The organism is Caproicibacterium sp. NSD3, from assembly GCF_053613275.1.
Map to the genome: position 1 here is coordinate 2,010,513 of NZ_CM132119.1, position 115,343 is coordinate 2,125,855.

101 protein-coding genes, 4 tRNA genes and 1 other RNA gene (2 of these 106 cut by a window edge) are annotated in these 115,343 nt (G+C 41.0%); 37 read left to right on the forward strand and 69 right to left on the reverse strand.

The annotated features are described in order from the left end of the window. Positions 1-298: the 3' portion of a 3-phosphoglycerate dehydrogenase family protein gene (locus tag ACVS9P_RS09935; RefSeq protein WP_452103382.1), read on the forward strand. It extends 869 nt beyond the left edge of the window; 298 of the gene's 1,167 nt are visible here — the last part of the coding sequence; the start codon falls outside the window, past its left edge; the stop codon is at positions 296-298. Between the two features lie 66 nt (positions 299-364). Here the strand turns inward: ACVS9P_RS09935 and nagA are convergent, their stop codons facing one another. Continuing rightward, complete coding sequence (gene nagA / locus ACVS9P_RS09940) at positions 365-1,510, reverse strand: N-acetylglucosamine-6-phosphate deacetylase (protein WP_452103383.1); 1,146 nt, start codon at positions 1,508-1,510, stop codon at positions 365-367. A 218-nt stretch (positions 1,511-1,728) separates the two neighbouring features. Between nagA and ACVS9P_RS09945 the strand changes: the two genes are divergently transcribed. From ACVS9P_RS09945 to nspC, 7 genes are all read left to right on the forward strand, one after another. Further along, on the forward strand, positions 1,729-6,420 hold the full coding sequence (locus ACVS9P_RS09945; RefSeq protein WP_452103384.1) for an EAL domain-containing protein: 4,692 nt from the start codon (positions 1,729-1,731) through the stop codon (positions 6,418-6,420). Positions 6,421-6,940: 520 nt separating this feature from the next. Next, positions 6,941-7,699, forward strand: a complete 759-nt coding sequence (gene speD / locus ACVS9P_RS09950; protein WP_452103385.1) for an adenosylmethionine decarboxylase — start codon at positions 6,941-6,943, stop codon at positions 7,697-7,699. 13 nt (positions 7,700-7,712) lie between these two features. Further along, on the forward strand, positions 7,713-9,158 hold the full coding sequence (locus ACVS9P_RS09955) for an aminotransferase class I/II-fold pyridoxal phosphate-dependent enzyme (RefSeq protein WP_452103386.1): 1,446 nt from the start codon (positions 7,713-7,715) through the stop codon (positions 9,156-9,158). A gap of 19 nt (positions 9,159-9,177) precedes the next feature. Next, positions 9,178-10,029, forward strand: coding sequence for a polyamine aminopropyltransferase (speE, locus tag ACVS9P_RS09960; RefSeq protein WP_452103387.1), 852 nt, complete (start codon positions 9,178-9,180; stop codon positions 10,027-10,029). Beyond that, positions 10,019-10,870, forward strand: coding sequence for an agmatinase (gene speB / locus ACVS9P_RS09965; protein WP_452103388.1), 852 nt, complete (start codon positions 10,019-10,021; stop codon positions 10,868-10,870). The genes speE and speB overlap by 11 nt, the downstream gene beginning before the upstream one ends. A 35-nt stretch (positions 10,871-10,905) precedes the next feature. Then, positions 10,906-12,108, forward strand: coding sequence for a saccharopine dehydrogenase C-terminal domain-containing protein (locus ACVS9P_RS09970; RefSeq protein WP_452103389.1), 1,203 nt, complete (start codon positions 10,906-10,908; stop codon positions 12,106-12,108). Between the two features lie 3 nt (positions 12,109-12,111). Then, a complete protein-coding gene (gene nspC, locus ACVS9P_RS09975; RefSeq protein ID WP_452103390.1) occupies positions 12,112-13,239 on the forward strand; it encodes a carboxynorspermidine decarboxylase in 1,128 nt (375 codons plus the stop codon). A 124-nt stretch (positions 13,240-13,363) separates the two neighbouring features. Here nspC and ACVS9P_RS09980 read toward each other — a convergent pair whose 3' ends face one another. Further along, on the reverse strand, positions 13,364-14,413 hold the full coding sequence (locus ACVS9P_RS09980) for a YeiH family protein (protein WP_452103391.1): 1,050 nt from the start codon (positions 14,411-14,413) through the stop codon (positions 13,364-13,366). 136 nt (positions 14,414-14,549) lie between these two features. Here ACVS9P_RS09980 and ACVS9P_RS09985 point away from each other — a divergent pair, with 136 nt between their 5' ends. Then, positions 14,550-15,428, forward strand: a complete 879-nt coding sequence (locus ACVS9P_RS09985) for a LysR family transcriptional regulator (protein WP_452103392.1) — start codon at positions 14,550-14,552, stop codon at positions 15,426-15,428. Between the two features lie 52 nt (positions 15,429-15,480). Here ACVS9P_RS09985 and ggt read toward each other — a convergent pair whose 3' ends face one another. Next, positions 15,481-17,334 (reverse strand): gamma-glutamyltransferase, encoded by a 1,854-nt coding sequence (gene ggt, locus ACVS9P_RS09990; protein ID WP_452103393.1) that lies wholly within the window; start codon positions 17,332-17,334, stop codon positions 15,481-15,483. A gap of 220 nt (positions 17,335-17,554) precedes the next feature. On the opposite strand from ggt, the gene ACVS9P_RS09995 reads away from it, so the two are divergent. Continuing rightward, on the forward strand, positions 17,555-18,076 hold the full coding sequence (locus tag ACVS9P_RS09995) for a peptidylprolyl isomerase (RefSeq protein ID WP_452103394.1): 522 nt from the start codon (positions 17,555-17,557) through the stop codon (positions 18,074-18,076). 132 nt (positions 18,077-18,208) lie between these two features. Here the strand turns inward: ACVS9P_RS09995 and ACVS9P_RS10000 are convergent, their stop codons facing one another. Genes ACVS9P_RS10000 through deoC form a run of 3 tightly spaced genes read right to left on the reverse strand, consistent with a single transcriptional unit; the run spans position 18,209 to position 20,652 of the window. Beyond that, complete coding sequence (locus ACVS9P_RS10000) at positions 18,209-19,549, reverse strand: pyrimidine-nucleoside phosphorylase (protein WP_452103395.1); 1,341 nt, start codon at positions 19,547-19,549, stop codon at positions 18,209-18,211. Beyond that, positions 19,546-19,968 (reverse strand): cytidine deaminase, encoded by a 423-nt coding sequence (gene cdd, locus ACVS9P_RS10005; RefSeq protein ID WP_452103396.1) that lies wholly within the window; start codon positions 19,966-19,968, stop codon positions 19,546-19,548. Before cdd ends, ACVS9P_RS10000 begins: the two co-directional genes overlap by 4 nt. A gap of 15 nt (positions 19,969-19,983) precedes the next feature. Next, on the reverse strand, positions 19,984-20,652 hold the full coding sequence (gene deoC, locus ACVS9P_RS10010; protein WP_452103397.1) for a deoxyribose-phosphate aldolase: 669 nt from the start codon (positions 20,650-20,652) through the stop codon (positions 19,984-19,986). A 240-nt stretch (positions 20,653-20,892) separates the two neighbouring features. On the opposite strand from deoC, the gene ACVS9P_RS10015 reads away from it, so the two are divergent. Next, a complete protein-coding gene (locus tag ACVS9P_RS10015) occupies positions 20,893-21,321 on the forward strand; it encodes an Hsp20/alpha crystallin family protein (RefSeq protein WP_452103398.1) in 429 nt (142 codons plus the stop codon). A 141-nt stretch (positions 21,322-21,462) separates the two neighbouring features. On the opposite strand, the gene ACVS9P_RS10020 is transcribed toward ACVS9P_RS10015, so the two are convergent. The 4 genes from ACVS9P_RS10020 to ACVS9P_RS10035 form a co-directional block, all read right to left on the reverse strand. Further along, the gene (locus ACVS9P_RS10020; protein WP_452103399.1) at positions 21,463-22,314 is read right to left on the reverse strand and encodes a metal ABC transporter permease; all 852 of its coding nucleotides are present in this window, start codon (positions 22,312-22,314) and stop codon (positions 21,463-21,465) included. 2 nt (positions 22,315-22,316) lie between these two features. Further along, a complete protein-coding gene (locus tag ACVS9P_RS10025) occupies positions 22,317-23,069 on the reverse strand; it encodes a metal ABC transporter ATP-binding protein (protein ID WP_452103400.1) in 753 nt (250 codons plus the stop codon). Continuing rightward, positions 23,066-23,947 (reverse strand): metal ABC transporter substrate-binding protein, encoded by an 882-nt coding sequence (locus tag ACVS9P_RS10030; RefSeq protein ID WP_452103401.1) that lies wholly within the window; start codon positions 23,945-23,947, stop codon positions 23,066-23,068. Before ACVS9P_RS10030 ends, ACVS9P_RS10025 begins: the two co-directional genes overlap by 4 nt. A gap of 131 nt (positions 23,948-24,078) precedes the next feature. Beyond that, positions 24,079-24,927 carry a patatin-like phospholipase family protein gene (locus tag ACVS9P_RS10035; RefSeq protein ID WP_452103402.1) on the reverse strand — a complete coding sequence of 283 codons (849 nt, stop codon included), beginning with the start codon at positions 24,925-24,927 and terminating at the stop codon, positions 24,079-24,081. Between the two features lie 146 nt (positions 24,928-25,073). Here ACVS9P_RS10035 and ACVS9P_RS10040 point away from each other — a divergent pair. Beyond that, positions 25,074-25,150 (forward strand) — tRNA-Val (locus tag ACVS9P_RS10040). 79 nt (positions 25,151-25,229) lie between these two features. On the opposite strand, the gene ACVS9P_RS10045 is transcribed toward ACVS9P_RS10040, so the two are convergent. Then, complete coding sequence (locus ACVS9P_RS10045) at positions 25,230-25,961, reverse strand: HAD-IB family hydrolase (RefSeq protein ID WP_452103403.1); 732 nt, start codon at positions 25,959-25,961, stop codon at positions 25,230-25,232. A gap of 232 nt (positions 25,962-26,193) precedes the next feature. Between ACVS9P_RS10045 and ACVS9P_RS10050 the strand changes: the two genes are divergently transcribed. The 4 genes from ACVS9P_RS10050 (at position 26,194) to ACVS9P_RS10065 (ending at position 31,516) form a co-directional block, all read left to right on the forward strand. Further along, positions 26,194-27,135: an ABC transporter ATP-binding protein gene (locus ACVS9P_RS10050; protein WP_452103404.1), complete on the forward strand. Its 942-nt coding sequence runs from the start codon at positions 26,194-26,196 to the stop codon at positions 27,133-27,135. Positions 27,136-27,147: 12 nt separating this feature from the next. Continuing rightward, positions 27,148-27,888 (forward strand): ABC transporter permease, encoded by a 741-nt coding sequence (locus tag ACVS9P_RS10055; protein WP_452103405.1) that lies wholly within the window; start codon positions 27,148-27,150, stop codon positions 27,886-27,888. Then, a complete protein-coding gene (locus tag ACVS9P_RS10060) occupies positions 27,885-28,850 on the forward strand; it encodes an ABC transporter permease (RefSeq protein ID WP_452103406.1) in 966 nt (321 codons plus the stop codon). Before ACVS9P_RS10055 ends, ACVS9P_RS10060 begins: the two co-directional genes overlap by 4 nt. Before the next feature lie 68 nt (positions 28,851-28,918). Further along, positions 28,919-31,516 carry a LuxR C-terminal-related transcriptional regulator gene (locus ACVS9P_RS10065; RefSeq protein WP_452103407.1) on the forward strand — a complete coding sequence of 866 codons (2,598 nt, stop codon included), beginning with the start codon at positions 28,919-28,921 and terminating at the stop codon, positions 31,514-31,516. 132 nt (positions 31,517-31,648) lie between these two features. Here ACVS9P_RS10065 and ACVS9P_RS10070 read toward each other — a convergent pair whose 3' ends face one another. From ACVS9P_RS10070 to ACVS9P_RS10120, 11 genes are all read right to left on the reverse strand, one after another. After that, positions 31,649-33,250 carry an ABC transporter substrate-binding protein gene (locus tag ACVS9P_RS10070; protein ID WP_452103408.1) on the reverse strand — a complete coding sequence of 534 codons (1,602 nt, stop codon included), beginning with the start codon at positions 33,248-33,250 and terminating at the stop codon, positions 31,649-31,651. Between the two features lie 55 nt (positions 33,251-33,305). Next, on the reverse strand, positions 33,306-34,139 hold the full coding sequence (locus tag ACVS9P_RS10075) for an ABC transporter permease (protein ID WP_452103409.1): 834 nt from the start codon (positions 34,137-34,139) through the stop codon (positions 33,306-33,308). A 12-nt stretch (positions 34,140-34,151) separates the two neighbouring features. Continuing rightward, the gene (locus ACVS9P_RS10080) at positions 34,152-35,108 is read right to left on the reverse strand and encodes an ABC transporter permease (protein ID WP_452103410.1); all 957 of its coding nucleotides are present in this window, start codon (positions 35,106-35,108) and stop codon (positions 34,152-34,154) included. Continuing rightward, entirely contained in the window at positions 35,105-36,091 is a 987-nt protein-coding gene (locus ACVS9P_RS10085; protein ID WP_452103411.1) for an ABC transporter ATP-binding protein, read from the reverse strand. The genes ACVS9P_RS10080 and ACVS9P_RS10085 overlap by 4 nt, the downstream gene beginning before the upstream one ends. Positions 36,092-36,093: 2 nt before the next feature. Next, entirely contained in the window at positions 36,094-37,080 is a 987-nt protein-coding gene (locus tag ACVS9P_RS10090) for an ABC transporter ATP-binding protein (RefSeq protein ID WP_452103412.1), read from the reverse strand. A 48-nt stretch (positions 37,081-37,128) separates the two neighbouring features. Next, positions 37,129-37,995: a PfkB family carbohydrate kinase gene (locus tag ACVS9P_RS10095; protein ID WP_452103413.1), complete on the reverse strand. Its 867-nt coding sequence runs from the start codon at positions 37,993-37,995 to the stop codon at positions 37,129-37,131. Positions 37,996-38,478: 483 nt separating this feature from the next. Beyond that, on the reverse strand, positions 38,479-39,201 hold the full coding sequence (locus ACVS9P_RS10100) for a GntR family transcriptional regulator (protein ID WP_452103414.1): 723 nt from the start codon (positions 39,199-39,201) through the stop codon (positions 38,479-38,481). A gap of 193 nt (positions 39,202-39,394) precedes the next feature. Then, the gene (locus ACVS9P_RS10105) at positions 39,395-40,399 is read right to left on the reverse strand and encodes an SIS domain-containing protein (RefSeq protein WP_452103415.1); all 1,005 of its coding nucleotides are present in this window, start codon (positions 40,397-40,399) and stop codon (positions 39,395-39,397) included. Between the two features lie 30 nt (positions 40,400-40,429). Beyond that, positions 40,430-42,172, reverse strand: a complete 1,743-nt coding sequence (locus tag ACVS9P_RS10110) for a hydantoinase B/oxoprolinase family protein (protein WP_452103416.1) — start codon at positions 42,170-42,172, stop codon at positions 40,430-40,432. Position 42,173: 1 nt separating this feature from the next. After that, the gene (locus ACVS9P_RS10115) at positions 42,174-44,237 is read right to left on the reverse strand and encodes a hydantoinase/oxoprolinase family protein (RefSeq protein WP_452103417.1); all 2,064 of its coding nucleotides are present in this window, start codon (positions 44,235-44,237) and stop codon (positions 42,174-42,176) included. Between the two features lie 170 nt (positions 44,238-44,407). After that, on the reverse strand, positions 44,408-45,472 hold the full coding sequence (locus tag ACVS9P_RS10120; protein WP_452103418.1) for an exo-alpha-sialidase: 1,065 nt from the start codon (positions 45,470-45,472) through the stop codon (positions 44,408-44,410). Between the two features lie 274 nt (positions 45,473-45,746). Between ACVS9P_RS10120 and ACVS9P_RS10125 the strand changes: the two genes are divergently transcribed. Together ACVS9P_RS10125 and ACVS9P_RS10130 are read left to right on the forward strand one after the other, a co-directional pair. After that, the gene (locus tag ACVS9P_RS10125; RefSeq protein ID WP_452103419.1) at positions 45,747-46,298 is read left to right on the forward strand and encodes a methylated-DNA--[protein]-cysteine S-methyltransferase; all 552 of its coding nucleotides are present in this window, start codon (positions 45,747-45,749) and stop codon (positions 46,296-46,298) included. Between the two features lie 82 nt (positions 46,299-46,380). After that, complete coding sequence (locus ACVS9P_RS10130) at positions 46,381-46,566, forward strand: hypothetical protein (RefSeq protein ID WP_266163532.1); 186 nt, start codon at positions 46,381-46,383, stop codon at positions 46,564-46,566. 52 nt (positions 46,567-46,618) lie between these two features. On the opposite strand, the gene ACVS9P_RS10135 is transcribed toward ACVS9P_RS10130, so the two are convergent. The 8 genes from ACVS9P_RS10135 to ACVS9P_RS10170 form a co-directional block, all read right to left on the reverse strand. Then, complete coding sequence (locus ACVS9P_RS10135) at positions 46,619-48,388, reverse strand: [FeFe] hydrogenase, group A (RefSeq protein WP_452103420.1); 1,770 nt, start codon at positions 48,386-48,388, stop codon at positions 46,619-46,621. Beyond that, complete coding sequence (locus ACVS9P_RS10140) at positions 48,382-50,223, reverse strand: NAD(P)-binding protein (RefSeq protein ID WP_452103421.1); 1,842 nt, start codon at positions 50,221-50,223, stop codon at positions 48,382-48,384. Before ACVS9P_RS10140 ends, ACVS9P_RS10135 begins: the two co-directional genes overlap by 7 nt. 248 nt (positions 50,224-50,471) lie before the next feature. Beyond that, complete coding sequence (locus ACVS9P_RS10145) at positions 50,472-51,359, reverse strand: hypothetical protein (RefSeq protein WP_452103422.1); 888 nt, start codon at positions 51,357-51,359, stop codon at positions 50,472-50,474. 18 nt (positions 51,360-51,377) lie between these two features. Further along, the gene (locus tag ACVS9P_RS10150) at positions 51,378-52,049 is read right to left on the reverse strand and encodes a class D sortase (protein ID WP_452103423.1); all 672 of its coding nucleotides are present in this window, start codon (positions 52,047-52,049) and stop codon (positions 51,378-51,380) included. A gap of 5 nt (positions 52,050-52,054) precedes the next feature. Beyond that, positions 52,055-52,597, reverse strand: a complete 543-nt coding sequence (locus ACVS9P_RS10155; protein WP_452103424.1) for a hypothetical protein — start codon at positions 52,595-52,597, stop codon at positions 52,055-52,057. 131 nt (positions 52,598-52,728) lie between these two features. After that, entirely contained in the window at positions 52,729-53,487 is a 759-nt protein-coding gene (locus tag ACVS9P_RS10160) for a CpsB/CapC family capsule biosynthesis tyrosine phosphatase (RefSeq protein WP_452103425.1), read from the reverse strand. Continuing rightward, positions 53,432-54,157, reverse strand: coding sequence for a CpsD/CapB family tyrosine-protein kinase (locus ACVS9P_RS10165; protein ID WP_452103426.1), 726 nt, complete (start codon positions 54,155-54,157; stop codon positions 53,432-53,434). Before ACVS9P_RS10165 ends, ACVS9P_RS10160 begins: the two co-directional genes overlap by 56 nt. Next, entirely contained in the window at positions 54,150-54,854 is a 705-nt protein-coding gene (locus ACVS9P_RS10170) for a YveK family protein (protein ID WP_452103427.1), read from the reverse strand. The genes ACVS9P_RS10165 and ACVS9P_RS10170 overlap by 8 nt, the downstream gene beginning before the upstream one ends. 406 nt (positions 54,855-55,260) lie before the next feature. Here ACVS9P_RS10170 and ACVS9P_RS10175 point away from each other — a divergent pair, with 406 nt between their 5' ends. Further along, positions 55,261-57,219: a polysaccharide biosynthesis protein gene (locus ACVS9P_RS10175; RefSeq protein ID WP_452103428.1), complete on the forward strand. Its 1,959-nt coding sequence runs from the start codon at positions 55,261-55,263 to the stop codon at positions 57,217-57,219. Between the two features lie 135 nt (positions 57,220-57,354). Here the strand turns inward: ACVS9P_RS10175 and ACVS9P_RS10180 are convergent, their stop codons facing one another. From ACVS9P_RS10180 to ACVS9P_RS10190, 3 genes are all read right to left on the reverse strand, one after another. After that, a complete protein-coding gene (locus tag ACVS9P_RS10180; RefSeq protein WP_452104704.1) occupies positions 57,355-57,891 on the reverse strand; it encodes a M48 family metallopeptidase in 537 nt (178 codons plus the stop codon). Then, positions 57,884-58,099, reverse strand: coding sequence for a DUF1653 domain-containing protein (locus tag ACVS9P_RS10185; RefSeq protein WP_452103429.1), 216 nt, complete (start codon positions 58,097-58,099; stop codon positions 57,884-57,886). Before ACVS9P_RS10185 ends, ACVS9P_RS10180 begins: the two co-directional genes overlap by 8 nt. Positions 58,100-58,315: 216 nt before the next feature. Then, the gene (locus tag ACVS9P_RS10190; protein ID WP_452103430.1) at positions 58,316-58,483 is read right to left on the reverse strand and encodes a hypothetical protein; all 168 of its coding nucleotides are present in this window, start codon (positions 58,481-58,483) and stop codon (positions 58,316-58,318) included. Between the two features lie 358 nt (positions 58,484-58,841). Here ACVS9P_RS10190 and ACVS9P_RS10195 point away from each other — a divergent pair. From ACVS9P_RS10195 to ACVS9P_RS10225, 7 genes are all read left to right on the forward strand, one after another. Continuing rightward, a tRNA-Thr gene (locus tag ACVS9P_RS10195) sits at positions 58,842-58,917 on the forward strand. A gap of 36 nt (positions 58,918-58,953) precedes the next feature. Then, positions 58,954-59,037 (forward strand) — tRNA-Tyr (locus ACVS9P_RS10200). Between the two features lie 299 nt (positions 59,038-59,336). Continuing rightward, the gene (locus ACVS9P_RS10205) at positions 59,337-60,953 is read left to right on the forward strand and encodes a spore germination protein (RefSeq protein ID WP_452103431.1); all 1,617 of its coding nucleotides are present in this window, start codon (positions 59,337-59,339) and stop codon (positions 60,951-60,953) included. Continuing rightward, complete coding sequence (locus ACVS9P_RS10210; protein ID WP_452103432.1) at positions 60,950-62,092, forward strand: Ger(x)C family spore germination protein; 1,143 nt, start codon at positions 60,950-60,952, stop codon at positions 62,090-62,092. Before ACVS9P_RS10205 ends, ACVS9P_RS10210 begins: the two co-directional genes overlap by 4 nt. A 7-nt stretch (positions 62,093-62,099) precedes the next feature. Beyond that, positions 62,100-63,197, forward strand: coding sequence for a GerAB/ArcD/ProY family transporter (locus ACVS9P_RS10215; protein WP_452103433.1), 1,098 nt, complete (start codon positions 62,100-62,102; stop codon positions 63,195-63,197). A gap of 373 nt (positions 63,198-63,570) precedes the next feature. Beyond that, entirely contained in the window at positions 63,571-64,872 is a 1,302-nt protein-coding gene (gene brnQ, locus ACVS9P_RS10220; RefSeq protein WP_452103434.1) for a branched-chain amino acid transport system II carrier protein, read from the forward strand. Positions 64,873-65,165: 293 nt separating this feature from the next. Continuing rightward, positions 65,166-66,644, forward strand: coding sequence for a nucleotide sugar dehydrogenase (locus ACVS9P_RS10225; RefSeq protein ID WP_452103435.1), 1,479 nt, complete (start codon positions 65,166-65,168; stop codon positions 66,642-66,644). Positions 66,645-66,734: 90 nt separating this feature from the next. Here the strand turns inward: ACVS9P_RS10225 and ACVS9P_RS10230 are convergent, their stop codons facing one another. The 21 genes from ACVS9P_RS10230 to trxB all read right to left on the reverse strand — a co-directional run bounded on the left by ACVS9P_RS10230 (position 66,735) and on the right by trxB (position 88,854). Beyond that, complete coding sequence (locus ACVS9P_RS10230) at positions 66,735-67,823, reverse strand: GDP-mannose 4,6-dehydratase (RefSeq protein WP_452103436.1); 1,089 nt, start codon at positions 67,821-67,823, stop codon at positions 66,735-66,737. A gap of 27 nt (positions 67,824-67,850) precedes the next feature. Beyond that, positions 67,851-69,044 (reverse strand): non-hydrolyzing UDP-N-acetylglucosamine 2-epimerase, encoded by a 1,194-nt coding sequence (gene wecB, locus ACVS9P_RS10235; RefSeq protein ID WP_452103437.1) that lies wholly within the window; start codon positions 69,042-69,044, stop codon positions 67,851-67,853. Positions 69,045-69,061: 17 nt separating this feature from the next. Then, positions 69,062-70,288, reverse strand: a complete 1,227-nt coding sequence (locus tag ACVS9P_RS10240; protein WP_452103438.1) for a polysaccharide biosynthesis C-terminal domain-containing protein — start codon at positions 70,286-70,288, stop codon at positions 69,062-69,064. Continuing rightward, on the reverse strand, positions 70,289-71,362 hold the full coding sequence (locus ACVS9P_RS10245; RefSeq protein ID WP_452103439.1) for a polysaccharide biosynthesis protein: 1,074 nt from the start codon (positions 71,360-71,362) through the stop codon (positions 70,289-70,291). It abuts the gene before it with no gap. 126 nt (positions 71,363-71,488) lie between these two features. Further along, positions 71,489-72,319: a lipopolysaccharide biosynthesis protein gene (locus ACVS9P_RS10250; protein ID WP_452103440.1), complete on the reverse strand. Its 831-nt coding sequence runs from the start codon at positions 72,317-72,319 to the stop codon at positions 71,489-71,491. A gap of 68 nt (positions 72,320-72,387) precedes the next feature. Further along, positions 72,388-72,885, reverse strand: a complete 498-nt coding sequence (locus ACVS9P_RS10255) for a lipopolysaccharide biosynthesis protein (protein ID WP_452103441.1) — start codon at positions 72,883-72,885, stop codon at positions 72,388-72,390. Positions 72,886-73,840: 955 nt separating this feature from the next. Further along, a complete protein-coding gene (locus ACVS9P_RS10260) occupies positions 73,841-74,023 on the reverse strand; it encodes a glycosyltransferase family A protein (RefSeq protein WP_452103442.1) in 183 nt (60 codons plus the stop codon). A gap of 12 nt (positions 74,024-74,035) precedes the next feature. Further along, positions 74,036-75,358 carry a hypothetical protein gene (locus ACVS9P_RS10265; RefSeq protein ID WP_452103443.1) on the reverse strand — a complete coding sequence of 441 codons (1,323 nt, stop codon included), beginning with the start codon at positions 75,356-75,358 and terminating at the stop codon, positions 74,036-74,038. Between the two features lie 38 nt (positions 75,359-75,396). Next, positions 75,397-76,566 (reverse strand): glycosyltransferase family 4 protein, encoded by a 1,170-nt coding sequence (locus tag ACVS9P_RS10270; protein WP_452103444.1) that lies wholly within the window; start codon positions 76,564-76,566, stop codon positions 75,397-75,399. A 7-nt stretch (positions 76,567-76,573) separates the two neighbouring features. Next, complete coding sequence (locus ACVS9P_RS10275; protein ID WP_452103445.1) at positions 76,574-77,665, reverse strand: glycosyltransferase; 1,092 nt, start codon at positions 77,663-77,665, stop codon at positions 76,574-76,576. A gap of 21 nt (positions 77,666-77,686) precedes the next feature. Further along, positions 77,687-78,736: a glycosyltransferase family 4 protein gene (locus ACVS9P_RS10280; protein WP_452103446.1), complete on the reverse strand. Its 1,050-nt coding sequence runs from the start codon at positions 78,734-78,736 to the stop codon at positions 77,687-77,689. An 18-nt stretch (positions 78,737-78,754) separates the two neighbouring features. Next, positions 78,755-79,285 carry an acyltransferase gene (locus ACVS9P_RS10285; protein ID WP_452103447.1) on the reverse strand — a complete coding sequence of 177 codons (531 nt, stop codon included), beginning with the start codon at positions 79,283-79,285 and terminating at the stop codon, positions 78,755-78,757. Beyond that, positions 79,285-80,346, reverse strand: a complete 1,062-nt coding sequence (locus ACVS9P_RS10290) for a glycosyltransferase family 4 protein (protein ID WP_452104705.1) — start codon at positions 80,344-80,346, stop codon at positions 79,285-79,287. Before ACVS9P_RS10290 ends, ACVS9P_RS10285 begins: the two co-directional genes overlap by 1 nt. 1,166 nt (positions 80,347-81,512) lie before the next feature. Beyond that, entirely contained in the window at positions 81,513-82,169 is a 657-nt protein-coding gene (locus tag ACVS9P_RS10295; protein ID WP_452103448.1) for an acetyltransferase, read from the reverse strand. Between the two features lie 247 nt (positions 82,170-82,416). Then, positions 82,417-83,055 (reverse strand): sugar transferase, encoded by a 639-nt coding sequence (locus ACVS9P_RS10300; RefSeq protein ID WP_452103449.1) that lies wholly within the window; start codon positions 83,053-83,055, stop codon positions 82,417-82,419. Between the two features lie 19 nt (positions 83,056-83,074). Continuing rightward, the gene (locus tag ACVS9P_RS10305) at positions 83,075-84,202 is read right to left on the reverse strand and encodes an aminotransferase class I/II-fold pyridoxal phosphate-dependent enzyme (protein WP_452103450.1); all 1,128 of its coding nucleotides are present in this window, start codon (positions 84,200-84,202) and stop codon (positions 83,075-83,077) included. A 232-nt stretch (positions 84,203-84,434) separates the two neighbouring features. Then, entirely contained in the window at positions 84,435-84,884 is a 450-nt protein-coding gene (locus ACVS9P_RS10310) for a VanZ family protein (RefSeq protein ID WP_452103451.1), read from the reverse strand. Positions 84,885-84,908: 24 nt separating this feature from the next. Next, positions 84,909-85,721 (reverse strand): pyrroline-5-carboxylate reductase, encoded by an 813-nt coding sequence (gene proC, locus ACVS9P_RS10315; protein WP_452103452.1) that lies wholly within the window; start codon positions 85,719-85,721, stop codon positions 84,909-84,911. A 76-nt stretch (positions 85,722-85,797) separates the two neighbouring features. Continuing rightward, complete coding sequence (locus ACVS9P_RS10320) at positions 85,798-86,640, reverse strand: DUF368 domain-containing protein (protein WP_452103453.1); 843 nt, start codon at positions 86,638-86,640, stop codon at positions 85,798-85,800. Between the two features lie 19 nt (positions 86,641-86,659). Next, positions 86,660-87,832, reverse strand: coding sequence for an NAD(P)-dependent malic enzyme (locus ACVS9P_RS10325; RefSeq protein WP_452103454.1), 1,173 nt, complete (start codon positions 87,830-87,832; stop codon positions 86,660-86,662). Between the two features lie 98 nt (positions 87,833-87,930). Beyond that, entirely contained in the window at positions 87,931-88,854 is a 924-nt protein-coding gene (gene trxB, locus ACVS9P_RS10330; protein ID WP_452103455.1) for a thioredoxin-disulfide reductase, read from the reverse strand. A 1,142-nt stretch (positions 88,855-89,996) separates the two neighbouring features. On the opposite strand from trxB, the gene ACVS9P_RS10335 reads away from it, so the two are divergent. From ACVS9P_RS10335 to ACVS9P_RS10360, 6 genes are all read left to right on the forward strand, one after another. Beyond that, positions 89,997-90,323, forward strand: a complete 327-nt coding sequence (locus ACVS9P_RS10335; RefSeq protein ID WP_452103456.1) for a DUF1292 domain-containing protein — start codon at positions 89,997-89,999, stop codon at positions 90,321-90,323. A gap of 3 nt (positions 90,324-90,326) precedes the next feature. Next, positions 90,327-90,519, forward strand: a non-coding RNA gene (gene ssrS / locus ACVS9P_RS10340) — 6S RNA. A 159-nt stretch (positions 90,520-90,678) separates the two neighbouring features. Further along, on the forward strand, positions 90,679-91,551 hold the full coding sequence (locus tag ACVS9P_RS10345) for a DegV family protein (RefSeq protein WP_452103457.1): 873 nt from the start codon (positions 90,679-90,681) through the stop codon (positions 91,549-91,551). A 15-nt stretch (positions 91,552-91,566) separates the two neighbouring features. Continuing rightward, positions 91,567-92,412, forward strand: a complete 846-nt coding sequence (locus tag ACVS9P_RS10350; protein WP_452103458.1) for a DegV family protein — start codon at positions 91,567-91,569, stop codon at positions 92,410-92,412. 321 nt (positions 92,413-92,733) lie between these two features. Continuing rightward, the gene (locus tag ACVS9P_RS10355) at positions 92,734-94,692 is read left to right on the forward strand and encodes a fructose-1,6-bisphosphatase (RefSeq protein ID WP_452103459.1); all 1,959 of its coding nucleotides are present in this window, start codon (positions 92,734-92,736) and stop codon (positions 94,690-94,692) included. A gap of 132 nt (positions 94,693-94,824) precedes the next feature. Continuing rightward, a complete protein-coding gene (locus tag ACVS9P_RS10360; RefSeq protein ID WP_452103460.1) occupies positions 94,825-95,577 on the forward strand; it encodes an IclR family transcriptional regulator in 753 nt (250 codons plus the stop codon). 213 nt (positions 95,578-95,790) lie between these two features. On the opposite strand, the gene hgdB is transcribed toward ACVS9P_RS10360, so the two are convergent. From hgdB to ACVS9P_RS10415, 11 genes are all read right to left on the reverse strand, one after another. Beyond that, positions 95,791-96,945 carry a (R)-2-hydroxyglutaryl-CoA dehydratase subunit beta gene (gene hgdB, locus ACVS9P_RS10365; RefSeq protein ID WP_452103461.1) on the reverse strand — a complete coding sequence of 385 codons (1,155 nt, stop codon included), beginning with the start codon at positions 96,943-96,945 and terminating at the stop codon, positions 95,791-95,793. Positions 96,946-96,950: 5 nt separating this feature from the next. Continuing rightward, positions 96,951-98,228, reverse strand: coding sequence for a 2-hydroxyacyl-CoA dehydratase subunit D (locus ACVS9P_RS10370; RefSeq protein ID WP_452103462.1), 1,278 nt, complete (start codon positions 98,226-98,228; stop codon positions 96,951-96,953). Positions 98,229-98,313: 85 nt separating this feature from the next. Beyond that, positions 98,314-99,102, reverse strand: a complete 789-nt coding sequence (hgdC, locus tag ACVS9P_RS10375; protein ID WP_452103463.1) for a (R)-2-hydroxyglutaryl-CoA dehydratase activase HgdC — start codon at positions 99,100-99,102, stop codon at positions 98,314-98,316. A 92-nt stretch (positions 99,103-99,194) separates the two neighbouring features. Then, entirely contained in the window at positions 99,195-100,460 is a 1,266-nt protein-coding gene (locus ACVS9P_RS10380; protein WP_452103464.1) for a sodium/glutamate symporter, read from the reverse strand. Positions 100,461-100,961: 501 nt separating this feature from the next. After that, a complete protein-coding gene (locus ACVS9P_RS10385; RefSeq protein ID WP_452103465.1) occupies positions 100,962-102,728 on the reverse strand; it encodes an acyl-CoA carboxylase subunit beta in 1,767 nt (588 codons plus the stop codon). Further along, the gene (gene gctB, locus ACVS9P_RS10390) at positions 102,728-103,531 is read right to left on the reverse strand and encodes a glutaconate CoA-transferase subunit B (protein WP_452103466.1); all 804 of its coding nucleotides are present in this window, start codon (positions 103,529-103,531) and stop codon (positions 102,728-102,730) included. Before gctB ends, ACVS9P_RS10385 begins: the two co-directional genes overlap by 1 nt. Positions 103,532-103,534: 3 nt before the next feature. Continuing rightward, the gene (gene gctA / locus ACVS9P_RS10395) at positions 103,535-104,494 is read right to left on the reverse strand and encodes a glutaconate CoA-transferase subunit A (protein WP_452103467.1); all 960 of its coding nucleotides are present in this window, start codon (positions 104,492-104,494) and stop codon (positions 103,535-103,537) included. A 71-nt stretch (positions 104,495-104,565) separates the two neighbouring features. Then, complete coding sequence (locus tag ACVS9P_RS10400) at positions 104,566-105,693, reverse strand: sodium ion-translocating decarboxylase subunit beta (RefSeq protein WP_452103468.1); 1,128 nt, start codon at positions 105,691-105,693, stop codon at positions 104,566-104,568. A gap of 15 nt (positions 105,694-105,708) precedes the next feature. Then, a complete protein-coding gene (locus ACVS9P_RS10405; protein ID WP_452103469.1) occupies positions 105,709-106,083 on the reverse strand; it encodes a biotin/lipoyl-containing protein in 375 nt (124 codons plus the stop codon). Positions 106,084-106,146: 63 nt separating this feature from the next. Further along, the gene (locus tag ACVS9P_RS10410) at positions 106,147-106,452 is read right to left on the reverse strand and encodes an OadG family protein (protein WP_452103470.1); all 306 of its coding nucleotides are present in this window, start codon (positions 106,450-106,452) and stop codon (positions 106,147-106,149) included. Between the two features lie 846 nt (positions 106,453-107,298). After that, positions 107,299-107,835, reverse strand: coding sequence for a DUF5662 family protein (locus ACVS9P_RS10415; protein ID WP_452103471.1), 537 nt, complete (start codon positions 107,833-107,835; stop codon positions 107,299-107,301). 199 nt (positions 107,836-108,034) lie between these two features. Here ACVS9P_RS10415 and ACVS9P_RS10420 point away from each other — a divergent pair, with 199 nt between their 5' ends. Beyond that, positions 108,035-108,712 (forward strand): hydrolase, encoded by a 678-nt coding sequence (locus ACVS9P_RS10420; RefSeq protein ID WP_452103472.1) that lies wholly within the window; start codon positions 108,035-108,037, stop codon positions 108,710-108,712. A gap of 170 nt (positions 108,713-108,882) precedes the next feature. Here the strand turns inward: ACVS9P_RS10420 and ACVS9P_RS10425 are convergent, their stop codons facing one another. After that, on the reverse strand, positions 108,883-109,218 hold the full coding sequence (locus ACVS9P_RS10425; protein WP_452103473.1) for a winged helix-turn-helix transcriptional regulator: 336 nt from the start codon (positions 109,216-109,218) through the stop codon (positions 108,883-108,885). A gap of 136 nt (positions 109,219-109,354) precedes the next feature. Here ACVS9P_RS10425 and ACVS9P_RS10430 point away from each other — a divergent pair, with 136 nt between their 5' ends. Continuing rightward, positions 109,355-109,747 (forward strand): pyridoxamine 5'-phosphate oxidase family protein, encoded by a 393-nt coding sequence (locus ACVS9P_RS10430; RefSeq protein ID WP_452103474.1) that lies wholly within the window; start codon positions 109,355-109,357, stop codon positions 109,745-109,747. A gap of 135 nt (positions 109,748-109,882) precedes the next feature. On the opposite strand, the gene ACVS9P_RS10435 is transcribed toward ACVS9P_RS10430, so the two are convergent. Further along, on the reverse strand, positions 109,883-110,293 hold the full coding sequence (locus ACVS9P_RS10435; protein ID WP_452103475.1) for a peptide deformylase: 411 nt from the start codon (positions 110,291-110,293) through the stop codon (positions 109,883-109,885). 373 nt (positions 110,294-110,666) lie between these two features. Continuing rightward, a tRNA-Met gene (locus tag ACVS9P_RS10440) sits at positions 110,667-110,743 on the reverse strand. Positions 110,744-110,974: 231 nt separating this feature from the next. Here ACVS9P_RS10440 and ACVS9P_RS10445 point away from each other — a divergent pair. Beyond that, positions 110,975-112,057, forward strand: coding sequence for a lysylphosphatidylglycerol synthase transmembrane domain-containing protein (locus ACVS9P_RS10445; protein ID WP_452103476.1), 1,083 nt, complete (start codon positions 110,975-110,977; stop codon positions 112,055-112,057). On the opposite strand, the gene ACVS9P_RS10450 is transcribed toward ACVS9P_RS10445, so the two are convergent. Further along, positions 111,996-114,695: a cation-translocating P-type ATPase gene (locus ACVS9P_RS10450; RefSeq protein WP_452103477.1), complete on the reverse strand. Its 2,700-nt coding sequence runs from the start codon at positions 114,693-114,695 to the stop codon at positions 111,996-111,998. The two genes, ACVS9P_RS10445 and ACVS9P_RS10450, sit on opposite strands and share 62 nt — an antisense overlap. A gap of 221 nt (positions 114,696-114,916) precedes the next feature. Here ACVS9P_RS10450 and ACVS9P_RS10455 point away from each other — a divergent pair, with 221 nt between their 5' ends. Continuing rightward, positions 114,917-115,186, forward strand: coding sequence for a DUF6514 family protein (locus ACVS9P_RS10455; protein ID WP_452103478.1), 270 nt, complete (start codon positions 114,917-114,919; stop codon positions 115,184-115,186). 76 nt (positions 115,187-115,262) lie between these two features. Continuing rightward, a protein-coding gene (gene rd / locus ACVS9P_RS10460; RefSeq protein ID WP_452103479.1) for a rubredoxin crosses the window boundary here: on the forward strand, positions 115,263-115,343 show its 5' portion. 75 nt of this gene lie beyond the right edge of the window; the window shows 81 of its 156 coding nt (coding positions 1-81); it begins with the start codon at positions 115,263-115,265; its stop codon lies off the right edge, out of view.

A 115,343-nucleotide genomic window follows, 5' to 3' on the forward strand; every position in this document is an offset into this window, starting at 1 on the left:
ACTGCGTGATTATCTGGAAAACGGAAATATCCACAACAGTGTCAACATGCCGATGGTTTCCATGGCGCGGGATAAGAGTACACAGCGTATCTGCGTTCTGCACCGCAATATGCCAAATACGATCAGCCGTTTTTCTGGGATCCTGGCCAATATGGGAATTAATATTGAGAATATGCAGTCCAAATCCAGAAAAGAATACGCCTACACGATTGTCGATGTTACCGGTGATATTGCTAATGAAGCTGCACAAAAGCTACAGTCTTTGGACGAAGTCATTCGCGCACGGGTAATTAAATAAATAAACATTTAAAAACTTATTTTGGGGATCCGCAGAATCTTTTCTACAGAAGATTTTGCGGATTTTTTATGTATCAAAGGAAGAAGCTACAATATTCCCATTACAAATTGTATACGCAAGTGAAAATCCTGCTTTCTTTAGAATGGTAAAATCAGCACGTTTTCCAATTTGAATACTGCCACGTTTCTGATCTTCTCCAAGTACAGAGGCCGGGTTAATTGTTACACTTCGAATAATCTGAGAAAGCGGGATTCCGAATCGAATTAGGTTCTGCACTTCTTCCAATAAATTCGTAACAGAACCTGCTAAAGTTCCATCCAAAAGTACCGCTCTATGTTCTTTAACGATTACCTTCTGCCCGCCAAATTCATAAGTTCCATCCGGCATGCCCGCTGCACACATACTGTCACTGATCACGCAGCTTTGCCCTTTCTCGAGAAGGCGAAATGCCGCCCGCAATGCAGAAGGATGAATATGAATGCCGTCACAAATCAATTCCGCTGTAACATTTGGGGTATCCCACACGGCACCAACCACTCCCGGTGCTCTGTGATGAAATTCATTCATCCCGTTAAAAAGGTGCGTCACATGATGGATCCCCCATGAGAACGCTTCTTTTGCCTCTTCATAATCAGCAGCCGAATGCGCAATACTGAGCGAACAGAAATTCTGTACAAAAGCAGCAAACTGTTTGGCCCCTGGTTCTTCGGGCGCAAGGCAAACCATTCGAATCGAATGGCCGGAAGCCTCCCAATATTCTCTAAAAAGGGAAAAGTCCGGTGTTTTAATATTTTCTTCCTGCTGCATTCCTTTTTTGTTTGGACTGATAAAAGGGCCCTCCAAATAGGCGCCCAAAACTTGGGCACCATCTTCCTGCGGCAAATCCATTGTTCTTTTAATTTTCTGCAGAGCGTTTAAAATTGATGAATGCGGCATCGTCATGGTAGCAGAACAAAAAGCGACAATCCCATGTTGAGCCAGCCAATGTGCCATTTTTGTCACGCTTTGAGAGTCCTTGTCACTCACATCATAGCCGCCGCAGCCGTGAACATGCAGATCAATAAATCCAGGGGCGATCAGGCATCCGTTGCAGTCTATTTTCTCTCCTTCCAACGACTTTCCAATATTCGTGATGATTCCGTTTTGAAACTCGATATCTCCCTTAACGATTGAAAAATCCTCTGTAAAGAACTCACCATTTTTTAAGACCATTTTCCCGTACCCTCTCTTTTTTCTTCTATTTTATCATAAAAATTACTTTTTTGAATTTTTTAGCGCAAAAGTTGTATCCTTCCTTTTATTTTTACACCATACCAAAATTGGTGGTATAATGTATTTTATGTTTTCTAAATTGATTTCTCCCTATCTCGAGGCTATAATGAAATTAAGTAACGGTTGTGGAGTTTGATCGAAAAGGGGTAACCAGTCATATGAAAGAAATATCTGATTCCTCACTGCGGATATTAAACGAATTAGATGAAATTATTTACCTCTGTGACCCAGATACTTATGAAATTGAATTTATGAATGCTTACAGTTGTAAAATTTTCCATGTCTCAGAAAAAGAATACCATTCTAAAAAATGCTATGAGGTCTTTGCAGGACGCACAAGCCCCTGTACTCTTTGCGCGCATATGCCCTCAGAAGATGATCCTTTTTCTGTCTGGAAATATGATAATCAATACCTTGGCCGCCACTTTTTGATGCAAGACCAGATCGTATCCTTTAAAGGCAAACCTTACCGTTTGATGATAACTTTGGGCCTTTCAAAGTCAAGCTCCCTAGAAACTGTCCTTGATACACAAACAAATTCCAAAAATGAAATTATATCTTACATTGACCATGTGAATAAACAGAAAGATATCGATTCTACTTCTACGATTCAGCAGCTTTTAAAAGCACTGAGGCGCTACTATAAAGCTGGTTTTAGTTTTACTGGAGAAATCGATAAAAAAAGCGGCAATGTTTTGCAGTCTTACCTTTGGGGAAAAGAGGAGCTGCGGGAAAATCATATTCATCATATTTTTTCCCTAAAAACATATCAAAAAATCATTTTATGTCAAAAGCAAGTATTCGTAGTCTCAGATATCGACTCGATGGACGATCTTTTGCCAAACGAAATTACTTTTCTTAAAAAATGGCATGTTCAAAGCTTAATTTTTGCATTCTTTATTTTGGATAACCAAAACTACGGCTTTCTTTGTGTGATAAACCCTAAGAACCTTCATGAAGGTTCTCATCTGTTTTCGAATTTTTCGTATCTGTCTAAAATCATTTTAAACAAATTAAATATGACAGACGATCTCTTTAAAGCCAATGCCATTCTTTCAGTTTGTCCTAGCTCTTATTTTCAATTTAAAGCGAAAATGCCTTTTCGGCTCATTTATGCCAATGATCAGTTTTTTACGCTTCGAAATTGTACTCGAGAACAGGCAAAGTCCGAATATCATAATGAAATTTCTGGATTTATTGAACCAAATGATCTAAAAAAGGTTGAATCCATCATCATGGGTCTCGACCCAGCGAAACATCCTTCCGCAACCTTTTCTCTTCGGATCATCACGAGAGATGAAAAAATTCTCTGGCTTTTCTGCAGCTGCGGGATCTCTTTGAGCAAAGGGGAACATATTATCAGCTGCATTGAATATGATATCACCAAACAGAAGCTCGCAGAAAATCAACTAAAAATCAGTGAAGAACAGCTCCGTATCGCTTTAAATCAAATTGATGCCACAATTTGGGATTATGATCTTGCAAGCAAGTCAATTATGTTAATCGACTTGTCCATTTCTGGGCAGGCACATCCGAAAAGAATTGAAAATGTTCCCGAACAGGAGATCAAAAATGGTCATATCCATCCGGACAGTATTAAAACGGTACGGCAGCTTTATCGTGATGTTCATTCCGGCAAAAAAACCGCCACAGCTACTTATCGTGCTCTTATGGGAAACGGAATTTATCAATGGAAACGGGTTACATATACTAATATCTTTGATGATTCCGGGAAGCCGGTTCATGCGATTGCAATCTCAGAAAACGTCTCTGATCAAATGGATACCTTACAGCAATACCACCGGGAAGAAATTTACCGTGATATGATTAACCGTAACCGATTTGTTTCTTACCGAATCGATTTGACTCAAAATCAGGTTACCAGCTATCAGGTAGAAGACACCATGATCAATGAACTGAGCCATGCCAAGACTTATGATGAGCTGATCGCAGATAGCGCCTCCCGTGCCCTGACTTCAGATGGGCACCAACAAATTTTGCAAACTTTCAGCAAAGAATCCCTTCAAAAACTTTTTAATACCGGATCGACTGCCGTTTCTTATGAATATCAGCGTGTAAATTCCAATGGAAAGATCTTCTGGGCAAAGATCACCATTAATTTAGCAAAAAATGAGCACTCAAATGATCTTTTGGGATTTTTTTACGTTGAAAATATTGATGAAAATAAAAAGGCAGAACTTGCACTTCGTGAGCGTGCAGAACACGATGTAATGACCGGATTCTATTTAAAAGATACGGCGATCGCTTTAATTGAAGAATCCCTCAGTTCAAAACACCACAATCGTCTTTGCGCTCTGATGATGATAGATCTGGATAATTTTAAAAATATTAACGACACATTAGGCCACCTTTATGGAGATAAGGTCTTAACAGAAATTTCGCGTTCTATCCGCTCCAATTTTGAATCACAAACAATTTTAGGAAGATTTGGCGGAGATGAATTTATTATCTTTTTTCGGGAGATTGATTCTACCCAAACAGTCTGTAAAAAGGCAGAGCTTTTTTGCAGACTGTTGAACAAAGCCCCAGAAGGCAAAAGCAAAAAAAATCGCCTTTATATTTCGTGCTCGATTGGAATCGCAATATCCATGTCTCAAGAAGTGAATTTTGAAACATTATTCGAACATGCAGATACTGCAATGTATCACGCAAAGCGCAATGGAAAAAATGGATATCACCTATATACTCCCGAGGACTCCATGAAAAAAGGTCTAACTTCTTATTATGGACGGGAAAATCCGCTGCACAAAGCGATTGTGGAGGATATGGGGCTTCCTGCAATTATTATTAATCCTGAATCCTACAAAATTCTTTTCCTCAATACAAAGGCAAAGTCTCTTTTTGATAAACAATCCATTAATTTTGCCGATTGCACCTGTTACGAATTTTTTTATGGCCGCAAAGAGCCATGTACCCCTTGTCTGCTACAAGAAAAGGAAGAGAACCGTACCGCTATTACAAAACGTCTGATTGGAAAAATCCAGCGACAGTTTTATGTTCACTTTAAGTCAATTACATGGAATGGACAAATAGCTTATTTATGTCTGATAAGTGCACGCAAAAATGATTTTCAAATTTTATCTGATTTTAATTCTGGACAAAGCACCATTTTCAAAATTGCAAAAGAATTTCAAGAAATTGAACCTCTTTCTAAAGCAATTCGTACGGCTTTAAAAGACCTTGCGTCCTATTACCGTGCAATGCACACCTGTTATTTGGAAATTTCTGAAAAGAATTTTCAGGTTGCTAACTTTATTGAATGGTTTTGTGACGATGAGCCCTCCTATTCCAATATTTTTTCTGCTCAGCAAATGACAGCTATCGTAAAATGGCTTTCTGGGTTGGAAAAAGCAGTTCCTTACTGCATGAACAATCTAACAGGACTTTACGCGCAATCTCCGGAATGCTATGCTTCCTTTCACCAATTAGGGATCCATTTTATTTGTATTCTTCCTTTTCGGCTGAATCAATCAAAAATCATCTCTTACCTTTGTATTTTAAACCCTTCCGCTCACCTATTAAATTTTAACTTGATACAATCTCTGGTTTCATTTTTTAATTATCGGCTTTTTTGCAACCGTATTCAGAAAAATCAGGACTATGCAATGTATCATGACGCGGTTACTGGCTTTTCAAATTGGGATGACTATTATCGCTATCTTTTATCCATTGACCAGGAAACTCTTTCTTCTGTTGGAATTGTCTGTATTATCATCAAAGATCTAAAGCAGTATTACATTCAATGCGGAATCTCTCTTGGCGATCGTCTCGTTAAAAAGGTTTCTGAAAAAATCTCAGAATGCTTTAAAGAATCCAAAATTTTTCGCCTTTCTAAGGATGAATTTTTAGTTTTGTATGAAGATATTTCCAATGACCGCTTTACCAAAATTTCTTCCTGCGCAGAAAATATTTTTCAAAAAAGTTTTTCTTGCTTCGTAAATATGGGATGCGTCTGGGAAAGCTATAATATTCATATTGAAAATCTTGTTTCAACTGCAGAAGATCAAATCATTTCTAAAAAGAATCAATCGTATCACCTGGGGCAAACGGAAGAAGCAGCAGCTTTCCATCCATCATTAGCTTATCAATGGCTTCAGAAAGCACTTGAAAAAAAGATGTTTCATGTTTTTCTTCAGCCGCAGGCAACCCTTTCTGACGGCACAATCTGCGGAGCTGAAGCGTTGATTCGCTATATTCACCCTAAATTTGGAGTGATTTCCCCCAATAAGTTTATTCCTCTTCTGGAAAAAAGTCATTTAGTTCATTACATTGACTTCTATGTATTTCGTACGGTCTGTGAAACATTAAAGCAGTGGAAAGAAAAAGGGCGCCGTTTAATTGGAATTTCCCTCAATTTTTCTCGGACCACACTGCTGCAGATGGATTTGATTCCTACTCTCAAAAATATTTGTAAAGAATATGAAGTTAATCCGCAACAAATTATGATTGAAATAACGGAATCGTTCGGAAACATTAATTCCAGTACGATCACGGAAATCGGCAAGAATTTACAAAAAGAAGGGTTTCGGATTGCGCTGGACGATTTTGGAGCCAAATATTCCGGCATTGCAATGCTATCCACTGTAAAATTAGACGAGCTCAAGTTTGATCGCGGCTTTATTAATACACTCAGTAATAATCCATCTGCACAGTCCTTGACTAAATTTATTATCAGTTTCTGCGAAAGTCTCAAAATAGGCAGCGTTGCTGAGGGAGTTGAACACTTGGAACAGGCACGAATTCTCAAAAACCTTGGCTGCCAAAAAATACAGGGTTATTTACTGAATAAGCCGATCCCTATCGATTTATTTGAACAAAAATATTCTTAAAAGTCAAGAAAATTAAAATCAAAAAAATTCTATGTAAAAAAATAACCCAACTAAAAAAAGTGTTCTTGACAAGTGCCCTTTTCATTCCTATAATAGGAAGTGGAAAGTGTGTGGAATTTCTACACGGAGTCTTTCCCCGCAAATGTTTTTGACCACTTTTCCATGGAAAAGGTAGGCATACGGACAGCCGGGTCAAATTGCCGATTGGCAACTTTCGTTGCCTTATTGATTGCGTTAAGAGCGCAAATTTTATAAGTTGGTTCCTTAAAACCAAATGTGTGAGCGACACATCAAAACTTGTGAAACGATCAATAAGAGTAGTAAAAGTAACTATTTGCTATATAGACTCTGAAGGTTCCATTCTTTCTAAAAAAGCAGTCGCTTGTTCCCTTAAAGGGCCGCAATTCTGCTTAATATAATTAAGATTGGATTTTTATTGAACCGCAAGTTTTGAGCGCGTCTGTGCTCGAAGCCTGCGGTTTTTATGTATTCCCACATTTTGCAAAAAGGATGGATTGATATGGCTGAAAAAATCACACTATATGGGTTTAACAATCTCACAAAATCTTTAAGCTTTAACATTTATGATGTTTGTTATGCCAAAAGCCCCAGAGAACAAAAAGATTATATTTCTTATATTAATGAACAGTATAATTCAGAACGCTTAACAAAAATTCTAATGCATCTAACAGAAATGATCGGCGCACATGTACTGAGTCTTTCCAAGCAGGATTATAAGCCGCAGGGCGCAAGTGTAACCCTGATGATTGCTGAAGAGACCATGATTCCCGCGAGTGACACCGTTGTTGCTCACCTTGATAAAAGTCATGTCACCGTTCATACCTATCCTGAATATCATCCGGAATCGTGTCTTGCAACTTTTCGAGTTGATATTGACGTTGCCACCTGTGGAAAAATCACACCGCTTTCTACTTTGGATTATCTGATCGGTTCCTTTGATTCCGATATTATTACGATGGATTACCGGGTACGCGGCTTTACAAGAGATGTAACCGGAAAAAAGCTTTTTATGGATCACCCGATGACTTCCATTCAAAACTATATCGACCCAAAGACCTTGCTCCGATATGACGCAATCGATATCAATGTCTACGAAGCAAATCTCTTTCACACAAAAATGCTGATTAAAGACATTGATCTGCAAAATTATCTTTTCAACACAGATGTCTATGAACTTCCCCCGAAAGAGCGCCTCTCCATCATGAGTCGGCTTCGTCGGGAAATGATTGAAATCTTCAGCGGACGCAATATTTACTGAAAGGGAAACAAAAATGCAGCTTGATCAAACGCAAGCCCCACTTTATGAGGCTTTACAGCGCTTTAAAAAAATGCGCGTGGTTCCCTTTGATGTACCCGGGCATAAACGAGGCCGTGGGAATCCGGAACTTCTTAATTTTTTAGGAAAAGACTGTGTCGGCATCGATGTCAATTCCATGAAGCCACTGGATAATCTTTGCCATCCGGTTTCGGTGATTCGGGATGCGGAAGCTCTTGCCGCAGATGCTTTTCATGCAGCGCATGCCTTTTTTCTGGTGAATGGTACAACGAGTGCAGTCCAAAGCATGATTCTGACCGCCTGCAAGCGCGGAGATAAAATTATTTTGCCGCGCAATGTTCACCGGAGCAGCATTAACGCGCTGGTGCTTTGTGGAGCTATTCCAATTTATGTAAACCCAGAAGTCAATCACCAGCTTGGCATTGCTCTGGGAATGTCGGTAAAACAGGTAGAAAAAGCGATTTATGAAAATCCGGACGCAAAAGCCGTGTTTGTCAATAACCCAACCTATTATGGAATCTGTTCTGATTTAACCGCCATTGTAAAGCTTGCTCACGCTCATGGAATGATGGTTCTGGTAGATGAAGCTCATGGAACTCATTTTTACTTTGGACGCAGAATGCCCGTCTCTGCTATGGAAGCTGGTGCGGATATGGCAGCTGTCAGCATGCACAAATCCGGCGGCAGCTTAACGCAGAGCTCTCTGTTATTAATCGGGCCAAAGGTCAGTCCCGGTTATGTCAACCAAATTATTAATTTGACACAGACAACGAGTGCCTCCTATCTTCTGATGGTCAGTCTTGATATTTCCAGAAGGAATCTGGCGCTTTCCGGAAAAGACATTTTCCGAAAGGTACAGGATCTTGCCCAGTATGGCCGAGAAGAAATCAACCGCATTGGCGGCTATTATGCTTATTCTGAAGAGCTGGTAAATGGGGACAGCATTTTTGATTTTGATACCACAAAGCTTTCCATCTATACTTTGGGCATCGGTCTTGCCGGAATCGAAGTCTATGATATCTTGCGGGACGAGTACGATATTCAGGTGGAATTTGGAGATATCGGAAATATCCTAGCCTATATCTCCATGGGAGATCGTGTTCAGGATTTGGAGCGTCTTGTCAGTGCACTCTCCGAAATTGCTCGCCGATATCGGCAGGGAAAAACAGGACTGCTAACACAGGAGTATCTTCCTCCGCAGGTTGTCCTCTCCCCGCAGGAAGCCTTTTATGCAAATAAAATTTCTCTTCCTCTGATGGAAACAAAAGGCCGGGTCTGCAGTGAATTTGTCATGTGCTATCCACCCGGAATTCCGATTCTGGCGCCAGGCGAGCGTATTACCGAAGATATTCTGCAGTATATCTGCTATGCCAAAGAAAAGGGCTGCTCCATGACCGGCCCGGAAGATCCAAAAGTTGATCACCTCAACGTGATTCAATAGACACCGAAAGGAGACAAAAATGGAACTCTGGTTTACCGAAGCGCATACCCAATTTGTCAATTTCTCCATCAAAGTAGAGCGCCAGCTTTTTAGTGGACAAAGCGATTTTCAGAGGATTGATGTGTTTGATTCCAAAGAATTCGGCCGCTTTTTAACACTGGACGGCTATATGATGCTAACCGAAAAAGACGAATTTATCTATCACGAAATGATTACCCACGTACCAATGGCCGTTCATCCTGATGTGAAAAATGTTCTGGTGATCGGCGGAGGAGACGGCGGAGTGGTACGGGAATTGACCCGCTATCCGGATATTCAGGCAATCGATCTTGTAGAAATCGATGAATTGGTTGTAGAAGTCTGCAAAAAATATCTTCCGCAGACCGCCTGTCGCCTTTCTGACCCACGGGTTCATATTTTCTATGAAGACGGGCTTAAATTTATTCGTTCCTGCAACGATCATTACGATTTGATTATTGTAGATTCCACTGATCCCTTTGGTCCCGGAGAAGGGCTGTTTACAAGAGAATTTTATGGGAACTGCTATAAAGCACTTCATGAAGACGGAATTCTCGTCAATCAGCATGAAAGTCCTTTTTACGATGCTGATGCTGCTGCAATGCAGCGTGCGCATAAACGAATCGTCGAAAGTTTTCCCATCAGCCGAATTTATCAGGCACAAATTCCTACTTATCCTTCCGGTTACTGGCTGTTTGGGTTTGCCTCTAAAAAATATCACCCCGTACACGATCTGAACGCCGCAGCATGGAATCTTCTAGGGATTCCAACCCGCTATTATAATACAAAACTGCATGCAGGTGCTTTTGCCCTGCCCACTTATGTAGAGGAGCTCTTGCACGATGTTGAATAAAAATGTAGAAACGTTTCTGGCATGCGACAGCCCTTACGAAAATGCTAAAATTGTGCTCTATGGTGCACCGTTTGATTCCACCACTTCTTTTCGTCCGGGTGCACGCTTCGGCAGCAGTGCAATTCGGCATGAATCCTTCGGGCTCGAAACATATAGTCCCTATCAGGAAAAAGATTTGCTCGACTGTTCCGTTTTTGACAGCGGCGATCTGGAACTCTGCTTTGGCGATCCCGAACTTGCCCTGGGAGAAATCGAAAACCGTGCCAAAATTATTTTGGAAGACGAAAAACTTCCCTTTTTGCTGGGCGGAGAACATCTGGTAACTCTAGGCGCTATGCGCGCCGTAGCACAAAAACATCCTGATCTCTGTATGGTACACTTTGATGCGCACACAGATCTGCGGGATGACTATCTGGGCGCTAAACTTTCTCACGCCTGCGTTTTGCGCCGGTGTTGGGAAATTTTAGGGGACAATCGCATTTTTCAGTTTGGGATTCGTTCCGGCGACCGCAGCGAATTTTTATGGGGTGCTTCTCATGTAGAAACCCATAAGTTTAACTTAGGCGGCCTTAAGGAAACGCTTCAGAAATTAAGAGGACGTCCCATTTATTTTACTCTGGATCTGGACGTTCTGGACCCGGCCTGTTTTCCGGGAACAGGAACCCCGGAAGCCGGCGGAGTTTTTTTCCCGGAACTGCTTCATGCTATCGAAGAAATTGGACAAGATGCTAATGTCGTCGCCTGTGATGTAAATGAACTTTGTCCAAGCCTGGATCACAGCGGCGCTTCCACTGCACTTGCCTGCAAAATTGTACGTGAGTTATTGTTGGCGCTCTCTTGAGCGTAGTTATCTTTTATAAATTTTAGGAGGGTAAAATGAAAAAAGCTTTAATTATCGGCTGCGGAGGCGTTGCAAGTGTTGCAATCCACAAATGCTGCCAAAACAGCGATGTCTTCGAAGAAATTTGCATTGCAAGCCGCACAAAGTCAAAATGCGATGCATTGAAAGAAAAGCTTCAAGGCACTACGAAGACAAAGATTACAACCGCACAGATAGACGCCAACGATGTAGATGCACTCGTTGCACTCATTAAGAAAGTACAGCCGGGTGTTGTGATGAACCTAGCGCTGCCCTATCAAGATTTAAAAATTATGGATGCCTGTCTTGCCACCAAAACCAATTATATGGATACTGCAAACTATGAGCCTGAAGATACCGCTAAATTCGAATACAGCTGGCAGTGGGCCTACCGTAAAAAATTCGAAGAAGCAGGCATCACCGCTCTTTTAGGCAGCGGATTCGACCCAGGCGTCACCGGCGTCTTTTCCGCCTATGCGCTCAAGCATCAGTTTGATGAAATCAACTACATCGATATTTTGGACTGCAATGCCGGTGATCACGGCTATCCGTTTGCGACTAACTTCAACCCCGAGATCAATATCCGTGAAGTCTCTGCAAAGGGCAGCTACTGGGAAAATGGCCATTGGGTGGAAACAGAACCGATGGAAATTAAACGCGTTTATGATTTCCCACAGATCGGCCCTAAAGATATGTATCTTCTGCATCACGAGGAATTGGAATCCTTGGCGCTTAACATGCCTGGGATTCATCGGATTCGCTTTTTCATGACCTTTGGGCAAAGCTATCTGACTCATTTAAAATGTCTCGAAGACGTCGGTATGACTTCTATTAAGCCAATCAATTTTGAAGGCAAAGAGATCGTTCCGCTTCAGTTTTTAAAAGCCGTTCTGCCGGATCCTTCCTCTTTAGGACCGCGTACAAAAGGAAAAACGAATATCGGCTGCATTTTTCGCGGAAAGAAAGACGGAAAAGATAAAACCTATTATCTTTATAATGTCTCTGACCATCAGGAATGCTATCACGAAGTTGGCTCTCAAGCTGTTGCCTATACGACCGGGGTTCCTGCCATGATCGGCGGCATGATGCTTTTAACCGAAACCTGGAAAAAGCCCGGCGTTCACAATATTGAAGAGTTTGATCCGGATCCCTTTATGAATGCTTTAAACCGCTGGGGACTTCCGTGGCAGGAAAGTTTTCACCCTGATCTGGTGGAGTAAGCTATGAATTTCTCCGAATTGCCTACTCCCTGCTATGTAATTGACGAAACACGTCTGGAGCAAAATCTCAAAATTTTAAAAGGGGTAATCGACCGCACCGGCTGTAAAATCCTCTTAGCACAAAAAGCATTTTCCTGCTATGCCCTTTATCCGCTTTGCCGCCAGTATCTATCGGGAACCAGCTCTAGCGGCCTTTATGAAGCACGTCTCGGAAAAGAAGAATTCGGGAAAGAAAATCACGTCTTTTCTCCTGCCTATCGGGAAAATGAATTTGCAGAATTATTAAATAACTGCGATCACATCATTTTTAACTCATTTTCACAGCTCGAACAATTTGGAGACCGTGCATTTGCGGCCGGAAAAGAAATCGGGTTGCGCCTGAATCCTCAGTATTCTACGCAAAAAGGACATGAAATCTATGATCCCTGCGCCAAAAATTCCCGTCTCGGAATTACGCTCCAAAATTTTCGGGAGGACCTCTTAGAACATGTTTCCGGATTTCATTTTCATACCCTCTGCGAACAGAATTCTGATGCTTTAGAAGCTACCGTTTCTGCGGTGGAACAGCAGTTTTCTCCATGGTTTTCCCAGATTAAGTGGCTCAATTTAGGCGGCGGCCATCACATTACCCGTCCCGGCTATGATATTCCTCGTTTGGAACGTTGTATCCACCATTTAAAGGATACCTATCATCTTGAAATTTATTTAGAGCCGGGAGAAGCAGTGGCTCTAAATGCCGGGTTTTTGGTAACTTCGGTGCTGGATACGCTTCAAAACGGCATGCCGATCGCAATTTTAGATACTTCAGCTGCATGCCATATGCCCGACGTTTTGGAAATGCCCTATCGACCGCCGCTGATGGATTCGGGGCTACCGGGCGAAAAAGCCATCACCTATCGGCTAGGGGGCCCCACCTGTCTTTCCGGGGACATCATTGGAGATTATAGCTTTTCTTCTCCTTTAAAGCCCGGAGATCGACTCATTTTTGAGGATATGGCTATTTACTCCATGGTGAAAAACAATACCTTCAACGGAATGCCTTTGCCTGCAATTGTGGTAAAAGAAAAGAATGGGAACTACAGAATTTTACACAAGTTTGGATATGAGGACTTTAAAATGCGTCTTAGTTAAAAATCAGAAAGATTACGTTTTACTAATGATAAAAGGAGTGGCACATTCGGCAAAAATGATAGCCGAATGTGCCACTCCTTTTTGAATTAATGAAAACAATATAGTGGGTGTAAGAAGCTTTCTTTTACCATAAATGCATGACATGCTGCATAAGAAGGCTGACTCCGGTAATTCCAATCCAACAGCATAGTCCCATCAAAAGAGGTTTTCCTCCGGTTTTGATTAACTTCACAATATTGGAATTGAGTCCGATTGCTGCCATTGCCAAAACAATGAAAAATTTGCTCAATTCTTTCATCGGCGTAAAGCTGCTCGCGGGAATCCCAAAGTTTAAAGCAACCGTTGTGATCACAGAAGCTGCAATAAAATACAAAATAAAAAATGGGAAAATATCTTTTAAACGAAACACAGACTTCGAAGTTCCATCCGTATGAATGGCCATTTTAGCTTTTCGCGATTCTATAAAAGCTAAGACGAGTGTAATCGGAATGATTGCCAAAGTACGGGTTAATTTTACTGTAACCGCTTTATCCAAAGTTGCAGAGCCAAGGCCCCACATGCTGTCCCAGGTAGATGCGGCAGCCGTAACGGACGAAGTATCGTTCACAGCCGTACCCGCAAAAATTCCAAAAGCTTCTCCGCTGGATGTACTAAACCCCATAACTTGTCCAAGCATCGGGAAAAAGATTGCAGCTAATACATTAAAGAAGAAGATTACAGAAATGGACTGCGCAACTTCGTCATCATCTGCACCAATGACAGGCGCCGTTGCCGCAATTGCAGAGCCTCCGCAAATAGAAGACCCTACTCCAATTAAAGTGGAAGTTTTTGACGGAGTATGTAAAACTTTATGCATCACATAAGCTATGATCAATGAGGTCGAAATCGTACATAAAATAATTGGAAGAGATTGTTTCCCTGTCGTTACCACTACGTTTAAATTGAGTCCAAATCCAAGTAATATAACGGCCCACTGCAAAACTTTTTTCGAAATAAATTTAATTCCACTATCGAATCTTGATTTATCCCGAATCAGCAAGGTAATCACCATGCCTGCTAAAATGGCAATCACGGCTCCCCCTATAATTGGAAACACTTTTCCTAAAAACCAAGATGGGATGGCAATTGCCAAGGATAATAAAATTCCTAACCCATTTTTCCTCATAAAGTTCACATCTAAAACTCCCTTTTATCATTTTTATTTAAAATGATCGAATGCATTTATTATATCACTGGGCTTTTATAACTTCCAATTATGATTTATTATGATATAATAACTTCAGCTTATCGTTAAGGGAGGCAATTGATAGATGGAATATCGACTTATTACATTCCTAGCAGTCTGCGAAAAAATGAATTTTACGCGCGCTGCAGAAGATCTTCATATTACACAGCCGGCAGTATCACAGCATATCAGACTTTTAGAAGAAGAATATGGAACAAAGTTCTTTATACATGAAGGAAAACGCATTCGTCTCACTCCTGCAGGCCAATTTTTTCGTGATACTGTGATCAGAATGCAAAATGATGAAAATGTAATGCATGAAAAACTTGCTTCTTTTGAAACAGGAAAACAAGTTTTTAAACTAGGCGCAACCCGAACGATCGGAGAATTTAGTCTTGAAACAAAGCTCGCAAGCTATATAAAAGCACATCCTGAAATCGAACTGCACTTTATCGTTGACAACACAGAAAATTTATTGCACCAAATCGATGAAGGATCCCTTCCATGTGCATTTGTAGAGGGATTTTTTGATTTAAACCAATATGATTTTGCTCGTTTTCGCACCGAAAACTTCCTGGCAGTCTGCTCCAAAAATCATTTATTTCATCATAAAATCAAAACCGTTTATGATTTAACTGACGAAACTTTGTTACTGCGAGAACCAGGCTCTGGGACTAGAGAAATATTAGAACAATTCTTATATTTTCAAAATATGAGAATCGAAAATTTCCATGACATTGTACAGATAGACAGTATGCACGTCATCCTGAAATTGTTGGAACAAGACGCCGGCATTAGCTTTATGTACGAAATGGCTGCCAGCAAAGGTATTCAACAGGGTGTTTTATGTCCCATTTTGCTCAGAGGTCTTCCTGTCCAGCATGAGCTCTCTCTTGTTTGGAAAAGGGGAAGTCAATACTCGAAAGAATATAAAGCCTTATGCCAAGATTTTTCAAAAGAATAAATCATCAATAAAAGAGGTCTCCTGCTTTTTATTGCAGAAAGCCTCTTTTTAATTAGCCAAGCGCTTTTCCGTCCCATCTGGGATCCGCTGCCCCTTCTAAAACTCCATCCAGCCTAAAAAGGATTCCCTGAAACTCGCCGGTATTTTTATTCCAAGATTCCGACTTCGTCATCTGATACCCGAGACCCGACAACGCCTGTACCACATCATCTGAAAAACGATCTTCATAAGTAATTTTACTATTTCCAATTGCAGAAGTGTCCATTCTGGGAGAATCCACAGCTTCCTGCAGCCCTTTTTGATGATCAATCACTTTCGTGAGAATCTGCGCCGCCAAAGACGGTATTTGTGTCCGATCTGCAATTCCGAAGGATAAGAGTGGTGTTCCATCTTGGTTCAACACAATCGTTGGGCTCATCGTCGAAAGCGGACGTTTGCTGCTGGATACACAGTTTAAGCTCGTGCTATCCGTGGAAAAATCCCCCATCACACTATTGAGCATAAATCCATATCCCTCTGCACAGATGCTGGATCCGAACGAATCATTCACAGTCTGCGTCACCGTAACAACATTCCCCATTTTATCTGTAACAGAATAGCATGACGTGTTGCTTTCCGTCTCAACCACCTGAACGGAAGACTTCGGCAAAGTAACCTGAACATTTGGATTCTGAGTCATCCAGTATGCCAGATCTTGTGCATGATTGGAATTCAAAAGATTTTGAAATTCCGAAGAAGAAGTCTTACTCGAAGATTGCAGATATTTTTGCAAATCAAGATTTACCACCTGAAATGTTTTTGAAAATAGCGAAAGCTCTTCAGGACTTTCTTCCCCTATCTGAGAAAGATTAAAATTCTCCAAAATCTTTAACATTTGTGTAAGAGCGGCACCTCCTGTATAAGGAGAAGGAGCTGAAAGAATCTGGTATCCACGATAAGAACTAATCAGCGGAGTGGTGTCTTTTACTTTGTAATTTTTTAAGTCTTCCAAAGTTAGATTTCCACCATATAGGTTGACCATATTTACAATCTTTTCCGCAACTTCTCCCTCATAAAAGCCATTTACTCCATTCTTTTCGATCAGGCCAAGTGTATTGGCATATTCTTGATTTGTAAAAATATCATCGGTCTCATAGGCAGATCCGTCTGAACGAAGAAACAGCTTTCCAAATTCAGGATATCCATCCATTTTTACTTTGCTGTCAGAAAGTTCCTGTGCAAAAGTCGGAGTGACCGTAAACCCTGTATTTGCAAGTTGAATCACCGGGTCTAAAATGGTTTTAGAACTTTGGGTTCCATATTTTTGCAATGCATAGAGCATTCCAGCGACTTCTCCGGGAACCCCTACCGCCTTAGCTCCAATATGATTTGCCAAGTTCTGAACATTCTTTTCCTGATGCGTAATTTGTGAGGACTGATTTGCCTTCTTAGATTCTTCGTCAAATGTCCACATAGAAGAAGAGGCCGCAGCCGGAGCACAGCTTTCAAAATCGATAAAACGATTTGTCCCGTTTGCCATATGAATCGTCATAAATCCGCCGCCGCCTAATCCGGAAGCATTGGGCTCTACCAGCCCCAATGCAAACCCGACCGCCGCCGCGGCATCGATCGCATTCCCACCGTTTTCGAGAATCTGCAGACCGATCTTTGTCGCCTCATATTTTCCTGTGGAAACCATTGTTTTATCTGCACTTTCAGCGCTTCTTCCGCTTCTCAAAAGCGTTCCGTTTTCATCATACAGCTGAAAATCATCCAACGAACGATACAACGTATGATTATCGTCTGTTGTATCAGAAACAGAAGCAGAAGAAACCGAAGATGACGACGTTCCGGTGCCGCAGCCAGCTGCTGATACCGTGATTCCCACTGCCAGAAGCAAAGCGATTGCTTTTTGTAATTTTCCCATCTTTCCTCCTGATGAACGCTCCGCAAAACTTTGGAAGCCAAAATATAAAAATATAAAGTAAATTTTTATGATTTATTTTTCAGTATAGCACAATTTTCTACAAAAATCATTCTTTCTTATTTTCAAAGTTCCTGATTAACCTTTAAAGAGGAATTGTCATTGCGAAAAATTTTAAAACGGCGTATACTAATTCAATAAAAAATAAACGGAGGAACATTTTATGAGCAATCCAATCGTAACTTTTAAAACCAATCAGGGTACCTTTAAAGCGGAACTTTATCCGGAAATTGCCCCAAATACAGTTTATAATTTTATCAGTCTCATCCAAAAGGGATTTTATAACGGAACCATTTTTCATCGTGTCATTCCTGGATTTATGATTCAAGGTGGCGACCCGGAAGGTTCTGGAATGGGTGGCCCTGGATATTCAATTGCAGGCGAATTTTCTCAGAATGGATTTCAGAACGATCTGAAACACACTGCCGGCGTTCTGAGCATGGCGCGCAGCATGATGCCTAATTCTGCCGGAAGTCAGTTCTTTGTCATGGTAGCAGATGCCCCTCATTTGGACGGACAGTATGCGGCCTTCGGAAAAGTGATTGAAGGAATGGAAATTCCTCAGAAAATTGTTGCTTCCAAACGCGATTACAGCGACCGTCCTTATGAAGATCAGGTCATGGAAGAAGTAACTGTCGAAACCTTCGGCACCTCCTATCCACAACCTGAAAAATCCGGGAAATGATAAGTAATCCCGTCAGATCACTTTGCAACCAAAGTGACTGCAAAATCTTTGCTAAAATAAAAGCGAGCTGCAACTTCTCTAAAAGGAGAGGTTACAGGCTCGCTTTTTTAATTACAATCTATCCAGACTTTTTTACAAGCCTCTTTTATCAGAAAATTTTTCAATTCCATCTTTCGAAATGCGCGCGAAAACCATCGGCTGTGGAGAAGGTTTCTCTGCACCAATCGTGACTGCCTTACGGAAAAGTGTTTCGGCTGTATGGCATTTTTCCATCGTCTCTGCAGAAAGGATTGCCAGCGTTTCCCCTCGTTTAACCGCTTCCCCTACTGTTTTACAGAGGATAATCCCCGCACTGTAATCAATCGAATCCTCTTTCTTTTCACGACCGGCTCCCAGCTCTACGCAGGCTTCTCCCACCTGTTCCGTCTGTATTTTGGAAAGATAGCCGCTTTGAAACGCACAAACTTTAAGAAACGCTTTTGGTTTCGAAAATTTCTCCGGATTTTTTAGGAAGCTGCTGTCCCCGCCCTGCGCTTCTACCATCCTGCAAAGCGCATCGAAAGCCTGTCCATTTTCGATCTGCTTTTCGGCCATTTCACGACATTCTTCCACACTGCCTTTTCCTGCCAGAAAAAGCATATTGGCAGATAACACAAGACAAATTTCTTTTAAATCTTCAGGGCCGTTCCCGTGAAGGGTCTCACAGGCTTCCATCACTTCCAGGGCATTTCCGATTTTTCTTCCCAATGGCCGATCCATATTTGTAATCAGCGCTACCGTGCGTTTGCCGGCATTTTCTCCGATTTTCACCATGGTCTCCGCTAAAGCCAGTGAATCTTTTTTGGTCTTCATAAATGCACCGGAACCTGTTTTGACGTCCAAAAGGATACAATCGCTTCCGGCAGCCAGTTTTTTACTCATAATAGAGCTCGCAATCAAAGGAATACTCTCTACCGTACCGGTCACATCTCTGAGTGCATATAGTTTTTTATCTGCCGGAACCAGATTGCCGGACTGTCCGATCACGCTGAATCCGGCTGTATTCACTGTTCGAAAAAATTCCTCCCGGCTAAGATCAATCCGAAATCCGGGGATACTCTCCAGCTTATCAAGCGTCCCTCCGGTATGTCCCAATCCGCGGCCGCTCATTTTTGCCACATGGACTCCCAATGATGCTACAATTGGCGCGATAATCAGCGTTGTCTTATCGCCGACTCCGCCGGTGGAATGTTTGTCCACCTTAATTCCGTGGATCGGAGAAAGATCGACCTGATCGCCTGATTCTGCCATCGCTAAAGTCAAGTCTGTGATTTCCCGTGGATTCATTCCGCGAATACAGATTGCCATACAAAGAGCACTTGCCTGATAATCCGAAATATCCCCACAGACATATCCTTTAATAAACCAGCGAATCTCTTCCGTTGATAATTCTTTTCCGTCACGCTTTTTGGAAAGAATATCATACATTCTCATTCTTTTTTGCCCCCTAAAGACGATTCCCGAAAAGCGACCGGTAAAAGTTCCTTTAATAAATAGGTTTTCACTTCACCTTCCTCGCCCTGCAGATAAATTGGAAAGTCCGCTCCACAAAATTCACTAAGCACCTGAAGACAAATTCCACACGGGGGGCATGGAGCAGAAAGTTCCTTTTCTGCCGAGCCCCCTACAATTGCGATGGCACAAAAGCTTCTCGCACCACTGCTGACCGCACTCGCTACTGCTGACCGCTCTGCACAAATCGTTGCGCCATAGGAAGCACTCTCGATATTTCCACCCAAAAAAATACGCCCATCACAAGTGAGAAGCGCTGCTCCTACCCGAAAGTTGGAATATGGAGCATAGGATTTTGTACGAGCCTGCTGCGCTGCTTTTAACAATTCCTCAGGTTTCATTTAAATACCTCCCTTTTAATCTGTATTTTTTCCTTGAATGAGACGAACAATACGGCTGGTTCCCAAACGATCGGCCCCGAGCTCCAAAAAGCGGCGTGCATCTTCCAAGGTAGAGATTCCCCCCGCAGCTTTTACGCGCACCTCTGGCGCCACTTCTTTTCTGAGAAGTGCAACATCTTCAAAAGTAGCGCCGCCGCTGGAAAATCCGGTACTAGTCTTGATAAAATCGGCCCCTGCCATACTCACCGTTTCGCACATTTTAATTTTTTCTCCTCTTGTAAGAAGACAAGTTTCAATGATCACCTTTAAAATTTTCCCATGGCACGCTTCTTTTACCCTGTGGATTTCCTCTTCTTCCAAATCGAAACGGCCTTCTTTGACCCAACCAAGATTCACGACCATATCAATTTCTTCCGCGCCGTTTTGGACTGCCTCAGAAGCCTCAAAGCATTTAACCGAAGGAGTATGGTAGCCATTCGGAAATCCAATGACCGTACAAACAGGAATCCTTCCATGAAGATATTCTGAAGCACGCTTTACAAAGCTCGGTGGAATGCAGACGCTGGCAGTCGAAAAAGAAACCGCTTCGTCACAGAGCTTTTTGATTTGCTCCCAAGAAGCTTCCGGTTTTAGCAGCGTATGATCCACATGGGATAAAAGGATCTGATCTTCTTTTGAAAGCATCTGATACCACTCCTATTATTAATTAAAAGTTTTTCTGAGCATATTATAAACTAATTTTAGTTTTTGGTCTATTCTTTTTAAAATTAGCACTCTTTTGATTAAAGTGCTAATTGTTTACGATCAGTTCATATTTAATGCGCAAATTCGTTACAATTAGCAGGTAATATAAGAATTGTTCAAAGGAGCAAAGCTTCTAAGGACAAAAATCAAAATTCAAATTCTTAATTGGAGGTATGTATTATGTTTGACTTGATTCCTTTTGAACATCGTGGTAAGGCTCTAAATAATTTTTGGGATCCCTTCGATGGAGAATTTTTCCCGGATCTTTCAAAGGCTGCATTCCCATGCCGCACCGATATCCGCGATGAGGGAAACAAATATGTGTTGGAAGCAGAAATGCCCGGTTTCAAAAAAGAAGACATTCACATTGATGTCAACGGCGACCAAATGACTCTTTCTGCAAATCATCAAGAGCAGAATGAAGAAAAAGATGAAGACAACCATTACATTCGCCGTGAACGCAGTTGGGGCAGCGTAAGCCGCTCATTCGATATCAGTGGCATTGATGCACAGAGGATTGAAGCTTCCTACCAGAACGGAGTTCTGCATCTGGACCTTCCAAAAGTTCATGAGCAGAAAACCGATTCTCATTCCATTCAAATTCGCTAATTGATGATTAGCCAGTCAGGCATTCCATAATTTGTGAATACAATGGTTCGATAAAATCAGGCACCACAAAGAGCGCAAACTCTTTTATGGTGCCTGATTTTTATTTAATAAGATTAAGAAAGGGATATAGGCAACAAAAGCTCAAGCAGAAACGTGCATCCTTCTTCGTCCCAAGAAGAAGCTGACAAAAAAGATTACTGCTGCAACCAAAACGATGGTACCGCCTGCGGCAGTTCCGGCGTAATAACTGATGATCAGTCCCGAAATTCCCGAAATCACAGAAAAAACAACCGATAATCCGTGATAGCTACGCATGGATCTTGCAACATTTCTGGCTGCCGCCGCCGGCAAGACCAGCAAAGAATTGATAATCAGCACGCCAACCCATTTAATTGATACCGTAACAAGAACCGCAACAATCAGCATAAAGACCTGCTGAATGACACCGACCGGGATATTTTTACTGGCCGCCAAATCCCCATTTACACTGGTAAGCAAAAACGGATTAAAAAACAATACCCAAGCGATTAAAATCACCAAAAGCAAAATTCCAAGCATCCCGATCTCTTCTGGCTGAACCGTGAGAATATCTCCAATCAAATAGGAGGAATACTTTGCGAATCCTCCGGCAGCTGAAAGCAAGACTACCCCCAGAGCAAGGCCGGTAGCGGCAAAAACTCCGATAATCGTATCTGCCGAAGAGGAAGCTTTTCGCATCACCGCAGAAATTCCCAACGCAAACAAAAGTGCAAAGCCCATCATCGAAATCAGATAGTTATCAATTCCGAGCATGACCCCAATCGCAATCCCGGTCAATGCAGAATGTCCCAAGGCATCGCTGAAAAATGCCATTTTATTATTGACAATCATCGTCCCTACAAGTCCAAAAAGCGGAGTAATCAGAATGATCGCCAAAAGTGCATTCTTCATATAACCAAATTCGGTCCATTGAAACGGCAGAAGTGTATCGACCAAATGATAAAACCATTCCATGCTTATTTTCCTCCTGCCAACTTTAATCCAAACGCTTCCTTAACGGCATTGGTCTGCATAACCTGCCGAACCGGGCCGCTCACTATGATTGTTTTGTCCAAAAGTGCCGCGCAGGTCGCGTATTTTTCTACATGCGCAAGATCATGACTCACCAATAGAATTGGCATGGCATGTTCCTTTCGCATTACCGTTACTAAATCATAGAAAGTCTCGATCCCCATACGGTCGACTGCCGAAACCGGCTCATCCAAAAGAAGCATATCCGGCTTTGGATAGAGTGCAAAAGCAAGCAATACCCGCTGCATTTCGCCTCCGGAAAGCGTTCCCAACCGTTTATCTAAAAGATTTTCCCGTGCACCGACTCTTTTGAGCATCTCCAAGGCTTCTTGGCGCTGTTGCTTTCGATGTCCCAGCCAAACCGGAAATCGCGTCAAATTCGCACAAAGCATATCTAAAACCGTCATCGGTGTATCTCTGTCAAACAGCATATTCTGTGGCACATATCCAATATGCGGGTGAGAGAGCAATTTCCCTTCCGGATTATGAAACGTAATCGAACCGGTATAAGGGATACGCCCCAAAAGAGCTTTTAAAAGGGTCGTCTTTCCCGCTCCGTTTCTGCCAATCAGCGCAAGGATTTCTCCATGATGAATATCCAGATTGACATCATGCAGTAAAATCCCATCCCGCTTCGTCACACTCAGATTTCGAATCTCCGTGCTGCATTTACAGGTGGTTCTCTTCACCTCGTTCACGATAGGGCCTCCTTTAAAACTTCCATATTAGACCGCATCGCATCGAGATACGCATTCGGGTCATTTGTGCCCGTCACGGCCGGATCCAAAGAATAAACTTTGATCCCACTTTCTTTTGCAACAATATCCGCAGCGGATTTCGGATACTGAGGCTCTGCGAAGACCGCTTTCACGCCGCTCTCTTCCACAATATGAATCGTTTCCGCCAGCTCTTTGGCACTTGGCTGACTATCCGGTTCACGGTTGACGACTTTTGCAATCGTCAAGCCGAATTCTTCTGCAAAATACGGAAACGCCTCGTGAAAGGTTACAATTGTTTTATTGGGAAGCGGGTCGACCGCCTGATGCATTTCTTCCCGCAGTGTTTTTAGTTTTTCTTCATAAGTGTGTGCATTTTGGCTATACTGCGCTGCATGCTCCGGATCTGCCTTTTGCAGCCCCTGTGAAAGGTTTTCCACCTGTAAAATCGCATTTGAAATACTTACCCAAATATGTGGATTGACCTCTTCATCGCCTTCTCCGGGGATCGTCTGAATCCCCTTGCTGCTGTTAATGATTTCAAGATTCGGCAGCTGCTGCGCAATTTTTTGGAGAAAGCTTTCCATTCCGTCTCCATTAATCAAAAAGACATTTGCACTGGAAAGATTTTGCATATCGGAAGACTGCAACTGATAGTCATGCAGACACCCCGTCTGTTGGCCAGCCATATTATCGACCACAACATCCGGAATATTCTCTGTTAAGTTTAACGCCATAATATAGATCGGATAAAATGACGCTACAATTCGAAATTTTGCCGAATGTTCTTCCCTTCGTCCACACCCTGTCATTGTAAAAATCAGAAGTGCAGAAAGTAAAAAAGCTAGTAATCGTTTCAAATGGGGCCTCCTAAATGCAAACTATTCGCATTTAATATCATAACATCCAATATTAAAAAAGTCAAGCAAAGAAAGCTTGTATAAAAAATCCGCCCTGCATCTTTTGCAGAACGGATTTTGAATCAATTTGATTATTTCATCAAATCCCAAATTTGAGGGAGTTTCTTTTTAGCATCCTGCACTCCAAGCTGATAGATGCTTTCCAATTTTTGAGGGTCTTTTTCATAGCGACTGATATCAATAGGACGGCTCGGGCGAATTGCCAGTACTTTTCCGGCCTGTTCCTGCCGGCGGACTAACTGCAGCTCGCTGTTATAAGTTTCTGCCCGTACCATCATTGCAGAAATCATTCCCGGATACTGTCCGTAAACTGTACGCAGCATTGCAGGGGAAAAATCCGGTTTTAAATCTTTGCGATAAGAATAATCACGCGTTAAAACAACGACATGAAACTGATTTCCATCAAAGATAGAACGTTCCAATGGAATCGGAACAGCGATTCCTCCATCGAGTAAAAACTTTCCATCCAATTTCACAATCTGCGATAAAAACGGCAATGAACTAGAAGCTTTCACTGCGGTAAATGATTCATCCAACGATTCTTTCGGATAATAAACTTCCATTCCACTCATCAAGTCCGTTGCACCCACAAAAAGCTGCATGGACGAATGATAAAAAGTCTGATAATCAAACGGAATAAGCTCATGAGAAAGCTCACCGAAAAGAAAATCAAAATCGAAAAGGGACCCTTTTTGCTGCAGATTTTTTACGCTCACATATCGGTCATCTGTTGCATATTTCGAAAAGATTTGGTGATTTCGCCCTTTTTGTCGGGAAAGATAGCTCAGCGCATTACAAGCTCCTGCTGAGACGCCGTAAACCTTTGGGAAAAAAATTTCTTCGTCCAAAAAGACATCCAAAACGCCGCTGGTATAAGCGCCGCGCATTCCGCCACCTTCCAGCACTAATCCGATTGACACGGTCGATTCCTCCAATTCCTGAAATGTTTTGATTTTTTCCTATTATACCGGATTTGGAGTCAGAATACAAGCAATCGTTAATTTTCTTAAAATAGGCCTTGCATTTTCTGACTGAATCATATATAATAGACGAGCATTCAATTTTTGGACGTTTAGCTCAGCTGGCTAGAGCATCCGCTTGACGTGCGGAAGGTCATAGGTTCGAGTCCTATAACGTCCACCAGATTATATAGATCCCCCGGAAATCCTTATTACTGGATTCCCGGGGGATCTTTTTGTCAAAAGCAATCTTTTAGCCTTTTTCAATCGGCAAGGTCAAGGGTCTCCGTATTCAGCCGGTAAATTACGTCCTTGCGCTCCACGATAACAACGATCTTCTTCCGAAGGGCATCATCTTTCTGGATATGAGCGAGCAATTCTCGGGTCGGGTTGACCGCTACGGGATGCCCCACCAATTTCATCATGGCAAAGTCGCCGTTTGTATCTCCATAAGCATAGCTTTCAGAAAGATCGATTCCGTACTGCTTTGCCATTTCGAGCACGGCGCATTGCTTGCTTTCGGAATCCCACATTGGAATGATTTCACCGCTGTATCGTCCGTCTGGACCAACCTTGTAAACCGTGCCGCGATAGTCGTCCATGCCGTATTTCTCCGACATCTCACGCACCAGTTCTACCGGTGAACCGGAAATCGCAATAACCCGGTGACCATGTTCCCTATGCCAGCGAATCCGGTCACGGGTGTAGGTGTAGACACGCTCACCTTTCTGTTCAATCACCCTTTTTGCAATATACAAAATATGAAAGGAACTCGTGTTTTGGACTGTTTCTGAATAGATATTCACCATCTTCTGAAGGTAATCGTCATAATTTCCGACGCGTTTATCCCATCTTGTGAAAGCAGGTTCGACGTCCTCATACCACTTGCTGGGGTCGATCAGTTCGTATTTGATCATCTTTTTAAACATCTCGCTGATCAGTCCCTCACGAGAAATCGTACCATCAATGTCAAAAAAAGCTGCCGTTTTTGCCATGGAAATCGCTCTCCTTTCCTCCGCGCGGTCTTCTGTCATGCGGCCAAAATGCGCATCGTGCGGGTTAACCATATAATTTTAGTATAGAGGATTCCACCCTAAAAGTAAAGTATACCGTCTGACGACAACCGGATGACCCGGAGAAAATCAAAAAATCATCCCCTCCTATCAACCGGATGGTTGATTTCAAATACCGGGTCGTGCAGTATCATAAAGTCAGGAGATGAACGATATGGAAAAATTATTAGAAATCAACAGCCTTTCAAAAAGCTTTAAAGGAAACCTCGTTCTCGATAATATCAGCTTCTCGATCGAGAAAGGGGAAGTGCTCTGCCTGCTCGGACCAAACGGCGCCGGGAAAAGCACGACTATTAACATTTTACTTGGCCTGCTCGGACGCGACAGCGGAACCATCACCTATGACGGAAAAGTGGTCAGTCGCAGTCACCTGCGCGCTTACAAACAGAAGCTCGGCGTGGTTCCACAAGATCTTGCACTCTACGAGGAACTTTCCGCCCAACAAAATGCTCGATTTTTTACCTCGCTTTATGGTCTGCGTGGTCCAAGTCTCGACGAAGCCGTGGAGGAAGCCCTTAAGTTTGCAGGCTTAACCGACCGGCGAAAAGACAAGGTAAAAACTTTTTCAGGCGGCATGAAACGTCGGCTCAATATTGCCTGCGCCATTGCCCATCACCCCGAACTCGTCATTATGGATGAACCGACCGTCGGTATTGACCCGCAGTCGCGCAACCACATTCTTGATTCCATTAAAAAGCTGCAGGCAAACGGCATCACCATTCTTTACACCACGCATTACATGGAAGAAGTCGAAGCCATTTCGTCCCGCATCATTATCATCGACCACGGCAAGATCATTGCTGAGGGAACAAAAGAAAAGCTTAAAGAAAACATTCAAAGCGAAAAATGTTATCATATTGAGCTGGAAGAAGGCACTCCTATCCCTACCGAAGGATTTTACGATGTTGAAGGCGTCAAAGAGGCAAAATCAGACGGCAACAAGATTGATATTGTCTCCCTGCGCGGCGTGGAAAATCTCGACCGCATCATTTCACTGATTTCGGACGCCGGCGCCCACATTCGCAATATTGCAGGCGAAGAAGCCAGCCTTGAGACCGTCTTCCTCAAGCTGACCGGCCGCAAACTGCGGGATTAGGGGGAAAATAAAATGTACCGCTTTTTTCAGATTTTCAAAATGGATCTATCCAACAACTTCAAGAATCCGGTTTTGATCAATTTTAACTTGGTCTTTGCGATTGTGATGATTCTGATTATGGGTTTCCTTACGAGTGGAAACTACGCAAATGCGATGGATGCCTACAACTATTATGCGGTATCCTTTTTGATCTTCGGCATGATGCAAGGTGCCATGACGGCGACAAACTGTTTTATGGAGCGCGATATTAAAAAACCAAATCTTCGGATTCTTTCTTCGCCGTGCGGGAAATTCCCAATTTACTTTTCGAAGATGCTCGCTTCATTCTTATTTGATTATATTCTTCACTTGCTGGTTGCAGTAATTTTGCTGATTGCCGGAATCAACCTTGGCGGTCAAAATGTCGGCTGGATTCTTTTGATGATGATTCCCGTTGAATTTAGTTCTGCGGCACTCGGCGTGCTATTCTGCTGCATCTTTCACTGTGAAGAAACAGCAAGCACCATTCTGAGTCTATTCGTCTCAATCATCGCTTTTTTAGGAGGAGCATTCTTTTCACTCGATGGCCTTGGTTCCACACTTGCAGCCATCTCGCGCATCTCCCCCGTAAAAATGCTGATCGATGTTTTCTTCGCTGTCATTTACGACAACAATCTGTCCGGCGTACTGCCGGTTCTTTTCATCAGCACTGCATTCAGTGCTCTGTGTATTTTTGGATGCCAAAAAACTTTTCGAGCGGAGGATTATCTATGAATAACGTACTTCGGAATAATTTTAGCCGTATTTTTGGCCGTCTGCCTTCTGTTATCATCATGCTCGCAATCACACTTCTCTCAATCTTTCTCGCTGTCTATATGACCGGCACTGAACAAATTAGAGGCCATATTGCACTGGTAACAGACAACAGTGCGGTAGAAATCGATTCAAACTACCTCAGTATAGAAGTCATGGAGCAAGAGCCCCCTATGTCACAGCTTGTCTCTCAGAAATACGACGCTATTGTCACCGACCACGGAAATGGTCAATTTGACATTGAAACTCTTCGCGGCAGCGATTTCAAAGACATGCTGCAACTTCTTTTACAGAACCCACAGGCAAAAATTCCGGCACAAAAGAGTGACCGGAGCGTCGGGGTGAATATTATCGGATTTCTCATGGTCTTTCTTGGCACGAGTGTGTTTTTCTACTTTTTCCCGTTTGCGGACGATAAGGAACAGAATCAGCTTCTGCGCATTGCGGCGTCGCCGCTGTCGTTCCGGCGATATCTCGCCGCACACTTTCTTTTCTGTCTACTTTCATTTGTGCCGTCGTTCGGCATGCTCGTCATTATGAAAGCCGCCGGGTGGGATATCGGTTTCTCCCTGCCCCAATATGCCGGATTGCTGCTCCTTCTGGCTATGTTGGGCAGTACATTTGCATTGTTTCTCAACACATTTATCAAAAAGCCCGATAATGCAAACATGTTTGGCAATTCTATCTTGATCGTTACCTCAACGCTTGCCGGCGCTTTTTACTCCTTCAGCAAAAGCAACGCATTTCTTGACAATTTAATTCACATCCTGCCACAAAAGCAGTTTCTCGAATTTGCAATCGACCTGCAAAATGGAGAAGAATGGCAGCACCTGTTCCCTCTCATTTATATCATTCTATTTTCCGCTGTCATGTTTGGTCTGGCCTATCGGAAACTAAAGCATGATTACGTGGAGCGGATATGACGGCTCTTGCAAAAACAGAACGGGCGGTTTACAATCAAAGCAACACTAGTTTTAGGAGTGGATCACCCATGAGCGCTGACGTCAAAAAAGAAGAGAAGCCTTTTCTTCTTTCTACAAAACTAAAAATGCCCCGCCCGCGGCGGGATTATATTATTCGCCGCCCCCTGTTCCAAAAGCTCAAACTGTGCAATGAAATGAGTATCGTCTTCATAAAGGGAGCAGCAGGCATGGGCAAGACGACACTGCTCTCGTCATTTCTTGTTGAAACTGACCTAAAAAATACTGCATGGCTTTCTCTCGACGAAGGCAACAACAATTTATTTTCATTTTGGCACTATTTTTTTGCGGCAGCAGGCTCCCTTCTAAACGAAAAGATTGATTTTGGCCTTCAGCCCAGCCCGATGTTTGAACTGCACGAAGTAAAAAGCAATCTCGTCTTCTTAATTAACCGCCTGTGCAGCAGCACCGATTATTATATTATTCTCGACGATTTTCACTGTATCACCAACCCGGCACTTGTCGATTCTTTCGAGTTTTTTCTTCGGGCGATGCCGGAAAATCTTCATCTTTTTCTTCTTTCTCGTGAAGAGCCCCCGGTATATCTTGGTGCATTGGCCGTTTCCGGAAAGCTGTTGTATCTTTCCGGCGAAGATATGAAGCTCAGTCGAAACGAAAGTATGGAATTTTTGCGTAAAACCATGAAGCTGAAGTCTGACGATGCACAGCTGGAAAAAATCAGCAATTTTGCAGAAGGCTGGGTCGGCGGACTTCAGCTTGCCGCAGCAAGCGGAGACCTTTCGGGCGATCTTCTGAAACAAGGCGGCGGCTTCGTCGCAGAATATCTGACACGGGAAATTTTTGAAAAACTTTCGCCCAAAGAGCAGACATTTCTTGTGCGGACCGGTTCGCTTTCATGGTTTGACCAAAAAATCTGCTCTGCGCTTTTTGAATCGCTTGACTTTGGCTCGATGATGGAAGACTTACTGGACAAAAATCTTTTCGTCATCTGCATTGATGAAGAAAAAGGAATTTACCGTTACCACAATATTCTTGGAGAATATCTCCGGCAGCAATTCTCGGCGCTTCCGGAACAGGAACAAAAAGAAATTCTCTGTAAAGCTGCTGGCTATTTTGCCCGAGAAGGGGACTTTGGTGAAGCGGCAAGGCTTTTCTTACAGGCAAAAGATTATGATGGGGCAACACAAAACGTTTTAGAAATGCCAATCAACACGGAAGCTGGGGAATACATCAGCCAAATTCCGATTGACATTGTCGCAAAAAGCATTGACCTCTCTGCGCGTGGAATGTTTTATTACGTCGATATTGGCAACATAGAAAAGTTTGACCAGCTCTGCGAATCTGCGATTGAAGCCTGGAAAGATACCCCCTTTTGTAAAATGCTTCAGTATGCGTACAATTTGCTTTCAAAGAGAGGCCCTTCTATTCTTCCCCGTACATTTTCACTTTCAGATTTTAAAGAATATGGAATGCGAAAAGAAACCGCTGCCTTTATCCAGCTCGGTATCTCCAACCTGATGATTATGGATCGGCAGTATAAGGCGGCGAAAGAGTTTGCGGAGAACGCTCAGAAAATCTGCTCGGATTCTCTCGAATTTCGCTATTATATTTACACTTTAAAAGCACAGCTAAATGAGGAGACCGGTCATTTGAACGACGCACTTGAGGATTACCAAAGAATTCAGGGAATCCAAGAAAGTGAAGTCTCTCTGTTTATGCAGGAATATGACTATCACATTGGCATTACCGGAGTCTACCTTAAGCGCATGGAACTTGACAAGGCCTTTGAAAATTTAGAGGCCGCCCGTGCAATGGTCACAAACTCAGCCATGCCCGACAACATGATACTTTACAGTTTTGACTACAATCTGGCGGAATACCATATGCTCCGCGGCGAAACAGAAGAAGGTGCAAAACTGATTCTGCAAATCATAAAATCCAGCAATGTGATTTATTGGGCTGACCGTTTGATGGCAGAGCTGAATCTTTCGGGCTACATGCAGCCTGAACTAAGAAAACAAATTTTGGCAGAGTTTGAGTCATACCCAACCAAAAGCATTTCTCCCAGTCTTTCCTTTGAGCTTCTATGTGCAAGGCTGTATCTACAGGGCGGAAACTTCGAAAAAGCAAAAGCAATCATTAAAAGCGTTCTTGCCTTTTCTCGGGAAAATGGAAACTCTCTGCGCCTTGTAGAAGCAGACTTGCTCCTTTTGCACACGACCGACTCCTCTACGCCCGCCGGACGACGGCAGCAAAACAATCTGCTGCGCGAAGCGATTTACTATGCGTGGGAGAACCGCATTCTTCAGCCGTTTTATGTGGATCGAGATGCAGTAAACCCACTTTGGGACAACTTTACCGCAGCACTCTTCGACAAAATAAGCGAGCCAGAACGGATTTTTGTCCGTGACGCGATGCGGATTTGTTCTAGTGATACACCAAAAGCGGAAAAAAGCTTACTCAGCTCCCGCGAAACAGAAGTACTCATTGAGCTTGCGCAAGGAAAAACAAACCAGCAAATTGCAGAGGATCTCTGCATTTCGCTTTCCACTGTAAAAACGCATTTAATTAGCATCTATGGAAAACTTGGTGTTTCTTCACGGCTCGCTGCAACATCCGAAGGAAAGCGGCTCGGCCTCATTTCATAGCCCTTTAAAAATCAATTGTTTTCGTGCAAAAAACGAGACAAGGGAGGCAATCTCATAAAGAGACTGCCTCCCTTGTCTTATTGAATGGACTCTAAAAGAAAAACTAGAAGAATAATGAGTCTTAAAATCTAATTATGCGGCCTTGTAGGTATCTTCGAGCGTAATTCCGGAGTTATAAGTCAGAATGCCAGGAAGATTGACAAAGCCCTTTACATCTGCGGAGGTTGCGAAAATTTGCTCACGATAATTAATAAATACGAACGGAGAGAGTTCCAAGATTTTCTCGCGGAACTGATCATAAATTGCTGCGCGCTTTGTAGGATCCAGTGTCTCGCGTCCTTGTTTCAGGAGTGAATCAACTGTTGCATCGCTAAATCCAGGAGCACTGTTCATACGAGTATCTCCGCTCTGGAAATAGTTTGTACACCAATCCATATCCACGATGTTACCAGCTGTTCCGCTGACCAGGATATCATAATCTCCGGTGTTAGAACGCTGAATACGAGTAGACCAGTCGGGCAGTTCTACTTCTGCGTTGATTCCAACCGCCTTAAGGCTATCCTGAACAACCAGTGCTGTCTGCTTATGGAAATCATAGGTAGAAGTTGAAAGAATTTTTACATTAAATCCGTTTGCATATCCAGCTTCTTTCAAAAGCTCTTTTGCTTTATCAGGATTATACTGGAAATAGTTATCATATTTTCCGTCGTATCCGTTTTGTCCGTCAATCGTCGGGAAGCCATACATTGCAGTGCCGCGGCCCATAAATGCGGTATCGATAACGCCCTGACGGTTAACTGCATAGGCGATTGCCTGGCGAACTTTTGGATCTGCAAGAGGTCCCTTTGTGCAGTTGATCTGCAGGCACATAAACGGTCCTTCAGAAACATCTACTGTATAGTTGCTGTCCTTTTCCAATGCAGTTGCATCATTTGCACCTACATAGTCAATCAGATCCGCTTCTCCACTCTTTAAGGAGTTTACTCGAGTGGTATTGTCGGTTGTAACAACAAAATCCAATTCCTTTGTTTCTGGTTTTCCTGGTTTATAGAAGCCATCGAATGCTTTCAATGTAATCTGACGGCCTTTATCCCATGATCCCAGTGTATAAGGACCGCTGCCCATAGGATTCGCATTCAAATCATTGTTATGAGAATTGCACCATGCTTTTGACACAATTACCGCTTCAGGAAGTGTCAAATAGTCAATAAATGGAGCACAAGGCTGTTTGAGCACAAACTTAACTGTTTTTGCGTCCACTACATCAATATGATCCAACATGTTGGCAAAATCACTCCGGAAAGTAGCAGATACCGATGCATCAAGCTGACGCTCAAAGGAGAATTTAACATCCTCCGCCGTGACATCACTGCCATCCTGGAATTTTGCATTCTGGCGGATATGGAACGTATAAGTAACATTATCATCTGCTACTTCATAGGACTCTGCAATTTCGTTTCCGATACTTCCGTCTGATTCATAAGCTAGAAGACCGCGGTACATACACATTTTAATCAACCGCACTGCCTGCCCGGACTGAACCATTGGTTCCAATGTGGAAGGATCTGCGCTCAACCCAATTGTAAGAGAATCTGCTTTGTTTGCCGCTGCCGCGGAACTACCCGCTCCGGAAGCAGTTCCGGAACTAGTGCTGCTTCCGCAGCCGCCCATAGAGATCACCATTGCTGCTGACAGCACGCCTACTGCCAATTTCACCCATAACTTACTCTTCATTTTTTGATTCCTCCTTTTTCATAATTGCCGTATTTTTTGCTTTTGTATTTTACGATCAAAAACTGTCTTGCAGCTTCGGATCAAAAATATCACGCAGGGCATCGCCCATCAGATTAACCGCAAGAATAGTGAGACAAAGAAAAAGTGCAGGCCAGAGCATATACATCATATTCACACTCAAATATGCTTTTGCGTCTCCGATCATTTGCCCCCAAGAGGGTTCCGGCGGCTGTACGCCCAACCCCAGGAAGCTCAGTCCAGATTCCAAAAGAATGGCACTGGAAATTGTTAGACTGATCTGAATAATTAAAGGAGAAAAAATATTTCGAAAAATCGTTCCAATCAATATTTTAGGGGTTGTTTGGCCGACGGAAATATCATTTTCGACATATTCCATTTTTTTAACTTTAATCGTAGACGAATTGGCAATACGTGCAAAATGCGGGATATATAAAATTGCCACCACAATCGTCAGATTTCGAACACCCGCTCCGAAAAGGCAAACCACCATCATTGCCAGCAGGATTGCCGGAAAACATAGAATTGTTTCAACCGTACGCATAATAGCATTCCCGGCTTTTCCGCCAATATAACCTGCAACCAGCCCACAAAAGGAACCGATCAGAAACGCTCCTAAAGTTCCTACCAGTGAAACGGTAAGCGAAGGGCGAATTCCATAAAGCAAGCGGGAAAGAATGCAGCGTCCATATTCATCTGTCCCCATCGGAAATTGTGCACTGGCGGCTGCCAGTGTATTAGTAGTATGCATCTCCAATGGATCATGAGGTGCAATAGAAGATCCGAACAGTGCAATAAAGATCATCGGCAGCAGGATAATCAGACTAAAAACAAATTTTTTATTTTGAAGACATCGTTTTATTGTATTCATCAGATAACCCCCTTACCGTACTCTCGGATCTAACAATCCATAGAGAATATCCACAAGAGCATTCGTCAGAATAAAGATTGCTGACATCACCAATACACAACCCTCAATCAGCGGATAATCACGTGCATTAATTGATTTGACCAACAGTGTAGACAAGCCCGGCCAGTTAAATACATTTTCGCAGAGAACTGTTCCGCCGATCAGGTTCCCCATCTGTAATCCGATTTCTGTGATAACCGGAATAAAAGCATTTCTCACAACGTGACGAGAAATAACGACGTGCTCCTTTAATCCTTTTGCACGAAGTGCTCTTACAGATTCACTCGATAAGGCTTCCAAAACAGAAGAGCGCGTCATTCGCATAATCGAGGCTGCAATTCCCAGCGCCAGCGTAAACGCCGGCAAGATCAATCTTAAAAAATGTGCTCCTGCATTTTTTGAAATATCCGTATATCCACTGGAAGGCATTGCAAAACCAAAATGGAAGATATCCAAACTGAAAACAATAATAAATAGATAGCCAAGGACGTAAACCGGAATAGAAGTTCCCAGGGAAGCTCCGGTTGTCATAATCAAATCTGAAATTTTGCCTCTCTTTTGTGCGGAAAGTACACCGAGCGGCAAACCAATGATACAGGCTAAAATCATTGCAACAAATGCAAGTTCCAACGTACGGGGAAGCCGTGTCCCAATAGAGGCCATAACCGAAATCTTTTCGCTGTAGGATTGTCCCAGGTTGCCCTGTAACGCTCCAAAAATCCAGCTTCCATACTGCTGCAAAATCGGCTTATCGAGTCCCAATTGGGAACGTAACGACTCTACCGCAACAGGATCGGGGTTCGTATCAGTTCCAAGCATTTGCAAGACCGGATCACCTGGCATCATATGTACCAGGATAAACACAATTGTCATGACTGCAAAAAGCATGACAATTGCTGTTCCAACTCGTCTCAGAATAAAATTTTTCACTGTACATCTCCCTCCTTTTCATATAAAAAGCAGGCAACTGCATGTCCGTCTTTTAAATGATAAAAGGGAGGACGCTCTTTGCTGCAGCGTTCCGTTGCTTTCCAACAGCGCGTACAGAAACGGCAGCCTTGGGGCACATTGACCGGGCTTGGAATATCTCCCTGCAGAATAATCCGATTCGGCTTATCCGGCACGGAAGGATCCGGAATTGCAGAAAGGAGTGCCTGCGTATAGGGATGCAACGGGTTATGATAAAGTTCCGTTGCTTCTGCCGTTTCCATGATAGAACCGAGATACATGACCGCAATTCGGTCGGACATATGGTTGACAACCGAAAGATTATGAGAAATAAAAAGATAAGTTAATTTATCTTCTCTCTGCAGCGCTTTCAAGAGATTCAAAATCTGCGCCTGAATCGAAACATCCAGCGCCGATACCGGTTCATCACAGACGATCAGTTTTGGCCGCATCGCCAGCGCACGAGCAATTCCGATACGCTGTCTTTGTCCACCGGAAAATTCATGGGGATACCGGTCAATATAAGCTGATGGCAATCCCACTCTTTCCATTAACTGTAGTATTTGCTTTTCTCTTTCTTGTGCACTGCATTTTTCATGAATTCGAATTGGGGTTCCTATAATCTCCCGCACTGTCTGCCGGGGATTTAAAGAATCGAATGGTTTCTGAAAAATCATTCTCATATGCCGACGCTCTTTACGAAGATCATTTTTAGAAAGCTTTCTTAGATCCTTTCCCTCAAAGATCACTTCTCCGCTGTCTGCCGGGATCAGCTGAAGAATCGTACGCGAAAGCGTACTTTTCCCACAACCGGATTCGCCTACGAGCCCGAAAGTTTCTCCTTTGTGAATCGTAAATGAAACATCATCAACTGCATGTACAACTCCATTGGATTTGGAAAACATTCCGCCCTTAATTGGAAAGGTTTTGTTGACATGACATACTTTTAATAAATCCTCACTCAACTTCAACAACCACCTTTCGCCTGCGGAACCGCTTTATGGCACCGCGCAAAATGTCCGGGTTCGATTTCCCGCATTTGAGGCTGTTCCTCTCTGCACCGATCATCTGCCAATGGGCATCTGGTGCAAAAACGGCAGCCTTTTGGCATATGTCGGATATCCGGTACCATTCCGTCGATACTGTAAAGCATATCCTTCTTTTCTCCGACCTTTGGGATCGCCTTCATGAGGCCGGAAGTATAAGGGTGACTGGGGTTATGCATGATGACTTCTGTAGAACCGATCTCCATGGATTGGCCGGCATAAAGCACAATCACATTATCTGCAATTTCTGAAACAACGCCTAAATCATGTGTGATCAGCACAATCCCCATCTGATATTTTTTTTGCATATCTTTGAGCAAATCCAAAATCTGCGCCTGTACGGTAACATCGAGCGCCGTAGTAGGTTCATCCGCAAAAAGGAGTTTTGGATTACAGCTAAGTGCAATTGCGATCATAATCCGCTGGCACATTCCTCCGGAAAGTTCAAACGGATAGGAATCATAGACTCGATCCGGGTGTGGGATTCCGACCGCCCCAATCAATGAGAGGGCTCTGTTTTTTGCTTCTTGCCGACTCACTTTTTCGTGTGCCAAAATTGCTTCAGAAATCTGATATCCAACCGTATACACCTGATCCAGGCTCATCATGGAATCCTGAAAAATCATGGACATTTCGGAACCGCGAATTTTATTCATTTGTGCTTCCGAACATTTTCTGAGATCTTTTCCCTCAAAAATGATCTCTCCAGCGCTGATTCTTCCCTGGTTAGGCAACAATCCCATTACAGAAAGGGAAGCCATCGTTTTTCCACTGCCGCTTTCTCCTACAATTCCAAGCGTTTTTCCACGTTGTATAGAAAAGCTCAGATTATCTACTGCTGTAAAGGATCTTTTTTTGTTCTCAAATACCATCTGCAAATCCTTTACCTGCAATAACTCTTTCTCCAAGCGAATCGCCTTCTTTCTCCAGTGATATAGAAGATAAAAACATCTAAATTACGGAACCATCTTTGTTCCATATTCGAAAGCTCCATAGGTCATGCACGTTTTCGCGGACAGCTCTGCCCCTTTTTCCATTGCCTGCTTCACCATCTCACGATAAGCTTCTGAATCTTTCTGCAAAAGCCCTTCTTTTCTGCCTTCCCCATAAACCAGAAGGACTCCCGTTGCAAAAGAATCGCCGGCACCAAGGGTATCGATTGCTTTCACTAAATGCGGAACATTTTCATAAAAGCAGTTTCCATCATAAAGAATGGCGCCTTTTTCTCCACGGGTTGCAGTAATCAATCCACAGCCCCAACCATACATCTTAATTTCCAGATCCTGCACTTCTTCTTTTGATAAGGAAGAACAAGAGAGAAATGCCGCATTCAGATAAGGACAAATTTTTTGGGTCTGTTCCTTATCTTTCCACGAACCAGAAAAATCATAAGATAAAATTCCGTTTAGTTTTTGCAATTTAGGCAGTTCTTTGACGATATAACTATTATTGCTGGTGTGCATAACGTCAAATTCATTCAGATACTGAAGGTCTTCCTGAGAGAGCACCAATGGGTGATTCCTTAAAGCACCGCCTTTATTGCTTGTAATAAAAACCCGGTCTCCATTTTTCAGGTCAACCATTGCAAAACCATTTTCTTCCGGATACTCTCTGCAATGAGAGTGATCCACGCCCAATAAATCTAAAACATGTTTTACATGCGCAGCTACCGCATCGTTCCCAAAAGCACCCAGATAAGCACTTTGCTGTTTTTCCATTCGACAGTAAACAGCAAAATTCAGCGCCTGCCCTCCTGGAAACATTTGCGATAAATGCCGGTATTTATCGCAGACATTATCTCCGATTCCAATCGTTCTAATCATATCCGTTACCCTCCGCAGTAATAGAAAATCGAAAATTATAATCCTGCATTTTCCCACTTTGATTATTTCAATGTTAAGATATCAGTTGTTCCTCTTTTTATATTGTTCCAATATAATATCTTATATATCATTATATACACCAATTTTTTTTAAAAGTCAATTATTAGTCGCATAATATTTAGTATTCATTTTATTTCATCAATCTTTTGGTAATTTTTTAACAAAATTAATTAATATCCAAATCATTCGTTGTTTTTTAAATCTTCACAAAAACTTGAGCCTTTTTTTATTACTTTTCGAAGTTGAAACAGAAAAAATCCATTCATTTTGAACTTTTTATCATCATAAAATTCATAATTTGCAAAATAAAAGGGCTAAAAACTTTTAAAAAGTTTAAAAAAACCATTGAATTTTCTAAGATAAATAAAAAATTCAATGGCATAAAATTGATCTCAAACAATGATAATAAAAATAATAATTTTTTCAGCGCACAATAAAATCGAAATCTTCACCGTACCCTACCTGATGACAGGTATGCAGAACATCCCCATCTCCCTTTCGGGTACAGCTGTCAATCTGGAGCATGGGAGTTCCGCGGCTCACTTCCAACAATTTTGCCGTTTTAGAATCGGCGCGGACTAAACGAAGGATCACTTCACCCGGAATAATTTCAATTCCTTTTTTCTCACGAAGATAGTGATACAGAGAATTATGCTCTAAATCGACCGCCAACAAATAAGCATATTCCATAGAAAAATAGTTATCCTCGATCACCAGAGGGCGACCATCTGCATAGCGAAGGCGCAAAATTCTGACTGCCTGGGCTCCCGGGCTCAGTCCCAACCATTTGACTACCTGTTCATTTTGGGGAATTTCCACTCCGGAAAAGAGTATTTTCGCACTGGCCTTCATTCCATTCGCAGCACAAATTTCTGTAAAGCTCATTCCAGGGCGATTAAATGCTTTACGTAATTTTGGCGCAGCAACAAAAGTCCCTTTGCCCTGCTTTTTTTCAACAAGGCCCTGCTTAACCAACTCTGCAATCGCTCTTCGGATCGTAATTCGGCTTACACCATACTGCGTACTTAGCTCATCTTCTGTTGGCAGTTTTTGATGTGGAGCCAGACTTCCGCTATTCATTTCCTGCTTGATGCTCTCCATGATCTGTTCATACAGCGGCACAATGCTCTCATAATTTAATTCCATAATGTTTTCTTCCCTTTTTATCTAATTTTTAAATTACATAAATATAATCACCACTGCTAATCATTATAATATGTTTTATATGAAATCACAACATTTCATATATTTATTTTTTTCAAAAAAGCAGGTCCGCCCGAAGAAAAAAAGGCGAAGCCTGCTTTAAAAAGTCAAACACTAAAAAGATAACCTGATCTGATTAATAATTAAATTTCCACATATATCTGCGATAAGTCATGGGGTGCATCCGAACCTCTCCCATTGCAGCAATTAACTGCTTACTGATTGGATGCAGAAGCAAGGAATTAAAGTATTCCGCAACAGAAGCGTCGAGCTGATCGAGTCCCAATTCTTTCGCATCAACCACAAAATGATGTCCGCCAAACTGATCAAGGAAACGCTCTGCCCGTTCGTCCAAGTATCTGGTACGTCCTACACTCTTTAAGAGCAAAACCGCCAAACTTGCATCGGTTGTTTCAAATGCACCATGAAAATACTCTCCGGAATGGATCGGGACACAATGTACCGTCTGCATTTCCTGGAAGAAGCAAAACGCATCGGAATAAACAGCTTCCCATGCAACACCGCTGCCTAAAACATTGAAAACGGTATCATCTTTATACCGCATTCCAAACTGTACCGAGATCGGTTTCATTGTCTCGTGCGCAGCGGCATAGATTGCAGGAAGTTTTTCAAAAGCTTCTAAAGCTTTCTCATAATTCTGATAGTGGTCATACTCTTTTAAAAGCCAGAACGCGACCTTAAGGGCTGTTCCTTGGCTGTTGTAATGAACCAGAGAAGCGTCTTCATACCACTCATCTGCATGATAATAGGTAATATAATACTCGGCTGTCTTAGCTGTCAGGCTATCGGCATAACCGGTAAGTCCAATCGTAACAGCACCAAGTTTTTTCGCTGTTTTGACAGCTTCTACTGTTTCTGCTGTTGCTTTTGTTGATGTGCAGATCACCAAGCTGTTTTTTCCAACGCATTTCGGCGTTGCATGAACAAACTCATTGCTGTTATATCCAAATACACTAAGATTGGTACTCTCAGCATTCAGAAGATAACGTGCCGGATAAGAAGAAGCGAAAGAACCACCACAGGCTACAAAAACGACATACTTAAGCCCGCCATTCACTTTTTCGAACTGAGCTTTTACCTGCTCCATAACATCGGTAACTTCCTGCATTCCTTTGATCATATAAAAACTTCCTTTCCTATTAAGTTGTAATCAGCGCAGTGCTGCAGTCGCTTTTTCGTCAACATGGTAGTCTCCGTCCGAAGTTTCCAAAATAACAACACCATACAGTTCTTTTGCTTTTTCAACTGATACTTTCTGTTCGACAACATCTTTCAAGACTTTTTCTACCGGACGTTTTTTAGGATCTCCGTATCCGCCGGCTCCCGGCGTAATTACACGGATCACATCGCCCTTTTTCATCGGTTTACTGGTTGTCTTATGCCCCATTTTCGTGATCTTGCCGTCCGTTTCAACATGATAGAATCCTCCGGTGCCTCCTTCGAGACCTCCCTCTAATCCCCACGGATGGAACTTATGACGATCGCCAAGGCCGGTATATAAAACATGATCCTGCAGAATTTCCAGCTCTCTCTCGATTCCGCAGCCACCGCGCATTTGTCCAGCGCCTCCGGAATCTTTTTTGAGTTCATATTTTCGGGCAAGAATCTTTGTAAACTCCATCTCTGTCGCTTCGATCGGCATATTAGAGGTATTTGTCATATTCACTTGTACCCCGGAGAGGCCATCATAGTGACGCGATGCTCCGCCGCCGCCAGCAATTACCTCATGGAAAATAAAGACGTTATCGGTACCGATTTCTCCATTTCCGGAAAGGATTGTTGTTGTGCAGGCACCATTTCCTGCTGTTACAACGGTATCCGGGAACACCGGTGCCAGTGCTCCAAAAATCGCATCTGGAATACGCTGGCTGCAGTCAATCTGTGCTCCGATTGGCGCAGGCTCATTTGGATTAACAATACAGCCCTTCGGTGCAATGATCTGAATTGCACGATTAATTCCCTCATTGGCAGGAATATCACTGCCCATGAGTGCTTTTACTGCAAAAAACACGGCCGCTTTCGTGCAGGGATAAGGTACATTGATTGGTGCCTCAATCTGATCTGCAGTCCCGGTAAAATCAAAGATCAGGTGATCCCCTTTAATGGTCACTGCCACAGAAATCGGCAGAGGATCCGGATATTTATCGCCGCAGCCGTCTACATAGTCGATATAAGGATAGGTCCCATCAGGCAGCTTTTTGACAACTGCACGTACACGGCGCTCTGAATATCGAATCAGTTCTTCCATACAATCAATCAGCGTATCCTGATAATGTTCATACGCTTCTTCAATTCTCTGGATTCCGATCAAGTTTGCTGACATCTGTGCTGTGAGATCTCCATAGCGCTCCTGCGGTACACGGGTGTTATCCAAAAGCATGTCCATAACGCTGGGAATCAGTTCTCCGCCCTGACGAATCCGAATGACAGGAATGCGGATTCCTTCCTGGAAGATACTGTCCGCATCCCCCGAAGTGGAACCAGGTACTTTTCCGCCGATATCAGAATGGTGGGCAATATTTGCGATCCAACCAATCAGTTTTTCACCAGAAAAGGCAGGTGCTGCCATAACAATGTCCGGCAGATGATTGCCGCCGCCATGATAGGGGTCGTTTGCAATAAACATATCGCCGGGCTTTACATTTTCCTTGCCGAATTTTTCATAAATATTCGGTACAACACTCAGCATAGAGCCAAGAAGAGCCGCTAAGCTTTCCACCTGTGCCACACTGTTTCCATCGGGATCGATTACAGCAGTGCAAACATCATGGCGCTCTTTCATATTCGTCGAATAAGCACTGCGGATAATGATTCCATAAGTCTCTTCAGCAATACTCATTAAAAGGTTTCGTACCACTTCTACCGTAACGGTATCTGCTTTCTTTCCCGCCATTTCAGTTCACCTCGTTATCTTTAATCAACAAGTTTTCATATCCGTCCACATGAAGAGTCCAGTTTTTGGGAACCACAAGCGTCGTATCCATCTGTTCCAAAATGCACGGACCGGAAAGTGTTTGTCCAGGTACAAAGTCAAAGCGCTGGTAAACCGGAGCTTTCACATATTCGTTTTTCCCTTGGAACAATACTTTGCGGGTTTCAATCGGTTTTGGCAGAGGAGCATCAGGGGTAAGCGGAGCAGGCTTCATTTCCGGCTTATCGATGATTCCAATTGCAGACACACGATAGCTGACAAACTGTACTGCTGCTTTTTCATTGCAGTATCCGTAGCTGCGCTTATGTTCCGCATGGAAATCACGGATTGCCTTTTCCATCTCTTTTTTACTGATTTTGCCGCTGCTTACCGGAATGTTAATTTCAAAATTCTGGCGCTGATAACGCATGTCAATAGAAAATTCAAATTTGCGGCGATCCTGCGGTACCTCTTCACGATCCAGCGACTCTGTTCCCTGCTGCATCATACTCTGGAACTGTTCATTTACTGCAGCAAGATTTTTAGCAACACCGTCTACAATCATAGTCCGGCTCATATCAAATTTGGTATCTGCAAGGAGCAGACCCAAGCTGCAGAAAGTACCCGGATGCGGCGGAATGATAACGGTATGAATTCCGAGGTCTTTGGCAACTTCGCAGGCGTGTAACGGTCCCGCTCCGCCAAATGCCATCAGGCTGAATTCACGCACATCGTATCCCTTTTCTACTGATACGCTGCGCACCGCACGCACCATGTTGGAATTGACAACGGTAATAATTCCGTTTGCCGCTTCTGGTATGCTCAGATCGCTCCGATCACAAATCTTTTTCTGAATGGCTTCCTGTGCCAGTTGTACGTTGACATCCATTCTGCCGCCGAGGATCTTTTTCTGATTGAGTTTTCCAAGAACAATGTTGGCGTCTGTTACGCAGGGATCTTCTCCGCCGCGCTCATAACAGGCAGGTCCCGGCGTTGCACCGGCCGAACGTGGGCCAACCTTCAGTGCGCCGCCTTCATCGATTTTTGCAATAGAGCCGCCGCCTGCTCCGATCGTAATGATATTGATCATTGGAATCCGGCATGGATATCCTTCTACATCACGCTCATTGGAAACCTGCGGCGTATAATTTTCTATCAGAGAAATATCTGCGCTGGTTCCGCCCATATCAAATGTAATGACCTTATCGGCATTGCATTGTTTGCCAATATAAGAGGCGGCAACCGCTCCTGCAGAAGGTCCGGAAACTGCACATTTAATGGGGCAGTCGATTGTTTCTTTAATCGAAATAATCGAACCATTAGACTGCGTGATATACGGTTCCACTTCTACTCCAAGGTCACGAATCGATTCGCGGAAATTATGCACATACTCTTTCATGACCGGTCCAAGATAACTATTGAGAACGGTTGTACTCATGCGGCTATATTCCCGGAATTCCGGTGTCAGTTCACTGGAAATCGTAACATATGCTTCCGGAAATTCCTCTGCAATCAATTCTTTGATCCGCTCTTCATGCTTCGGATTAATAAAGCTAAAGAGTGTGCAGACTGCAATGCTGGAAACTTTTTTAGATTTCAGATACCGAATTACTTTTCTGGTCTCCTCCTCATCCAAAGGAGTCTCTACTTCGCCGTTAAAAAGGATTCTTTCCGGAACCGTACAATTTAAACCGGACGGAATGAGCTGTACCGGCTTTTGTGCCTGCAAATTATAAAGAGAAGGACGACGCTGTGTCCCGATTTCCATCAGATCTTTAAATCCTTTGGTTGTAATCAATCCCATACGTGCGCCTTTTTTCTCAATCAGGGCATTTGTCCCGACTGTTGTGCCATGCGCCAAATAAACGACTTCATCAGCTTTTGCTTTCTTAATCTCCAGTACATCCCGAACTCCTTTTACGATTGCCCGGGAAGGATCCGCCGGTGTGGAACTGTCTTTGTAATGGAACAGTTCTCCAGTTTCCTGATTGAAAACCGAAAAGTCTGTAAAAGTGCCGCCCACATCGACACCAATCATATAACCCATGGATTTTCACCTCGTTAATACTTTTTAGTCATACTATTTGTTTGTTAATGGTCTTTTATAATGTAACGTTATAGTACAACTCAATTTGTAATATATCTTACTGCTGGATATTTGTCAATAGTATCTGGTTAATTACTTTCTTTATTAACAATAATAAAAATTTAAATGATTCAAAAAACTTCTCTTTTAATTTGGGCAAAAGTCAAATGCTTATTATAAATACAGTCACCGCCTATCCAACCACGTTCAAAGAAGCAGTAGAGAAAGTCCCCGTCTACACTGCATCCCAAATCTGAATATCCTCCCTGTTTTAAAAGCTGAATTCCTTTACTCCATGTTTTTCCATTATCCATGCTTCTCCGCAAAGTCAGATTCTGCCGCGCATTCTTGCTCCAATGCAATGTTCCTCCTGCACGATACTGTAAAAGATATGCTTCATCCTTCCATGCGCAGTTTGAAAAAAGTAAAGTTTGGTCGGGTAAAGATAAAATGCTCCCGGCACAAATCGGATCCGGCAGAGAAGGGTCCAGATAAGCATTGCCCCAATGTTCCGGAGTTCCCCTGACAAAAGCCCTGAGACGAGTTTCCGGTGCTCCATGGCGCAAAGTTGCCAACAAACTGCCGTCTGAAAGCTCCGCAACTTCTCCCTCCGTAGGATCAAGGACATCATCATTGGAAAGCACTAAATTACTTCTTTTCCATGTATCCCCATGATCTTCACTATACAAAGAAGCAAAGCAGGCCGGATTATGAGCATTGATTCCACAGCTGAGCCACAAAGGAAGCACCAAAGTTCCATTTTTCATTTGAAGGCCGTGCCCCGGTGCAACTGCAAACAATGTTAATGGCCAATCTTTTCTCCAGCCTTCCACAACATTTGTCAGCTCCACCTGAGGCAGCCAGCTTTCCCCATAATCTTGGCTTTTCTGAAAATACAGTCGTTTATAATCCTCATTCCAGAAAAAATAAACCTCCTTTCCCGTTCCTGAAATCATCAGAGGATTATGCACCATAACTCCGTCTTTTTCTTTTTTTAAAGCGGAAGGTTCCCCAAAACTTTTTCCTCTGTTACAGCTTCGCCGCAAGAGCAATCTTCGCTGATCCGACGCAGCAGCACGCGCTTCGTAATACAGCAAAACGTCATCGTTGCTAAGCACCACCATCCCTGGCACCCGGTACATGTCGTAACCGTTTTTTCCATACGTCTCGATGTCTGTCAGAGAAATTTCACTCATTCAATCGGCCCCTTTCTTTTAAATTCTTATATATCGTTCTATTACATTATTTTTCATATCTAATTGTATTATAGTTAGATCTCCATAAAATGCAAGTACTAAACAAAAATTATGCACATAATTTTTTTTATTAAGTAAATTTGCACTTGTCAGAAAATGATTCTACGAGTAAAATAAAAGCAGATTTAGAAAAAGACTGAGCTTTGATGCTGTCTTTATTCTGATCACACGAAATTAATCAATGAGTCTTTTAGAATGACAGGTGGACAAAACCATGTACTATTTATCACATTATTCCTCACCCGTTGGTTTTCTATCTCTAGTCGCAACCGATCAATCCCTAGTAGGGCTATGGATTGAGGGACAAAAATATTTCAAAAGCACTTTGTCAGATCCCCCAATTGAGCAGGAAAATCTGCCCATCTTATCCATGACGAAACTTTGGCTGGATCGATATTTTGCAGGCGAAAAGCCTTCTATTTCCGAACTATCTCTCTCTCCTTCCGGCAGCGAATTTCGCCAAACAATCTGGAAAATCTTATGCTCTATCCCATACGGCCAAGTCATGACATATGGGGAGGTTGCCAAAGAAGCGGCAGTCATCCTGAAAAAAGAAAAGATGTCTGCACAGGCAGTCGGCGGTGCGGTAGGACACAATCCAATTTCAATCATCATTCCCTGCCATCGGGTCATCGGTACAAATGGGAACCTTACCGGCTATGCAGGAGGGATTGATAAAAAGCAAAAGCTGCTGGAGCTAGAAGGTGTTGATCTATTAAAAATACAACGTGAAAAAAAGGCAAAATCAGCCTCACAAAAGTCATAGACAAATCCATTATTTTTTCCTTTTTCCGTATGTTAACTTTCGATTTGTCCATACTGAAAAAGAGGTGATTGCTTTGAAAGACATGGAGCTGCCTTTGGGATTCGGTATGGCGTTGGCACAAAATGAAGCAGCCATGCAAAAATTTGAATCCTTATCTAAAGAGGAAAAAGAAGCTATTCTTCAAAAAACGCACACGATCGATTCCAAAAACGAAATGCGTGCACTGGTAGACAGTCTTGCTTCTGAAAACTTTTCCGCTTTTTCATGAAAGAAAGAAGCCTGCAAATTGGTTCTCATGAATCAACTTGCAGGCTTCTTTTTTAATCTTCTTTTGATTTTTCTTCGTTTTCTTTTAAAATCTGCGATGGCATTTTCCACGCATTATGATTGGTATGTAAAAGATCGTGTGCTTTTCCCTTAAGTGGTTGTCCTAAATATTTTCGATACAAAATTTGAACTTCCGGATTCTCATGGGAGAAGCGAAGAGGCATCGCGGAATCAATTTGCCAGAGACACTCTCCGCGCTTTTCTGCCAGTTCCAGCCCTTCATGAATCGGCTGTCCGCCGCCTCCGGCACAGCCTCCCGGACAGGCCATCACTTCTACAAAGTCATAGGAAACATCACCTTTATCGATTGCTTCCATCAGTCTGCGCGTATTGGAAAGACCGCTTACCGCTGCCACATGAACCTTTCCGATTTTCGGAATAGAAAACGTTCCTTCTTTCCACGGGTGCGTTTTGTAAACAAGCTGAAAAGCATCCGGATCCGGCTTAGACCCAGTCAAAAAGCAATACGCCGAACGCAGCGCGGCAACCATTACGCCTCCGGTAGCACCAAAGATCACTCCGGCTCCCGTGCTAGTACCCAGCGGAGAATCAAAGGATTCTTCCTTTAAATTGACCGGTACAATATGTTCACTGTGAAAAACGCGACAGATCTCACGGGTGGTAAGTACAGCATCTACCGATGGCACTCCGTGAGCATCTTTCATGGTCGGCAATTCACTTTCTTGCTTTTTTGCAATGCAGGGCATGATAGAAACTACAAACAGCTTTTTGGGATCAATTCCCTTCTGCTCTGCAAAATAGCTCTTCACTACCGATCCAAACATCTGCTGCGGAGATTTCGCTGTAGAAAGGCAATCCACATAAGAAGGGTACTGCGATTTCAAGAACCGTACCCACGCCGGGCAGCAGGAAGTAAACATCGGCCAACGATATTGATTGCGATGAGTCAATTTTTTAGCAAGCTCATGGCTTTCCTCTACAATCGTCAAATCAGCGGAAAAATCGGTATCAAAAACATAATCGAAACCAACATGCCGCAAAGCTGAAACCAAGCGGCCAATCGTTGCAAATTCCGGTGAAAGCTGAAATGCTTCCGCCCACGCTACCCGAACAGCGGGCGCAACCTGCACTACCGTTGTGATTTCCGGATCTGCCAAAGCGTGAAACACCTCATTTGTATCATCCCTAGCGGTCAGTGCCCCAGTAGGACAATGGGTCACACACTGTCCGCAATAAGTACAGTCGGTATCCTTCAGTTTCCGATTATAGGAAACATCAACCGTTGTTCTCGACCCGGTTCCAGCCACGTCCCAAATCTTCATATTCTGTACTTTATCACAGATTTGGATACACCGCATACATTTAATACACTTACTAGCCTCTCGAATCAAGGGCACATCCATATTGATCTCCGTGCGCTCGATACGAACCCGATATGGCTGATAGTGAATGTTCAGATCATTGGAAAGCTTTTGCAGCATGCAGTTTCCGTTGCGGATACAGGTCGTACAGCTCGTATCATGCTGTGAAAGGATCAGCCGCAGATTGGTACGCCGAGCCTGCCGAACACGAGGAGAATTCGTGCGAACCACCATGCCCTCGAGCAATTCATTATTACAGGCCGGCACAAGGCGGTCTGTCCCATCCACTTCCACGACACAGACACGACAAGCTGCAATTTCATTGATCTCTTTAAGATAGCACAAATGCGGAATCAAAATTCCAACACTTTTTGCAGCGTCCAAAATTGAAGTTCCGTTTTCTACACAGACAGAAAGGCCGTCTATTGTTGCGTTTACCATTGTTTTTCACGACCTCCCTTAAAGTTTCCATATCCAAAGTGATCGCACCGCAGACAGCGAGACGATTCCTGTTTGGCTTCTTCATCCGTCATGCCGCATTCAATACATTCAAAGTCACATTTTCGCTCTGAAGCCTCCCGCATCGTAATATCGATACGCCCTCGCGGCCGCATATCATAAAACCGTGGAGTCGGCACCTCGACCTCGGCTTTGATTTCATGATGGAACCCCAAATATTCATCAATATTGGCAGCTGCCACCTTTCCGGCTGCAATCGCCTGAATAACGGTAGCCGGGCCGGTTACACAATCCCCTCCGGCAAAGACGCCTTCCATCTCCGGCATCTCCGTATTCGAATTTGCAAGCAAGGTACCGCTGCGCTGGATTTTAATGCCGGTTTGTTCAAATCCGGCCGTCTCGATTCCCTGGCCGATCGCCACTACAACAATATCTGCAGCGATCCGTTTCTGCGGGACATCTGCTGTTTTAGGGCGTGGACGTCCGCGGGAATCTTTCTCTCCGATAATCTGCGGCTGGGTCCAAAGTGCCGCTACGTTGCCTTTTTCATCCGCTTCAATCCGAATAGGAACCTGCAAAGTTTGGACTTCGGCTCCTTCTGCAATCGCTCCGACAATTTCTTCTTTCTGCGCGGTCATATCTTCCTGACGGCGCCGATACACACAAGTCACTTCTTTCGCACCAAGCCGTATGGCACTGCGCGTCACATCCATTGCAACGTTTCCGCCGCCTACAACGACGATCCTTTGACCCGTAAAATCGGGCATCTCGTTGTCCCCGATATGCTTTAAAAGTTCCACAGCCGAAACGACACCATGACAGCCATCTTCCCCTTCAATCCCCAGTTTTTTATCACTGTTGGCTCCGATCGAAAGATACAAGCAGTCATAGTCTTGCTTTAATTTACTAAATGTAATATCTGTTCCTACATTGATCTCTGTTTTTACTTCAATTCCCAAGGTCAAAATCGAACGAATTTCTGCATCCATTTTTTCTCTTGGCAACCGGTAATCCGGAATTCCATACCGCATCATCCCGCCTAGCTGCCGATGATGTTCATAGATCGTAACCTTGTGGCCCATCAGCGCAAGATAATAGGCAGCCGACAATCCACCAGGTCCACCGCCTACAACCGCAATCTTTTTGCCGGTAGATGGTGCGCATTTTGGCTGCGGTACTTCGCTCGCATGATCGGCAGCATAGCGTTTAAGGCCGCGGATATTGATTGGGTCATCTACCATGCTTCGGCGACAGCGCGCTTCGCAGGGGTGATCACAAATATATCCGCAAGCAAGCGGCATTGGATTATCTTTTCGAATCAAGCGGATCGCGTCATCGCAGCGTCCGCTGTTAATCAGAGAAATATATCCCGGAATATCGACTCCCGCCGGGCAAAGTGCAACACAAGGAACCGGTGTATGTAAAGCTCCTAGGCAGCGGTGATGAAGAATATGCTCTTCGTAATCATCCCGAAAGCCCTGTAATCCCTGAAGAACAAGCTGTGCTGCATTTACACCGATCGCACAGTCTGCCGTATCCACAATGACCTGTGCGGTCACATGAATTTGATGCAGGATATGCATGGAAGCTTCGCCATCGAGCACCCGCTGCAGCATTTCAGACAGCTGACCTAATCCGATTCGGCACGGCACACATTTTCCGCAGGTCTGCGCATGGCATAAGTTTAAAAAATTCAGTGCCATGTCGATTGGGCACAACCCCGGAGGACTTGCCGCGATCCGCTGCTCCACACTCCGGTAAAGCTGCTCTACAACCGCCTGTGGTTCACTTTGCGTCTTAATATATAATCGGCTCATAAATATCACTTCTTAAAAAATTTTATTTCGACAACCTTTGTTAAAACGTGAACATTAATACTGTATCATACTTTTAAGGAATGTTAAATAAAAAACATCTTTCTTTTAAAAAAATTTTACAAAATATTTCTAGCTGCACTTGATATATAAAAACTCTCCTTTTAAAGCCCATTGCATAAATCGCTATGTGCTTTAAAAGGAGAGTTGAAAATTAATTTTTTGATTCTGATGTGCTTATCCTAAAAAATCTAGAATTCTTTTATAGAATCATTGCTATGTTTTATTTGGTGATACTTCTTTCCCAACACAAAATAAACAATCAGCAAAACAACAGCCACCAGTACAAGGATTCCTATCGTCACGAGGAGCAAAGAAAGCGCCTGATGGGCATAAGTTGTAATCAGAGCATAAAGCGCTTTTTGAGTAATCCCAATTTTCTCAATTCTGCCCGAAAAAGCAACAACAGCCCATGGGACAAACAGTGTTAAAGCGGCACCGGAACAGGCATAAATACAGTAGCGGCAAAAAGAACGTTTATGCCGAAGAAAGTAAAGAAATGCTATCACAAAAAGCGATAAACCAGTCAATCCAATGGTCGCTATTAAGATTGGTTTCTTTAAAAATTGCAGCATACCGGAAGCATACGAAGATAATGGAATATGAATCGTCTCCTGATAGCTTTCGCGGCAAACCTGTGCAAGATACTGCAAAGCCCCATCAACGGTATCCGTCACTTCAATGTTCCGTTCTTTTACGTTTTCCAAAAGCTTTTGATACATTTCCTTCTGGAAGCCGTCAAGATCGATCTCCGGAGCAGAAGGATCATATAATCGATCCACTTCCTCAAAAAGATCCGACTGAACCTGAGTTTCATCTAACGCTGAATCAAAAAACGCTTCATCAAAATCGCTGCTGATTCCATAAGATACAAAAGTTTCCCTCAAGTCCTGTGTCAAATAAGAAACCGCATTGCTTTTGACAATCTGTTCTTTCAGAAAAGACGGAGAAAGGACCGTCATTTGAAGGAGAACCGCACAGGAAAGCAAAAAGAGAAAAAGGCTTAAAAAAAAGGATAGAATCCATGAAATGATATGTTTCATAATTGGCCTATGGTCTGCATTTGATTTTATTGACATTCCATTTTCCCTCCCCTTTTATGATAAGATCTCAGGCCCGGAAACATATTTAGCATAGACAAATACACGATAGGGAGTCGCACCAATCCCTGCTATATTGTGACAGGTATAGAGAATCAGGTTTTCTTCCTGCTTTGTCAGGTCATAGGCAGTCGTATTATCGTATCGAGTCGTCTGCGAACCGGTAATCTCATAAAGATAAGTCCCATAATTTGTGCAAATTTCTACCTGATCTCCAACATTGACGTTCGGGAGTGGGAGAAAATAAGTGTTATTATGTCCGCCAATCAAGATGGTTCTCCCCTGTCCGGGAAGGTAAGTTCCAGAATAAAGCTCCACCCCATTAATCATGTTTTTGATGTTGTCTCCATAAATAAGGGGCGCGTCGATCCCCACCGATGGAATGTGCAGCTCTCCAAAAGTCTCTCCTTCAGAAGGAAATTTGATATCACTGCTTTTTAAGGTATCCCCCGTATTCTGAACGGAGCCCTGATAAATATTGGCAGCATTTTCATCAAATTGAGGAGTGCTGGACGTAAAAGCCAAATCCATCATATTTACATATGGCATGACAACAGGACCAAATGCAACGGCTATCAGGAAAACAGTTAACAGAAAGAAAGCAATGGGATAAAAAATAAATTTTACCCCATTGCTTTTTCTGGATTTTTTTTGAAATCGATGTTCCATGATAATCAGTGAGCTTTTACCAGATGATTCTTAGCGGAAACTGCAACAACCGCTCCCAAAGAACCAAGGACTGCAAGCGTGACTACCATCAAAGCAGTATAATCCGCACCGGTCTGTTTAATTGGATTAGACTGTGTAGAAGTACTGTAAGTTTTTCCATTTTTATCGACAATTGAAATGGTTTTGCCGTCAAAAGTAAGAGTAGCTCCCAATTTTTTAGCAGCTTCGACTGCCATATTCTCAAGCTTTGTCTGAACATCAGATGGGATCTCATTGAAGGCCAGCTTACCCGTATTTGCCCAGGTCTCTTTGGCTTCTTTCAAATCGCTAAGTGCCGTAGAAAGCTGTGCATCCGTTAAATCGTTAGCGTTGAGAAAATCTTCCGCCAATTTAATGTACTGAGCCGGAATCTGCCTTGTCTGTGTACCAATCTGGATTCCAGACTTCATCTCTGTGATAACATCATCTTTTGTGGTTGCAGCGAAAGCCGGAATTGCCATTGCGACCATCATAATTCCTGCACACAAAATTGCAAGTAACTTCTTCATAAAATAACCCTCCTATAAATATTTTTATCACTTGATTTAATTATCCTAAAATATCCTTAAACGATATTCCATATTATAACAATTTTTAATCAAATTGTAAAGATAATCTTTTGAATTTCATTATTTCTTACTTATAATTTTAAGTTAGCCCATGTTTTTTGTACATTTGCAAGTAATTCCTGCCCATGCCGCTTTTTTGTTAACACAGGCAGCGCTTTATCAAAGGAAGGCATCCGTGCGCTCATATCATGAGTATCGCTGCCAATCAGCATCGGATAACCCTGTTCTGAAAGTGAATAAAGGAAGCGGCAATTTTCACGGTTTTGAAGTGCCCCGGCATTAAACTGCAAAATCAAATCTTCAAAAGATAAAAGCTCTTCAAAATCCCCCGAATGATAATATGCCTGATACCGTTCAATATGCGCCAGCACAGGAATAATATTAAGCGCATAGGTCAAATTGTGCAGTTCTTCTAAGATCCATGCATGATAGGGCTGCCTGGGAAGCTCCAATAAAAGGATTCTCGTGTCTCCAAGGCAAAGCGGCCGCAAATCCGCTTCACATAACCCCCGAATCAAATAAATCTCTGCACCTAAAAAAGCTTCCGGACTATCCGCCATCCCTCGAAACGAGCTAAGAATTCGATAGGAATCTGACCGTCTCTGTAAAAAATCAGAAAGTGATTCTCTCTGCGGATAATAATGCGGAGTTAAGAAAACTTTTCTGACTCCCTGTTTTTTAAGAGTCTGAAGCATCTGAATCGACATATTGCAGTCTTTAGCACCATCGTCCATTTGCGGAAGACAATGTGTATGAAGATCTACAAAAGATGAATTATTTGTCTTTGTATTCATAGTCATAGCGATATTGATACTCTTTGGAATAAGCATAGGGTTTATCCTTTTCATGGACATCGGTAACGATTACTCCAAGCAGATTTCCGTGAATATTTCGAATACTGTCGATTGCCTTTTGAAGTTCAGCATACCGGGTCTGTTTCTGACGTGCAATCAAAACCGCACCAGCCGCATGATCGATACACACAAGTCCATCCGCTACCACATTGATTGGCGGCATATCTACAAATACATAATCATAGGACTCGGACAAAGTGTCTAAAAGCCGCACCATACTTTCCGAGCCAAGGAGTTCTGAAGGATTTGGCGGAATCGGCCCAGCAGTAATTAAGTCCACGTTTGGAAACACATTTAGATACATGCTGTCTTCTAGGCTATCAAGTCCACACAAACATTTAGATAGTCCCTTTGCATTGCTAAGACGCACATATTTATGCAAAGTTGGTTTTCTCATATCAGCATCAACCATCGCCACACGGGCCCCAAGTTGCGCCGTTGTAATCCCCAAATTCATACAAGTCGTTGATTTTCCTGCATCGGGCTCTGCACTGGTAAAAATAACTGCTTTATTCTGAGAAGTCGAAGTCGCAAAAAGAAGATTTGTCCGAATTGTTTTATATGCTTCCACGACTGAAAAATCCGTTTTATTGTTCAGTAAAATGCTGGAAGGATTCCCATATCTGGGCTTTTTATTTTTAGGCATAACGGGACCCCCTCTTATTTTTAGCTTCCAAATCAGGGATCTCTCCCAGCACAGGAACTTTTAATTTTTCCTGAATATCCTTTTCTCCCTTTACGGTATTGTCTTTCATAAATACAATAACAGATATAAAAACAGCTACTATTAAAAAGACAAAAGCCCCTATTAATGTATTTCGTTTTATATCAGGAGAAGAAGGTTGGCTGGGAATCGAGGCAGAGCCGATCACTTCGACAGAACCTGCTTTTACGACCCGCTTGAGGATATCCGGTGCTGTATCTGCCATTGCCTTACAGATATTGGCAGAAAGCTGTGCATCCTCTGATTCTGCAGAAATTTTTAAAATTTCTGTATTATCCACTGAACTCATAGAAATATCTGACTGCAGCTGTTCGTAAGAAATATTTCCAATTTTTGCAGCTACTTGACCCAGAACATCTCGATTTTTTAAAATAACAATATAGGTACCGACCAGCTTCTGGGATGCGGTCAAGTCATTTGGATTAATTGCATTTGTAGTGGAAGTATTCGTTCCGTTATTCACATATAATTCAATTGAAGAGGTGTACTTTTTCGGGATCAAAAAAGAAGAAACCAAAAAAGTAACCAACGCCCCCGCGATAGTCACCAGTAATATTTTTTTCCATTGCTTTCGAATGGCAAAAAATATCTCATTGAGAGAAATCTCATCTTCCATCATTCGCATACTCCTGTTTTTCTTAAATTCTGACTATATAAACATAACATATTAAATAAAAACAATCAAGACAGATTGAGAATTTCAAAACATAAACACACTTTTTTGAAAAACTTTTTTGAAGCAATGGCACTTTTTTGAAAATTTAGAACAAGTTTTGGAAAATTTTGCTTGAATATTTATTGCTAGCATGGTACATTAAAAGTAGTCATTAGATTTATCTAAATCCCCTAAAAACGATCAAACCTAATTGGTCAATGTTTAAAATTAGCTCATAAAATGTGAGGCGTTATGTGATCAATAATTTATCAAAATAATCATTTTGCACAATCGTATTATCTATATTGTATTATCTGTTTCTTGTAGCATTAAAAGTAGCATTAAAAAAATAATGAGGAAGAAAAATTGAATGAAAGAACATCGGATTATGGATAAACGAAAAACAACTTTATGTGGATTTGATCTGCTAATATTAGCGTTGTCTTACAGTATTATTTTACTCTGTTCCCTAAATAGCTCATTGATTTTAATTTTAAATGGAAAATTCGAACTGCAAATTTCCATATTACGTTTTTTCCTTTTAGCTGTTTGTATCATCGGCTTTCGAATCTGTTCTAAAATTTACAATCACATCTGGAGATATGCTGGTATCAAAGTTTATCTTCGTCTGATTATTTCTGATTTTATTGCAGGATTAGAAATCCTTTTGATCGGTCAATTGATTCCCTATCTCAACTTAGGGTTTGGAATCAATTTGTGCGTCGTTTCTCTGAACTGTCTTCTCTCTCTATCGGCACGTATGTTCTATCAATTACAATATGCACGTCGTAACGCTGCACAATCTACTCCCGTCGAACAAAGTCATAAAATGAATGTAGCAATTGTCGGAGCTGGTAATGTTGGCGCAAGTCTTGCTCACGAGCTGTCCCGTAATCCGCAGTCTCATTATAAACCGCTTTGTTTTATTGATATTGATAAAGATAAAATTGGGCAAAGGCTTAATGGTCTGCCGGTTTACGCAGAGGATGAGCATATTGTACAGCGGATTCAAGAGATGCCAATTCACGAAGTGATTATTGCACTGCCGGATTTGGATAGTGATCATCGGAGACGTCTGTATGATCTCTACAGTCAGACCGGATGTAAGGTAAAACTTTATGATTATCCTTTTGGCGAACGCAGGGAACAAGGGATTCGCAATTTTATCAGAGATATCAAAATTGAAGATTTGCTTTCTCGAGACAGCATTCAGTTAGATAATAGCATTTCAGAAAACTACTATAAAGGAAAAGTCGTACTTGTCACTGGCGGCGGTGGCTCTATCGGCTCAGAATTATGCCGTCAAATTGCAAAAATGCAACCTAAAAAGCTAATTATCTTCGATATTTATGAAAACAATGCTTACGATGTACAGCAAGAGCTGCTCTTAAAATATGCTTCTTCTCTAAACTTAAAAGTTATTATTGGTTCTGTTAGAGATATAAACAGACTGGAACAAGTTTTCTCTGCCGAGCGTCCGCAGGTTGTCATTCATGCAGCGGCCCATAAACATGTACCACTGATGGAGCAAAACCCTGTAGAAGCCATTAAGAACAATGTATTTGGCACCTATAATACAGCCAATATGGCTGAAAAATATAATGTCGAAAAATTTGTCCTGATTTCTACCGACAAAGCGGTCAATCCCACAAATATTATGGGGGCTTCCAAACGCTTATGCGAAATGATTATCCAAAGTCGTCGTGACAGCAAAACACAGTTTGTCGCTGTACGTTTTGGAAATGTATTGGGTTCCAATGGGTCTGTGATTCCTCTATTTGAAAAAGAGATTGCACAGGGCGGGCCTGTAACAATTACGGACAAGCGTATTATTCGATATTTTATGACTATCCCAGAGGCAGCCCAGTTAGTTCTGCAGGCGGGGGCAATGGCTAAAAAAGGAGAGCTGTTTGTTCTCGATATGGGAAAACCTGTACATATTTATGACCTTGCTAAAAATATGATCCGCTTGTCCGGCCTTGTTCCTGGACAAGATATTCAAATTGTTGAAATTGGGCTTCGTCCCGGAGAAAAGCTTTACGAGGAATTACTGATCAAAAGTGAAGAAATGGTCAAAACAGAAAATGATCGTATTTTGATCGAACGGGATAAACCGCTTACGCGGGCACAGGTTGAAGAAAAACTTTATATCTTAAACCAAGCAATACAAGATGCAAGCAATGAAGTCGTAAAAGAAGCGTTTCGAAAAGTGGTTCCCACTTTTCAGGATCCGGATATTGTCAATGCGGCGGCTGAGTTTCAAATGGATTCAAATGCAAAAGAAAATCTCCCCCTTCCTGTATCGGTAGGAACACAAAAATTGGCATAACCAACCATATAATAAGTAAATAAGTCAATCCGGACAAAGTGATTTGCTTTGTCCGGATTTTTATATCCCAATTTTCAAAAGTAACAAATAGAGGGAAGATTTACAAAAAAGAAACTCTTCCCTCTCAAAACCAATTTATTTTATGGGAGGCTCTTTCAAAAGTGCCCAGCGCTTTCGGTAATCCGGAAGCACAGAAGCAATCAATTGATAAAATTCAGCACCATGATTTTTATAGCGAATATGTGCAAGCTCATGCACGACAACATAATCGATTGCTTCTTTTGGATATCTCATCAGCCGCCATGAAAAGCAGATACCGTTTTTTGTACTGCAGCTCCCAAAACGTGCCTTTGCATCTGTAATCCGAACTTTGGTCGGAAAAACTCCCATGACATCTGCAAAAAAAGCCGTCCTTTGTGGAAGAATTTCATTTGCCTGCCGAATATATTCGGCCTTCTCCTCTGGAGAACCCGCTCCTTCCGCTTGTGCTTTCTGTTGCTGCTGCAAAAGATGGTATCTAAGCCATTCTGTATGGCTCTCCAAAAATCGGTCAATCTCTTTCTGAGGTAATCTCTGTGGTGCACGAACGATTACTTTGCATTCCCGTGTAATTAAAAGCGCCAGCGTACGTCGTTTGGAACGAATCAACTGATAGGGAACCTGATTATTCATTTCCAAGATAAGTAAAACGCTTGATCGTTTTCCCATCTTTGCTGACCGTTTCATTCCACATAGAAGCAGGCCGCACCCAAACTTCATGCTCTCCATAAAGCGCCTGATAAACCACCATCTCTTCCAATGTTTCGGAATTGCGCGCTAAACAGAGCACTCTGTACTCATTTCCTTTAAAATGGCGATATCTGCCTTTTGGAATCTCCATTTTCCATCCTCCCAAAATTTTTCTTCAGTATGACACAAATGATTCTAATTTGCAACAATCCTATCAGGCATCGAACCCGCCGCATTGCCGATCCTTAGCACCATCTTAGCCCCGCCGAAATTGTAAGCCGGTTCTCCCCTTTTCAGCCAAAATAAAAAAGCCGCATGATACAGCTTTTCTCGGTATCAAAACGGCTTTTGTAAAGTAAACATCCACTCAGGGCTTTTTGTCCTGTGTGGGATCAGGAAAGAATGAGTCCGGATCTGCTTTAAACCGTGCAACCGCATCTTCCTGCCGCTCTTTGATAGCGTCCCTTTGGGCATGAGTCCAAACAGGCTGTGGATTCTCTTTCGGATCCATACAGTGATACGTTTTCGTCTCCATAGAAAAGCACCTCCATGCCAATCTATGCCACAAAGATTCATTTTGCGCATAAAGGAAATTTTCAAGCACGATATTTAGAAGAAAATAAACCCAAAGCACCAAAAACAATCGTCGCAGCTCCACAAAGAGCCGTAATAATTCCGATCACTATTGAAGCTATCGAGATTCCTTTTTTCATAGAGTATTTCCCCTTTCTTCTAACGATCAAAATTTTTCATTAAGTTTATTATAATTTTAAAACATCAAAACCGCAAGGAAAAATTCAAACAAAATGTGCCCTCTTTTTTAAAAAAATACACTTTTTCTCTTGACAACTATTATTTAGAGCTCTATAATAATCTAGTGTCAATCGCGATGCGCTGGCGTAGCTCAGTTGGTAGAGCAGCTGATTTGTAATCAGCAGGTCGTAGGTTCGAGTCCTATTGCCAGCTCCATAACTCCGGCAAGTGGCTAAGTGATTGCCGGTATATGGAGGAGTTCCCGAGCGGTCAAAGGGGGCAGACTGTAAATCTGTTGCTTCGGCTTCGATGGTCCGAATCCATCCTCCTCCACCAAGTCCCAGAAAACGTATGAGAATGCGGTTTCTGGGACTTTTTTATATTAAATTAAAGAAGCAAAGCGCTGTGGAAATCTATCAAAACTGGAGTAATTGGGGTATAAAAATGATCCCATTACGCAAGCTTTGATAGATTGTTTTTTTATTTAGGGAATTCTATATTTTTCGCATTATCAGATGGACCACAATGAATTGATCATATGTAACTGCCTAAAATTTTTCAATGGTTTTGTTATATGTATTTTTTTAGTAAAAATTGAAAAGAATAAAAATATCTCCGAAAGGACGTGAACGCTAATGATATTGCAAAATTTACTGAAAAAAATAAAATATAGAACCATTCTAAATGAAGCGACAAAAAATGCTGCAGATCCTACACCCGAATCTAAAAATCAAAACTCCCCCCAACCAACCATGACGACCTCTTTAAAAGATAACATTGAAATCATGAAAAGCTATCTTGGTGATTGCAACGATGTAAAGATTCGTGAGTTCACGTTTGGAAGATTTCCTGCTGTCAATGCCGCCTTAATCTTTATAGATGGGCTTGTAAGCAACGATATTATTACTGAGGGAATCATGAAGCCTCTGATGTTATATGACGCCAGGACAAAAGGAAACGTAATAGAAGATGTACAAAAGCGCATTATTTGCTCAGGGGATGTAATAAACTCCGACAAGGAAAATAAGCTTTTGGAATGCTGCTTATCCGGAGATACCGTTTTACTGATAGACGGATACTGCTCTGGAATCATTATTAGCAGTAAAGGATGGGATAAACGCAGCGTTACAGAGCCCCAGACTGAAGCTGTCGCAAGAGGTCCTAGAGAGGGATTTACCGAAAATTTCAGAACAAATACATCACTTTTGCGTAGAAAAATAAGAAATCCTGCTTTCAGAATGGATACCTTTGTGATTGGTGAAAAAACAAGAACGATTGTTTCAGTCGCTTACCTAAAGGGAGTGGTAGACGAAAGCCTTATCACTGAAATTAAAAGGCGGCTCAACTCAATAAACGTGGATGCCATTTTAGAGTCCGGCTATATTGAACAATATATAGAAGATGCTCCACTTAGCATTTTTCCAACAATCGGAAAGAGCGAAAAGCCAGACGTAATAGCAGCCAAAATTTTGGAAGGACGGGCTGCAATCATTGTAGATGGTACGCCTTTTGTATTAACAGTGCCATTGCTTTTTACTGAAAGCTTTCAAACAGCTGAAGACTATTATGTGCGAACTTTTTATGCAAGTATTATACGTTTGCTAAGATTTTTTTCTTTTATATTTGCGGTGTTTGCACCAGCCTTTTTTATAGCTATTACAACATTTCATCAGGAAGTAATTCCGACTACATTAATGTTTACCATTGCAACCGCTCGAGAAGGCACCCCTTTTCCAACTGTCATCGAGGCATTCATCCTTTTGCTAGCCTTCGAAATTCTGCGGGAAGCCGGATTGAGATTACCTCGCCCAATTGGGCAGGCAGTTAGTATTGTTGGTGCTCTGGTAATGGGTGATGCAGCCGTTTCAGCTGGATTGGTTGGTGCACCTATGGTCGTGACGATTGCTTTAACCGCAATGGCAGAATTTGTAACACCAGAGCATCAAGATGCAATTATAATCATGCGCATTATTTCATTAATTTTAGCATCGATTCTTGGAGGTTATGGAATATTATTGAGCATTTTAGGGATGCTAGTTCATTTAGCCTCGTTAAAATCATTTGGTGTGCCCTATTTTGCAGGAGTCGCGCCGATGCATATCCAAGATTGGAAAGACTTGTTTATTCGTACTCCTCTTTGGACAATGAAAAAACGCCCATCAGAGTTTGCACATCAGGATGTTATCAGACAAAGAGTCAATGTACCGCCGGGAGATACTTCCATTCCCTCGAATGGGGATGATAAATCATGAAAAAGGGAAAGAAGTTTTCACTTCTGGCAATTTCCCTGGCTGTTTGTTTTCTGTTTTCGGGATGCATGGACAGCAAAGAAATGAATGAAATCATTCCGGTTATCGGTGTTGGAATTGATAATAATACGGATAATGATTTAACAACGCTTACCATGCAATTAGGATGTATCGGAAATTCAAGTCAAAAAAGCCAAGTAAGCTCAAAGACTTTGATTTATGAAAGAACTGGGAAAAATCTTTTTGATATGTTTAGGGATTGTGCACGTGAAAATAGCCACAAGCTATTTATAGGGCATAATCAATGCTTAATTTTTGGAAAAGAAGATGCATCCAAGGGCATAAAGGGACAATTAGATCTTTTCTTACGTGACCATGAAGGCAGAATAAATGTATCGATTCTGGTGTCAGATACGACTGCAAATGAAGTACTGACAACAAAATCCGAGATGTCTCCCCTGTCGGCAATAGATACCACACAGCTGCTTAAAAACCAAGGAATAAACTCAGAGTCCATTAATGTGGACCTTCTGGAATTTGCGACTAAGCTTGCGGGCGGAACAACCTGTCCCATTGCTAGTCTGATAAAAATAGACAAGCAAGCAGAAAATCCAAGGGTCCAAGTGGCCGGATTGGCGGTTTTTAAAAGTGATAAAATGGTTGGAGAATTAGATAAAAATAAATCACGCGGCTATTTATGGACAATGAACAAAGTGGAAAGCGGCGTGGTGAATGTAGAAACTGAATTTGGGCGAGCCTCTCTTGAGATATGCAGCAGCAGCGGTAAACTAGATGCTTCTGTAAACGAAGATGGAACTGTGTCTGTTCCCATCACGATTAAAACGGCACTGGGAATAAGAGAATTGACTGGTTTTGAAAATAAATCTGCAGAATGCATAGAAAAAGAATTACAGAAAGCTGCTGAGGAGCAAATCAAGGACAATGTGCTTACGTGTTTTCAAGCGACTCAATCTTATCAGGCCGATATCTACGGGATTGGAACTTTGATCAATCAAACAGAGCCTCAAAAATGGACCAGTATAAAAGATAACTGGGATAAATTATATACTGAAATAAAGCCTGAAATTAAAGTTGAAGCAACAATTAAAGACAGCGGAAAAATCTTGAAGAAATTGGATTGAGGAAACTATGGAAAAAGAAACAATCAATTGTTCACAAATGCTTTTTACAATTATATGTTATATTCAATCTTTTTCATTATTAACAGCATTTTTCTTTGCGGTAACGGGAAGGGATTCTTGGTTTTCGGTAATTTTAGGCTGGATAGTTGCATTGCTTTTCCTTTTAATTCAGTTATCTGTTATGAAAAAATATCCAGGAAAAAGTCTTTTTCAAATCAACGAACTTGCCTTTGGAAAGTGGGTAGGCGGAATCTTTTCTTTGCTGTATTTATTTTACTTTTTTTGTCTGTCTTTTTTAAATTTAAGAGACCTGAAGGATTTCGTAAACTTCAGTGTTCTACCCGCTACGCCGCCTATGGTCATATTGATCTCATTTATGATTGTATGCAGTTGGGCCGTTATAAAAGGATTAAGAGTAATTGTTAGATACAGTATGGTATTTGTTATGCTTATTGTGGTAACGTTTATTTTAACAACATTTTTCGTTTGGGACCGACTTGACCTTCATAACTTACTGCCATTATTCTCTGTTCCTCCCACAACGATTTTGAAAAGTGCTAATCTGGTTGCGGTTATTCCATTTGGTACGGTCATTTTTCAAATGATTGTTCCTAGACTCGAAGATAAAAAGCGCATGTCAAGTTGTTTATTAAAAGGATTTTTATTTGGTGGTTTATTCCTACTGGCAGTAACGATTAGAGATACAGCTGTACTAGGAGATATGGTGAAAGTATTCATATTTCCCTCATTCTCAACGTTACAGCTTGCTGGGTTGACTGAGATATTTCAAGGCACTGATGTAATCTATGCAACTTTTCTGGTTACCCTAGAATTTTTCAAAATCTCTCTCTTATACTATGTTGTAGTAGCTGGACTTGTAGAATTACTAAAATTAAAATCCTATAAGCCATTGGTCTTCATCATAGGAGTCTTAATTATTATTTGCTCGCATATTGTATATTCATCGGTGATGGGGCATATAACATCTGCACAGACTATTACGCCGATATTATGGCTGCTATTTGAGTTTGTGTTGCCGTCTTTGACTCTTCTAAAAATTGTAATTTCAAAGAAATTGAAAAAAGCTAATCAAACAGCATCATAACCATTGGGGTTAGCATAAACTCTTTTATTTTTATGCCTTTAACTTGCGATTTTACCCCTTATCTGCTATTATTAGTTATAAATCACTTAAGCGCTTTTATTGGACGCACATGCCTATCCGGTGGAGATTCGTTTTAGGAAACAAAGAGCAAACATGAAGGGAACTGATGGTTTCAGTTCCTTTACATATAACTTCAAATGATAAACCTGTTGTTTTGGCCTTGAATATCTGAATCCATTCTTTCTCCACTAGAAAACTGGGTGATAAAATTATCACCCAGTTTTTTGTTGCGTATAGCCAAAAGTCCTTTATGTTGCGGCTCAACAAAGGATCTGCTGGTTAAAAAATTGTACGAAAAGAGAGAAAGTTAATTATGCAAAAATTATCTTCAAAGGAACAGCTCTTTGTTGGAATCACGCTGTTTTCTATGTTTTTTGGCGCAGGGAATTTGATTTTTCCGCCATTTCTCGGTTACTCTGCCGGAACTGCTGTACTTCCAGCTTTTTTAGGGTTTGCTCTAAGTGCAATCGGACTTCCAATTTTAGGTGTTATCGGAGCAACCCGCTCCGGCGGTATCAAATCACTTGCCGGACGTGTCAGTCATCCTTTTGCTTCCGTTTTTACAATGCTCATTTACCTTTCCATTGGACCTTGCCTAGCGATTCCACGTACTGCAAGCACTTCATTTGAAATGGCTGTAACCCCATTCATCGGAAAAGAAGCTCCTTCTGTATTGTTAAGCATCCTTTACTCCGTCCTGTTTTTTGGAATTGCACTGGCACTTGCCCTGCATCCCCTAAAGCTAGTCGATCTGCTCGGAAAACGTCTCGCACCGATTTTGCTGGTTTTGATTGCAGTTCTGTTTTTTGGATGTGTCTTTTTCGGAAATGTTTCTGCTAATACACCTGCTACTGCTTATCAGAGCATACCCGCCGCACAAGGATTTCTCGATGGATACCAGACAATGGATGCGATCGCTGCACTGATCTTCGGGCTCATGCTTGCAGCAAATATTAATGCCCGTGGAATTACTGAAAATCACGCAGTTATTCATTCGACTGTAATCGCCGGTGGAATTGCCAGCGTTCTATTTCTCTGCGTTTATGGGGCTCTCACTTTCATTGGATTTTCAAATGGAAATTCTTCTGCACAAAACGGTGCACAGCTTTTGAGTATCTCTGCAGACCGCTTGTTTGGAAAAGCCGGCGCTATTATTCTAGCGGCAATCTTTGTAATTGCCTGCCTCAATACGTGCATCAGTCTGATCTGCTGCTGCGCACAATACTTCTCTCAGCTGTTTTCCCGCTTCTCTTACCGAACCTGGGCCAGTTTCTTTGCCGTCTTCAGCGCCGTCCTTGCAAATGCAGGACTAAATATGATTCTAAAAATTTCTGTTCCTATTTTAAACTGCCTGTATCCTATTGCGATTGTGCTGATTGCTTTGGCATTTTTCCCAAAGCAGTTACAGGAAAAGCCACTGCTTTTTCCGCTGAGCATCACGCTGACCGGAATCGTCAGTGTAATTTATGCACTCTATGAAATTGGGATCCAGATTCCCGTACTTACCGATCTCATCTCTGCTCTTCCGCTTTACTTTGCAGGTCTCGGTTGGATCTGCCCTGCAGCAGTTGGGATCATTCTTGCACTATTAATTCCGAATAAAAAAGAAGGATAAAATTCATTATAAAAAATAGCACAGATAGAGGATCTTTTCTCTATCTGTGCCATTTTCCCTTATACGTCAATTTTCTATAATACCAGTTGATGGGGGTATTTAATATAACTTTATGTATGTATAAATTTATATGTTATTTAAATTAACATATTATATCTATTTTTTTATTTTATGCAATTATTAATTATTTTTATTGTACTTATGCTTTAATTATGATACATTATCTATGTCTTTAAATGTATAAATAATTCGTTTGTAAATCATTAAAATAACACTGCAAGAAGGTATCCATCATGAAAAAGCTATCACAGTCATTACTTTCTGAAATCGTTTCCAGAAATCGAAAAGCAAAGTCCATGACCCAGCAAGAGTTAGCCAGTGCTACTGGAATGAATCGTGCACTGGTGTCTAGATTAGAAAAAAAAAGCTTTATACCCTCTATCCCACAGTTAGAAAATTTAGGAAAAGTATTGGGCTTCGAACCAGATTCTATATTTATCAATCCAGAAACATCCAGTAAACTCAAATCACCTTCTCCTATGAATATTGCGGTTGCCGGCACCGGTTATGTTGGATTGTCCATTGCCACACTTCTTGCACAGCATAACCACGTAACAGCAGTAGATATTATTCCAGAAAAAGTACAAATGCTGAATAACAAAAAATCTCCCATCCAAGACGACTATATTGAGAACTACTTAACCGAAAAAGTACTTGATTTGACGGCTACCTTAGATGCCAAAGAAGCATATAAAAATGCTGATTTTGTTGTCATTGCCACTCCAACCAACTATGACAGTAAAAAAAATTATTTTGATACTTCTGCTGTAGAAGCTGTTATTGAACTTGTTTTGAAGGTAAATCCAAATGCCATTATGGTCATTAAATCAACAACACCAGTAGGATACACAGAAGCTACACGTAAAAAATATAATACTTCAAATATTATCTTCAGTCCGGAATTCTTACGTGAATCAAAAGCATTATACGATAATCTTTACCCAAGCCGTATCATTGTATCTACTGATAAGAATGATGAACGTTTGGTCAAGGCATCTCATGACTTTGCAGCTCTTCTGCGAGAAGGCGCAATTAAAGAGAATATTGATACCTTATTTATGGGATTTACTGAAGCCGAAGCGGTCAAATTGTTTGCAAATACCTATCTGGCATTACGTGTCTCCTACTTCAATGAGTTAGATACCTATGCAGAAATGAAAGGACTAGATACCAAGGATATCATCCAGGGCGTATGTTTGGATCCTCGTATTGGTACTCATTATAACAACCCATCATTTGGATATGGAGGATACTGCTTGCCTAAGGACACAAAGCAGCTACTTGCTAATTATAATGATGTTCCTCAATGTATGATGAGTGCTATTGTCGAAAGCAATAGCACGCGAAAAGATTTCATTGCTGACAGAGTCTTGGAACTCGCCGGTGCATATGAAGCGAACAGCCAATGGGATTCTGCAAAGGAAAAACAGGTTATTATCGGAGTCTATCGCTTAACTATGAAATCGAACTCAGACAACTTTAGACAAAGTAGTATTCAAGGTGTTATGAAACGAATTAAAGCCAAAGGTGCTACTGTTGTTATCTATGAGCCAACTCTAGAAAACGGTGCTACATTTTTTGGAAGTAAAGTTATCAATGATTTAGAAAAATTTAAGAAGGTCAGCCACAGTATTATTGCAAATCGCTATGACAATTGCTTAAATGATGTAAAAAATAAAGTTTACACCAGAGATTTGTTCCAACGTGATTAGAAAAACATAATCCCAAATGAAATCATATATAGCAACTTCACTTGGGATTATTTATGTGTGTACTTTATACATAATTCGTAAAAATATGACTTACACTTGGTAGAACTTTTTGTACCATTCTGCAAACTTACGAAGTCCATCTCTCAAACTTGTACTTGGTTTAAAACCAAAATCCGCTTCTAAAGCCCTTGTATCCGCATATGTAACTGGTACATCACCAGGCTGCATAGGAACCAATTTTTTATGTGATTCAAAATCATAATCTTTGGGCAATACTTTTGCGCGAATCAATTCCTGCTGAAGAATATCCACGAAATTCAAAAGATTTTCCGGCTGATTATTTCCAATATTATAAATCTTATAAGGCGGAACAGGTAGCCCATCTTCACCAACCACTTTTGCTGGTGGTACCTGCATCACTCTCTTTATCCCTTCTACAATATCATCCACATAAGTAAAATCTCTCTTGCAGTTTCCATAATTAAAGATTTGAATAGTTTCACCCTTTAAAAGTTTATTCGTAAAACTAAAGTATGCCATATCCGGACGTCCTGCCGGACCGTATACGGTAAAGAAGCGAAGTCCAGTAGATGGAATATTATAAAGTTTTGAATATGCATGAGCCATTAACTCATTTGACTTTTTTGTAGCTGCATAAAGAGATACTGGATTATCGACCTTATCATCTGTGGAATACGGTACTTTTTTATTAGAACCATATACAGAAGAACTGGACGCATATACCAAATGTTCTACCCCTTTGGCTTCATTATCATAAGAATGGCGGCAAGCTTCTAGTACGTTATAAAATCCAATTAGGTTAGATTCCACATAGACATCTGGATTCGTAATAGAATAACGTACTCCAGCCTGCGCAGCTAAATTTACTACAATATCAGGTTTTCTCTCTTCAAATATCCTATTTACTAATGTTCGATCAGCAATGGAACCTTTCACAAAAATCCACGAGGATTTTGAATGCTCTTTCACACATTTCTTGATTTTTGAAAGTCTCCACTCTTTTATGCTCACCTCATAGTAATCGCTCATATTATCGATGCCGATAATACAAATTGGGAAAACTGATCTTAATAATTTTAATGCCAGATTACTACCTATAAATCCAGCCACTCCAGTTATCAAAACTGTTTTATTTTCTAAGTCTATTTTTCCTGACATTGTACTTCTCCAATCATTCTAAACTAATTAATACTCTCTCCATACCATCTTATTTACAATACCAGTGTAGCTCTGAATAATTTTCACCACCTTAGAAGAAACATTTTCTTCAACATAATCTGGGACTGGAGTTCCGAAATCTTTATTCAAATTCATCTGTACAGCGGTTTCGACAGCCTGTAATAAACTCTTTTCATCTATACCTGCCAGTACAAAGCAAGCTTTATCCAATGCTTCTGGTCTCTCTGTACTTGTACGAATACAAATTGCTGGAAAATGATAGCCTTGACTTATGAAGAAGCTAGCCTCTTCTGGCAAAGTACCTGAATCTGATACTACAGCAAATGCATTCATCTGTAAGTGATTATAATCATGGAACCCCATTGGCTCATGTTGAATCACACGTGGATCCAGTTGGAACCCAGATAACTCAATTCTTTTTCTACTTCTTGGATGGCAAGAATATAGGATTGGCATATTATATTTTTCTGCCATTTTATTAATAGCTGTAAATAAGGATAAAAAATTTTTTTCTGTATCAATATTTTCTTCTCTATGAGCTGAGAGCAGAATATATTTATGAGGTGTTAATCCGAGCTTATTAAGAATATCTGATTTTTCTATATCCGCGAGATTTTGATGCAGTACCTCAGCCATTGGAGAACCTATTACATACACTCTTTCTTTAGGTAATCCACATTCATGTAAATATTTTCTTGCATGTTCAGAATATGCAAGATTTATATCCGATATAATATCAACAATTCGGCGATTTGTTTCTTCAGGAAGGCATTCATCTTTACAACGATTTCCAGCTTCCATATGGAAAATAGGGATATGAAGTCTTTTAGCTGCAATCGCCGAAAGGCAACTATTTGTATCTCCAAGAATCAATAATGCATCTGGTTTTAGTTGATTCATTAATTTATAGGAACAATTAATAATATTGCCTACAGTAGCGCCCAGATCATCGCCTACCGCATTCATATATACTTCTGGATTCCTCAATTTTAAATCATGAAAGAACACACCATTTAAACTATAGTCATAGTTCTGCCCGGTGTGAGCAAGAATCGTGTCAAAGTATTTACGGCATTTATTGATTACTGCACTCAGGCGAATAATTTCTGGTCTAGTTCCAATAATAATCAATAGTTTAAGTTTTCCATTCTCTTTAAATTGAATATCAGAATAGTCTGTTCTAATTTCTGTATTTGACATTCTATACCACTTCTTTTCTATTGTTCATCTACTGGTTCAAAAAATGTATCAGGATGTGTCGGATTAAATAGCTCACTTGCCCACATCACTGTAACCAGATTTTCCGTATCTGAAAGATTTATAATATTGTGTGTATATCCTGGAAGCATATGAATCGCTTCAATTTTATTTCCAGATACTTCAAACTTCATTACTGGATATATTTTACCATTCTCATCCAATCCAATCTTACGTTCTTCAATTAAGGCATGCCCAGCAACAACAATGAAAAATTCCCATTTACTATGGTGCCAATGTTGCCCTTTCGTAATGCCCGGCTTACTGATATTCACTGAAAGCTGCCCGCACTTGGCCGTCTTTAATAGTTCGGTAAAACTTCCTCTATCGTCGCAATTCATTTTTAGTGCAAATTTAATTTTACTTTCTGGAAGATAAGACAAATAAGTAGAATAAAGTTTTTTAGCAAATGAATTAATTGGAATCTCAGGCATCAAAAGTGTATTCGGCTGTTTTCTGAACGATTTCAACAATGATACAATCTTCTTTAATGTTGTTTTATAAGTTGTTGGGACATAACAATATTTTCCATATTTGTTGCCTACAGCACCTATCCCTTTAAATTCACAATGATGTTCTTTGTTTTCTAATGCATCTAACATCTCGTTAACTAAATCATCAATATAAAGTAATTCCAACTCAACAGATTCATCATTTACTTGTATTGGCAAATCATTTGCAATATTATTACAAAATGTAGCTACAACAGAATTATAGTTTGGGCGGCACCATTTCCCAAATAAATTAGGAAAGCGGTATACAAGTACCTTTGCACCTGTTTCTTTTCCATACTTAAAAAATAATTCTTCCCCCGCCAATTTTGATTTTCCATAATCAGAATCAACATATCTTCCTTGTAGCGTCGCCTGGATAGATGATGATAACATAACTGGAACTAAATTATGATGCTTTTTCAACGTATTCAACAAAGTAGATGCAAAGCCAAAGTTTCCCTTCATAAATTCTTTATTATCCTTTGGTCTATTAACACCTGCTAAATTGAAAACAAAATCAGTTTTTTCACAGTATTCATCAAGCAATAAAGGATCAGTTTTAATATCGAATTCAAAAATTTTTTCAATTTTTAAATTTGGCCTTGTTTTATCCTTATTTTGCTGTATATTTTTTAACGATGCAACTAAATTTTTACCAACAAAACCAGCTGCACCAGTTATTAAAACTTTCAATCAAATGTCCTCCAACTTTACATTTCCTCTATTTTTTAATTCAATCAGTGCTTTTTTCACATAATCTGTAGTCATAATTTTTTCAACAGTTTCCTCAACATCTAATCTCTTTGTATTATGTGAAGTGTAAGCTTCGTTTGCCATGGTATGTACTTGCCCTTCTACAAAAAACTTATCATAATTCAAATCACGTCCGTCTGGAAGGACTCTATAGTAATTACCCATATCAATACTTCTAGTACACTCTTCGTTGGTCATAAGTGTTTCATATAATTTTTCGCCATGCCGTGTTCCAATGATTTTTGTGCCAGTATCCCCAAATAACCGCTGTACTGCCTTTGCCAAATCGCCAATTGTACTTGCATCAGATTTTTGAACAAATAAATCTCCTGGTTCTCCATGTTCAAAAGCGAACATAACTAAAGCGACCGCTTCATCCAAATTCATTAAAAATCTGGTCATATCTGGATCAGTAATTGTAATTGGGTTTCCAACTTTTATCTGATCTATAAAAAGCGGAATAACTGAGCCACGTGAACACATAACGTTACCATATCGAGTACAACAAATGGTTGTTTTTCCAGCAGCTACTCTTGCATTTGCTCCAATTACTTTTTCCATCATTGCCTTCGAAATCCCCATCGCATTGATTGGATATGCAGCTTTGTCTGTAGATAAACAAACAATACGCTCTACACCAGCTGCTACAGCCGCATGGAGTACATTATCAGTACCTTCTACATTTGTTCTGACAGCTTCCATAGGGAAAAACTCACATGATGGAACCTGCTTTAATGCTGCTGCATGAAAAATATAATTCACTCCTTGTACCGCATCGTCCACAGAACGCATATTTCTAACGTCACCAATATAAAATTTTACTTTCCCTGCTAAATTAGGATGTTTTGCTTGTAGCTTATGTCTCATATCATCTTGTTTTTTTTCATCACGTGAAAAAATACGTATTTCTTTTAAATCCGAATCTAGAAAATGTTTTAAAACCGTTGAACCGAAAGACCCCGTCCCACCAGTAATCATTAACGTTTTGTCTTTAAAAAATTTTGCCGTGTTCATTATTTTTTCTCCTTTATTTATCATTTTGCAAAACATTACAAACAATAATTTCACAATCTATGTATATAAACTTTCTTTTCATATGTGACATATATTAAAACAAAAAAATCTCACAAATAAATTTCTTTATATATAATTATTTTTTTTCTTTAACACTTTAAGAGAAAATGATATGATTGCTATTCCAAGTAATCCTGATAACAAATATCTTAATACTGTAAATTGATATAATTCTATCCCCAGCAATAGTATTAATATCGTTAAAACTGATAATGTATATATTTTTTTATTATCATATATAATATTTAACGATTTTTTTTCCTTCAATAAAAACGATCTATTGGCAAAAACAATTAGTACTAAAAGCATTAAGATATATGCAAACATTGTGGTATAAGCTGCCGCCATATACCCAAAGATCGGAATTAAAGTGTAATTTAAAATTAAATTTGCTACTGCAGCAATACATGAAGCGATCATAATATGTATAGAAGATTTAGTATACAAAAGAATATTCGAATACATATTAGCTACAGATGTCATAAACACCCCAGCTGCTATTGGAGGCATAATATAGATAGCCTCGTAATATTCATCAGTTGCAAGTATTTTAACAATTTCAGGAGCTAAAAAGACCATCATAATTGCAATCATTGCATATACAAATAAAAGGGAAAAAGATATTTTTCTTATTGAATTGTCTTTTTTGTCTATATTCTCATATAAATATGGAACAAAAGAAGCATTCACTGCAGTCCATACCATTGTAAAAAGAGAACTAACAGAATAAATAGTACTATATATTCCAACTGCACTATTATTGACCATACTACTAATCATCATTCTATCTGAAACACTCAAAATCTGCGATGCAATTGAATATCCAACCAATGGCAAACTTAATGACAAAGAAAATTTCCAATACTCAACATTTACAAAAGTTCTTCCTTTTATCATAAGGCTTGTCCATAATACAATAGCAACTCCGTATACAACAATATAATTTGATATTAGCCGACCTTCTGCTAACTCCTTTTCCCCCTATTATTCATAGCTATTATAGTAAATATTGAAAATGCTGATGCAACCAAAGCTGATATCATAATTAATAATGCTGATTTTTTATATCTATACTCATATCTTTCGTAAGCAAGCCAAAAGTCTGTGGCTGGTGCAACAAGAAGCCCAATAAGTATTAAAATCATCATTTTTGTTGACAGTCCTGTTATATTATTCCAAAATTGAATATTAATAAAATAGCAAATTGAAATAAAAATAGCCATGATAGATGTTAATGATAGGACCGACGATATATACTCTTGTCTTTTGTTTTCAAACTCCTTCATAGCTACTGAAAAACCCCCTGATGTTAACGAAAGAGTCGCAATACAACTTATCATAGAAAACCACGAATTATATAAATTTACAATTCCGATTTGATTAGTTGTCATTAACCTTGTAAAAATAGGCATCGTAATTATTGCAAGTCCCCTTGAAAATACATTTGCTACAGTATAAACCATAGCAGATTTTGCTCCTAATGGTATACTTATCTTACTTCGCAATGCTTTCAACATTTCAATTCATATGATGTTTTTCGGAATTAATAACACCATGTTCCTTTCCTTTTGTTGCACCTTTTTAGCGATACTACAAAATCTTTTATCTAATAATATTCACTCTTATTAATCATAATTTATACTTCAGATATTTATATAACTTAAATTAAAACAAAACCCCAAAATTAGTAGTCCCTTCTTTCTTTATTTATTAAAAAGTGTTTTTAATAAAATATACCCATTTGTAAGGACTCCCTGACAAAATTATAAACTTTGCTTATTTTTATAAAATTTGGTGTATTAATACATCTTTCCTAAATAAGACTGCCATAACAGTTAATGTAAGTTTTTACTGCGCTTAAAGCACCACACCTGCCTGGTTTTTAAGCGTACTTAATATACCAATCTCAAAACTCATTTATGTACATCAAATTAGCACATAGTTTACTTTTTACATTTACATCAACATTATTTTTCTTTTTTGATTGTATTAAATCTAAATGTACCTTATACACTCTTAATACTTCATTTATATATCTTTTTTATAATTATTTGTTATTTTATACCATACTGCAGCTTCAGATCAAAAATATTCCTTCATTTCTTCGTTATGATACACTTTCATAATATCAGCATGTATTTTTCCCCATGTACTTTTATAAATTCTATCTTCAAATCGTTAGAGTCAAAAATGTTAGCTAACCATAAATTCCCAATTAAATTTCTATTGTTATCCATTAAATGTACGCCTATATTACTATACATATTTTTGTTAGATTTATCAATTGACTACCACGTTCCCTATAATATTTCTAAAACATTGGGAACAATAGTATCATCAGAATCTAAAGGCAAAAACAGCTCCCCCGTTTGCTATATCTAAAGCTCTATTTTGTGCAATATATTTTCCTTTATTTTTTTAGTTTATATACTTTATTGAAATGACGCCTTCTTTTATAAACCCCTGAACAACAAAATTTGTATCGTCTGCTGATCCATCATTAACAATAATCCATTCAAAATTTTTATACGTTTGTTTTTTGAGAAAATGATAAACCTGCAATAGATAATTAGCTCTATTGTAAGTAGAAGTAAAAAGCACTAAAAGAATAGCTCATATAGTAGTCTTCCTTCCATTCGTTATCGTTCTGTTATTTTTCATTTTTTCCCTAAAAAAGAATAACACAAACAACATAATACTCCCCATTAAAGAAGTTCTTGATTGGAAAATTTGCATATTACATGGTAAATACATTACTGTAATAATCATTTGCACATATAATACAGCTGTAATAATATTCCCATGTTGTCCAAAATCATCTTCCAAATGTCTAATAAAAACTCCCATAACAAGCAAAACAAAAGGAACTAGCCACATAGAAACCGCATTGCCAATCCATGTAAAAGCAGATGGCCACCATTGTCCATTTAACCATCCAAATTGCGTTTCAATTCGTGCATTGTATGTCAAATCAGCTAAATTTAATCCTAAGTATTGATCAGCATATTCCATTAGTGACCTTGAAAATCCTAATAAATATGTATTTTTAAATGGTAACTCAAGAGCAAACGCTAATCCCGTATATCCATGAGAGATATACAACCCTATTTTATCAATTAATAAGCTTATGGTGCTGTTTGAACCAAAAAGCAAATAAAATATATTGTTTTCTCTAATGGAAGCTAAAGAACCATATGGATTTATTAAATTACTTGTAGTAACGCTATTACGTAAATTTTGAATAACATTAAATACAATAAGAAATGCTATAATAATACATGTTACTCTTATAATACCTTTTCTGTTTTTACGATGTGCACTCGTTGAAGTATTAACAGCATTTTTCAATAAAGTAACCCCTAAAAACGCGATTACTATATCGCCAATATTTTTACTCATCCCCATATTTAATCCAGCAACTACGTCAATAAAAATTGTTAAAGCAAACATAATTTTATCAATTAATGGCATTTTTTTATAAAACATAAAGCCTATCGGATAAGCAAATAATGTAATACCCCAAAAAAGAGTCCTAATCTGCATAATAAGTATACTAGAATTAAAAGTAGTATCTAATCGAGCATAATAATTGTCACCTAGTAAAGAAAAAACATTGCTAATACTAAAACGATTAAAAAATACTATTACCCAAACAATTTGAAAAACTATAATAGAAATTGCGCTAATCCAAAAAAGCATTCGAATACTACTATAATCTACATCAATCTCCGGATAACTTCTTGTAAGGCCTCGCCGAAGAATTCCTTTTCCTTTCCATGAAAAAGAATATCCTATATTTAAAAGTAAATAGCAAAGAAATATATAAAGCAAAAGCTTAGGATATGAAGGAATATTCCACCTATATCTTCCCAAGCAATAATATATTATTGATATCAAGAAATATATATTGAAAATTTTTAAACTGTTTTTTTTCAAATAGTTTCTCTTTCCCTTCTACATTAATTTCTATATTATCAAACAATAATATCTATAAATTTACTCATTACTTCTTTGTAACTTCTATAATCAAATGCTCTAGCAGCCATATTATAAGCGTTTTCTCTCATTAGTTCTCTTTTATGTTTTGAGAAATTTAATATTTTCCTAATTGCAGCCGCACACTCTTTAGGACTTTCATTGCGGCATACTACTCCTGTATCGGAATCAATAATATATTTTTTTAAATCACTAGTATAATTTGCAATTACAGGTGTAGAACATGCCATACTTTCTCCAACCTTTGTTGGAAAACCAGCGTTAGCATAGCGTTCATCAGGACGTAATAAAATTGTAAAATCCGAGGCAGCAATTTTATTTTTAACTTCTTCATATGGAATTTTTCCATGACAAAAAATAGTTGATTGATAATTACTTAAATACTCCTGATTTATTCCCAGATTCACAAAATTTTGTCTAATAGCACCATAAAAATGAATTTCAATTTTATTAATTTCTTGTTTAGTTAAAAATTGCAAAGACAAAACCACATTTTTAATATAATCCTTTTTTGCAGGAACCCCTGCATAAGAAATAATTATTTTCTTATTTTCTATATGCGATAAATGCTGATATTCTGCTATATCGAGTATCGTTGGAACTACAATTACATTACAATTCCGAGCCTGATAATAATCACCTAAAAATGTGCTTATTGCTATAATATTTTTCATTCTAACATGAATATATTTTAAAGCAATTCGATTTTGTATAAAACGTAATTTTCCAAATAGCCCACAAAACAACTCATTGTTTGCATCATACCATTCAACAGCATTAACAATTAATGGAACTTGGTTTTTATTTGAAAAATCCAAAAAAATCTTTGAATAATTAAAATATATATTAGACAAAATTATAGCATCAAACCGACAATTCCTAAATTCGTTATTCAAAAATACTCTAATTGATTTTCTCAAATCGTCTATTCTTTTTATCGCTTTTATTCCAGAATAATTTGATGCTCTTAGCATTCTATATTCAATAGAATTATAATTTCCATTAAGTTCAATATTTTGATTATATGCAATTCCCACAAGACTCACATCAATTTGAAGCTCTTTTAATATCTTTGCAAAAGCAAAAACTCTTGTTGCATTAGCACAACTATTTGGCAATTCAAAGTTTGAAAATAACAATACTCTCATATTTACCTCATTGTAACAGCTCATCAATATATGATTCCCATTGTCTATAAACTTTATCTGGATAAAATTGTTCTGCTCTCTTTCTACTTTCACTTCTCATTGTAGTTCGTAATAAATCATCTGATAATATCTTTTCCAATGCTAAGGACATTGATTTAACATTATTACAAGGTACTAGCAAACCTTGATTTTTATTTTCTAAAAGGATTCTTGGTCCGCCGCATGGGCAGTCTGTAGCTATAATAGGTATTCCTACAGCCATTGCTTCCATTAAAGCATTCGGCATTCCTTCATAATCAGAAGATAATATGTAGACAGCTACTGAAGACAAACGTATTTCAATATCATTGACAGTCCCCCTCAAAAAGACCTTATCTTGCACTTTTAACTCATTTGCAAGATGATAGAGATGATTTTTTAATTCCCCTTCTCCATAAAACGATAATGTATACTCCGGATATTTATTGCATATTAAAGCAAATGCACGAAGCGCTAATTCTGGATTTTTTTGTGCAACTAATCTGCCCACGACTGCAATTTCTTTATTTTCCAACTTTCTTTCTTGATTATAAAATTTTGTAGCTACTGGGTTAAATATAATCTTTGAGCGTTCTCTTAGTTTGTCCGAAAAATACATAGCCGCATCGTTGGTCTGAAATATACATCCATCTGATAAACTAAATACAATTCTAGATACATACTTTTTTATACCGTTTCCATATTCTTTATATGGATCATTACGAACAGATACAATTTTTTTTGTTTTCATCCCTATTGTAGAAAGTAAAAGCCTATAATTTGGCGGTCCCATAAACGATATAACGGCATCCGGATTATCTTCCCATATAAGCTTTCTCAATTTAAACATCATAATAATATTTTTTAGCAGCTTATTTTTGATATTATTCTGCAAATAAACTCGATGTACTTTTCTATCTACAGCATATTCTTTTTTATTACAAGGAATTACATCATTTATCAGCGTAACCTTAACATCTTTATTAACAAAATATTTTGTAAGATTCGCCATTACTCGATTCGCGCCGCCCATTTGCATAGAACCGATATAAAACATTAGTCTTTTCATCTTTTCACCCATTCAAAGCAAGAAACATTCTTCTCATTTCCCATTTATTATTTCGTTATAAAGAGAAACGTAATTTGAAAACAAGACTTTTGAAGAGTAATAATCATTAACGACCCGGATATTCCTTTCTGAATAACTTTTTCTCAGTTGTGGATTCTCCATATTTTCTATTGCCTTCACAATAGTTTCCGTTTTGCTGTTACAAACTGTTATTCCTCCCTCATTTCCAATCATATCCCCATTGGCTGCCCAATCAGTTACAATACAAGGTAGCCCACTTGCCATTGCTTCCAATAAAGCCATAGAAAATCCTTCCCCTTTAAACTTTGACAAAAACATAAAAACGTCCGCCTTTTTTAATTCTTCCTGAACCTCTTTTTTAGTTTTAATCCCAGTAATTATAACATTAGGCACTTTTTTAGCCGCATCAATAACATCCTGTTCAGGATTTCCTACTAATTTAAATATTATTTTTGGAAATTCTTTTGCTACATTAATGATATCTAATACCCCTTTACTTTTGATCACACCACCAACATATAACACAGAAAAAATATTTTCATTAATAACATGTGACTTAACAATTTCTTGTTCTTCAACAAAATTAGGAATCACTTCAATTTTAGTTGTTGTTATTTTTTCTAAATATTTTTTTGATTGGTCATTTAGCACAAAAATGCGGTCACTTTTTTTACATATTTTTTTTATCATAAGATTCCATAATATCCCTTTTTGAGTGTTTGGAACTGTACAATGGAAATTTATAATAAATTTTTTCTTTTTATTTTTAGTTATGCATGCACAAACATATTCTCTTAACATGGATAATGTTGACGACGGAATGCATGATTGTACAATATTTATATCATTTTCTTTAATCTGTAGAGAAAGATTTTTCCATATGCCAAAACATCTTTTAACTTCGTCATTAAATTTATGTTTAGTATTATTTCCAAACATATCTCTATGACCAATCATTTTTTCATCAACTAAATAATACTGACACCCATAATCTTGACTTATATTTAACATTCTCAATGTCCATGTTGCTATACCTCCAACTGGTGGTGGTGTAGCAGCCAACAATACTACCTTCATCCATTATTCCTTTCTCTTCCAAACCGTATTTATTCTTTTTTGTATTACAACTGACTCACTTGGTACGTCTTTCGCAATGATTGAGCCCGCTCCAATTATACTATTATTACCAATTTTAACGCCCTTTAAAATTATACAGCCTGCACCTATCCAAACATTTTCTCCAATTTCAATATCCTTTGAATAAAAATCTCCATTTGCATCATGGTCATGATCGTATATACATGTATTAGGTCCTATTGATACATGCCTCATTAATTTAATATTTCCATGAGCTACAATTAAACAATTTCGATTAATAAAGCATTTATCTGCTATACTAATAGTCCCATTTGAGGCGTGTATTTCTGTATTAGCTCTCACTGCAGATCCATATCCAATAGAAATACTAGATTTCTTTCCTTCCGTCCTAATATGCGCAAATGGACTTACAAAATTTATTGGATTTGCTTTAATTCTATTCCCCAATATTATTCTAAAAAATAAAAATATTTCTGAACATATTATTTGTAAACTAAATCTAATTTTTTTCATTACAAAAAATGCTCCATGATTATTTTGTAGCTCAGTTCAACGTTATACATTTTTAATAGAAAATTATATTCTATTTCTTTCATTGAACTCAACTCTGTATTTATAATTAATTTTATTAATTTATCAAATGAAGTAATGTCATTGCTTTCACACCACCATCCATATCCACCATTAACAATTATTTCCCCAATATCTGTATTTAAATCTGTAACTGCCAGCACTGGAATTTTTGCCTGCATATATGATAACAATCGACTTGGGAAATTTGGAATTGTAAATCTATGATTCAAAAAGATCAGCCCAATATCACACGCACCAACCATAATGTCATAATCTTCTTTAGGAAGCCTTTTCATTAATTTTACATTTAATGGTCTATTATTATTAACATAATTATACAATTTGTCATATTCTGTTCCATCACCAACTATTAAGAAAAACACTTCTTTATTATTTTCCTGACTTACTAGGCATTGGATTAGGAAATCTATCCCTTGAGGGGCTCCTAAATTTCCTCCATATATAAACACTTTTTTTCCTTTTGGAATCCCATATTTACTTCTAATATTATTTCTTGTTTTATTATCTACACTCATATCTACTACTTCAACACTGTTAGGACAAACTTCAACTATTTTAGGATCTAATTCTTTATTATTTTTTATTACATATTCTACATTTGCAGGGCTCATACATCCAATATAATCTGAAATTCTATATAATTTCTTTTCCTTGTTTCTAAAATACTTATAAATCAGACCTTTTAATCCAGATTTACTGAGTATTCCTATATCAACAGAATTTTGCGGGAAAATATCTTTTAACAATAAATATGTTTTCGCATCATCTCTACGTTTAATGTACTCAATAGTATTACAAAACGTAATAGGAGGCGTCGAATAAATAACTAGATCAAATTTTACATTTTTGAAAAATCTTTTTATTCCTCCAATAAATTCATTGCCTATTTTAAGCGTAGAACACCCTTTTTGAATCATGTTATTTTGTGTAATATTCCCAATCTTTAGTTTTAGTATTGTTGCGTTTGGCAAACTTATCATCCTAGTATTCTGTTTTTTCCTTTTCTCCGAAGGTGAAATAACAAATATCTTATGCCCGTTCTGAGCAAATTTGCGCAATAAATCTGTATATATCGTCCGTTCATCAATTGAATTAAAATCCAAAAGTGTTAAAAATAAAATATTCATATTATATCCTTTATGCTCTATATTTGGAAGGAATCTGAACACAATGCATTGGAAATCGACTTTTTTCTCAATGTCACAAAGTTATTATACTCTGCTTTATAATTCGCCTTCAAAACATACTTCCTATATGTTTTATCTAAATATAAATAACAATTTTTATATATTACTTTCTATTTATCCTTCATACAATACATAAAAATACATTATATTATTCTTAATTTCAGTGATTATCTTAGAAAAATAATATTTATGTTCTATATTACTACAGTTCATATTAAAATAACAAATGTCTTAAAAACTTGAATACATCTATATATTCTATTACTATTTTTAATGTTGGATAGCATTCTTACTACTATCAACTGAATGTACAAACTTACCGACAAGCTTTCGCGAAATGGTGAAAAAACAAAAGCATTACTTACTACATACAATTTACTTACATCAGTTCTATAACCAAGCAACTTTACTTGGCCGGGTATTTCTCAGCCAACTGATCTAAATGCTCCTTCTTATCACCTATACCGGCGATGGCATAGTCATAAATGTCTTTTCCATTTAATCTAAGTTTACGCTTTTATGACCGTTTCATTGTTTTTATTTTAATCCAGTCCACCTACAGAAAATAGCAAAAGCACAATTGGGACACGTCATTCTCTGAATGCTTTACATTTTTCAACTATGATATTTTAAACTCCTCTGCATCTATTCCTACACCTGACAACATAGCAGACTTCCTTCGCTTTCATTTTCTCCTGCGTCAGCGCATAGTCCTCTTTATTAATCGTTATCAAAACTTCGATCCAATGAGGACACGGTTTTTCAATGGAGCACTTTTATACTATGAGCTATATAAATTGCTTTTAAATTTTCCCCCATTGCCGATAGCAATCTGGAATTTCGCTCGTCGCTTCGTTGCAAGCAATACCCACAGTATCCCCACTATTCAACAGATTTTGGATAAGTGGTTGAAAGAAGCGCATTGTCATCCCAACAGTAGTGACATATAATAGTTTCATTTAACGATCCCCATTATTTGTTGCTTTTAAAAATCTTGCTGGGACCCCAATATAAATACCCGGTTTTCTAATGTCATCCACCACAACCGCACCTGCACCAATAATAGTATTACTTTCAATTCTTCTGCCCTGAATAATCTGTGCTCCTGTTCCAATTTCTGTACAAGAATTGATCGTTGTAGTTCCTGATACGTTCACACTAGGATATAAGGTTACAAAATCCTCAATAATAGCGTCATGTCCAATAGTGCAATCAAGGTTAACTATCACATGATTGCCAATAGTAATATCAGTAGTAATAATATTGCCAGCACATATTATACAACCTTCCCCTACTGATACTCGTTTTGAAATTAAAGTACTGGGATCAATAAGCGTAGCATATCTCGCTGGAATTAAGGAATTGATTTTCTGAACGATTTTCCGTCTAACTACGGCGCAACCTATAGCACAAACATACCAAGCATTAGGGTATTCACTTGAGACTCCGCAGCCCCCAAGTACCGAATACCCTCCAATCATTTTTCCCTTAAAATCAGGGTTGTCATCAATGAAGCCTAACAAATTCCATGTTGGCGAGGCTTCATTCATTCGTTCCGAAAGCCATGCAATTTCTCTCCCAAAGCCTCCTGCGCCGACAATAATAAGGTCTTTCATATTGGGACTCCTCTTTCATGCCACAATCGTAGCTGGTGTATCCTGCATTTTCATTCATGTATATTTATATTACCAACGCCCACTATAAAACTCCACTTCATCTTAGTCTTGTTTTGCCATCTCAGTATTGCTAATTACGACCGAATCATTTGACTTTTAATTATTGAAAATTCTATTATCGTACCTCAAGATTTTTGGTGACCGCAGTAACAGCTCTAACATGCCAATGTCTAAGATAACTATGTTTTTACACATTGGCATGATTCTTTGTCCCTTGAAATTTCATCATTGTTGCCGCATTCTCATGATTGACCCCGTCCCGCTTAACAGTCTTCCATATTGTCTGAAATACAATTTTAATATCAAGCAAAAAAGATATATGATCCACATACCAAACATCTAATTCAAACTTGTCTTCCCAACGAATTGCATTGCGACCATTTACCTGCGCCCAGCCGGACAATCCCGGTCGAACCTTATGACGTTGTCTTTGACGCTGATTGTACAAAGGGAGATACTCTACAAGTAAAGGTCTCGGTCCAATTACGCTCATATTGCCCTTGAAAATATTCCACGCTTCTGGCAACTCATCAAGACTAGTACTACGTAAAAATTTACCAAACTTAGTCAATCGAATAGCATCCGATAATAAATTACCATCCACGTCCTTATCGTCAGTCATAGTTCGAAACTTATAGAGTGTGAAAATTTGCTCCTGCCCAGTTTTTGGATTAATCTTTCCTGGACGTTTCTGCTTAAAAATTACTGGACTGCCCAATTTTATACGGACAAGTATTGCAATAATAGCATAAAGCCAACAAAACACAATCATTGCTAACAATGCACAGACAATATCTAGGATTCTCTTTATGTATTTCTGATACACCGCAATAACACCTCAAGTATTAAAATAGCCCTTTGATTACGCCAATAACCCTCTTCATATCCTCATTGGTGTTTTTAATATCACTGGGCAAACACAAACCATGTTCAAAAATTTCACCACCAACAGAAAAACTATTCTTGTTCAAAGTAATAAAATCTCGATCCGCAAACACCGGCTGGAGGTGCATAGGTTTCCAGATCGGCCGACTTTCAATATTCTCGGCAGCTAATGCTTCCATCACATTGCCGGGTTTCACATTGCTTTTCATTGGATCAATGGTCATGCATGAAAGCCAGAAGTTCGGCTCACTGCACGCCAAATAAGGGTTCATAGAAATTGCATCAATATTAGCAAATGCTGCCTTATAGGTTTCATAAATCTTCTTTTTTAGTTGACGGTGTTCATCCAAATGGAGCAGCTGCCCACGACCAATCCCAGCAACAATATTGCTCATGCGATAATTGTAGCCAATTTCTTTATGCTCGTACCACGGAAAAGGCTCTCTTGCCTGGGTAGCCCAAAAACGAGCTTTTTGAATTGCCTGCTCATCATTTGACAGCAGCATCCCGCCACCGGAAGTTGTAATAATCTTATTGCCATTAAAACTAATCACATTATACTGACCAAAAGTACCTGCTTTTTTTCCTTTATAAGTAGCAGACAAACTTTCAGCCGCATCTTCAATCATAATGGCATGATGTACATCGCAAATAGAACGGATCTCATCTAATTTTGCCGGTGTGCCATATAAATTTGCAACAATCACGCATTTACACGCAGGATATTTTTGAAAGGCCTTCTCTAAAACCTTCGGATCCATGTTCCAAGTATCTCTCTCACTATCAATAAAGACTTGTCTGCCATTTTCATAGGAAACCGGATTTACAGTCGCTGAAAAAGTCAAATCGGAACAAAAGACAATATCTCCAGGTTTTACTCCAGCTAATTTTACCGCTAGATGCAGCGCCGCCGTTCCGGCAGATAAAGCTGCAGCAGACTTAACACCAAGATATACTGCCATCTCTCTTTCAAATTCATCAACATTTTTTCCAAGCGGTGCAACCCAATTTGTATCAAAAGCCTCTTGGATGAATTTTTGTTCTTCTCCATGCATGGTCGGAGACGAAAGCCAAATCCTATTTCCCATTTTCCTACATCTCCTGTCTTTTTGTCTAGTTAGTATATTAGAACCATTTTTACAATTCATAAAGTGACTAAAGTATACCATGATATTTTTCCGTCGTCAATATTTCACAAAAATCAATCTTTTATATCGTTTTATTTTCTATTATTCTTATAGTTTATTCAGAAAAAGACTACCACAGACCTTTTTGAAAGCTAAAAAAGGAATCTATCCATTTTAACAAAATACCGCAGCTTTATCTCTTCGACGATTGATCTTTTTTCTTTTGCTTTCTTCCCAAAGTAATATGTATCAGCAAAACGCCAAGTAAAAATCCAGTAAAATCAATCCAGATATCCCGAACCTCACCAGAACGACCAGCAGTAAACAACTGAATGGTTTCGTCAATCAGCGCAGTACTTACTCCACAAAGGAAAATAGAGACCCAATTCTTTTTAAAATCATACTGGAATAAAACTAAAGTTTCCATTCCCAAAGCTGCGAATTCGGTTGCGTGTGCCACTTTTCTAAGCACTCCGTCACCACTAGATCCCATTTTATGATCAATCGTATGCCAAATCATATTCACTAAATCATTGACTTGCCCACTAAAGGCTCCTGACACTGATGCCGGAAGCAGTGAATTGCCCCAAATAAAACACAATGTAAAAATCAGAAAAATGATCAGCATACGATGATTTTTCAAAAAGCCATGCAATCTCATGCCCCTTTATTTCATCCCAATTGTTTTCTCGTAAGCTGCCGTCACAGCGCTCATTGCCGCTCCACGGAATCCTCTGTCCTCTAATGCACGCACGCCGGTAATCGTTGTTCCTCCCGGAGAACAAACTGCGTCTTTTAATTCTCCCGGATGTTTCCCAGTCTCAAGGACCATCTGAGCTGCTCCTAAAACAGTCTGTGCCGCATATTTAACGGCGCTTTTTCTTGGCACTCCTGTCTGGACAGCGCCGTCTGCCAAAGCTTCAATAAACATAAAGACCCACGCTGGTGCACAACCGGAAAGATTTCCGGCTGCGTTCATCTGGTCTTCCGCTACTTCTTCCATTAGTCCGGACTCTTTCATCAGAGAAAAATACTCCTGCATCTGTGCATCTTTTACAAATTCATTGCGTGCCGCAATCGTCATTCCCCGTCCAATTGCTGCCGGCATATTCGGCATTGTCCGAATAACCGGCAATTCTCTTAATCCGATGATTTCTGTATAGTCAGCTATTTTTTTGCCGACTACGATAGTCGTCAGAACTAACTCTCTTTTTTTCGATTCTGCCCGAACAACCGGAGCAATCTCTTCCAAGACTCCATTAATAACCTGTGGCTTTACACACAAAACAACATAAAAAGCGTTTTTGACCGCTTCCAGATTATTTTGCGCCACACAGCATCCCAATTGATCAGCAAGCTCCTGTGCTTTTGCAAGTGTGCGATTCGTAATCAAAACTTCTTTTGGGTCAACTGCTTTACAGGCAGCTTTTATCAAAGCGCCTCCCATATTCCCTGTTCCAATAAATGCAATTTTTTTCATATTCATTCCTCCAACAATTTTTTAATAAAAAAGCGGTACTGCGTGGCTTTTCTATGCCCGCAGATACCGCATGATTTTAAGCTGGTTCCGAACCGCCCTGCATCTTTGGGGACGTGAAAAACAGAGAAACCCCAATTCCAATTACTAAAGTAATGATTGCAGCAACCGTCTGTGCCTGTCCAAAAGCGAATCCGGATTTTAGATAAATAGAAACTGTAGAACCCAACACCAATCCTAAAATCGTAAAAAACGTTGCATTCGGATAGTGATGCAAACAATAATCGATCAACTTGCTTCCAAAAATCAGGCCAATTAAAATTCCAATTCCTACTGGAATCAAATAAGGAACATCCAAGTGTTTTACCGCGTTGATCACGCTGTAATAGGTCCCGAAAATGACCATCATCATACTGCCACTGATTCCGGGTAAAATCAAACAAACGGCAGCAAGACATCCTACCAAAGCAAAACGGACTGCCTGCACAGAGTCCATTACAATGATCTGGTCTCCAACACTATTATTCCGCGCCGAAACAAAGGTAAGAAAAATCATCAATGCCATCATCAAGAAAAAGGGAATCGTCGAAGTCTTTTTCCATTTCCCCTCGGTTGCACGACGATAAAGCATCGGAATAATTCCAATCACCAACCCCAAGAAGAAAAAATTGACCGCCATCGGAAAATGTTCCAATAGATAAGTAATCACAAAACTAAACCCAATAATTGCGCTCCCCATTCCAATCAAAATTGGGACGAAAAGCCGAATTGATTCTTTTAAGTTTTTACTAAAATGGCTCATGGTGCCGATCAATTTATCATAAATTCCTAGTAGCACCGCCATTGTACCACCACTAACGCCCGGAATCACTTCTGAAATTCCCATAACCACGCCGCGCAGCACATTTTTTACAAACTCCATGAAATCCTCCTATTATGGATTAAATGCGGGCAACCCCGCTTTTTCTCGCCGCTTCGGCAACCGCTTTTGCCACTGCTTTTCCGACACGCGGATCAAAAGCTTTTGGCAAAATATATTCGCTGCTAAGTTCCTCTGCCGGCACAAGATCTGCTAAGGCCTTCGAAGCCGCTAATTTCATCTCATCATTGATATCCCTTGCGCGAACATCCAACGCTCCACGGAAAATCCCCGGAAACGCAAGCACATTATTAATCTGGTTCGGAAAATCAGAACGGCCGGTTCCAACCACGGCAGCGCCAGCTTTGAGCGCCTCATCCGGCATAATTTCCGGAACCGGATTCGCCATTGGAAAAACAATCGGCTTTTCTGCCATTGCCTGAATCATATCCGGTTTCAAAACGCCAGGTCCGGAAACGCCGATAAAGAGATCGGCACCTTTTAAAGCATCTTTCAATTCTCCATGCAGATGCTCCTGATTCGTCACCTGGCTCATTTCCTGATGTGCCGGATTCAAATTCTCCATATCCTCACAAATGATTCCAAATCTATCGCAAAGAATCAAATCTTTTAAGCCAAGTCTCATCAGATGCTTTGCAATGGCGATTCCCGCGCTACCTGCCCCATTGATCACACAGCGAATTTTCGAAATATCCTTATGCACCACTTTGAGTGCATTGAGAACAGCCGCCCCCACAATAATAGCAGTCCCGTGCTGATCATCATGAAAAACAGGGATATCGCACAATTCTTTTAACCGACGTTCCACTTCAAAGCAGCGAGGCGCAGAGATATCCTCCAGATTGATTCCTCCAAAGGAGCCAGAAAGCAAATAAATTGTACGAACCAGCTCGTCCACATCCTGCGTTTTAATACATAAGGGAAAAGCATCTACTCCTGCAAATTCCTTAAAAAGAACGCATTTGCCCTCCATAACCGGCATACCGGCTTCCGGCCCGATATTTCCAAGCCCCAAAATTGCGGAACCATCTGTAATGACGGCGACCATATTCCACCGTCTTGTAAGAGAAAAACTTTTTTCCGGATCTTTTTGAATGGCAAGACAAGGTTCTGCTACTCCCGGCGTATAGGCAAGGGATAATGCTTTGCTATCTTTTACTTCTACGCGGGAACAGACCTCGATCTTTCCTCGCCATTGTTCATGCATACGCATGGCTTCCTGCTTCACATCCATCTGAAAAAAGCCTCCCCTATTTTAAATAGATATAAACTCTAAATCGTTGTTAATTGTAACAGATTTCGGCTTTTCCCGCAAGACAGTTTTCACAATTTTCAAAGTTCCTGCGTCTGAGTAAGATATTCTTCTGCCATATGTGCAGCAACTGCACCATCTGAAACAGCCGTGACCACTTGACGCAGCGGTTTTTTGCGCAAATCGCCTGCTGCAAAGACACCAGGTAAATTTGTTTTGGTATCCTCTCCTGCAGCAAAGTATTTTCCTTCGGTCAATTCGCACTCATTTTCAAAAAGGCCGGTATTCGGCAGATTTCCTACCGCAATAAACACGCCGCTGCAGGGAATTTGCTTTTCTTCTCCGGTGTTCTTATCCTTTACCACAACACCGCTTACTGGACTTCCCTCTATTTCCTTCACGGTACTGTTCCAGCAGAATTCCAAATTCTCTGCTTTTTTTAAGGATTCCCAATAAAATTTTCCGGCGCGCAGAGCATCACGCCGATGAACCATCGTCACTTTTTTACAGATTTTAGTCAAAAACAAAGTATCTGCGGCAGCGGTATCTCCGCCTCCGACCACTACGACTTCTTTTCCCCGATAGAACATTCCGTCGCAGGTAGCACAATACGAAACGCCCTTTCCGCGCAAAGAATCCTCATTCGGCAGTCCAAGAGAACGGGGAGAAGCTCCCGTTGCCAGAATCACAACTTTTGATTCGAATGTTTTTCCGCTAGCGGTTATCAATTTTTTAACCGATCCACTCAAAGAAACCTGTGTTACTTCTTCCAAAAGCGTTTCTGCACCAAAGCGTTCTGCCTGCTGCTGCATATTTACTGCCAAATCAAATCCGCCGATTCCTTCTGGGAATCCTGGATAATTATCAACTTTCTCCGTCGTTGCAATCTGTCCACCTGCTGAAAAACGTTCGACAACGGCCGTTTTTAAAGCCGCACGTGCACAATAAAGTGCAGCCGTATAACCGGCAGGGCCTCCTCCTAGCACTAAGACATCATAAAGCATCTTAATTTCCTCCACTAAAAATCTTTATTTATGATCAATAAATCAATAAATAATTCTATATAACTTCTATCATATCCAAAAAAAGTCCAAAATCAACCATAAAACGGCTTTTCTAAAAAAATTCACAAATTGATTCTTAGAAACTTTCGGCAAAAAAATACGCGTATAAAAAAATCGGTGCCGTAAAAAATACTTTTACGGCACCGACACAAAGTCTCATGAAATTATTTTGGAACTAATCAAACTTAAAACAAATGATATGTTGGATGATCTCCAAATTTTATGGGCGTTCAATTTTTGTGTTTTCAACTACTCGCAAGTCTCCAATCATTCTTATGTTGGTTTTAAAAACCGCCTTTTATCAGAAAGGCAAAAACTATGAACGGACAAGCGTTAGATCACATTAAACGAAAAAGAATCAAGTATCTCGTTTTTCTTTTCCTTTCTTGACGTTGGATTCCGAGTCGTCAATAACCTTGCTTTCGGACTCATTCCTTTCTGTCATAAAATAACGGAAAATAAAACTGAACTTTTTCTCCCCCTGATTTGTAGAGAAGCTTCTTTAAAATAGAAACTTAACGCCTACTTTTCGCGCTTTCCGGTTTCTACGGTCTCGCTCGATTTCTGTCGTTAAGTTTGAAAGCAAATAAAAGAGAAGCTTTCTTACAAATTGGAATATCTCAGCAGGTTGGCCCAACAGACTTTCCTGCCTGAGACTGTCCGACTGGCTCTATGCCCATTGGGCTCACCCCTTTCTAAATCTAAAATCAATTTTCGGCAGATTGTCGAATTCTTAAAAAGAGAAATCCAGGATGATTCTTCTGCACGGTTTCGTCTTGATGAACCCATTTTTGTAGATCCACTATTCTTGGATTCCGCTAAATCCTGTCCTGAACTTTATCTCTTTTTCTGATTTCATTATATGCAATAAAGTGTGTAATGTCAATACTATTTTTTTAAATTTTAAAAAATTTTTATATAGATTTGTCCATTCTGGTAAAAATTTCGATTCGTCTTGCTTTTTTCTGGAAAGAATGCTTTTCGTCTTGACTTCTCGATTTTGGCTGTGTACAATAAACAAGGATCAAATAATTATTTAAGAAAAAGCAGCGCCGAATTTTTCCGCTGCGGAGGATTTACACATGAATGATGAGTACGGCCCCGATCTGCTAACCTTAGTAGATGACGAAGGCAAAGAGCATGAGTTTGAGGTACTGGACGTTATTGACAACGATGATGGAACCTTTTATGCGCTACTGCCCACCTTTGAAGATCCGCAGCAGAAGTTGGACGCAGAAGGGACCTATTATATCTTCCAGTCTATCGACAATAACGGCGAAGAAGAGTTGGCAGAAATAGAAGATCAGGCTTTGCTTGATCGGCTTGCCTCTCAGTTTGAAGCTCATTTTGCTGAACTTTACGATGATGATGATGACGATGAGGATGAAGAGGACCATACGGAAGAATAAAAAATCTCCCTGCCTGGTGCGCGAACCTTGTGCATTAAATGACCCTACAATTTTTAATCGGGAGCCCAGCTCCAACAGTTGAGTGCAGACCTCCCGGCTTTGGCCGGAAGAAGGGAGCTAGAGGCTGCTGGGCGGGCACCCACCTGTCATTAGTAGGCAGGTCGTTTCAGCACACCTACGGCCAGGCGGGCTATTTTAAAAACCAAAAGCTTCTTTTTCGATCTTTCCGAAAAGAAGCTTTTTCTTTTTCGATTTTTATACTTTTCCGAGGAATCCCTTGCAGAATTTTTTATAATTCGATATAATAAAAAATGAGATAAAAATCCATTTCGGATCTTTGACAGGAGGAGTTTTGATGAATTATCAATTAATCACCGATTCCACTTCAGATATGAATGTGGATCTGATCGAAGAAATCGGCGTTTACGTTATTCCAATGGAATATGCAATGGATGGGAAAACCTATCACAATTATCCAGATTATCGGGAACAAAGCCCGCATGATTTTTACGATGCACTGCGCGCCGGTTCTTCTTGCAGCACAAATCAGATTAATCCGGATACCTTTCAGAAGGTTTTTACCTCTTATCTTAAAGAGGGAAAAGATATTCTTTATCTCTGCTTTTCCAGTGGGCTTTCCGGCACCTACAACACTGCCAGAATCGTTGCACAGGATCTTTCCGAAGAATATCCCGACCGTAAAATTGAAGTCGTAGACACAAAAGCCGCCTGCGTAGGAGAAGGACTTTTAGTCTATCTCGCCGGGCTCGAAATGAAAAAAGGCAAAAGCCTTGAAGAAGTGCGTGACTGGGTTCTTGCAAACCGCGATCACTTAGCACACTGGTTTACCGTAGATGATCTGAACCATCTAAAACGCGGCGGCCGAATCAGCGCAACTTCCGCTTTAGTAGGCACCATGCTCTCGATCAAGCCCGTTATGAACGTGGACACGAATGGTCATCTTGCGGTTAAGGAAAAAGTCCGCGGCCGCCGGCAAAGCCTGGATGCGTTAATTCGCCACATGCAGCAAACTGCAGTAAATCCCAAAGACCAAATTGTCTTTGTAGGACACGGCGATTCCTTAAAAGATGCAGAATATGTTGCGGATAAAGTAAAATCGACCTTTGGTACTTCTCGCGTTGTAATCAACAACCTGGGACCTGTCATCGGCTGTCATACCGGCGCCGGATTCGTCGCATTATTTTTCCTCGCAACTACAAAAGAATAAAAAGGCCGAATGAATATGAATTCATCTTATCAAATTATTACGGAAGCCGCCTGTGGTCTTTCACAGGATTCTCTCGAAAAAGCTGAAATTTTGGCAGTTCCTATGGGATTTAAAATTGGAGATCAGAATTATGACCAAGTGCCCGAAAAAGAAAATCCCGATCTTCATTCGATTTATCAACTACTGCGGACAGCTTTGTCTGCCGCTGCAGTCACCTTTGATACATCGGATCTGATTGAGTTTTTACGCCCTGCTCTTGCTCGTGGAAAAGATCTTTTGTATATTGGCGTTTCCGACGCTTTGGGTGAAACTTGGCACAACGCTACCCGTGCACTTGCCAATCTGCAGCGAGAGTTTCCCACACGTCGCATTGAAGCGATCAATTCCATGACATTGAGTGCCGGACAAGGAATTTTGCTTCAACATCTTTCCAAGCTGCAGCAAAAAGGCGCGTCCCTTTTAGAAGCAAAAGAATGGGCAGAATCGAATGTCCCTCATATTTATAGCTTGTTTGCCGTCCAAAACTCAGATTTTCTAGTCCGGTCTTTTAAAGGAAATTTTTCGAACCGCCAAAACCAAATTTTACAGATCACAGAAGGACAGCTTCTTTTTAAAGAACAAGCCGAAAATCGTCAAGAAATGGTCTCCTGCCTTTTGAAAAATCTGCAAAAAGCGGCATCGCTAAGCACGATTCAATCCGTTTCTATTGTTCATGCAGACTGTGAAAAGGATGCACAGGTTCTAAAGCAGATGATTCAAAAACAAAATCTAACAGATATGGTTTCTATCTCTTTCTTAGAGCCGATTTTTGGATGCCAGTTTGGTCCCGATACATTAGGACTTTTCTATGAAGCAGAATAGAAAATAGTTGAATTTAGATTAAAGCTTTAAATCAGCTCTCTGCGTTCGCAGAGAGCTATTTTTGTTTTGATCCACCAAACTATAGAATTCAGATATCTTTAAAAATCCCGTTTTACAATCGCATATTTAGCAGAAAAACATTTCTGCCAATCATTGTCTTAACTACTTTTTTGATTTATTTTGCTTTTATTGTGCTCATTGTTAAAAATTAAACGGATTTTTTGTACTATTTTTAGTTATTTCTTGCTTTGGTCACTTGATTCAAGTCGACTAATTCGCTACAATAAATAAGAAGAGATCAAATACGGGAGGTATTAAAAAATGCGGGATCAGCGTTTTTTGCAGCTCTTGAGCAAAACCTATCCCAACGCTCAGGCGGCAGCAGCAGAAATTATTAATTTGAAAGCCATTCTGAGTCTGCCAAAAGGGACTGAATATTTCTTCAGCGATTTGCATGGAGAACATGAGGCCTTTTTGTACCAATTAAAAAGTGCGTCCGGCGTGGTTCGCAAAAAAATTGATGAGCTCTTTGAGCAGTCGCTTCCAGAAAATGAGCGTGCGGAATTAGCCGCTCTGATTTATTATCCAAAAGAGGGACTTGCGAAAGCACATCACAAGCACAAGGATTTTACCGGCTGGAGCCGAGTCATTATTTATCGTCTAGTGGAAGTCTGCCGGGAAGCCGGCAGCAAATATACCCGCAGCAAAGTGCGTAAACGTACCCCACAAAACTTTGCCTATATTATTGACGAGCTCCTGCATGCAGACGGCGGCAGCAACAGCAACAAGCCTCATTATACTTCTGAGATTATCCGCGCAATCGTCGACACGGGTATGAACGAAGAATTTATTATGGAACTGTGTCTTCTGATTCAGCGTCTTCTCGTCGACCGCCTACATATTGTAGGGGATGTTTTTGATCGTGGCCCACACCCGGATTTAATTATGGATGCACTGATGGAGCGTCCGGATATTGACATTCAATGGGGGAACCATGATATTTCATGGATGGGCGCTGCCTGTGGAAACCGAGCGCTTGCCGCAAACGTTGTCCGTCTTGGCATCAGCTACAACAGCTTCGATGTTTTGGAGGGGGGCTATGGAATCAACCTGCGTCCGCTTTCTGATTTTGCGGCGCGCGTCTATCACGACGATCCCTGTGAACATTTTCAGCCCCATGTTCTGGACGAGAACCAATATGATCCGGTGGATATTCCTTTGGCGGCAAAAATGCACAAGGCAATGGTGATCCTTCAGCTAAAGCTGGAAGGACAACTGATTCACCGACATCCTGAATATCATATGGATGACCGGCTGCTTTTGGAAAAAATTAATTTTAAAGATGGCACAATCGAAATTGATGGCACCTGTTATCCCCTTTTGGATACCAATTTCCCGACTGTCAACCCTCACGATCCGCTCAAGCTAACACGAGAAGAGCAAGAACTTTCCAATTCTCTTGTCTCCTCTTTTCTTCATTCTCCAAGGCTGCAGGAGCATATCCACTATCTTTATTCCAAGGGCGGTATGTATCTGCGCATGAACTCCAATCTGCTTTATCATGGCTGCATTCCTCTTAATGAAGACGGCAGCTTTGCAGTCGTTAGCCTCGGAAACAAAGAGTATTCTGGAAAATCTTATCTTGATAAAATAGATTCGATTGTCCGCAACGCTTATTTTGCACCTGAAGGCAGCCACGAACAAAAGGATGCCTGTGACTTTATGTGGTATCTCTGGTGCGGCAAACTTTCTCCTCTTTTTGGAAAAAGCAAAATGGCCTTATTTGAACGAATTTTTATCGCCGATAAAAAAACACATAAAGAGATCATGAATCCCTATTATAAACATCTTGACACGCGAGATTTATGTGAACGCATTTTGCGCGAATTTGGGATGGACCCCTCCTGCAGTCACATTATTAACGGCCATGTTCCGGTTCGCCTAAAAGAGGGAGAATCTCCGGTAAAAGCCGGCGGCCTGCTTTTTATGATCGACGGAGGCATCAGCAAAGCATATCAAAAACAGACTGGAATTGGCGGCTATACATTTATTGCAAACTCCCGCTATCTGGCACTGGCACAGCATAAACCCCTTTTGCCTGGGCAGCTGATGGAAGAAACCAGCCCCAAGGTACAGGTGATCGAAGCGATTCGGCAGCGCATTACTGTGGGAGATACCGACACTGGCGTTGAGTTGAGAGAACAGATCGCTGATTTGGAAGAACTGCTGAAAGCTTATCGCAGCGGCCGCTTACAGGAAAAAATTATTCAATCAAAATAAAGTTTCCCTTGTTAAATTTAAAGACAAATTTAATTTTTTGATTTTTTATCGTGGAACTCATTGCGCAATACGGAATAAAACGATATACTAAACTTATATTTTAGACTTTAAAAGAACGAGGTTTTTTATGATATGATTCAAAGCTTACTCCGCGCATTGGATCTGCTGGAAGCATTAAAAGGGCCCCAGAAAGCTTTTTCAGTTGCGGAACTTTCGGAAACTCTTGACCTTCCGCCAAGCAGTATTCATCGAATTCTTCAAACATTGTGTACAAAAGATTTTGTAGTGAAAAATGACCAAACTCATTTATATCAACTGGGACCTGCCCTCATTTCTCTGGGGACCGCGGCAACAAATCAGACAAAACTGCAAACGGTTTGCCAACCGGTTCTTGCTTATCTTTCAGAATGTACCGGAGAAGACGCCTTTCTAATGATTAGAATTGGGCTGCGAGGATTAATTCTTGCCAAAGCGGAAGGGCCCAATAATCTAAAAGTGGTTGATCATTTCGGTTATGAACAGCCTTTGCATGTAGGTGCAATTCGAAAAGTATTACTTGCCTATCAGTCTCCAGAATTTTTAAAACATTACTTGCTGAACATGGAAGAACATCCATCTAAGCTCAGCATCCAAACTCCTGAAACGCTTTTGAAAGACTTAGCAACCATACGCAAAGAAGGAATCTCCATTTCCCGCAGCGAATATATTGAAGATGCAGTAGGAATTGGTGCTCCTGTATTTGGATCAGATAGCCAAATGAAGGCTTCTATTGGGATTATTGCCCCTGCTTCTCGTACTATCGGAAAGCACTTTACGGATCTAAAACATGATGTCATGGATAGTGCTGAAAAACTTTCGTATCGTCTGGGATATTCACTTCCATAAAAAACAACCTTTAAAGCTAAAAACGAACCGGCAATTACAGTCAAAAAACTGTTTTGTCGGTTCGTTTTATTATAATTTTTTATTTTTTAATCCTTTCTTCGTGTGCTAGTTTAGGCATAATTGCAAAAGCTTTCCCAAAAGTATAAAAAAGGAACCTTGCCGAAAATATCGACAAGGCTCCTTCATTAAAGACTACTTGCTTTAAAAACCAGATTACTTCTGCATACTCAGGACATCAGCAAATGCCTGAATTGCAGTTGCAGCCTGACCAAAATCGTGCATCTGCTGGTCAATGCCCAGTTTGATGTGCGGAATCTGTGCAGCATCCAAAGCCTTCTTCAGGTAAGGATACTCCATCTCTTCCGGATCACAGAACTGCTGCATAAAGACAATCAGACCCTGAGCGCCGCTCTCTTTAACGAGATCGACAACATGCTCAGCACGACGGTTCTCAGAAGAATGCTCATCATAAAGAAGAACATCATAATCCTGATTTGCAAACTGCATTGCAAGTGCCATCATCGGATCATCACACTCAGGAACATCTACGCGGAATGCGCGGCTCTCGTGTGCAACATCGTCAGCTGCAATTGCAACATTGTTGTCCTCAAAGATCTTCAGCAGAGCTGCATTGTCACAGATAATACCGCTTGTAACAACCTTTGTGCCCTTCCAGTCGCAGTCAGGTAGCTTCTTGAGTTCCTCATTCAGAGCAACCAACTTTTCGGTGTAAGCATCTTTCAGCATAAACCAAGAAGCTTTCAGAACAGCACTGCGCTTTGTCGGGGTAACTACATCACAATGCTCGTTTGCCAGTTTGACAAAGTCACGACGGGCAGCACGGCTTGCATTGTAAACCTTAATTGCGTTCTTCAGAGCGTCATCCGTAATCGGAGCACCGCTGATCTCTTCCAGAGCTTTCTTGACATTCGTGTACTGGTCTACGCAGAATTTAAGGCCATAAGCCGGTTTGCGGTTCTGCGGATGTGCCAGGAAGATTGTCGGCATTTTCTTGAGTTTCGCCATTGCAACACGAATGTTTTGGCTCATTGGACGAAGAGTATCACAGATGGTCGGTGTAATCACTCCATCGAGCTGATCCATTGTGCCGTCAAGCAGCATTTCCAGATCCAACTGTGCGATTGTGCAATAGAAAGTAGCACAATACTCTTTTGATAAACTAATACCCTTGTCATTGGTGCCCCACATGCCAAACGGAACCATGCCTGCGGCATAGACCAGTTCTTCAGGTGCATAGTAAGGCAATACGCCGATTACTTTTTTGCCTTCGGCTTTATAGTTTGCCAGCTGCTTTGCGGGACTTGCCGCGATGCCGGCGAACTCACTGATAATCGATTCGATACTCATGTTCGTTAGCCCTCCTTCGCAGCTTTATTTGATTCCATAGCTTCAACCAAGCCCTGTACACGAGTCTCGTACTGAGCATCGTTGAAGTTCCGGGGATCCGCCTGATCGCCATCAAAAGCAACACACGGAACACCCAAGTCTTCAGTAAAGCGACGCTGCATCTCAGGCATGTAACCAGACCATGGTTTGCAGCTGCGGTTGTAATGGACCAGTACGCCGTCTACCTTGTTCTCACGGCAGATTCCTTCACGCCAATCAACGCCCTGCTCAATGCAGACACTGTTCGGAGCCTTGCAGTATGCGCGGCACAGATCATCCAGGCCGTCATATACAAATCCAAAAGCAGGTGCATACACAACAGCAGTAACATTCAAGCCGTTTGTTTTCAAAGGCTTAAAGAGTGCGCGCAGTTCAGGCCAGCAAGGAATACCTTCGAACATGATACGGTATTTCTCCGGGAACGGCAGTGTAGACTTACCTTCCTTGATGTTCTCCTCCAGCTCAGTAGCCAACAGCTCAAACGCCTCTGCAGTCTGAACCTTGCCACGGGCAGTAACAACATCAGCCATATGGTTGAAGAGGTCAAAGCCGGACATCGGGGAAGGCTGATACTGAAGATAATTACAAACTTTCAACCATGCTTTTGCAGTACGGTTTGCATTTTCACAGACTTTTTCGAATTTGTTTTCGTCAAATTTCTTGCCTGCGATATGTTCCAGCTGTTTAATTGCATCGTCAAACTGACCACGGATATATGCAACATAAGTATCATCGACATGGGTGGTATTATTGTACGGCACATCGATCATAATCAACGGGATGTTATGCATACGAGCGATATTCTCATACCACTTTGTCATGCAGTTGCAGATATTGTTGCAGCACAGAACGAAGTCCGGCTGCGGCATCTGACGGGATACGTTGGTGGTTTCTACACCAGCAGAATATGCGAGGCTAATACGGGCATATCCGCAGATATCGGCATCATAGCCCATATCTTCGGCAGCCTGGCAAAGGCGCTCGCCATCATGCTGAGCAGCAATACCAGCGGCCTGGTTTTCAGGATACACAACTGCCAGATCCAATGTTTCTGCAATTTCACAAGGGAACTTGGAAGAAGACCAGCCTACCGGACGGCCTGCTTTCTTTGCTTCCCATGCTGCTGCATAAACATCAGAAACTACCTTACGCAGAGCAGCTACACCGGGTGTTGGCGGTTTCTTCGGTTTTTTAGCAGGCGCTGCAGGCTGTGCAGCGGGTGCTGTTTTTTCGATTTCAGCCATAGTAAAAACTCTCTCCTTCAAATAAAAATATGAAAGGTGATCAAGTATGTGGGGAAAACCCCGCACACTAGACTGCAATAGTTAATTATTTCTTTCGGGTTGCTTTTTGCCAAGCAAATAATGCAGCTCCAAGCGCACCAATATATTGTGCAAGCGGAGTGGTATAAACCTGATGCCCTAACTCCTCCTGCAAAGCAGAGACAACGCCGCTGTTCTGCGCAACGCCGCCGGTCATAACAACTCTATCGCGTACTCCGACGCGATGTGCCAGACCAACAACACGCGCAGCCACCGAATGGTGAATCCCATTGATGATGTCGCATTTATCGCTGCCCTGTGCCAGCTGACTGATTACTTCGCTTTCTGCAAAGACCGTGCAGGTAGAACTAATTGCTACCCGCTTGGTCGACTGTGCAGCCAGCATACCGAGATCGTTAACATTGACTTCGAGAACACGTGCCATTACATCCAGAAAACGTCCTGTACCAGCGGCACATTTATCGTTCATCTGAAAATTGACCATGGCTCCGTTTTCAATCTGAATCACTTTAACATCCTGTCCGCCAATATCGATTACAGTGTGAACATCAGGAAATACGAAGTAAGCGCCCCTAGCATGACAACTCAATTCACTCATCTGCTGGTCAACCCAGTCGATGGAATTGCGGCCATAGCCGGTAGCAAGGATATAAGCCATATCCTCTTTCTTCATATTAACATCATCCAACACATTAGAAATTGCACGACTAGGACCGCTGGTACCGGTACCAACCGGGATCAGCGATTTGCTGATGATCTCTTTGCCATCCTTCAGAATGACACATTTCGATGCGGTAGAACCCACATCAATTCCGAGTGTGTAAATTGTATCCATTCAAATTGCTCCAAAATTTTTAATTTATTCGGCAACCGCAGTCTTGGCGCGGGGCAGAATTCTTACCGGAAAACTGCTCTCAAAAGCCTATATTATTTTCCGAAAATGTTACCAAAAACGGAAAGCGCAACTGGGTTGAAAATATCGTCGATGATAACAGCGAAAGACGGATACAGAACCCATGCGATGTTGTGCCAGCCATACTCTTTCATAACTGCTTGTTCGTTCGCAACAGCATTCGGACCAGAGCCGCAGCCCCATCCACAGTTACCAGCAGCCATAACAGCAGCGCCGTAATCGCGGCCAAACATATTGTAAGAAATAAAGATTGCAAACAAAGCCATCAAAATAGCCTGTACCAGCAATACAATGCCCATCTGACCAGCAACAGGAGCCAAAGCAGTAATATCGATTCCCATCAGTACCAGAGCCAGATAGAGCTCAAGGAACATGTTCTCAATTGCGTCAACTTCAGGTACATAGAACGGAATGTGAAGAGCTTCCATCACATTACGGCCAATTGCACCAGCGAACAGGCAGCAAACGAACTTCGGAATGGAAAGGCTTGGGACCTGGCTAATAAGCGCATAAATCGGCATGCCAAGTGCGGAAAGCAGCAGGCACATTGCAAACATGGAAACCATACGGTTGTTATCCAACTTGTTTACGACACCGTTTGCTTCGGAATCTGGCTTATCATTCGGATCAGAATGCAGATTGTGATGAGAAATCAGGAATGCTGCTACAGGGCCGCCAATCAGAGAACCCATAATGTTACCCAACGTACCTGCTGCAACACCAACAGTTGTTGCACCTGCTGCACCCATCTTCTCGTAGATCGGGCCAAAAGCAGAAGCTGTTCCTACACCGCCGGACATAGAAGCGGAAGAGCACTGCAGAGCAAGCAGCGGATTCATTCCAACTGCACTGCCGACTGCAACGCCGACGACATCCTGCAAAACAATCAAGACACATGCAGCGATGGCAATCATTGCACAGAGTTTGCCACCTGCATGCTTAATTAATTTTGTGCTGAACCCAAATCCTACACAAAGGAAGAACAGGTTCTGGCATAAATCTTGCATAATTTTCGTATCAAATGTAATTGCAATCGCTCCACTTGCTTTAACACAAGATATCACAATAGATACAATCAAACCAGAAATAACTGGCGCCGGGATTGCATATTTTTGTAAAAGCTTAGACCGTTTTACAATTGCATGACCAAGGAAAATAACAATTGCTGCTATTCCCAAGGTTGTTAAATATTCCAGCTTCAAACTGGAAATCGTAGCGACTTGGCCGCTAACCTCGGTACCTTTTGCAACAAAGGTACCAAAATATTTCGCTAAATCCATGTACATTTCGCTCCCTAATTACTTTTTTATTTATAATGCACACTGGAAGTCTCGTGGCTATTTTTATAAGTCCTGGGGCACCAAAAAAACAGTTTCCTCCTTTCTCCCCATGTCAGGATCATGGCGAAGCCCAACAACTCATCGCACATAGTCACAGGGATTTTCCATTACACTATAGACAGTTTTCCTAATGAAAACGGAAAGCAAGTGTAAAATCATATTGCACCTTATAATTTACACTTGGTACAATTATAGAAGATCTTATAAGAAACTTCAACCTTTAAAGTACAGAAACATTAAAAAAATTCTTGATTTTCCTCTCGAAGTTGTGAAAATTGACAAAAATTAATCAATCTTCCAATTAAAGAGTCAAACATTCTTAAGTTTCTCTTCCGTTTTTTAGGCATAAAATATGCTCATAAAACACCGGGGACTTCCCTTTCCACTCCCCAATCGGAATGGATCGGGCAGTCCCCGGTATGATTTTTATTGAATCAGAACTTACGGCTTCTTAAATGTATCAAAGTCGCGCGTTACACGGGGCAGCAGCATCTGATGGAATGCGCAGATCGACTGCGGATTCTGATAGGAGCTGTCTGCAAAAGCTTTGATATAAGAACGCATTGCATTCATGTTGACAATTTCATCAACAAAGCCTTCCTGAGCACAGAACTTCGGACGAGATTTCTCGTCGTATTCTTTGATCAGTTCGTTCATCTTATCAATCGTCGGCTGCAGGTCCTTACCAGCCTTGTCGTCTTTTACAAGACGGCGAGAGTACATTGCAGCAGCAGCAGTTTCACCATTCATGACATACATCTCAGTTGCAGCAGTACCAAGCGTAAAGGCATTGGTATCATTGCCCTGAGGGCCACCCATGACATAGTGAGCTGCAGCAGTTCCTTTGCGCAGCGTGATCTCCATCTGCGGAACATTGCTGTTCTGGATGGAATAGATCAGAGACTGGCCCAAGCCAAGCAGTTCAGCCTTTTCAGCAGGATCGCCAACATCAATGCCGGTTGTATCCTGAACCCAAACCATTGGAATGCGGTCACGAGCACACAAAGTAACAAATTCATTCATCTTGATCAAGCCCTGACGATAAAGTTTACCGCCAATGCCGACAGAATTCTGTTTGTACTCCGGATAATGCATCAGCAGACCCTGAACGTTGGTGATAACACCGACAAGCAGGCCATCCGCTTTTGCCATGCCGCAAATGATCTCGGGGCCATAGCCCTTCTTGAATTCAGAGAACTCACTGTTATCAAACAAGCGAGCAAGAACATCATAAGCATTGTACTGGCGTTTCTGGTTAAACGGAACAATGGAATAAAGATCATCTGCCGAGAACTGAGGCTCCCGAGGATCATCGACACGGAAGAAATCGAGGTTATAAGCCGGGATATCATCCATGTATTTCTTCAATGCTTCGATAACGCCCATTTCCTCTGTGTAAACTTCACGGAAGAAACCGGTCTGGCCGTAATGAACTGCAACAGATCCTGGAGGATCCTGCTTCGGTCCCTTTTCGGTCGCTTCGACCATCTGCTTTGCGCCTTCCATATCGACATAGCCCTTCGGGTTCATGCCGCCGAGGATTCCAGCACCGCCGACTGCCATGTTTGCTTTTGCGTGGGCAATCAAGATTGTCGGGCTAATGCTGTGGTATCCACCACCTGCAGGGTTTGTTCCATAGATGCCGACAAGCACCGGAACACCCAACTGCTGGAGTTCTGCATTGCGATAGAAAGGAGTGCCGCCGCCGCGGCGGTTTGCATAAACTTTCTCCTGTTCATCCAGTTTAACACCGGAGCAGTTCAGAACATAGACCAGCGGAACATGAAGAGTCTTTGCAGTGTCGGAAGCACGGAGCAAATTCTCGGACTGCCCCGGGATCCAAGCGCCGGCAAGCTTCTTGTTATCAGAAGCAACAACGACTGCCCATTTTCCATGGATGCGGCCGAGGCCCTTGATGATAGCAGTAGAGCCGTTCTTGTTGTGCTGAGGATTATAGAGGCTGTTGAGCGGGCACCATGTGCCAGGATCAACCAGTGCGTTTACACGCTCCATAGCGGTGTATTGGCCGGAAGCGTGCAGGGAATCGTCAGCACGGCCTGCCTGCTCAGCTGCCTGAGTCAGGGAGGCAATCTCATTTTCAACCTTCTTAATGTCCTGCTCATTTTCAGCGTTTGGTGCTGCTACCGGGCGTCCGATAACAGGCATATTCTGAAAATAGCACGGCATTGAATACTGATGATCACTCATTATGCTTTTTCCTCCACGGGTACTTTAATAAATGCCTGACCAGGATCAATTTCTTCGCGGATCATGCGGATAACTTCCGGATCAGGAGCATCCAACTTGACAGCCTTAGAAACATCAATGTCAAAACCAGTATTTTCAATAATTTCTTCCGGAGAAGAAGACGGATAATAACCGGCAAGATACATTCTCTTGGTATCTTTGTCAAACTTCAGAATACCGCGGTCGGTAACAACCATCTGTGGGCCACGGTTTCCAGGCAGGCCGTGAGCTTCACGTCCGCCAGGGCCTTCCATCCAGCCAGGGCTGGTGATATAGTCAACCTTTTGCATAAAGCGGCGTTTCTCATGCTGCATCATAATGATTGTGTTGCAGTATGTAGCAATGCCGTTCGCTCCACCGGAACCGGTGAAACGAGTCTTCGGATGATGATAATCGCCAATGCTTGTGGAGTTTACATTGCCGAACGGGTCAATCTGAGCGCCGCCGATAAATGCAATCAGGCGGTTCTCATCATGAAGCCATTCATTTGCTTCAAACCCGATAAAACGGATATTCGGCCACTGAACAGCACAATGTGCCATAAAACGAGCATCACCGACGCTGCGGGGAACTTCGATTGGGGCGCAGTCCATCAAACCACTCTCAACGATCAGGTGGCATTTCGGAGCGTAAACGCGCTTTGCCAAAGATGCACCGATCAGGGGAAGGCCAGTACCAACAATTACGATCTGATCATTTTGAATGCATTTCGCAATGTTTACAGCCTGAATTTCTTTATTCGTATAATTCGTGTAATCAGCCATCACTTAACCCTCCTTCGTCATATCTACAGCATAGCCGAGGCCCGGAATGACCTGCAGCTTTGCAAGGCGGGAAGCACCAAGTTTGTTGATGTATTCCTCGTGGTCTTTAACACCGTAGACCCATTCGTCCACAAATGTCTTAAAGTCCTCTTCAGTCTTGCTGGCGACATCATAAGCCTTGTAATAGACCTTATCGTAATCGTAAATGCTGTAGCACTGAGACGGATGTGCACCAAAAGGAGCCAATACAACAGCATCCACACAGAAGCCCGGAATGGAGTTGAGGGTCGGATCACGACGGATCTGTTCATTGCTGATGATCTGCTCGCAGGTAACGATGGTCTTCTTAGCTGCAACTGCAATATCAACATCATGGAATTCGTCGCCGATGATACGGCAGGTTCCGTCCGGAGAAGCATACTGTACATGGATAATTGCAGTATCAATTTCCGGAACCGGGCAAGCCAGAACTTTGTCACCCTTCTTGAACGGGTTCTCGATGGTAACAAATTTATCATCCGGCAATTTGTCGATCTTCTGGCGCTGTTCCTTCGTAATGCCCCACTCAGTTTCCAAACCGGAACCGATCATCAGTTTGACCGGCAGGAAAGGAAGGCCAAGGGAAGCTGCATGCAACTGGAGCATCAGAACATCCTGAGAGTAATCCTCCATCAGGAGCTTGCCCTGCTCGTACGCTTTACGGAAGCGACGGCATACATTGGTAAAACCGGAGTTTGCAATGTAGCAGTTGATGAATGCCTTTACACGACCTTCGCCGATCAGCATATCGACATCATGGCCGGCAGGGCCTGTCTGGACAATAAAGTCCTTTTTGCCCTGACGCAAAATTTCATGAACAGCAGCGAAAGGCTTTCTGTTCGTTGTGAAGCCACCGAATGCGATAAAGTCGCCATCGCTGACGTACTTAGCAATCGCATCGTGCAGAGAATAGATTTTTCCCACGCTAAAAACCCCCTAATTATATTTTCATTGCCCGTAAAGGGCAATTAATGAACAAAAGGATTAATCAGAAATTAGACTTTGAAAACGGTCAGGAAGAAACCGGCAGCCATTGCAGTACCAATAACGCCAGCCACGTTCGGGCCCATTGCATGCATTAGCAGGAAATTGGTCGGATTATATTTACGACCTTCTACCTGTGAAACACGCGCAGCCATAGGAACTGCAGATACGCCGGCGGAACCAATCAGAGGATTGACCTTGCCGTGAGTCAGATGGCAAAGAAGTTTGCCAAAGAGGACACCGCCTACAGTAGAGAAGCCAAATGCGAATAAGCCCATGGCAATGATTGCCAGAGTCTGAGTCCGCAGGAAGAGGGCTCCGTTTGCAGTAGCGCCAACGGAAAGGCCAAGGAAAATGGTAACAACATTGCACAGACCGTTCTGCGCAACATCGGAAAGACGCTCAACAACACCACTCTCACGGAACAGGTTGCCCAACATCAGCATACCTAACAGCGGAGCAACAGCCGGCAGGAGCAGCGAGCAGAACAAAACAACAAAAATCGGGAAAATGATTTTTTCGACCTTAGATACTTTGCGCAGCTGACCCATCTTAATCATGCGCTCTTTTTTAGTGGTAAGTGCGCGCATGATCGGAGGCTGAATCAGCGGGATCAAAGCCATGTACGAATATGCCGCAACAGCGATTGGCGCAACCAGTTCCGGTGCAAGGCTATTTGCAAGGTAAATGGAAGTCGGGCCATCAGCACCGCCGATGATGCCGATTGCAGCAGCCTGCTGAGGTGTAAAGAGGCCAGTTGCCAGTGCGAGCAGGAATGCGCAGTAAACACCGAGCTGTGCAGAAGCACCGAGCAACAGGCTGACCGGGTTTGCCATCAAAGGAGCAAAATCGGTCATTGCACCAATTCCAAGGAAGATCAGGCAGGGGAACAAGTCGCCTGTAATGCCTTGATACAGCACCGAAATAACGCCGCCTTCTTCAGCACCCATATTTGCCAAAGGCAGGTTTGCAAGGAAAATACCAAAAGCAATTGGAAGCAGAAGCAAAGGCTCAAACTGCTTTTTAATTGCCAAATACATGAGGACAAAGGACACAACAATCATCACAGCCTGCTGCCATGTAATCGCAGCGAAGCCGGAATCCTGGAAGATCCTCTCCAGAATACTAATAAAATTCATTCTAAGCGTGCCTCCTTACTTCAGCACGACTAGCGTAGCGTCTGTATCAACCATATCACCTGTACGTACCAAAATATCTGCTATAGTTCCGTCAGCTGGAGCAACGATCTCGTTTTCCATCTTCATAGCTTCCAACATAATGACAATATCGCCAGCCTTAACAACATCGCCGACCTTGCATTTGACATCCAGAATTTTGCCAGGCATCGGAGCGATCACGTTGTTTTCACCAACAACAGGAGCAGCAGGGGCAGCGACCGGAGCGGCAACAGGAGCCGGGGCAGCGACCGGAGCAGGAGCAGCAGTGCGGGACATCGGCTGATATCCGCCCTCTACTTTTTCAATTTCGACCTCATATTTCTTACCATTCAAAGTTGCAACGTATTTCATCACAATTCTCCTTTAAAATTTAAATTTAAGAAAAAGCCATTTGTAGACCAATGAGCCAAAGCTTTATTTAATTTCCTTGATCTCCTTGATCTGAATAGTATCCGGAGAAGCATGTGCTTCCTCACAGGCTGCAGCCATCAGAACTGCATAAGTCTCATCATTGGCACTGGAAGCAACCGGCGCAGCCGGTGCAGCCGGTGCGGCTGATGTGGCTGGAGCAGTTTCTTCGTTTTTCTGGGTTGAATTCACAATTTTAGAAACAATCATAATTGCCAAATCTAGTGCAATCAAAGATAGAAAAACAACTGCCATACCCATCAGAGAAACCATGATTGCAGTACCGGCATCCATTGTATTCGAAGTCCACATATTAACATTACACCTCCTTAAGCAAAAATTTTTGAGAGAGCGAAACGCGCCAGAATTGAATTGGTACTGATTTACTAATTTGCCTCCCGCCGCCGGCGGTAAAAGCAACTTGTCAACGGCAGCGTCAGCAATCAAGATACCGGCGCAGCACTCTTCTATTTCACATTGTGGAATCCATTCCAATTTCATGTCATAGAAAAATGCCGTTCAACCGGCGCCGGAAAACTTACAATATATTTTCCCCAAAAAAGGCTTGCAAAAAGAATCATTTTCCCTATATTGTTTGAATAATCAGCATTTTCAACAAATCCGATTGTTCATTTTTAGGCATCTTGTTCAAAACCATTCTTGAACATTTTGTAAATTTTCATTCACATTATATCATAGATTCTTGGAAAAGCAACTAGAAAATTCGAAGCTATTTTTAGTTAAGACAGACAAATTTTCTTCTTTATTTTTGTTTTATAAATGTTTTATAAAGCGACTATAAAAATCAAAGTTTGACTTTTATTTTCTTTCTTTTGAATGATGAATAGATACTTTCCTTCAAAAATCGAAAAGAATCATTTCGATTTTATTTTCTCTCAATGTTTAGAATCCACATAAAAATCCAAATCGTATTTCGCAAGATCCAGTTCTTCTTTCAGCCTAGTAAACTTGATTTTACGCTCGTAAATCAGAATTCTTTAAAAATAATTTGTTTTTTAGGAACAGAAATAATTCCAAACTTCCATCGAAAAATATTTCTGCTACAGTATGGATTTTATTAAACTTTATTAAAGTTATAACTTGTTTTATGACAACAAACGTTATAAATCCTGCATTTTTAATTTTCTGATTATTACCTTAATGCGATTGTAGAACCCATTTTTTTAGTTCTTTCAAAGTTTCCTGCTCCCCTTTGTCTTTGAGCATTTTTAAATAAGTTTCTAAATAACGGCGAGTCTTTGGATGAAGAACATAATGATCTCTGGAATGCATATAATATTCATACGGATCACTATCAGAATAAAGACTTCCGCGATAAGTGCGGCTGGCAGCAATACGGTCACAAATCATTTCTGCCACATAGCGCGGTGGTATCTCCATTCCACAAAGCTGATGATCAGCCCCTGTAGAATAGTCGATCCAGTATTCCAGATGATGTCGGTTGCGTCCTTTATGATGCAGCCATGCAGCACTATACCCTGTTTTTAAACGCTGTGCATCATTTGGGCTCCGGTTTCCCTGATAATATTTTGCACCTGCCCAAAATTCCGTTGGTGAAAATTTGGACAAATCATGCAAAAGTCCTTGTTTATAAAGGCCGATACGAAAGCAGTATTTTAAGACAAGCCATCGATGGTGGCTGACTGTTCGGAAATGTTTAATCGGATGCAACATAAAATTTTCCTCTCAGAAAGATTTTCCCTTTCTATTATATATATTATATAAGATTATATAATTTATCTTCTTCGTTTTTTTCTTTTAAACACATAAAAAATTAAATCCGCATTCATAAATTATTCTTTGACTTTAGATTTCATTCAGTATAGAATATCTTACACAAATGAATTGTTTGGAAAGTGAGGGAATCAGAATTATGAAAAGCGAGTTTGTTCCGGAATTGGAAGGCGCTCTAAGAAAACATATGATCAAAATTCCAACGGTCATCAATGAAGTCTGTGGCGTGCGCGTAATGGGCAAGCTGATAAAATCATTGCTGTTTTCCACCGATATTGCCATCATCAGAAATTGCAACGCCGATGCTATCATGGCCGTCTATCCATTTACACCGCAGCCGATCATTGCCAACTCCATCATCACCTGCGCAGATGTTCCTGTTTTTATTGGTGTCGGTGGCGGCACAACCCTCGGAAAACGTGTAACAAATCTCGCCGAAAATGCGGAATATCTTGGTGCTGCAGGCGTAGTCGTCAATGCACCGACTCCCGATGAGACGCTTACTTTCGTTTCGGATAAGATTAATATTCCAGTCACAATTACTGTCGTCTCTGAAAAGACCGATATTGAAAAACGGCTGGAAAGCGGAGCCAGCATTTTAAACGTTTCAGCTGCTGCACGCACTCCGTTCGTTGTCTCTGAAATTCGCAAGCGCTTTCCAAAAGTTCCGATCATTGCGACTGGGGGTTCCACAGACGACGATATTCTTCGTACAATCGATGCCGGTGCGAATGCAATCACCTACACTCCGCCGACTACAGCAGAACTTTTTAAAAAGCTGATGACTTTCTACCGCGAAGAATCAAACCAATCATAACAAAAGCCAAAAGAGTCAATCTGTGCAAAATACAGATTGGCTCTTTTCTTTGCAACAGGTTCAATCGCACTAGATGCAGCAATGGTCCAAAGGCTTAAATCACACAACTCAACAGCAACAATAAAAGTCCATCCCTTATCGCAAAATAAGCGTCTTCTTTATTCAGGACTTTATTGTTTAGACTTTTTCAAAAAGTCAATATACTCATTTCCCCATACCTCGATAGCATCTAAGACAGGCTTAAAGTGCTGCCCGAGACTAGAGAGCGAATATTCAACTTTGGGCGGAATTTGATTATAAGCCGTACGAATCAGCAGTCCATTCTCCTCCATCATGCGAAGCTGCTTGGATAACGTTGCCTGGGTCAGGTTCGGCAGTTCTCTTTGCAGTTCATTGAATCGCATGGTCCTGAGGCTCAAGTAATACATAATCAACAGTGTCCATTTTCCCGTGAGCAGTTTCTGTGAAGTGACATAGGGACAGATCCCAAATAAGTCTTTTTCCATTTTTGCCTCATTAGTATCTAATAAGATACTTACTATATTAAAATATTGTACTTGAATAATTTCTAAAACTATGTTTTTATTATAGTGTTGAAATGTGTTTAAATCAATCTTTTTACTAAAATGGAGGCGTCAATTCATGAAAGAAGTCTATGATTTTTTAAAGCAGGCCAATACTTATTTTCTTGCAACGGAGGATGGGGACCAGCCCAGGGTTCGTCCATTTGGTACCATAAACATTTTTGAAGGCAAACTTTATATCCAAACAGGCAAAGTAAAAAAAGTATATCGGCAAATCAAGGCAAATTCAAAGATTGAAATCAGCGCCACAGTCGGCGAAAAATGGATTCGTGTCGAAGCGAATGCCATCGAAGATGACAGAATTGAGCCCAAACAAAGTATGCTGGATGCATATCCCTCTCTCCAGAAAATGTATAAGGCTGACGATGGAAATACCACAGTGTTCTATCTGAAAAATGTTACTGCAACGATATTTTCCTTCTCAGAAGAGCCTAAGACCTATCAATTTTAAGAGGTAATACAACCGATTGTTTTTGCGGCCGGAGCCATCAAAAATTTGATGGCTCCGGTTTTTTATGCTTAAATCCAGTTGTTTTCTGCATGTGCGGCTATGCAAAATCAATTTTCGTTTTCTGTGCCCACCTTTTCAGATAACGATTCCTTTGCAGTGGTCGATCTCGTGTTGGATAATCTGTGCCGTCCATCCGGTAAAAGTCTTGTATCGATTCTGAAAGTCACTATTTTGATACTGCACCTTGATCGATTTCCAACGCTTTGTTCTGCGCGTACCGAGAAGAGATAAACAGCCCTCCTCGGTTTCAAAAGGCTGGAATTTTTTAATAATTTCCGGGTTAAACATCACCATGTATTTTCCATCGTTATCAAAGGCAATGATACATTTATGCACTCCGATCATATTTGCCGCCATGCCCACACAACTCTCTTTATGAGCCTCTAGTGTTTCCAGCAGATCCCCCGCAACCGACAGATCCTCCTTTGTAGCGGGTTGCGATTTTTGCGAAAGAAACCCAACCTCTTTCATAATTTCGCGAACCATCCGATTGCCTCCCCCTCAGTTAAAAATATTTCGACATCAATTTTATATGAAAACGGTTATTATGCTATCAATCAGGAAATCATAAATCATAAGTTTGATTATCATGCGAAACGGATTTCTATGAATCTTTAAGATTGCGCCTAGTCATCTCAAAAAATAAAAGCAATGCCCTTTTTGAAAATGCCAAAGATTTCAAAAAGGGCAAAAAGGTTAAGATGAAAAATGTTCAGTTGACTATTGCAATCCTGCCCCCAAATAAACGGACGGGTTTGTAACAATGGAATCTCTGATTGAAACAACGTAATCAAAAATCCCAGGAAAAGCAAATGCACAGCGGCAAAAACCGCTGTGCATCTAATGTGACCGTATCACATGGTTGCGGGGGCTGGATTTGAACCAACGACCTTCGGGTTATGAGCCCGACGAGCTACCGGACTGCTCCACCCCGCGATATCTGCGCTCTTTTCTAGGCGCGATATTTATTATAACGCGGTCTTTCATAAAAAGCAAGTGTTTTTCATTTTTTTATTATAATAATTTTTACAATTAATATTTCTGTTTTCTTTTATTTAAAATGTTCCCCTTGTGTTCTTTTACAAATTACGCTATGATTAATAAACTGTTGTATTGAAGTCGTTTTAAGACTAGTTAAAACTTTTTTCCAGAGATTGGAGTCATTTCATGTCAAAAGTCAAACATGTAATTAAAAAAAATCTATTTGTAATTATTACACTTTCAATTTCCCTCGGGCTTTTAATTGGCTTTCTTATGACACAGGATCAAAAAAGCCTTCAAGAAATTCTTGCACACTTGGAACCCGGCTGGATGCTTGCCGCCATCTTCGCCATGCTGCTCACTTGGTTTTTAGAAGGAGTCTGCAACTGGCTTTTATGTCATCACCTGTATCCTGAATGGACGCTAAAACGTTCCATTATTGTAGGAATGATCGGTATTCTGTATAACAATATCACGCCGTTTTCTACCGGCGGTCAGCCTATGCAAATCTACTCCATGCATAAAATGGGAATGAAAACCGGAAAAGCCGGTGCCATTATTGCGGTAAAAACCCTAACTTACCAGTGCGTCATGGTCCTTTATGCCCTGATTCTCATGATCTTTCATCTTCACTTTTTTCAAACAGCTGTCAGCAACCTATCTTTTCTAACAATCTTTGGTGTTTTGACTAACGGTGCTTTTATTCTCTTGGTTCTGCTATTTTCAATTTATCCTCCTTTCGTTTACCGTCTAATTCACGGTGTACTTCATCTGCTGGAAAGAATTCATGTGGTTCATGATTTTCAGGCCAAATATGACGATACCGTCTTAAAGCTCAAAGTTTTTCATGACGGTATCAAAACAATGGGACAATCTATTAAACTATACGCATGTGTTTGTCTGGTCACTGTTTTCCAAATTACGTTCAACAGCATTGTTACCTATTTTATTTTTCTCAGCTTTGGACTGCGGGGTACCGGAATGTGGGTAATGATCGCTGCACAGGTATTTGTGAATATGATTGCTTCCTTTGTCCCACTGCCCGGAGCTTCCGGCGGAGCAGAAATTAGTTTTGGCATGTTCTTTCATATATTTTTCCGCGACGCCACCGCTCCGGCCATGCTGATCTGGAGAATGATCACTTATTACTTCGGGATCATTTTGGGCTGTATTTTTGCTTCAATCGGCAATCACAAATACAGTACCGCTATTCCTGATGATTTTTCGGGAAAAGACCTCTCGGATTTAACGGACGATTCAGATGAATAAAAGGTTTCTCTTTTGGCATTTCGCTTTTTGCGGAATGCTTTTTTGTTTCTTCGGGGCCATTTTTTAAAAGCTTTGCTCTTTTGCGCTGCGCAGCGGATTTTTCCAGTTCCACCAGAAGGATCGGACTAAGAGACAACAGGATGGTCACAAGCCATTGAAATCCGCTTAAAACAGCAGTGTGGAATACAACGGAAAGACTTGGAAATACAATCACGGAAACCATCAGCAAAGTACAAATAATAGCTGCGACTGCTAACTTAGGATTGCGCGTCTGATTCCGGTCAAAAATCCGGTATTCACTGCGCATATTGAACGTATGGGCAATTTCGCTGAGACTTAAAACTGCAAATTCCATGGTACGGCCAACCACTGGGCACGCCGGATTTACATCGAAGAATACACGTCCGATGGAATAGGCAAGAAGGCTGAGAGCCCCAATAAAGCAGCCTTCTACAACGATCGAATAGCCCAATCCGCCTCCAAACATTCCTTCATCTTTGCGAATCGGCGGCTTCTTCATAATATTCGGCGAGATTGGTTCTACTCCCAATGCGAGAGCCGGCAGCGAATCCGTAACAAGGTTGATCCACAAAAGCTGAATCGCAATCAATGGAAGTGGCAGACGAAGCAGGAATCCCACAAACACCGCCAAAATTTCTCCCATATTACAGGAAAGAAGAAAATGAATCGTTTTCCGAATATTTTCATAAATCCCGCGGCCTTCGCGGACCGCGTCTACGATGGTTGTAAAATTGTCATCGGCGAGGATCATATCTGCGGCACCTTTTGCAACATCCGTGCCGGATCTCCCCATTGCACAGCCGATATCGGCCGCTTTGAGCGCCGGCGCATCATTGACGCCGTCCCCGGTCATAGCGACTACCTCTCCATGTGCCTGAAATGCCTGCACAATCCGCACTTTATGAGCAGGAGAAACTCTTGCAAAGACACTGCATTTTTCAATTTGTTCCACCAGTTCGGGCTGCTTCATGGCATCGAGCTGAGGGCCGGTAATCACCTGCTCCGAACCTTTCAAAATGCCCAGTTCTTTTGCAACTGCACAGGCTGTCTGACGATAATCCCCTGTAATCATGACCGGCCTGATCCCAGCTTCTCTGCAAAGGGAAACAGCCGCCTTTACTTCTTTCCTCGGCGGATCATACAACCCGATCAGTCCCAAAAAGCGCATCCCGCTCTCCATCTGCTGCACAGTCATCCCCTGTACGGAAGAAACGGTTTTTTCCGCTACCGCTAAAACACGCAGCGCATTTTCCGCCATACGGTCGTTTTGGCGGGGAAGTCCCCCGCAAAGAGGGTACAATACATCCGGGGCGCCCTTCATAATCACCCGATAGTTTCCATCCGGCTGCCGTACAGCGACTGTCATACGTTTGCGCTCACTGGAGAAAGGAATCTCACGGACTCTCTGGAATTGTGCGTCAAGCACAGCCTTATTTCCAAAGACTTCACAGATAGCACGTTCAGTAGGCTCCCCAAGGATTTTATCACCGTCGGCTGTACAATTTGTACAGAGAGATGCAGCATCCAACAGACGGCGGGCAGCGGCACTATGAGGATTTAGCTGACCCTCTGCTGCATAAAGTTCACGAACCGTCATATGGTTTTGGGTAAGCGTGCCCGTTTTATCACTGCAAATTACGCTGGCACTGCCAAGCGTTTCTACCGCCATCAGATGACGTACAATCGCTTTCTTTAAAGCCATTCTCCGCACACCGGAAGCTAAAACAATCGTCACCACTGCCGGCAGTCCTTCCGGAATGGCAGCAACCGCCAAAGAAATTGCAATCAAGAACATTTCAAGCGGTGGAATCTTCTGAAACAATCCCATCAAAAAAATAATGGCGCATAAAATTAAGACGCCAATTCCCAAAACTCTGCTCACCACTGCCAGTTTTTTCTGCAGCGGTGTCTGCGGTGTCTGCGCAGTCTGCAGCATATGGGCGATTTTTCCAACCTGAGTATTGGTCCCTGTCGCTACTGCAATTCCGCGTCCATTTCCCGCCGCTACCACAGTGGAGGAAAAGCACATATTGCTTCGATCCCCTAAAGCTATCTTTTCCGGAAGCGGGTCAGTCCCTTTTGAAGCCGGCACACTCTCTCCGGTAAGCGCACTTTCTTCTACCCGCAGATCACTTGTTTCTGTCAAGCGCACATCGGCAGGCACCAGATTCCCTGTTTCGAGCACGACCAGATCCCCCGGTACAACCTCTTGTGCAGGGATTTTTCTGGTCTTTCCATCTCGAATTACTTTGGCCCATGGGGTCGCCATTTTACGCAAAGCAGAAATTGCCTTTTCTGCGCGGCTCTCCTGAAGGGTTCCAATCACCGCATTGACGGTTACAATGATTAAGATAACAATTGCATCCAGATAGTCCTCATCTTTCTGTAAAAAAGAAGTTAAAAAAGAAACTCCTGCCGCTATCAGCAAGATCAATACCATAAAATCAGAAAATTGGTGAAAAAAACGCCGGATCAGACTTTCGCCCTTCGCTTCCGGCAAAAGATTAGGTCCATACTTATGCAACAGCGATGTTGCCTGACTTTCTTTTAACCCTTTTTGGCAGTCTGTTTTCCATTTTTTAGCAGTTTCTTCCTTTGTCAGGTGATGCCAATCCATACTATTCCCCTTCCTTTCTCTGCTTTTAACCTATGCAAAAGAAGGGCAAAATAGACTTGCTTTTTATCGTCACGATTTTGTAGCCCTCCGCAACATGTTGCGCTTTTTACAACTTTTTGAAAAATATCCCAAATTATTCTTGATTTCGCAAATTTTTTGCACTATTCTAATGGAGTTCACAGAAAATGTGAAATATATTCACATAAGGGGGAAATAATGAAATGAATCGTATCCACGCAGGAACAGCCATTGAAGGAAATGTTCGTCTGGAATATTTCCTAGAGGAAGAGCCCTCGGTACAAAAGTCAGATTCTACCACTCCAAACTATTTGATTAGTATTGAAAAGATAGAATTTGAAACGGCTAGCGCTTCTATTCCATGTGAGAAAAATGGTGCGCTAAAATTTCTAGAGAAGCTTCGGCGCAATTCTGTTTTTCCAAGTACCCTTTCTGAAATCATCCAAGATTACAATTTTTCACAAACCAGTTGACATTTAAAAAGATTCTAGCTATACTTAACCCAAAGAGAAAAACAATAATAATTGTTATTTTTGGAGGGCTTTTGTCATGAAATATGTATGCAGTGTTTGTGGTTATGTTTACGATCCAGAAATTGGTGATTTAGAACATGGTATCCCAGCCGGAACA

Coding starts and splice junctions, on each gene's coding strand:
- ACVS9P_RS10385 (WP_452103465.1), bottom strand. CDS start 102,728: ATGAGTGATCATCAGTATTCAATGCCGTGCTATTTTCAGAATATGCCT.
- ACVS9P_RS10050 (WP_452103404.1), top strand. CDS start 26,194: ATGGAAAAATTATTAGAAATCAACAGCCTTTCAAAAAGCTTTAAAGGA.
- ACVS9P_RS10095 (WP_452103413.1), bottom strand. CDS start 37,995: ATGATTAGAACGATTGGAATCGGAGATAATGTCTGCGATAAATACCGG.
- ACVS9P_RS10430 (WP_452103474.1), top strand. CDS start 109,355: ATGAAAGAAGTCTATGATTTTTTAAAGCAGGCCAATACTTATTTTCTT.
- ACVS9P_RS10410 (WP_452103470.1), bottom strand. CDS start 106,452: ATGTGGACTTCGAATACAATGGATGCCGGTACTGCAATCATGGTTTCT.
- ACVS9P_RS10305 (WP_452103450.1), bottom strand. CDS start 84,202: ATGGGAAATAGGATTTGGCTTTCGTCTCCGACCATGCATGGAGAAGAA.
- ACVS9P_RS10380 (WP_452103464.1), bottom strand. CDS start 100,460: ATGGATTTAGCGAAATATTTTGGTACCTTTGTTGCAAAAGGTACCGAG.
- speE (WP_452103387.1), top strand. CDS start 9,178: ATGGAACTCTGGTTTACCGAAGCGCATACCCAATTTGTCAATTTCTCC.
- trxB (WP_452103455.1), bottom strand. CDS start 88,854: ATGCTTTATGATGTCTTAGTGCTAGGAGGAGGCCCTGCCGGTTATACG.
- ACVS9P_RS10420 (WP_452103472.1), top strand. CDS start 108,035: ATGAAAAGCGAGTTTGTTCCGGAATTGGAAGGCGCTCTAAGAAAACAT.
- ggt (WP_452103393.1), bottom strand. CDS start 17,334: ATGGGAAAATTACAAAAAGCAATCGCTTTGCTTCTGGCAGTGGGAATC.
- ACVS9P_RS10055 (WP_452103405.1), top strand. CDS start 27,148: ATGTACCGCTTTTTTCAGATTTTCAAAATGGATCTATCCAACAACTTC.
- hgdB (WP_452103461.1), bottom strand. CDS start 96,945: ATGAGTATCGAATCGATTATCAGTGAGTTCGCCGGCATCGCGGCAAGT.
- cdd (WP_452103396.1), bottom strand. CDS start 19,968: ATGAAACCTGAGGAATTGTTAAAAGCAGCGCAGCAGGCTCGTACAAAA.
- ACVS9P_RS10425 (WP_452103473.1), bottom strand. CDS start 109,218: ATGGAAAAAGACTTATTTGGGATCTGTCCCTATGTCACTTCACAGAAA.
- proC (WP_452103452.1), bottom strand. CDS start 85,721: ATGAAAAAAATTGCATTTATTGGAACAGGGAATATGGGAGGCGCTTTG.
- ACVS9P_RS10120 (WP_452103418.1), bottom strand. CDS start 45,472: ATGAGTGAAATTTCTCTGACAGACATCGAGACGTATGGAAAAAACGGT.
- ACVS9P_RS10450 (WP_452103477.1), bottom strand. CDS start 114,695: ATGGATTGGCATCACCTGACAAAGGAAGAAACTGCTAAAAAATGGAAA.
- ACVS9P_RS10105 (WP_452103415.1), bottom strand. CDS start 40,399: ATGATCAAAGGAATGCAGGAAGTTACCGATGTTATGGAGCAGGTAAAA.
- ACVS9P_RS10335 (WP_452103456.1), top strand. CDS start 89,997: ATGAATGATGAGTACGGCCCCGATCTGCTAACCTTAGTAGATGACGAA.
- ACVS9P_RS10000 (WP_452103395.1), bottom strand. CDS start 19,549: ATGAGAATGTATGATATTCTTTCCAAAAAGCGTGACGGAAAAGAATTA.
- gctB (WP_452103466.1), bottom strand. CDS start 103,531: ATGGCTGATTACACGAATTATACGAATAAAGAAATTCAGGCTGTAAAC.
- ACVS9P_RS10295 (WP_452103448.1), bottom strand. CDS start 82,169: ATGAAAGACCTTATTATTGTCGGCGCAGGAGGCTTTGGGAGAGAAATT.
- ACVS9P_RS10060 (WP_452103406.1), top strand. CDS start 27,885: ATGAATAACGTACTTCGGAATAATTTTAGCCGTATTTTTGGCCGTCTG.
- ACVS9P_RS10325 (WP_452103454.1), bottom strand. CDS start 87,832: ATGGATGTGAAGCAGGAAGCCATGCGTATGCATGAACAATGGCGAGGA.
- ACVS9P_RS10405 (WP_452103469.1), bottom strand. CDS start 106,083: ATGAAATACGTTGCAACTTTGAATGGTAAGAAATATGAGGTCGAAATT.
- ACVS9P_RS10075 (WP_452103409.1), bottom strand. CDS start 34,139: ATGAATACAATAAAACGATGTCTTCAAAATAAAAAATTTGTTTTTAGT.
- ACVS9P_RS10135 (WP_452103420.1), bottom strand. CDS start 48,388: ATGGTAAACGCAACAATAGACGGCCTTTCTGTCTGTGTAGAAAACGGA.
- ACVS9P_RS10150 (WP_452103423.1), bottom strand. CDS start 52,049: ATGGAACATCGATTTCAAAAAAAATCCAGAAAAAGCAATGGGGTAAAA.
- ACVS9P_RS10125 (WP_452103419.1), top strand. CDS start 45,747: ATGTACTATTTATCACATTATTCCTCACCCGTTGGTTTTCTATCTCTA.
- ACVS9P_RS10215 (WP_452103433.1), top strand. CDS start 62,100: ATGGAAAAAGAAACAATCAATTGTTCACAAATGCTTTTTACAATTATA.
- wecB (WP_452103437.1), bottom strand. CDS start 69,044: ATGTCAAATACAGAAATTAGAACAGACTATTCTGATATTCAATTTAAA.
- ACVS9P_RS10355 (WP_452103459.1), top strand. CDS start 92,734: ATGCGGGATCAGCGTTTTTTGCAGCTCTTGAGCAAAACCTATCCCAAC.
- ACVS9P_RS10070 (WP_452103408.1), bottom strand. CDS start 33,250: ATGAAGAGTAAGTTATGGGTGAAATTGGCAGTAGGCGTGCTGTCAGCA.
- ACVS9P_RS10110 (WP_452103416.1), bottom strand. CDS start 42,172: ATGGCGGGAAAGAAAGCAGATACCGTTACGGTAGAAGTGGTACGAAAC.
- ACVS9P_RS10400 (WP_452103468.1), bottom strand. CDS start 105,693: ATGAATTTTATTAGTATTCTGGAGAGGATCTTCCAGGATTCCGGCTTC.
- brnQ (WP_452103434.1), top strand. CDS start 63,571: ATGCAAAAATTATCTTCAAAGGAACAGCTCTTTGTTGGAATCACGCTG.
- ACVS9P_RS10210 (WP_452103432.1), top strand. CDS start 60,950: ATGAAAAAGGGAAAGAAGTTTTCACTTCTGGCAATTTCCCTGGCTGTT.
- ACVS9P_RS10275 (WP_452103445.1), bottom strand. CDS start 77,665: ATGGGTGAAAAGATGAAAAGACTAATGTTTTATATCGGTTCTATGCAA.
- ACVS9P_RS10020 (WP_452103399.1), bottom strand. CDS start 22,314: ATGGAATGGTTTTATCATTTGGTCGATACACTTCTGCCGTTTCAATGG.
- ACVS9P_RS10415 (WP_452103471.1), bottom strand. CDS start 107,835: ATGTTGCATCCGATTAAACATTTCCGAACAGTCAGCCACCATCGATGG.
- ACVS9P_RS10190 (WP_452103430.1), bottom strand. CDS start 58,483: ATGGAGACGAAAACGTATCACTGTATGGATCCGAAAGAGAATCCACAG.
- ACVS9P_RS10065 (WP_452103407.1), top strand. CDS start 28,919: ATGAGCGCTGACGTCAAAAAAGAAGAGAAGCCTTTTCTTCTTTCTACA.
- speB (WP_452103388.1), top strand. CDS start 10,019: ATGTTGAATAAAAATGTAGAAACGTTTCTGGCATGCGACAGCCCTTAC.
- ACVS9P_RS10245 (WP_452103439.1), bottom strand. CDS start 71,362: ATGAACACGGCAAAATTTTTTAAAGACAAAACGTTAATGATTACTGGT.
- ACVS9P_RS10130 (WP_266163532.1), top strand. CDS start 46,381: ATGGAGCTGCCTTTGGGATTCGGTATGGCGTTGGCACAAAATGAAGCA.
- ACVS9P_RS10435 (WP_452103475.1), bottom strand. CDS start 110,293: ATGGTTCGCGAAATTATGAAAGAGGTTGGGTTTCTTTCGCAAAAATCG.
- ACVS9P_RS10360 (WP_452103460.1), top strand. CDS start 94,825: ATGATTCAAAGCTTACTCCGCGCATTGGATCTGCTGGAAGCATTAAAA.
- ACVS9P_RS09970 (WP_452103389.1), top strand. CDS start 10,906: ATGAAAAAAGCTTTAATTATCGGCTGCGGAGGCGTTGCAAGTGTTGCA.
- ACVS9P_RS10345 (WP_452103457.1), top strand. CDS start 90,679: ATGAATTATCAATTAATCACCGATTCCACTTCAGATATGAATGTGGAT.
- ACVS9P_RS09945 (WP_452103384.1), top strand. CDS start 1,729: ATGAAAGAAATATCTGATTCCTCACTGCGGATATTAAACGAATTAGAT.
- ACVS9P_RS10445 (WP_452103476.1), top strand. CDS start 110,975: ATGTCAAAAGTCAAACATGTAATTAAAAAAAATCTATTTGTAATTATT.
- ACVS9P_RS10205 (WP_452103431.1), top strand. CDS start 59,337: ATGATATTGCAAAATTTACTGAAAAAAATAAAATATAGAACCATTCTA.
- ACVS9P_RS10100 (WP_452103414.1), bottom strand. CDS start 39,201: ATGGAATTAAATTATGAGAGCATTGTGCCGCTGTATGAACAGATCATG.
- ACVS9P_RS09955 (WP_452103386.1), top strand. CDS start 7,713: ATGCAGCTTGATCAAACGCAAGCCCCACTTTATGAGGCTTTACAGCGC.
- ACVS9P_RS10455 (WP_452103478.1), top strand. CDS start 114,917: ATGAATCGTATCCACGCAGGAACAGCCATTGAAGGAAATGTTCGTCTG.
- ACVS9P_RS10255 (WP_452103441.1), bottom strand. CDS start 72,885: ATGGTTTATACTGTAGCAAATGTATTTTCAAGGGGACTTGCAATAATT.
- speD (WP_452103385.1), top strand. CDS start 6,941: ATGGCTGAAAAAATCACACTATATGGGTTTAACAATCTCACAAAATCT.
- ACVS9P_RS10115 (WP_452103417.1), bottom strand. CDS start 44,237: ATGGGTTATATGATTGGTGTCGATGTGGGCGGCACTTTTACAGACTTT.
- ACVS9P_RS10230 (WP_452103436.1), bottom strand. CDS start 67,823: ATGTCAGGAAAAATAGACTTAGAAAATAAAACAGTTTTGATAACTGGA.
- nspC (WP_452103390.1), top strand. CDS start 12,112: ATGAATTTCTCCGAATTGCCTACTCCCTGCTATGTAATTGACGAAACA.
- ACVS9P_RS10175 (WP_452103428.1), top strand. CDS start 55,261: ATGAAAGAACATCGGATTATGGATAAACGAAAAACAACTTTATGTGGA.
- ACVS9P_RS09985 (WP_452103392.1), top strand. CDS start 14,550: ATGGAATATCGACTTATTACATTCCTAGCAGTCTGCGAAAAAATGAAT.
- ACVS9P_RS10370 (WP_452103462.1), bottom strand. CDS start 98,228: ATGGCTGAAATCGAAAAAACAGCACCCGCTGCACAGCCTGCAGCGCCT.
- hgdC (WP_452103463.1), bottom strand. CDS start 99,102: ATGGATACAATTTACACACTCGGAATTGATGTGGGTTCTACCGCATCG.
- ACVS9P_RS10185 (WP_452103429.1), bottom strand. CDS start 58,099: ATGGAGATTCCAAAAGGCAGATATCGCCATTTTAAAGGAAATGAGTAC.
- ACVS9P_RS10155 (WP_452103424.1), bottom strand. CDS start 52,597: ATGAAGAAGTTACTTGCAATTTTGTGTGCAGGAATTATGATGGTCGCA.
- ACVS9P_RS10180 (WP_452104704.1), bottom strand. CDS start 57,891: ATGAATAATCAGGTTCCCTATCAGTTGATTCGTTCCAAACGACGTACG.
- ACVS9P_RS10045 (WP_452103403.1), bottom strand. CDS start 25,961: ATGGCAAAAACGGCAGCTTTTTTTGACATTGATGGTACGATTTCTCGT.
- ACVS9P_RS10015 (WP_452103398.1), top strand. CDS start 20,893: ATGTTTGACTTGATTCCTTTTGAACATCGTGGTAAGGCTCTAAATAAT.
- ACVS9P_RS10290 (WP_452104705.1), bottom strand. CDS start 80,346: ATGATAAGTTTGCCAAACGCAACAATACTAAAACTAAAGATTGGGAAT.
- nagA (WP_452103383.1), bottom strand. CDS start 1,510: ATGGTCTTAAAAAATGGTGAGTTCTTTACAGAGGATTTTTCAATCGTT.
- ACVS9P_RS10170 (WP_452103427.1), bottom strand. CDS start 54,854: ATGATGGAAGATGAGATTTCTCTCAATGAGATATTTTTTGCCATTCGA.
- ACVS9P_RS10285 (WP_452103447.1), bottom strand. CDS start 79,285: ATGAAAAAAATTAGATTTAGTTTACAAATAATATGTTCAGAAATATTT.
- ACVS9P_RS10270 (WP_452103444.1), bottom strand. CDS start 76,566: ATGAGAGTATTGTTATTTTCAAACTTTGAATTGCCAAATAGTTGTGCT.
- ACVS9P_RS09995 (WP_452103394.1), top strand. CDS start 17,555: ATGAGCAATCCAATCGTAACTTTTAAAACCAATCAGGGTACCTTTAAA.
- ACVS9P_RS10225 (WP_452103435.1), top strand. CDS start 65,166: ATGAAAAAGCTATCACAGTCATTACTTTCTGAAATCGTTTCCAGAAAT.
- ACVS9P_RS10350 (WP_452103458.1), top strand. CDS start 91,567: ATGAATTCATCTTATCAAATTATTACGGAAGCCGCCTGTGGTCTTTCA.
- deoC (WP_452103397.1), bottom strand. CDS start 20,652: ATGCTTTCAAAAGAAGATCAGATCCTTTTATCCCATGTGGATCATACG.
- ACVS9P_RS10250 (WP_452103440.1), bottom strand. CDS start 72,319: ATGATAAAAGGAAGAACTTTTGTAAATGTTGAGTATTGGAAATTTTCT.
- ACVS9P_RS10145 (WP_452103422.1), bottom strand. CDS start 51,359: ATGTCAATAAAATCAAATGCAGACCATAGGCCAATTATGAAACATATC.
- ACVS9P_RS10165 (WP_452103426.1), bottom strand. CDS start 54,157: ATGCCTAAAAATAAAAAGCCCAGATATGGGAATCCTTCCAGCATTTTA.
- ACVS9P_RS10160 (WP_452103425.1), bottom strand. CDS start 53,487: ATGCTTATTCCAAAGAGTATCAATATCGCTATGACTATGAATACAAAG.
- ACVS9P_RS10320 (WP_452103453.1), bottom strand. CDS start 86,640: ATGGAGTTTGTAAAAAATGTGCTGCGCGGCGTGGTTATGGGAATTTCA.
- ACVS9P_RS10140 (WP_452103421.1), bottom strand. CDS start 50,223: ATGAGCCGATTATATATTAAGACGCAAAGTGAACCACAGGCGGTTGTA.